Origin of the sequence: Kitasatospora cinereorecta, from assembly GCF_024172095.1 — a bacterium.
GTDB lineage: Bacteria > Actinomycetota > Actinomycetes > Streptomycetales > Streptomycetaceae > Kitasatospora > Kitasatospora cinereorecta.
Map to the genome: position 1 here is coordinate 345,711 of NZ_JAMZDX010000008.1, position 94,118 is coordinate 439,828.

Sequence of the window (94,118 nt, forward strand, 5' to 3'; positions counted from 1 at the left end):
CGTTCCGGCGCGGAAAGGCGAACTCCAACAGCAGCACCAACGCGCCGCGGGCCGACGTCCTGGGCGCGCTCGGTGTCCTCAAGATCGCAACCGCCGACCAGCTCCAGCGCCTGCTGCGCCCCGGCGCGGCGTCGAACAAGGCGATCCGGCAGGCGCTCGGCGACCTCGCGCTGCACGGCCTGGTCGCCTTGGGCGGCAACACCAAGGACCGGCACAAGACCTGGCGGCTGGAGGGCGCCGCCGGGCTGGACGCGGCCGCCTCTGTGCTCGGTCTGCCCCGCTCGGAGATGGCTCAACCGCCCGGGGCGCGGGCCGCTCGGGTGCCCGGCATGCGATGGCGGTCAACGAGACGGTCGCCGCGTTCGTCCTCGGCGGTAGCGCGCCCGGGGCCGCGGGCGGGGTCGGCACGGTGCGGTCCTGGTCGACCGAGACCGAGTTCCTGCTGCCGGGCGGCCGACGCAAGGTGCGCCCGGACGGCGTGTGGCAGGTCACGGAGATCGGGGTGCCGGTGCTGATGGTGGAGGTCGACCGCTCCACCATGGCCCCGGCCGACGTCGCGGCGAAGTTCCCCCGGTACCGCGAGCTGTTCCGGGTGAAGGTCCGCGACAACGACCCGGCCCGCTCCGGCCTGGGGCCGGCGGACCGGATGGTGCACTGGTGCTGTCGTACCTGGCCCGCGCACTCGCGCGCCGGGTATTCGCCGGTCGGCCTGGTGGTCACCGGCGCCGGACCGGTCGCGCTGGCCAGCTGGCAGGAGGCGGTTGCGGACCTGTCGGCCGGGTGTTGGCGCGGTTCCTGGTGGACCGTCCGGCTGCACGACAACGACGGGGACGGCTGGCGCGAGTACGACGACGCCGTGCCGGTCATCGTGACCACGCTGGAGCTGCTGGCCGAGCATGGGCCGATCGGGCCGGTGTAGTGGCGCTACGGCCGCCCCGGCCGGCACTGTCTGCTCGACGCGCTCGACAACCCGAACAACCGCGCCGTCTACGACCAGCGCCAGAAGGAGAGGGAGAACTGTGCGACATCCCTTGGGTTCACCTCGGCTTCCGTTTCTCGTTGCCGCAGCTCAGCCCAGCCAGGCGGGACAACGGACTCGGACCGATCATGAAAGTCCTTCAGGATTTCCGAAGAACCATCATGATCCATGTGGGGCGAGTCAGCCCAGGGCGACGAAATGCCTGATCAGACCCCGCGTCGAGGATCTGAGAGTCACGGCGAACTCGCGGGCTATCTCGCAGTCAGTGGCGGATGGTGGCGACGGTGAGCCCGAGGCCGATCAGCGCGATGCCGCCCGCGCCGCCGATCATCGACAGGCGCCGGTCGGAGCCGGCGAACCAGGTTCGGGCCGCCGAGGCGCCCAGGCCCCAGACGGTGTCGCAGACCAGGCCGATCCCGGCCGGGATCAGGCCAAGGACCATCATCTGCAGCGGGATGTTCCCCGCGTCGTGGTTCACGAACTGCGGCAGGACCGCGGCGAAGAAGACCAGGCCCTTGGGGTTCGTGGCGCCCACCAGCAGGCCGTCCAGGACGGTGCGCAGATCACCGCGCCGTTCGCCCTCCCCGGTCGTCAGGTCGGCGCGCAGCTGGCCACGGTGGCGGTACGCCTGGACGCCAAGGTAGACGAGGTAGACGGCGCCGGCCAGCTTCACGGCGGTGAACACGGTGGTCGAGCTCTGGACAAGGGCGCCGACGCCGAGGGCGACGGCGAGGACGAGGGCGTAGCAGCCCAGGACGTTGCCCAGGACGGTGGCGAGCGCGGTGCGGCGGCCGTGGGCGAGGGCGCGGCCGACGACGAACAGGACGCTCGGGCCGGGAATCGCGATCACAACGAGGGACATCGCGGCGAACGCCAGAAGGCTTTCGGTACTCACCATGGGTCGGGACTTCCTGATCTGTGCCGCGCAGCCGGTGAAGGGCTGCGCGTGGTGCGAGCTGTGACGAGGGGCGGGCCCGGCGCGCAGGCGGGATGGCTACCGGGAGAGGGCGGCCACCTGGGCGCGGGAGAGGCGGGCCAGGACGGCGGAGTCGATCTGGAGGGTGCGGTCGGCCGATCCCGCACCGCAGTAGACGGGCCGGTCCGGTTCGGCGACCGCGGCATCGATCAGGCACGGCACCCCGGGCCGGTGGCTGACCGGCGGCACGCCCCCGGGCACCAGGCCCTCCGCGGCGAGCAGGCTGGCGTCCGCCGTGCGCAGCCGGGAACGGCTGGTGCCCAGGAGGACCGCCAGACGGGCGAAGTCCACCCGATCCTCCGCCCGCAGCGCCACGAGCAACAGCGGGACGTCCGGAGTGGTGAAGGCGAGCGTCTTCACCGCCTGCGACCAGGGGAAAGGCAGGGCCTGGCGCTCGGCGGCACTGTGCGCGGCGGCATGCTGGCGGACGGTGTACGGGCAGCCATCCGCGTCCAGCACGGCTTGCCACGGCGCTTCGGGCGTACTCATGGAGGGACACCTGCAGCCTTCGGCTCGAAACGGAGGGGAGTCGACCTGCGGCCGGACGGGGCGCGGTCTGCTCCTGAGCCTGATCGACGCAGCGGGTTCCGATCAACTGATTGTGAAATCCTGCAATCGTGATCACTTTGCGCTTCGCCGAGACGGCCGAGGAGGACATCGCCTTCTCCGTCTCACCCCTACTCGAAGCCGTCCACTCCTGGCACGTCCTCACCGACCCCGGCCACCACTCTCTGCACGTCCCCTGGGTCCGGCGGTGCCGCCGCCTGCCCGCCGCCCTGCGCCGGCGCATGCGCGAGCACGACTTCGTGGTGGCCGACTACATCCCCGCCCTCTTCGAAAGCCGCACCGGTGATCACGACGCCGACTTCGCGGACCAGCTCGCGGCCGTACGGGGCCTGCCGCCCGCTCTGCTGGCCGCCGAACTCGCCAGAACGCTCGTCGACACCACCCGCCACACCGGAGACGACCTCGTCGACGACCGCGCCACCCGCGACGCGGTACTCAGCGAGTACCGGGACAGCGACCCCGGCCGGGCGGCACGGCTGGAGGGCATCCTCACCGACCCCCTCCCCGTCCTCGACGACGCGCTCACCGTGCTGGAGGACTACTGGGACGCCGGCTTCGCCCAGGAGTGGGAGCGCATCGAGCCCTCCTTGTACGAGTCGATCGCCCGCTCAGGCGCCCGCATCGCCCACCAGGGCCTGTTCCCGATGCTCCGCACCCTCGCTCCTCAGATCCGCGTGGACCCCGGCCGGCGGACCCTGCGGCTCGACAGTCCGCACGACCACGACATCTCCGTCACCCGTGAACACCCCGTGACGTTCACTGCCAGCCACTACGTCTGGCCCCACGTCCGCGTCACCTGCGACGACCCCTGGCCCATGCGGATCACCTACCCCGCTCTGCCCCTCGCGCCCGCCTCGACCGCCCGCCCCACCAGTCAGGAAGACACCCTCACCGTGCTCCGGGCCCTGGCCGCCGCCCCACGCCTGCAGATCGTCACCCACCTCGCCGCCCAGAGCCGCACCACGCAGGAACTCGCCACCCTCCTCGGCCTATCCCCCTCCGTGACCTCCCGCCACCTCCATCAGCTCACCCAGGCAGGACTCACCACCACCCAGCGCGAGGGCTACTACGTTCTCTACGCCCTCGCCCCCGCCCGCCTCGACCAGATTGCCACCGCCCTCATCGCCCTCGCCCCCAGGCCCGAGGCCTGAGCGAACGCTGTTGCAAGCCCCCGCAGGCATCGCCAGAAGTAAGACCTGTGTCGGCAAACGATCGTTTGAGGACAGGCGGACGGCGCGTCCAATGAACCCGTGCAATCCGGGGGTTCGCGGCGGCTCGAATCCAATCAGATCCGATGGCGATTGCTGACAGGGTTTGACGACAGATAGGCCGCTCCGGCGGTCAAGATCGGATGGCAAACGGTCAAGATCACCTGTCGGAGGTCACCGCCGGCCTTCGTCAGGTCTGCCGGAAGTGGATCAGCGGCGGGTGCTCCACGGCGTCCGGGTCGGCCCGCGGATCGTAGGCGGCGAGATGGGCCGTCCGCACCCGCTCGGCGATCCGCAGCCACTCCCGGTGGTCCGCCTCGCAGGTGAGCACCGACCAGTCGACGTTCGGGTCCTCCAGCGCCAGGCCCCGAACATGGTGGAGCTGCGCCAGCGCCTTCTCCGCCGCCCGATCGATCTCGGCCGGTGTCATCCCGTCCGCGTCCCGGCACACCAGCGCGCGGTGGAAGTGGTCCGTGTCCGGGGGAGTTCCAGCTGCTCGTCGACCGGGCGCAACCAGCGGGCCGGGATGGTGTGGGTGACCGTGCCAGGGAAGGTGAGGGCCTGCCCGTCCGCGTCGGTGACGATGCCGGTGATCTCGTACTCCTGGCCCGCGGCGAGATCGAGGGCCGCGGCCTGGTCGGTGGTCAGGCGCAGCGCGACGCGGCCGGCCGGGACGTCCCGGCTGACCACCACCGTGTCGGGCTCCTCGCCGAAACCGGTCACCGTCACCGTGATGCGCCGCCCGCGGACCAGGTGCAGCTGCATCTTCGACCGCCACTGATCGATGCCGGCGTCCGAACACGGCGCCGGGAGCTGCTGGGGGATGCTCGCGATGTAGGTCTCGCCGACCACGACGTCCCCGGTGCGCATCGCTGTCTCCTCGCCCGTGCCTGTCTCCATCGTGCCCGGGCCCAGGCCGCGCACCGCACCCGCAATGCCGGTGAGTTCCGCCCCCGCACCCGGTGGGTTTCGTCCCGCCAAGCTTTCCACCGCAGGTCACCAGGCCGGTCCGGCGGTGCGGCGCACACCGTACGCCGCACCCTGCGCAACGACCTGGCGGCCGGCTGCGCACGGCCGCGCAGTCTGCGGGCAAGGCAGGTGAGTTTGCTGCGCAGGCCCCGGTGAGTTTCGCCCCGCCCAACTCTCCACCGCAGGTCAGACCCGGTGCGATCCGGGATCGCACCTCACCACCCGACACTGCGCGCCGCTCGCACCGAGAGCTCCTCCCCCGGCCGCCGGACCGGCCTCCAGCCCGCTGCGCAGAAGGCCGACCGCTTTGGCCCCGCACCTGCGACACCGAAGTGCAGCACGGCGACACCGTGCTGCACTTCCGGGCGACACCTCGGTGCAGCCGCGGGACAACACCGCGCTGCACAGTGCAGCACCAGGTCCGCGGCTGCGGGACTCGTGCAGCGCCAGGGCGTGCTGCACCCGCTGCACCCTCGCCCCCGGTGCAGCACTGTCGGGGACAGCCGGACCGGGACCGTGCTGCAGGCCAGGCCCCGGAGGAGGGGCTGATCGACGCCGACGTCGCCCCGGTGCTCGGCTGAACGGGGCTGCCTCTTGCGAGGTGTCTTGTCGGACGCCTTGTCGGACGCCTATTCAGGTGTCTTGTGGGCACCTGATGATTTGCCACGGCTCGGTATCGCCGCAGGTCAGAGCCCATGTGGAGCGGGTCGGAAATGCCGACAACCCCTTCTCCTTGGTCTTGGTGGGTGTGGTCGGCTGGTCGGTTCGGGGTTCGCGCCTGCGGCGGGCTGTTGGTCTTTTCGCGTCCGGCGGAGCCGTCCGCGGCCTGCGGGGCCGGCCGGGGCTGTTGGCCTGCGGTGCGTCCGGCGGTGCCGGACGCGTCGTCCAGGGCCGCCGCCCGCCGCCGGCCCGGAGCGGACTCGTAGAACGCCCCGTGAGCAACCCGTCGTCCGCCCGACACGCCCTCGGCCCCGGCGCGGCCCGCGCCTTCGGCCCTAAGCGCCCCCAGAGCCGCCAGCAACCGCCCCGGGCGGGCCCGGCCGCCTCCCGGACCCACCGGCCCGCGCGGACGCCCCGCGGCCCGCCGAGCAGACCGTCGACGCCATCGCCGCGCTGCGCCACGTCCGCCATGCCCGCTCCTGGCCCGTGGCGCCGCGGGACAGAGACGGGGGCCCAGGAAACACCGTCCTGGACAGTGCTGCTTCGCCGGGAGTGTGGACGCGGGCTAGCGTGGTGGTGACAGGTGGTGACGGGGCAGGTGATCGTGTGCAGGGCGTGGCCGGTCGTACTTCGGCGTCACCGGGTGGGCCGTTGCGGTTCGTGGGCCGGGAGCGCGAGTTCGATCTGCTGCTGAGCGCGGTGCGGCATCCGCCCGCGGTGGTGCTGGTGGAGGGCGAGGCCGGGATCGGCAAGTCCCGGCTGATCGCCGAGGCCACCGCCGCGCTGGCCCGGGAGGGGCGACCGGTGCTGGCCGGCTTCTGCCACCCGTTGCGCGAACCGCTCCCGTACGGCCCGGTGGTGGACGCCCTGGGCAAGGCGGGGGCGTGGCTGCCCATCACTGGCCTGCCGCCCGCCACCGGCGCCCTGGCGCCGCTGCTGCCCGACCTCGCCGACCGGCTCCCGCCCCCACCACCACCCACCGACGACCCCCGGGCCGAGCGCCTGCGGGTGATCCAGGGCGTCCGCTCCCTGCTGGCCACGATCGGCGCGGCCGTACTGGTCGTCGAGGACCTGCACTGGGTCGACGAGGCCACCCGCGAACTGCTCCTGCTCCTCGCCCGCGACCTGCCGCCGCACCTGAGCCTCGTCCTCTCCCACCGAACCGACGCCACGGGGGCCCACACCCCGGTCCTGGGCTCCGCCTACCGGCGCCCACCGGGAATCAGCGGCGCGGTGATCCCCCTGTCGCGCCTGGGCGAGAGCGATCTGCACGACCTGGCCACCGACTCCCTCGGCTTCCACGCCACCCCAGCGCTCGCCGCCGCGCTCTTCGCCCGCAGCGAAGGTCTCCCGCTGGTGGCCGAGGAGGACCTGCTCACACTGGCCGAGCACGCGCGTACGGACGGCTTCGAGGGCATCGCCGGCAGGTTGCGGGACGCGGACGTGCCCCGCGGTTTGCGCGAGGCCTTGACCGAGCGGCTCGCCGGGCTCTCCCCGGAGGGTGCCGCGGTCACCGCGGCGGCGGCCGTCCTCGCCGTCCCGGCCACGCAGGAACTCCTGACCGCGATCGCCGGGCTGGAGGACGAGCAGGCGGAGCGCGGGCTCGTCGAGGCACTGGACGCCTCCATCCTGCGAGAGAACGACGGCGGCCGCTACGCCTTCCGGCACGTCCTCGCCCAGCAGGTCGCCTACGGCTACGTGCACGGGCCCCGGCGGATCCGCCTGCACCAGCGGGCCCTCGAGGAACTACGACAGCAGCCGACGCCGCCACTGGTGCAAATCGCCCACCACACGCGGGCCCTCGGCGACCGCGCGGCCTGGCTGAAGGCAGCCGAGCAGGCCGTCGACCACGCGACCGCAATCGGAGACACCGGCACCGCCGAGACCCTCATCGGCCAGATCCTCGACGAACCCGACCTCGACCCCGCGGTCCGCTCACGCACCGCCCTGGCCCTGGCCGGCCTCACGACCCGCGGAGTGGACGCGGCCGCCTGCGCGGGACGGCTGCGCCGCATCCTCGCCGACCCCCAGCTGTCGAGGGCCGCCCGCGGTGAGATCAGGCTCGGACTCGGTGTTGTCATGTTCAACGAGCTCGCTGACGCCGCGGGGGCCGAGGAGTTGGAGAAGGCGGTCGAGGAACTCGGCGAGGACCCGGTCCGCGCCGCGCGTGCGATGAGCACCCTCGCGCTCAACGAGATGAAGGGACAGAAGGCGGCCTGGGCGTGGCAGGAGCGGGCCGAACGCTCGGTCGAGAAGGAAACGGACGAGGTCGTGAAGGCACTGGTCCACGGCAACAGGCTGATGTTGCTGGTGCAGTCGGGTGACCCGTTCGACTGGTCGCTGATGGACACGCTGCCCCGCCGGTCGGACGATCCCGAACTCGTGCGCCAGACCGTCCGGGCACTGTTCAACGTCGCCGACAGCGCCTTCGAGATCGGACACGACCGGCGGGCGCTCTCCCTTCTGGAAGAGGCCCGCGACCTCGCCCGCCGGGTGGGATATCCCATGGCCGAGTGCTACAGCATCGTCACCCTCCTGCGCACGGAGCTGATGGCGGGCCTCTGGGACGCACTGGAGGAGCGCTTCGCCGACACCGTGGCCACCTACCCCGCCATGACACTGCCCCGGATCGAGCAGGCCCTCTGCCTCGGCCGGCTCGCGGCAGCCCAGGGCCGGCGCGCCCAGGCCCTGGAGCACTTCACCACGGCGGCCGAGGAAGGCCCGCGGCACAACGTCGGCACGGCGCTGCGAGCGGCGGCCGGACTGACCACCGCCCACCTGGCCCAAGGCGCCCCGAGCCTGGCCCGGGCGGTGGCCGGGAAGGCCATGGAGCTTCTCCGCCGGTCGGGAACCTGGCCGAGGGCGACCGGTCTGGTGCCGGCCGCGGTCGAGGCGGCGCTGGCCTGCGACGACCGCAGCGCCGCCGAGCAACTCGTCGAGGACGCCACCCGGGCGCTGGCCGGAAAGGACACCCCTGCCGCCACCGCCGAACTCCACCTCGCCCGCGGCCTGCTGGCCATGGACGCGGAGCCCTCCCGCGCCGCCGACCACTTCGCCGCCGCCCAGCACCTGTGGCAGGACATCGGCCGCCCGTACGAGACCGCGCTCGCGGCCGAACACCGCGCACGGGCCTGCGCCGAGTCCGACCCGGCCGAAGCCGCCCCACCACTCGCGCAGGCCGTGGCCGGCTTCACCGAGCTCGGGGCCACCGGCGACCTCGCGCGCGCCGACAACCTGTCCCGGCACCTCGGACTGACCCGACCCGAAACCGTCGGACGGCGCGGCTACGGCAACCGGCTCTCCCCCCGCGAGCGGCAGGTCGCCGAACTCCTCGCCCAGAACGCCACCAACCAGCAGATCGCCGAAGCCCTCTTCCTGTCCCCGCGGACGGTGGAACAACACGTCGCCAACGCCCTCCGCAAGCTCGGAACCACCCGGAAGAACATCGGAGCGAAACTCTCCGAGGACGAGGCGGCCGACTGACGGTGAGGGTGCAGGTTGTCCCGCGTCAAGCAGTTGGCAGGTTTTCGGGTTCGGGAAAGTTGGGGACGAGCGGGTCTGCGGCGCCGGTGTGGACGTCGTGGGGCCGGTTCCAGGCCAGGGCCTCGTGTGGGCGGACGGTGTTGTAGTCGCGCCGGTAGTCCTCGGCGTGCCGGACGAGGTCGAGGGCGTTGGGGATCTCCTCGAGGAACAGCTTCTCGTACTTGAGCGAGTCGAAGCCGCGCTCGCGTGAGCCGTTCTGGCCGGGTGTGCGGACCCGGGTGCGGACGTGCCGCAGCTCCGGTCGGGTGGCGATGAACGCCTCGAACCGGAACGAGCGGAACGGTCCGCCGTTGTCGGTGACGATGGTGACCAGCGGCTTCACGGTCCCGTCCGCGTCGCGCGGGGCGAGCTCGGCCAGTGGCTTTCCGGCCGCTTCCTTGATGGCGAGTTCGATCGCGGCGATGGCGTCGTGCTGGTTCGCGGTGGGCGACACGTGCCAGCCCAGCTCGTACTTCGACCAGTAGTCGCGGCAGCCTGCGAGCCGCCAGGTGCCGCCCGAGGCGGTCTCGAACTCGGAGAAGTCGAGCTGCCAGACCTGGTTCGGGCCGGTCGGCTCGGTCGCGAAGGCGGCCTTGCGGCGGGCGGCGAGCTGTCTGCGTTCGCGTTGGTAGTTCGCTTCCAGCAGCAGGCCCTCGTCGCGCAGCAGCCGCAGCACGGTCGCCTGGGAGACGCGGTGGCCGTCGTGGCGGCACATCGCCCAGACCTTGCGGTGGCCCCAGGCCGGGTGCGCGAGCGCGTGCCGGCGGGCGGTCTCCCGGACGCTCTCCAGGTCCGCTCGGGCACGCCGATAAGCCGGCAGAACCTCGCGGTCGGCATGCCCGCCTCGGTGCGGATCACCTCGAGGTCCTCGAAGGGCCCAGCCGGCCCTCCGCGGACTTCTTCCACACCCGTAGCTCGACTGCCGCCTCACCCAGCGCCTGGGTCAAGTCGGCGACCTGGGCTTCGAGCTGCTGTTCCCGGGCGCTGGGGCCGGACTTGCCCGCGAGGCCGGCCCGGCCGGACTCCAGGAACTGGCGCTTCCAGGTCCCGATCGACTGCTCGGACACCTTCGCCCGCCGCGCGGCCTCAGCGTCGGTCATCTCACCGGCCAGGATCGACAGCACGATCCGGACCTTCTCCTCCAGCGGCAGCGCCGGTGGCCTCACCACGATCGATCAGACTCCTTCAAGCAGCAGGACCCGCAAGAAACGAGCCCTGCCACAAAGTCTGACGCGCGACAGGGCCAGACGCGTATGCCAAGCGGCAAGAGGCCAAGCGCGCCCAGGAGCAGGCCGACCAGGAAGCCGCCAAACGCCGCTGCCAGCAGCGCGAGCTGCTCGCCACCGCCTGGCCCGGCTGCCGCCGCCCCGCCGACACGTACAAGATCCCCCGCTACGCCGCGGACGGTGAAAAGCTGTGCCACTTCTGCCAGCAGAAGGAAAAACAAGGCCGCCGAAGCCGAAGCAGTCCGGGAGATCACGACAGCCGCCCAGACCCACCTCGAACGCACCCAAGCCGTTCAGCCCCGCACACTGCTCCGCTCCGTATTCGCGCCCAGAGACGGACAGAAGAAGACGAAGAACGCCGATAAGAAGTGACCCAGACTGCCTGTCCGGGAGATCTCCAGCTCCTGCGGATCCTCAGGGCAAATCGCCGGCTCGTCGCAATCCGGGGCGCCGACCACGTGGCGCGGGTTACTCAGATTGAACTCGTGATGTCGGGCGGCTGAGCCCGATCCACCGCTCTGGGGTCAGCAGCAGCGATCCGGCCCATCAGCCACCATTCCTACAGCGACCAAGACCTCGGCATCGGCCAGGAAGGCCAAGGCGGCACCCATGTCTCCGCCGTGAAGCAGCTCGGAGGCAGCCATACCGATCCAGGTCACAGCGCTGTCGCCCTTCATGTGGCCCGGGTCGAGCCCGTGCATTGCGCAAAGCCGTTCGTGTGTCGCAGAAAGGTAGGACGCCCAGTCGTCGTAGTCGGCGCGGTCCAGCCCGCTCAACTGTCCGAGCCAGGAGCCGGCATGGGCCCGAAGGACGACCTCGGGTTCACGGAAGTCGTGCATCCATCCGCACCGCTGCCCAACAGTTCCACCCGACCGCTCGACCGTCTGGAAACCCTGGAGCCAGGTGCTGGCCGCCTCGCGGTGGCGCCCACACACGGTGATCGTCGCTGCCGGCCCCGAACCCGCGGTGACGTCCTCGACGGACTGGAACCCGTCGACGACAGCCACGGGAATCTCATCGCAGCGATGGATGGCACGCAGAACAGCATTCACTCGCAACCCCTGACCGAACCAGTGATCGCGCCAGGCTAAAGCACGAGCTCTCGGTCGCAACAGGCGCTTCAGCCCGGTAGCTGTGGGGTGAGGACAGGCCGGTCGCGGCCAGGCAGCCGTCGATGAGCTGAGATCGGTACTGGATCTTCCGTAAGCCGCGCCTGACTGTCCGCACGAGGTGGTCGGGATTGGCGAAGGCGACGTTGGCGAGGAAGCCGCGTCGCAGCAGGGACCAGATACCCTCGACCGGGTTGAGGTCGGGGGCGTACGGGGGTAGCTGGTAGACGGTGAGCCAGTCCTGGGCGGCGATGAATTCCTTCATTCCGGCGGCCAGGTGGGTGTTCAGGTTGTCCCAGAACAGAACGATCGGCCCGCCGAGCTGGTTGTGCGCCGCGACGATGAGGTCGCGGTAGTCGGTCCAGGCGAAGCTCTTGCGGCCCTTGCTCCGGCCCTGTCCGTCGTCCAGCCTGGGCCGGTAGATCAGCCGAGACCGTTCACCGGGCTTGTAGCAGGTCAGGGCGGCGATCGAGACCCGTCGGCGGGAGCGGCCGCGCACCCGGACGACGGGCGTTCGGCCACGGCGTCCCCAGGTGCGGGCCCGCGCCGGCGTCATCGAGACCCCGGCCTCGTCCTCGAACACCAGCCAGGCCCCGAGCGCCGCCACTAGGCTTTTACCTGCGGCCACACCTGCTTCTTCCACACCTCGACCGCCCCGTCGTCGCGCTCGATCGCCCGGCGGACCGGCTGCTGACACGACCAGCCGTTGCGCCGCAACAGCTTCCACACGCCCTGGACGGTGTAGGAAACGTGGAACCGCCGGCCGATCAGCGTCTTGATCCGCGCCAGCGTCCACCGCTGGTCCTCCCAGCCGTGAGCGAGCGGCCCTTTCTCCAACTCCCTCTCCAACTGGGCGAACTGCCGCTCACCGAGCCGGGGCACGGACTGCGGCCCCTTCGACTCCAAGCCGGCCGAACCGCCCTGCCGCAAGGCCTGACGCCACCGCTCTACCGACCGAACGGTGACCCGCAGGTCAGCCGCGATCACCCTGTTGCCGTCCCCCCGTTCGAACCGCTCGGCGGCCGCCAGCCGCACCCGCTCCCGACGCTGTTGCTCCTGGGCGGTGAACCCGCCCCCCTGCGCGTATCGCACCACCATGTCGTACCGCAGGGATCAAGGCCCGTCAGCACCTACGACAACGCGAGTTCAACCTGAGTAGGTGGTTGTTCGGCCTTTGGCCTCGTGCCGCGATCCCGCCCAAACGGGGTCCCGGGTCTGTTGCCAGACCCGGGACCCCGGAGCACTGCCTCAGAGCGCGATCAGGAGATCGTCCACTGCTGGAGCGGGGAGTTGGTGTTCGGTTCCTCGGTCACCAGGGAGCCGTTCTTGGCGTACGCCGTGGTGAGCAGCAGTCCCGAGGAGCTGTTGGCGATGGTGTAGGCGCCTGAGGGCAGCTGGGCGACCGTCCAGTGCCTGATCGTCGCACCGGTGCAGGGGTACTGGAGCGCCGCGGTACCTGGGACGGGGGCCTTCCAGCCGTTGTCGTCCAGGCACAGCTTCGAGGAGCCGTTGGCGATGGTGTACGACCCGTCCGGCTGCTGGGTGAACACCCACTTCTGGTTGCTGCCACCGTTCTTGGCCCAGGTGATCAGCTGCTCCCCGTGGACCGTGGAGGAGTGCGGGTCGTCCAGGGCGAACCCGCCGGAGACCGTCAGCACGTGCGTGCCGTTCAGGTTGCCGCCGCCGTGGTTGACGATCGGGTGCGAGATCGCGCAGAAGTCGGTGTCGTTGGACCAGGAGGCCTGCTCGGCGTAGCTGCCGAACGGGCCGAAGTTCACGTTCTGCGCACCGCCGGCCCGGCCGGCCGCGATCCAGGCGCACTCGTCCGAGTTCTCGTAGTCCTTGGTCCCGCCGTGGGTGCCCGGGTTGACCCACCCGGTGCTCGGGTAGGGGTCGGACAGCGTCTCGTGCCACTCGTGGCCGAGCGTCATCGTGTACCCGTCGAGCGCGCCCGCCGCACCGGCGTTGACCCAGTTCTTGCCACAATCGTCCACGTCGACGTTGTAGGGCTGGTTGCTGAACGCGATGTCGTTGCCGTAGGCGGACGGCGCCGCTCCGCCGGGCAGGTTGACCGCGTCGTTGTTCCAGTCGTGCCACGCGCAATACCCGGTCTTCGGGTCCTTGTAGCCGTCCGGGTTGGTGCCGTGCGGCGACATGATCACGTAGTACGCGTTGCGGTTGGCCGCCGCGGTGGTGTTTCCGAAGTGCCCGGCAGCCTTGTTCGCCTCCAGGGCCAGGCCGTGGCCGTTGACGTTCTCCGGCTCGGGCCCGGCGTTGTCGTACCACACACCGGCCAGCACACCACCGGCCTGATAGGGGACGAACTGCGAGGCCGGCAGGTTCGCCGGGCACGCGAGCGCACCCTTCGCCACCCCCTTGCCATCGCACCACTGCGTCAGGTCCGCCGACCAGGTCTCACCATTGGTGCCGATGCCCTTGAACATCTGCTGCGCCGCACTGGCCACACCGGCCGGGTCCCCGGAGAACTTGGCGTTGCCGTTGGCGTCGGTGCTCCGCTTGCCCCACTGGTTTCCGTAGAAGACCAGGTACACCTTGGTCTTCGCCCCGCTCATGACGCCCGCGCCACCGATACCGCCGTTGTAGGCGAGCGTCTTTGCGTCAACGTCAGGTGCGGCAGCCCGGGCGGCGGCGTGCGCCGTACGAGCCTGGGCGGCCTGCCCGACCGTCGCCATGACGCCCGCCCGGTGGACGGGTGCGGCAGTGCTGTCCGCCGCCTGGGCGGCACCACCGGCGGCGGTCGCGGACGTGGCCACGCTCATCAGGAGCGCGGTGGCCATGCCGAGCATGGCCGCGCCACGTATCGTCGTTTGCTTCACTGAGTGATTCCCCTCTGAACCGTTGTGCGGTCCATCCCAGAGATTGATCAGCACGATTGTGCTGCGGCGAAATTAGAAGTCGTGGCAGGTGCCCGTCAAGGAGAAAACCTGGAAATCCATGCAGTGAGAACGTCGAAACATGCCGGAAACATAAACCGGGATCGGGGGCGTGTGAAATTAATTCGGAGGACGCGCGAAATTAATTCGGATGAGGCGCGGCGCCAACCAGAACGAGAACGCCGGACCAGCCATCGGAGCGATTGCGGCGAACCTCATCCACCGGCCTTCCCACGTGGTCCCGTGTGTGGGTTCGGGAATGGGTGAGGGGAGACACGTCTTCGTGAAAGTCGTAAGCCGGCCTGATGGCCGCTCAGTCGGCTGCCGGCGCTCGCTGCGCGGGCACCAGGAGGAGGGCCTGGAGGCCATCGTGCGGGGCTTGACGCCGCGGCCGGGGCACTCCGCCCCGAACGGGCTGCGGGTGACGGTGCAGATGGCCGTCAGCTCCGGAAGGTCGTACGTGGCGGCGGTGGCCGGCCATCAGCTGGTGCCCCGCGGTGTGGTGCTGGTCGTGGTGCCGGCGCTGGATCTGCTGGTGCAGATGATCGGCTCGTGGCGGGCCGCCGGCCGCGGGGCGGGCCCGTTTGGCACCCGCGGGCGCGTCGTGAACCGTCCGCTCCAGGGCCGGACGGGAGGAATTGAAGGCGGGAAGTCAATGGTGGTGCGCGTCGGGGGAGCGGCAGTGATGTGGCGTCAGTGTTCTGGCAGTGGTTGAGATCCTGTTTCTGCTGGTCGGCTGCTCGGTATCGGCTGTTGTGGTTTGTCGTTTGGGTGCTGTCATTGTTGTCGTTTGTGCTGGTCGTGGTGGCTGTCGCCCGGTATGGATGGCCGGGGTCCCGGTGCGTTCCTGATAAGGGGCTCGGCCGGGTTAGTGGAGGGGATTTTATCTCGGGTTGGTGTCCGCATGGGGCGTGTGGCGGGATTCCCGCACGGCGGGTTTCTGGCACAGCCAGCCGGGGTCGGACCGGTGGAATGTTGGCAGGAAATTCGTGGGCCCGCACCCTTTACGAAAGGCGGGATTTCTGGCGGGTGATGGCCGGAAGCGGCACCCCGATTCTGGCGGGATCCCCTTACACCTAGCCTCGATCTTGCATGACGGCTCGTCAGCTCGACTGGCGGGCCGTTTCGGCTTGTCCGGGCTGGGTTTCCGGCTCAAGAGACGCCGAGGGTTCGACTGTCGCGTCGAGTGGGCGCCGGGTTCCACAGCTCCGGAAGTGGTCCCGATGTTCGCCGGGATGGGGTGATTTCGCTGGTCAGCCTGGGTCCGGCAGGGCGTGCAGGAGCGCGAACGCGCTGGTGATCACTTCGGTCCAGGGCCAGTGGCGCGCGAGTCGGAGGTAGCGGCGGCGGCCGGTGGTGACCAGTTGGGCGGCGGCGGAGAACAGCCGCAGCCGCATACGCTTGGGTTCCCACCGTCGGGCCTGGCCGGTCAGGGCGAGCATGGGCATCCAGGCGAGCAGGTCGAGCGCGAGCTGGATGATCTCCAGCCAGATCTGGTTCTGGGCGGTCTGGTGGAGGGGCAGGTTACGCAGGCCGGTGTCGCGGGCGGCGCGGATGCGGTCCTCGGCGCGGGCGCGCTGGCGGTGCCGCAGCTCCAGGTGCGCGATGGGGGTGCCGGTGGTGTTGGTGGCGAAGCAGGTCAGGCGCATGCCGTCGGCGTCGGTGAAGCGCAACTGTGCGCCAGGGTGCGGCCGTTCCTTGCGGACGATGAGCCGCATCCCCTTCGGCCAGCCTTTGAGGACATCGCCGGCGAGTTCGGCGACCCAGGCGCCGTCGCGGACATCGCCGCCGGGTTCGACGGCTGGGGTCCAGCCGAGGCCGGGACTAGGAGCACGGCCTGGTGGATGGCGTCGGTGATGGTCATCCCGACCGAGTAGGACAGCCACCGGCCGCGGGCGGTGAGCCAGTCGAGGAACGTGTGGGTGCCGCCGGCGGAGTCGGTGCGGATCAGGGTACGGCGTCCGCGCCGGTACTTCTTCGGCAGCTGGGCCAGCGCCGTGTGGGCCGCTTCGATGTGGTCGGCGGCGATGTTGCTGCCTGCGTTGCCCGGCCTCAGCAGCCCGGCGACCGGTTCGCCGGACCCGCCCGGGCCGTGGTCGACGAACGCGAACAGCAGGTGATGGCCGAACGTCTTCTTCCAGGTCTTGGCGGCGTCCTGCTTCTCGGAGTGCGCGAGGACCAGCACTCCGTCGATGTCCACGGTCACCTCGCCGCCCGCGTCCGGGGCCGTCTCGCCGGCCAACCGCCAGGTCCGCTCGCGGACGTCGGCCCGTGCCCGACGGATCGCCGCGAGGGCGCGGGGCCCGGCCGCGGCGAGGGTGTCGACCAGGCGGGAGACGGTCGGGTCGGAGGCCACCGGACCGAACACGGCCGGCTCGGCCCGCAGCATCGCCACATCGGCCAGGCAGTCCCCGGCCAGCACCTGCGCGGCGGCCCGCAGCTCCGCCAGCCACGTCCCGATTGCGGCCGGGGACTGGACAGCCAGCCGGGCACTGAAGCGTTGCCAGGCCGAGGCGAGGGCAAGGGCGTCGGTATCGGTCACACCAGGACCGTAGGGCCGTGCACTGACGGTCGGCCGCCAGGTCGGCTGCAGGACGCTCCGCGTCGCTCGATACTCCCGCCGGCTCGGCCCCGGGCCGGGACACCCACCGGCCGGCCGGACGGACGCGGCCAGGGCGGCCGCCGGCGTGCGGGGGAGGCGGACCCGGCCTTTGACCGCGCCCGGTGGCGCTCCACCGCGTACCTGGACGAGGAGGGGTGAGGAGGACGAGGAGTTCGGCCTGGCCCGGGGCAACCCGGAGGCGATGGTCCGCCTCGTCGCGAAGCGGCCCCACCGTCCCGGGCCTTGACCACCGCGCCCAGCTCACCGACCTGCGCGAGTCCCTCGCGGGCGTGGTCGACGTGCGCCCCACCGACTGCCTGGGCGCCTGCGAGCAGGCCAACGTCATCGTCGTCCAGCCCTCCGCCGAGGGCCGCAGGGCCGGTGGCCGACCCGTCTGGCTCGGCCTGGTCAACGACCCCGATGCCGCCCGCGACATCACCGTCTGGGTCGAGGCGGGCGAGCCCGGCCTCGCCGACCCGCCCGACAGCCTTGACCTGTACGCGTTCAGCCCTTCCCGCCGCGTCCGCCAGCAGATCGGCGGCTGAAGCGGTCCGGCCCGAGGGAGGTCGGGCGCGGCTCGCCAGGTAGGTGCTCCAGTCGCGGCCGATGCGGCGGGTCCACTGGCCGGGGAAGAGCCAGGGCGTGCCGGGCCGTGCCGAGGTGCGGGCGACGGCCGAGGCGGTGACGGCGTGTTCGGCCTGCTGGGCGAGCAGGTGGAACGCCGCCGGACGGAGGGCGGCCGGGTGCTCGCCGAGCCGGATCGTGGGCCTGCTTCCGCTGGTGAGGTGGCGGGTGGTCAGTTCGGTGATGCGTGGGTCGCTGATGCCGTGGAGCAGGGTCGGGCAGCCGGCCGCGCGGACGTCGAGCGGGAGACTGTCGTCGTTGAGGCAGCGGTCCAGAAGGTTCCACCGCTGTTCGGGCGTGGACCATTCCCGGGGCTCGGCTGCGGGCCGGGGCCCGGGACGTCGAGGTGGGTGGTGAGGCCGCGCGGGGTGGTCCACTGGAGGAAGCTGCGGACGGAGCGCCGGGACGGACCGCCGCGCCCAACCGGTCCTCGACGTGGCGCTGGGTGACGGCGTCGAGGGTGAGGCCGGTCTCGGCCGTCCAGGTGAGGAAGGCGATCACGGACAGCAGGTGGCCGCGGAGACGGGCCAGGCTTCCTTGAGTGAACCGCGTGCGCTCGGCGTGGCGCCGCGCGCCTCGGACGACGCCTCAACGCTGCCGAGCCGGCCGGCCGGCCGGTGGGTGTCCCCATCGACGCCCCCGCCAGCACCACCGCCGGCGCCGCCAACACGGTGACCACCACCTACACCAACCATGGCACCACCACGCTCAAGGACCTCCAGCTCACCCTGGCGGCGCCCAAGGGCTGGAAGGCCGTCGCGACCTCGCACGACAAGTTCGCCAGCGTCAAGCCCGGCCAGACCGTCACCGCCACCTGGACCGTCACCCCGCCGGCCGACGCCACCCTCGGCGCCTACTCCCTGCCCGTCCAGGCCACCTACCCGGGCGTGCAGTTGTCCTCCGAAGCCATCGCCCAGCTCACCCTGGCCGCCCCCGCCCCGACGACGACCGCCACGGAGCCGAACGTGTTCCTGGACCGGGGGCCGAGCGGCCCGACCGAGTGACCCCGTCCAGGAGGCGCGACAACCACATCTGCTGCCGAACGGTCGGCGGGCCGCAACCGGGAACCTCCGTTCCCGGTTGCGGCCCGCCGACCGTTCGGCAGTGCGAACACCCGTGACTCGCCCCGGGGTGACGGGGCGATGATCCATCAGGTACCTAAGGGGTCAGTGTCCCCGCTGCGCCCCCGACTACGGGTACGTATTCCGACCGGCCCTGATTGCCCCGGTGAGGTCCACTACGACACCTTCGGAGCCGTCGTGCACCGACGGCCCCACTCGACCAGGCCCTCGGCGCGGCCCACCCCCACGCTTCACCTGCTCCACCTGCAGAAACCCCCCAACACCGGTCCTCCAGGACCTCGCCAAGACCGGATGCCCGTCGGCGGGCGTTCCCCCGCTCCCGCCGCCTTTCCACGACGACCCCACTGGAAGACATCCACCATGCGACGCCCCACCATCCCGCTCCCCTCCTCCCGCGCACTCGCCCGGGCGGCCGTACTCCCCGCCACCGCACTGCTCCTCGCGACGTCCCAGGTCGCGGTCCCGGTCGCGCACGCGGCGACCGACTCCCCGCTCGTCAGCGGCAACCTGCTCAAGGACGCCGGGGTCGAGAACGCGGACCACTGCACCAACAACGGCACCGACACCATGGACATCAACGGCTGGACGATCACCTCCGGTGCGCCCAACGTGGTCTGCTACGGCGCCAACGACTACCCCGACACCTCGTCACCGGGCTCTCCGGACCGCGGCAACCAGTTCTTCGCCGGCGGCGGCGCCGGGGACTCCGGCCTGTCCCAGGCCGTCGACGTGTCGGCGGCCCACACCGCCATCGACCGGGGCGACGTGCCGTTCAGCCTCTCCGGCTGGCTCGGCGGGTACTGGAACCAGAACGACCGCGTGGGCATGACCGCCACTTTCCTGGACTCCAACGGCGACCAGATCGACTCCTCCGGCATCGAGCCCGTCACCAACGACGACCGCGGCAACACGGGCGGGATGCTCTACCGCGAAGCGACCGGAGACGTTCCCGCCGGCACCCGGACGATCCGCGTCGACCTGAACTTCATCTGGACCGACGGGAAGACCACCGACGGCTACGCCGACGACCTCTACCTCGCGATCGGCGCGAAGCTGCCGGCCCCGAAGCCGCCGGTCACCAGCGCGAACCTGCTGCAGGACCCCGGGGCCGAGGACGTCGCGCAGTGCTCGAAATACGGCAAGGACGGCATGACTGTCCCCGGCTGGACGATCACCTCCGGTGAGCCGAACGCGGTCTGCTACGGCGCGCCCGACTACCCCGACGCCTCGTCACCGGGCTCGCCGAACCGCGGCGACCAGTTCTTCGCCGGCGGCGGCACCGGAGACTCCGGCCAGTCCCAGACCGTCGACGTGTCGGCGGCCCACACCGCCATCGACCAGGGCGGCGTGCCGTTCAACCTCTCCGGCTGGCTCGGCGGCTACTGGAACCAGAACGACCGCGTCGGCATCACCGCCACCTTCCTGGACTCCAGCGGCGAGCCGATCGGCTCCTCCGACATCGCCCCCGTCACCAACGGCGACCGCGGCAACAAGGGCGGCATGCTCCACCGCTCCGCCACCGGAACCGTTCCCACCGGCACCCGGAAGATCCGCGTGGACCTGGCCTTCACCTGGACCTCCGGCAACACCACCGACGGCTTCGCGGACGACCTCTCCCTCACGATCGGCGCCAACCTGCCAGCACCGAAGCTGACCGCCCCTGCCTCCAAGGTGCCCGGCTTCGACCACGTCTTCGTGGTCTACCTGGAGAACCAGGACTTCGGCGACATCATCGGCAACAGCGACAAGGCCCCCTACATCAACAGCCTGCTGGACTCCGGCACCTCGCTGACCCAGTCGTACGCAACGACCCACCCCTCGGACCCGAACTACGTCGCGCTGGCGGGCGGCGGCCTCTACGGCCTGTACGACAACAGCAGCATCCGCATCGACGCCCCGCACATCGGCAACACCGTCGACGCCGCCGGCAAGACGTGGAAGGCGTACACGGAGTCCGCCAACGGCAACTGCGACACGAGCTCGCACGGCGACTACTGGGCCGACCAGCTGCCGTTCAACTCCTTCGCCAACATGCGCGACGACACCTCGCCGGACAGCTACTGCGCCCAGCACGAGCAGCCGCTGACCCGGATGTACTCCGACCTGAAGTCAACCTCCACCACACCGAACTTCGCCTGGTTCGAGCCGAACGAGTGCCACGACATGGAGGGCTGCGGCACCCGCGCCGGCGACGACTGGCTCAAGAACACCCTGCCCGCCATCTTCAACTCGCCCGCCTGGACCCAGCAGAAGTCCCTGCTGATCCTCACCTTCGACGAGGGCCGGAGCAAGTCCTTCGGCCCCAGCTACCCCAACAAGGTGCCCACCATCCTGCTCGGCTCCAAGGGCACCGTGAAGGCCGGCTACGAGAGCTCGGACCGCACCGACCAGTACGGCCTGCTGCGCACCATCGACCGCGCGCTCGGCCTCCAGCCGCTGACCAACAACGACGCCTACGCGGCCACGGTCAACGACGCCTGGACGCACCCGGCCAAGAACTCCCCGACCAACCCGGTCCCACTCACCGGACCCTCCGCCCGAAACCAGGACTGACGACCGGTGACCCCCGCGGCCCCGGAGCCCGGCTCCGGGGGCCGAACCGCACCCTCCTGCACCAGCTCCACCGGCTCCGCCCGCTCGCCCTGAGGAATCTGTCCTTCGGGTGTCTTCGGGGGCCCTTCCTCAGCTGTCCGGGCATCGTGGGAATCGGTCTTCGGAACGTCCTCGAAGTAGCCGATCGAGGCCGGTGAGTAATTCGGGCCGAGGGTCGGGCCCGGCCCAGTCACAATGGCGACCCCTCCGTACGCAGAAAGCAGCGAACGGTGCGACCGGATCGCGGCCGCCCGATGGCACTGAACAATTCCTCCGTGGCGTGGCGATGAGCCACGACCAGCGTCGGGGCGGCGCCGTCGGGATCTTTTACCTGCCTGGAATCCTCGGACCGGGCCGGCGTTCTCGCTCTGCTCGGCGCCGCACGCCCTCCAGGTGAATCGCATGCGCTCCGATCCGGGCTCAGGCTTCCGGCGCGTTTCAAAATTTCCGCCGCGTGACGTTATCGGATCGCTCCTTGACAAGCGACTTCCACGAATCTTAATTTCGCCTCAGCACATTCGTGCTCATCAACCTCTGAAGTGGACCGTACAACGGTTCGGAGGGGAATCGCGCAGTGAAAAGAACGACGATACGCGGCGCGGCCGTGCTCGGCACGGCCATCGCGCTCCTCGTGAGCGCGGCCGCGTCAGCGACCGCCACCGGCGGTGCCGCCCGATCGGCGGACGCCCCGGCTGCACCCGCCCACCGTGCGGGCGTCATGGCGACGGTCGATCAGGCGGCCCGGGCGCGTACGGTGCACGCCGCCGCCCGAGCTGCGGCGGCTGCCCGGCCAGCGGCACCCGTCGTTGGCGACAACACGCTCGCCTACGGCGGCGGCCTCGCTGGCGCGGGCGTCATGAGCGGGGCGAAGACCAAGGTGTACCTGGTCTTCTACGGAAACCAGTGGGGCAAGCGGAGCACCGACGCCAACGGCAACGCCAAGTTCTCCGGCGACCCGGCCGGCGCGGCCGGCGCGGCGCAGCAGATGTTCAAGGGCATCGGCACCAACGGCGAACTCTGGTCCGCGGACCTCACGCAGTGGTGCGACGGCCCGGGGATCGCGACGGGTGCGACCGCGTGTCCGGCGAACCTGCCGGCCTCGCAGTTCGTCCCCTACCAGGCCGGTGGCGTCCTGGCCGGCGTGTGGTACGACAACGCCGCACCCGAGCCGAAGAACGTCGACGGCCACGGCCTGGCCCTGGAGGCGAACAAGGCCGCCGGGCACTTCGGCAACAAGACCGCGGCGAGCAACCGCAACGCGTACTACGTGATCATGTCGCCGCACGGCACCAACCCGGACAGCTACCAGGGCCAGTACTGCGCATGGCACGACTGGAACAACGACGCGGCGAACCTGAACGGTGGGGCGGCGCCGTCCGCCTACGGGAACGACATCGTGTTCAGCAACCAGCCGTACAACCTCGACGTGGAAAGCTGTGGCGAGAACTTCGTCACCGACGGCGCGGCGGGCACCCTCGACGGGTACACGATGACGATCGGCCACGAGTGGCACGAGATGATGTCTGACCCCTACCCGTACGCCGGTTGGGCCAACCCGGGAACCCACGGCGGAACCAAGGGCCAGGAGAACTCGGACGAGTGCTCCTGGATCACCCCCGGCATGGTCGGTGGCGCGGAGCGGGTGAGCTTCGGTGCGTTCGGCAGCTACGCCGAGCAGGCCTCGTGGTCCAACGACACCAACTCCTGCGCGATCTCGCACCCGATCGTCCACCACGGCGGCGGCAACCTGAACGGAACCCACCAGCTGACGGTCGCCGGCGGCTTCGCCCTCGACGACCCGAACTCCTCCACCGTCCCCGGAGAGCGGCCGATCACCTGGATCAAGGACGGCGGCACCAACCAGAACTGGGTCCTCACCCAGCAGCCGGACAAGTCCTACACCATCGCCAACGCCGCCTCCAAGCTGTGCCTGGACGACGGCGGATGGCAGGTCCCCGTCCCGGGTGCCGCGGTCACCCAGGAAGTCTGCACCGGCGCGGCCAACCAGCACTGGCAGATCGCACCACTTCCCTCGGGCGACTACACCATCACCAGCACCAACTCGGGACTGCTCCTCACCACGGACTTCTCCGACAACAACTCCCTGGTCAGCCAGGACCCGAACACCGGCACCCCGCGCCAGCAGTGGACGATCTCCTGATCGCCACCACCAGGCAGCACCCTCGGGCCCCGGGTCCGGGCAACAGACCCAGGACCCGTCCACCCAACCCCGCCCCACTGACCGCCACCTCCACCGGAACGTCCACACCCATCCAGGACTGACGACCGGTCACCTGCACGGACCCCGGAGCCCGGCTCCGGGGTCCGCACCGCACCCTCCTGCACCAGCTCCACCCGCTCCGCGGTGAGGAATCCGTCTTCGGGATTCTTCGGAGCCCTTCCTCAGCTGTCCGGGCATCGTGCGCAGCGGCCTTCGGAACGTCAACGAAGTAGCCGACCGGGGCCGGTCGAGAATCCGCCGCCCGGCGGATTATTCGTCCAGAGAAACAGCTCGCCGAACATTGGCAACCCTTCGTCGCACCACAAGCGGCGACCAGCGTCGGAGCGGTTCCACTGGGGTCTTTCCCCTGCCGGGAATCCCCGGACCGGGCCGGCATTCTCGCTCTGCTCGGCGCCGCACGCCCTCCGGGTGAATCGCATGCGCTCCGATCCAGGCTCAGGCTTCCGGCGCGTTTCGAAAAGCTCACCCTTTGACATTCTCGGCCCGCCCCTTGACGAGCGGGTTCCGTGAATTCTAATTTCGCCTCAGCACATTCGTGCTCATCAACCTCTGAAGTGGACCGTACAACGGTTCGGAGGGGAATCGCGCAGTGAAAAGAACGACGATACGCGGCGCGGCCGTGCTCGGCACGGCCATCGCGCTCCTCGTGAGCGCGGCCGCGTCAGCGACCGCCACCGGGGGTGCCGCCCGATCGGCGGACGCCCCGGCCGCACCCGCCCACCGAGCGGGCGTCATGGTGACAGTCGATCAGGCGGCCCATGCGGCCCGGGCGCGTACGGTGCACGCCGCCGCCGCCCGAGCTGCGGCGCCCGCCGCTGAAGACAACACGCTCTCGTACCACGGCGGCATCGGTGGCGCGGGCGTCATGAGCGGCGCCAAGACCAAGGTGTACCTGGTCTTCTACGGAAACCAGTGGGGCAAGCGGAGCACCGACGCCAACGGCAACGCCAAGTTCTCCGGCGACCCGGCCGGCGCGGCCGGCGCGGCGCAGCAGATGTTCAAGGGCATCGGCACCAACGGCGAACTCTGGTCCGCGGACCTCACGCAGTGGTGCGACGGCCCGGGGATCGCGACGGGTGCGACCGCGTGTCCGGCGAACCTGCCGGCCTCGCAGTTCGTCCCCTACCAGGCCGGTGGCGTCCTGGCCGGCGTGTGGTACGACAACGCCGCACCCGAGCCGAAGAACGTCGACGGCCACGGCCTGGCCCTGGAGGCGAACAAGGCCGCCGGGCACTTCGGCAACAAGACCGCGGCGAGCAACCGCAACGCGTACTACGTGATCATGTCGCCGCACGGCACCAACCCGGACGACTACCAGACCCGGTACTGCGCATGGCACGACTGGAACAACGACGCCGAGCGCCTGAGCGGCGGACCGGCCCCGTCCGCCTACGGCAACGACATCGCGTTCAGCAACCAGCCGTACAACATCGACATGGGTGCCGGTTGTGGCGCGAACTTCGTCAACGCCGGTGCGGCGGGCACACTCGACGGATACACCACATCGCTCGGCCACGAGTGGCACGAGATGATGTCCGACACCTACCCGACCACCGGGTGGGCCTACCCCATTGGGCAGGACGAGAACTCGGACGAGTGCGCCTGGATCAAGCCCGGCCAGCCCGGCGGCTTGGCGAACGTGAGCTTCGGTGCGTTCGGTACCTACGCCGAGCAGGCCTCGTGGTCCAACGACACCAACTCCTGCGCGATCTCGCACCCGATCGTCCACCACGGCGGCGGCAACCTGAACGGAACCCACCAGCTGACGGTCGCCGGCGGCTTCGCCCTCGACGACCCGAACTCCTCCACCGTCCCCGGAGAGCGGCCGATCACCTGGATCAAGGACGGCGGCACCAACCAGAACTGGGTCCTCACCCAGCAGCCGGACAAGTCCTACACCATCGCCAACGCCGCCTCCAAGCTGTGCCTGGACGACGGCGGATGGCAGGTCCCCGTCCCGGGTGCCGCGGTCACCCAGGAAGTCTGCACCGGCGCGGCCAACCAGCACTGGCAGATCGCACCACTGCCCTCGGGCGCCTACACCATCACCAGCACCAACTCGGGACTGCTCCTCACCACGGACTTCTCCGACAACAACTCCCTGGTCAGCCAGGACCCGAACAGCGGCACCCCGCGCCAGCAGTGGACGATCTTCTGATCGCACCATGAGGCAGCACCCTTGGGTCACGGGGCCGGGCAACAGGCCCTGGACCCGTCCACCCAACCCCGTCCCACTGACCGCCACCTCCACCGGAACGTCCACACCCATCCAGGACTGACGACCGGTCACCTGCACGGACCCCGGAGCCCGGCTCCGGGGTCCGTGTCGCGCTGTCTGACCCGACGGCGGTACCGCGACGGCGTCTCGTCGGTCTCCCGCCGGAACGCGGTGGCGAAGTGCTGGGACGACGAGTAGCCGAGGTCCATGGCGATCGCAGTGATCGTCAGGTCGGTCTCGGCGAGCAGCAGCCGGGCACGTTCGGTTCGCAGGCGGGTGCGGTACCGAGCGGGTGGCTCACCGATCTCGGCCCGGAACAGTTCGGCGAAGTGGGCGGGCGACAGGCGCACTTCGGCGGCCAGCTCATCGACCGTGCGGCCCTCGGCGAGCCGGTGCTCGATGCGCCGCTTGGCCGTCGCGACGGCCGGGTGCATGGCGAGGTGGCGGCCCGGCGGCCGGCTCTGGGCCAGCCGGGACGCCTCGATGACCAGCAGCGCGGCGGTGCAGGCCAACCCGGCCGCGCGCTGCGGCTGAGAACGTGGTGCCGTACCTCGACCACCCGTCCGCGCTGATCCGGGCCCTCGCGCGAGAGGCGGCACGCCGCACCGGTACGGATCCCCTGGCGTACTACCGCGCGGGCATCCAGGCTGCCGAGCCGCGGGTCGGGGCAGTCGGAGGGCTCGCCGAGACCGGCAGCCGGGCCGACGGCCCACTGCTCACCGCCCTGCTGGACAACCCGGCTCCTCAGGTCCGCGTCCACGCGCTGCGCGCCCTGCGGAGCCTCGACGTGGTGCCCATGCCCCGGGTCACGGCGCTGCTGCGGGACGGCTCCACCACGGTGGTCAAGGAGGCCGCCGCCACGCTCGCCCCCAGTGCCACCCAACTGCCTGCCGACCTGCTGTGGGACATGCTCACCGACCCGCAGCGGCCGGCCGTCCGACGGGCCGGCTACCGGTTGTTGAGCCGGCACGACCGTCTCACCGCGCTCCGCGCCGCCCTCGTCGTGAGTGGCGACACCCACCCCCGACTCGCTGCCCAGGGCAAGAACGACGCCACCACCCAGATCCGCAACCTGGCCCCGCACCCCTGGCGCACCCGCCCGGTCCCGTCCCTCGACGCCAGCCCCGCACAGGCCGCCGAACTGCTCGCCCTGGCGGAGCAGCGGCGTACCGAGCTCACCGAGGACGTGGTCCGACTGCTGCGTGACGCGCTTCGTCCGGGGCCCGGCAACCGGTAGCCAAGTCGCAGGCAGGGGCACCTCGTGCGGCTCGCTCGTGTTCGGCGTGTGGGTTTCACCGGGTTCGGCGCAGGCGTTCACTCCCTGGCGCCATCGGCCGCTCTGTTACGGCCGGTCACAAGCCCTCCACAGGCGGGCCCTGGCGCACGGCCTGCCTGGGATCCCTGTCCGTTACCCCTCGGTCCACGACCGTCCGACCGTCACCCGATCGGTGGCCGCTCTGAAAATGCTCAGTGCTTGGCCCCTTTTCTTTCGGGCTCCCAGAGTGGACGGGTGTAGCATTTGGTTACGTCGTACTGATTGGGGGTTGAATCGTGAGGATCAGCATCGGCGGCGATCACGTCGAGGTGCCCGATGGCCTGGGCCGGGCGCTGCTCGCGGCGCTGCGGGAGGAGCGGTTGGTGGAGCCGCCGCAGGTTGCTGGCTTCGACGACCTGGTCGACCTGGTCGCGAGCCTCAGCCGGCTCATCCAGCACCTGACGGTGTTCAAGGAGGTGGCAATCTCCCGTGCAGACGCCGCCGGCGCCTACTCGAACCGCCGAGCCCTGGCCCTCGCGGCCGCGATGTCCGCTTCCCAGCTCGGCCGGGTCCTCGAAGGACATGGACTGCCGAAGGATCGCCGCAGCGGCGGCGTGAACCTGGTCGTCGCGTTCCGCGCCGCCGACGACGGGGTCCTGCACCTGGCCGCCGAGGCGGACGTGGCCGGCCTGCCCGAGTTCACCCTGCCGTTCACCCCCACGCAGACTACGGCGGAGCGGACGGAGTTCTCGGGGCGGGAGCTGACCTTCTACTACCGCCCGCAGGTCTCGATCGCCGCGGCCGACCTCGGGCGCAGCGCCGGTTACACCCTGCGCGACGCCGAGCACGGACTGATCGCCTGCGTCACCGAGGACGTTTTCGACGCCCTGTTCGGCGACCCGCGTCTCGACCCGACCCGACCCAACGGACGCTGAGGAGCAGCCCCCGATGTCCGACGAGCTGTTCGACTCCGTCGACGCGCTGCTCGCCGCGGTGAGCAGCGGTCTGCCGCTGCCGGCGGAGCGCAGGCGGCTGCGCCTGGCGGCCGGGCTGACGCCCGCGCAGGTTGCTGCGGCCCTGCGGGTGAACTCGGCCCTGGTCCTGGGCTGGGAGGACGGCAGCGCCGTCCCGGGCCCGGACATCGCTCCGGCGTACACGCGCCTGCTGGAGGGCCTGGCAGCGCGCTTCCCCGCCCCCGAGCAGCAGCCCGCCGCCCCGGTCGCACCGCAGCCGCAGACGCACGCCCAGGCCCCGGCGACCGCCCAGCACGCCACCGACGCGCCCGCCGTCCCGGTGCTCGACCAGAACCCGGACGGCTCGCTGCTGATGGCCGCCGCGGCGCCGTGCGTGCAGTGCGGCCAGCCCTCCGTTTACCGCGCCCAGGGCCGCCCGATGCACCTCGGCGGGTTCTGCCGCCCCGCCACCCCGGCTACCGAGCCGGCCGTCGAAGCCACCCAGCAGCCGACTGTGGCCCCGGCCCCGGCCGAGCAGCCCCCGGCCACGCCAGCACCCGCTGCTGCTCCCGTCGCCTCCGAGCCGGTCCGGCCCGCACCCACCGCCACGCCGGCCCCGGCGGGCAGGACGCGCCCGGCGACGGCCCGCCCCGCTGCCCGCCCGGCTGCCCCGCGGCCTGCCGGTCCGGCCGCCCCGGCTGCTGCTTCCCGGTGGTGGCCGGTGGTCGCGCTGGGCGCCGTCGACGGTGGTTGGGTGCTGGACGTCCCGCAGATCCCGGCCCCGGCCGGGACCAAGCTGGGCGACTGGTTCGCGTGGCTGGGTACCGGGCTTCCGCTGCGCGTCGAGCGGGCCCACCCCTTGGGGCGTGGTGGCGACGGCACGGTCTGCCTGACCGCGGCCGCGCTCAAGCAGCTCGGCCTGCCCGCCGCCCTGCCGGGCACGGAGAAGGCCCTGACCTCGCTGCAGGCAAAGATGGCGAAGGCCGCGGCCAGCGTCGGCATGGAGCTGAGCGACCACATCGGCCCGGCCTTCCACGTCTTCCGCCGCACCGGGTCGGCCGGCGGCCCGAAGACCTCGGTCCGGGTCACCATCGCGCCGTGGCTCGGGCAGGGCGATGCCCGCCAGCAGGCCACCAGCGCCCTGGCGGGCCCGCTCGCCACCGCCCCCGACGGGACCAAGGACGGGGCCACCTTTGCCCGCCGCTTCCGTGCCTTCACCACCGACCTCGGCGTCGCCCCCGGCGCCACCACCGCCTCCACCGCGATGCTGCTCCTGGACGCGGTGCGCCCGCGCATGGAGTGGGTCAAGGACGAGGCAACCGGCGAGTGGTCCTCCCACCTGCGTGATGGCGCGCTCCCGACGGGGGACCTGTGCGTTGCGCCGGCCGCCGGCGCCCGCCACCCGCTCACCCGCGAACTCCTCAGCAAGGGCGAGGCGGTGTGCGAGGAGGAGGACTACAAGTGGTGGGCCCGCGAGCTCACCGAGCAGGAGTCCGTCCGCCCGTGGGCGGTCGCGGTCGACGTCTGCGCGTCCTACCTGTCCGTCACCGACTCCCTGCGCCTGCCCATCGGCCCGCTCGAGCACGCGCGGAACCCGGCGTGGGACGGCGGCAAGAGCGGCGGCCTCTGGTGGTGCGACTTCACCAGCACCCCGGTGGACGAGCTGCTGCCCCACCCGGCCACCTTCCACGGCCAGCCGCCCACCGGCCCGGGCTGGTACGCCACCCCGACCGTCGCCTACATGGCCACCACCTACGGCTTCGACCCGGCCACCATCACCGACGCCTACCTGTCGACCCACACCGTTCCGCTGCTCAAGGAGTGGACCGGCCGGATCCGTGGCGGCTACAAGCGCGCCTACGCCGACCTCGGCCTGACCGACGGCCAGGCCCCGGCCGAGTTCCTGGCCGCCTACGCCGTCCACAAGGACGTCGGCCAGGACGAGGTCCGCGCGGACGCCCTGGTCCTCGCGGGGCTGTACAAGAACATCTACAAGGGCGGCATCGGGAAGTGGGCCGACTCCGCCCGCCACCTGGACGACGAGACGTGGCTGGAGAAGATCGCCGCGTCCTGGTCCTACCGCCCGGAGATCCGCTTCCACATCATCGCCGCCGCCCGCACCGCCGCCCACCGCCGCCTCCGCAAAACCTGGCAGCTCACCGGCCGCGCCCCCTTCGCCGTCAACGTCGACTCCTACCTCTACGCCACCGACGCCCCCACCCCGCTCGAGCTCCTGCCCGTGAAGGACGACGGCACCCCCGTCCCCGGCGCGCTGCGCCTGGGCATCGCCCCGGGCAGCCACAAGCACGAGTCCTCGATCCCGCTGCAGGCCGCCCTCGAGGCGATGGAGCGCCGGGAGCACCCCTCCAAGCTGGTCCACCACTACACCACCGACGGCACCGCGCTCCGGCAGGAGCAGGCCGGCACCGACATTGAGGAAGGCGGGAACTGATGGCGGGCAAGGGGCTGTTCGGCCGGGTGCGCGAGGCGCTGTTCCCCTCGAGGAAGGCGCCGGTGCAGTCCACGACGCAGGCCGGCCAGGTTCGGGAGCGCAAGTACGGCGGGAACACCAAAGCCATGGCAGCCGCCTACGGTGTCGCGCCCCGCACGGTGCTCCGCTGGATCGACGGCACCCGTCACCCCAAGGGAGAGGACGCCGAGCGGCTGCAGCGCGAGGCGGTCGACGTGCAGACCACCGAGCGGGGCCGGGAGCGCAAGGCCAAGCAGCTCGCCCAGCGCGGCACGGTCTCCGGGATCGGGGCCCGGGTCGGCCGCGCCGTGAGCTTCGAGATCCGCGGCTCGGACGCCGTCCGGGCCCGCGACATCCACCTGAACCTGACGGGCGAGCAGGCCGCCGCCCTGGCCCTCGCCGAGAACGAGGACGAGGTGCGGCAGATCGTCGGCCAGGCCCTCGCGAACTACTTCAACGGAGGCGCCGGCTATGGAGGGTTCTCGGCCGACGACTTCGACTTCGACCCCAACGACTTCGACCTGAGCTGATTACCACTCTGTGACTGAGCACTTCACTTGGCGGATGAGCAGTTGAGGTGGCGAGTTGAGCTTGCGGCGTCGACAAGATGCGATGTGCCGGGTCGGCACCCGGCTGAGGCTGCCGACACCGGCCGCCGCACCCGGTGAGCGCGTGCTCGTGTCGCCTTGGGTTCAACACCTGCACAGGTCGCGGTACCGTTCCCAACGTGCCCCGCGAGCAGCGTGAAGTGTCGCGTTCAGCTGGGGCACTGGCAGGCCCTGGCGGTCCGGCCAAGGACACGTGCGGCACGAGGAGGGAAGGTGTCAGTTTCATGATCGGCCCTACCGCCCCACGCGAACGGCGGATCACTCGCCCCGATGTGATCCTGCATGGGGAGGAGGTCGGCGCCGGAGCGACCTTCCTGCTCCTTCACGCCGGTGGCGAACGCCGTCAGGTGTGGGGGCCGGTCAGCGAGGTCCTCGTCGATGCCGGGTACCGGTGCGTGGCCTTCGACCAGCGAGGCCACGGCGACAGCGAGGGCACTGCTCGGACACTGTCCGCGTGCGCGGACGACATCACCGCGATGGTGCACGCCGAGCCACCGGCAAGCGTGCTCGTCGGTGCCTCACTCGGTGGGCTCGCCGCCATCGCCGCCCTCACGGATCCGGCAGTGCGAGCCAAGGTGGCAGGGCTGGTGCTGGTCGACGTCGTACCCTGCCTCGAACCCTCCAGGGTCCGCCGCTTCCTCGCCTCTGTCAGCCTGTCCGGCGCCCACACCGAGCTCGTCGAGGACATCCTCGCCCAGGTTCCACTGCTACGGCAGGTCACCGCGGAACTCGACCTGCCCGTCCTGCTCGTCCACGGCGACAACGGCTCGTCGCTCACCGACGATGACATCGACCAGTTGCTGCGCCTGGCTCCTCACACCACGGTCCGGCCCATCCAAGGCGCCGGGCACCTCATTGCTCGCCATCAACCCGTGGCCTTGGCCCAGGCCATCATCGCCACCACCACTGCCTGGCGGTAGGCGCGCCTCCCGGCGTTTTCGGTACTCCGGTGGAGGAAGGGCGTCGTCGTCGCAGGCGAGGCCGCCGGCCTGGTCGAGTCCGTCGACGACAATGCGCCCGATCAACGCTCAACTCGCCAAGTGAACCGCTCAGTCACACCCCCATCCATGACCTGGCCCCGGGGAGAGGCCGCCCGCCTCGACCTTTCCACAGCACCGCCCGCCCCGCCCCGCCGTCTCAGCATCCGAAGGAGAAGCACCGCCGTGGAGACCACCACAGCCCCTGAGGCCGACGTGCCGGCCGCGTTCCGGACTGAAGCCGCTCAGCCGGTCCCGGTGCAGCCGTCCGCGGCCCTCAACCCGCTGCCGCTGCACTGGTTCCAGAAGGACGCGGTGGCGGCCGCGGTGCGTGAGGTGAAGGACGGCGGCCGCGCGACGGTCGTCGCGGCGACCGGCTCGGGCAAGACGCTGATCGCCGCCGGGTGCGCCCGGCGCCTGGCGGCCCGTGGTCGGGTTTTGGTGCTGGTGCCGACGATCGAGTTGTTGGAGCAGACCGCCGAGGCCTGGTCCCTCAAGGGCGGGCGCCGGGGCCTGGCGGTGGCGGCGTGCTCGCGGGAGGAGGCGCTGGAGAGCGCGGAGGCCGGCGGGCGCGTCCACGCCCAGGTGACCACGCAGGCCCCGCGGATCGCCGACCTGGTCGCCAAGGAGAAGGCGGGCGAGCCGGTCACCGTGTACGCCACCTACGCGAGCCTGGAGCGGATCGTCCAGGCCCACCGCGACTTCGGCCTGCCGGCCTGGGACCTGGTCGTCATCGACGAGGCGCACCGCACCGCCGGCGCGGAGGGCAAGGCGTGGGCCGCGGTCCACGACGACACCCGGGTCCCGGCGAAGCGCCGCCTGTACTTCACCGCGACCCCGCGGATTGCCGACGACCGGGGCGCGAGGGACGGCCTGGCCGACCTCGCCGACGCCGACAGTGAGGCCGCGGAGAAGCTGCCCGCGCTCTGTTCCATGACGGACACCCGGATCTACGGCAAAACCGTGTTCACCTGGACCCTCGGACAGGGCATCGAGCACGGCTACCTCGCCGACTACCGCGTCCTGGTCCCGGTCGTCACCGACGAGGACCTGCGCGACCTCCTCAACCTCCCCGCCGTCGCCGACCTCCGCTCCCAGCGATCCAACGAGGAACTGCTGCGCCTGGCCCTGCAGATCGCGGTGCTCCGCGCGGTCGCGGACCTGGAACTGCGCCGGGTCATCACCTTCCACTCCCGGGTGGCCGCCGCGCGGGAGTTCGCGAACACCCTGCTGGACGCCTCCCAGCTGCTGCCGGACGCGGACCGGCCGGAGCGGATCTGGGCGAAGGCGATGGCCGGCACCGACCGGCTGCGCGACCGCCGCCAGGCCTTCGCCGAGTTCAAGGCCCACACCGGCGAGGACGGCGAGGAGTGCGGCATCCTCTGCAACGCCCGCCTCCTGTCGGAGGGCATCGACGTGGCCGCCGTGGACGCCATCTGCTTCGCGGACCCGAAGTCGAGCGTCATCGACATCGTGCAGGCCGTCGGCCGCGCGCTGCGCCAGTCCTACCGGCAGGGCAAGGTCTCCTGGGTCATCATCCCCGTCTACCTGCCCACCCCGGAGGTCGGCGATGACACCCGCACCGCCGACCCGGCCAAGATCCACGACGCCGGCGAGGCTGTGAAGGCCGAAGCGGACGCGGAGATCGAGGCCTCCTCCTTCCGCACCATCTGGCGGGTCCTGCGCGCCCTGGCTGCGCACGACGCCCGCGTCGTCGGCCGGATCACCGAACTGCGCGCAGGCCGCTCCCAGGCCGCCCAGCACACCACCACGACCGAGGCTTCCGAGGAGGGCGCCGAGCCCGCCGGCGTGGGCGAGCAGGCGCCTGCCGTCGTGGAGTCGCCGATCGAGTGGCTGCGGATCAACGCCCGCGCCCACGCGGCGCAGATCCTGCAGACGGTGAAGCTGCGGGCGTTCAACCCGCGGGCGGTCGAGTGGCAGCGGATGCACGCCGTCGCCGCCAGGTTCCACATCGAGCACGGCCACCTCGACCCCACCGATCGCGACAAGCACGCCGAGCTGATTTCCTGGCTGGCCCGCCAGCGCCACCTCAACGGCCAGGGCCTGCTCGATGCGGCCCGCGTCTCGGAGCTGGACGCGCTCGGCATGATCTGGTCCAAGAACGCAGGCGCCTGGGAACGCGGCTACGCCTACGCCGCCGCGTTCCACCGCCAGCACGGGCACCTGGCCATCCCGGCGACCGCGAAGCTGGACGACTACGCGGTGGGCGCGTGGATGCGCCGCCAGCGCAAGGCCGACAACCTCACCAAGGACCAGGTCGCCAAGCTCGACGGCCTGGACGAGCTGTGGCGCCTGGAACCGGACTGGAACCGCTCCTACCGCCGCCTGCTCGCCTACCTCGCCGCCGGCGGCACCCTCACCGGCCCCGCCAACCGCACCGGCGGTGAGGCAGATCCGACCTTCCGGCCCGGCACCTGGCTGCGCAAGCAGGACAAGGCCCGCACCGAGGGCAAGCTGACCGAGCAGCAGACTGCGCTCCTGGACGCGCTCCACGGCCACTCCGCCGAGACCGTCACCGGCTAACCCACACGACACCGATCCCGCCGTCCCGGCCCCGCCTCGGGCCGGGACGGCCGCCCGCTCCCCGACCTCCTTCCCAACACCCCGAAGGGACGCAGCTCTCATGACCCGTCCTGTGCCGATGCTCGGCGACCACCGCACCGATCCCCTCGACGACCCCGCCTACCATGCCCTGGCCCAACGAGCCCACGACGCCTTCGAGATCGCCCTCCACTACCAGGACGCCTGCACCCCCGAGGCTCGCCAAGAGGCACTCCACAACGCCCTCGCCACCGCCGCGCCCGGCCTGGTGGCCGCAGCGCTCGTCCGGCTGGCCGACGATCCCGAACTCGGCCTCACCGGCGAGCAGCGGGAGTATCTGACCGATGTCGCCGCCGGTCTCGACCTGGACACGGTGGAAGACCTGTTCGGCGCGGGCGGCGACGGGGCCACCGCGCGATGACCGACACCACCACCCCAACCACCCCGGCGCCGACAGCGGCCCGGCCGGGTGCCCAGCGCCACCCGGCCGACACCGGCACCAGCACACCCAGTTCCCCGCGGGTGCTGGTGCTGGACCCCGGCGCACTGGCCGACCCGGCCGAGCGGGAGCAGGCGTTCGTGCAACTGCTCCGCTACCAGGCCCAAGTCCTCACCAGCCACGTGCGCCTGGAGGAAGGGGACCGGGTCGAGCTCCTGGAACCCGTGCGCGCGTCGTGGATCGACGAGGACCTGGCCGACGAGGAGTACTGGGAGGAGGACGCCCGCGTCCACATCAACGTCCCGGCCGGCACCCTCGGCGTCATCACCCGAGTCCGCCGCTACCCGACCCCGTTCCCGTACGTCGTCGCCTTCGACCGCGGCCCCGAGTGCGGCGTACGCAACCACCAGATCAGCCGCTGCGCCGACCAGTCGCTCACCCCCGCCGCGCCGCCCGATCCGGCCCCGGAGCCGTGGAGGCGCTGACCGCCCACCGGCCGCCACCACCTGGTGGCGGCTGCGTTGAACCGCACAGCCGAGAAAAGGGGAGGCACCAACATGCCGGAAGCCGTGAAGCCGGTCCCGTCCTACGCCTGGTGGGGCGAGGTTCCCGACCACCTGCGAACCACGACCCAGCTCGCCGCGCTGGACCTGCCGCGCCAGGCGGCCGGCCCGGTCCGCGCCACCATCGCCACCCGCAACCCCGGCACCGGACGGAAGGACACGTTCGACCTGTACGACGTGCGCGAGTCCGTCCCGACCGCGGCCACCGCCGCGCAGCTCCTCGCGGCCGGCGCGCGTCGCACCACCAACACCCGTACCTGCGAGGACTGCGGCGCCCACCCCGAGACGCCGTGCACCCCGGCGGCCGACGGCCGGGCCCTGTGCGGCACCTGCGCCCACATCACCCGCCTGCGCACCCGCCAGGCCGAGGCCCGCGCCGCCGCCCAGGACGGCGCCGAGACCGCCGACCGCCTCCTGACCGATGAGCACCTGGCCGTCCTCCACGTCGACTACACCCCCGGCGAGCCCACCGCCGCCGGAACGCCCCGCCCGCCGGCCGCCGCCCGCCTCACCGCCCTCGACCGCACCGGCACCGCCCTCTACGACCGCACCGTGCGCCTGACCGGCCCCCGCACCCCCGGCGCCCCCGCCCCCGCCCCCGCCCTGGCCGACCTCACCAACCTCCTCGCCCAGCGCACCGTCGCCCTGTGGACCACCGGCGACCTCGACCCCCTCTACGACGCCCTGCGCCGCCTCAAGCTCAACACCGCCCTGCTGCCCGAAGGCCGCGTCAACAGCCTGCGCCCGGCCGCCACCCAGTGGCGCGCCGACCTCGACCCGCGCACCGGCGAACCGCGCCGCCCCACCCCGCCCGGCACCGCCGACCGCCTCCTCCTCCTGCTCCGGAAGATGTCCGCCGACGCCCTGCGCCTCGAGGCGGCGGACGAGCACGACGGCCCCGACCGGGAGCGGTGGAACTACCAGCTCACGGCCAGGCGGGTGGACCCGGCGCACCCCGGCTACTCCGTGATCGTCACGCACGCCTACGCCACGTCGGTGGAGGACGCGGTGCGCCTGACCTGGAAGAAGCACGACGGACACCTCTACGGCGCCGGCCTGTACCGGATCGTGCGCGTCGAGGAGGAACGGCCGTGACCACCGACACCACCGGCGCCGACCCCGCCGCCCTTGGACGGCTGGAGCCGGCCCCCGCGCCTCGGCACAGCTCAGGGGCAAAGTGCCAGCGCCCGGTCACTCCCTCCTGGTCCCGGCCGCCCGAGTGCGATCACCCGATCGAGGGACGGACGGCCTGACGGCTCAGTCGATACGCTGCCGAACGGGGCCGCAGGCGCGGCACGGGAGTGGGAAGAGGGGCGCCGTGGCAACCACCGTTGCGGTAGGCGAAGGCGAACTGCGCACGATGCTGGCCGAGCGCAGCGGCCTGACGGAGGACGCGCTCTGGTTCCCCGTCCACGACGTTCCCCGGGCCCACAGGCTCACGTGGCCACTGACCGCCCGGCAGGCCGAGGACGTGCTGACTGACCTCCTCGATCAGCTGCGCCGGGTCCTGCCCGCGCCCGGGCAGGACGGGCCCGACGGCCCGGGTCGGCGCTATGTGTTCCTGTCCGAGATCACCGACCGCTACCAGCGCTGCGACACCCGCCGCATCCTCGAGCGCCTGCACAACCGCGGGGTCACCCCGGCACGCCCGGACTTCTGCGGCGAGGTCTACGACCCGCGGTCGGAGCGGGGCTGGGGCGCTCGCCCCTCGGCCTCCGCCGACCTCGGCGGCAAGCCCACGTGGGCGTGGTGGCGTGCGGTGCGTGAGGCGGGTGAGCGGCCGCTGTGCCGGATGCCCGATCCGTACCTGGGTGAGGGGGAGCCGCCGGTCGACCGGGCACTCGGCGAGCGGGAGCGGACCGGCGACACCTGCGGCTACCGGGCGATGCTGGCGGCCGCGGTGCGCGAGGATCCGCGGCAGATCGACTGCTGGGCGCACCTGGGCGGCGACGCGTTCGAACGCGCCGACGCGGACCACTCCGCGTTGGTCGAGGCCCTGGGCTTCTACCAGACGGCCGTGGCCGTCGCCGAACTGTCACTCCCGGAGGCGTTCACCGGTGTGCTGGCCTGGTCGGAGATGGACAACCGTCCCTTCCACCGGGCACTGCACGGCCTGGGACTGACGTGGTGGCGCATGGGAGAGACGGAGAAGGCCGCGGCGGTGTTCGGGAACAGCCTGTGGACCAACCCCGACGACAACCAGGGCATCCGCTACCTGATCGGGCAGGCGACCGCGGGCGTGCCGTGGCACCGGGCCACGGGACTCTGAAACGCTCACGGCCGGTGGGCCGAGGGCAGTACGGCGCGCCGGGAGCACGAACGCGACTGCGGCGAGGCGGCCGACCATCCGATGGCAGAGGTCGCCGCCCGCAGGCGGAGGCCAGAGCCTTGGTGCCTGCGCCGAGGCCCTCGACAACGGACGCCGAAACGGCGGGCCCCGAGGTGACGGAAGACGGCTTCGCGGTGGTGGACGACCAGCGCCGAGACCGCACGACCGGTACGCGGCTGGGCTCCGACAACCAACTCGCCATCCCGCTGACCGATCACCCCAGCTGACCTGACAGGCCCGTCCGCTCCGGTCACCTGCACGGCTAGCGGCACGAACGACTCGTCCCCGTTCCGAACTCCCGGAGTTCGGAACGGGGACGATGTCGTCAGTGGCGGCGGAGCATCGACTTGGCGAGGTCGGCGAGCTTCTCCAGCACGACCGGGATGTCGGCCTTCCGGGAGTTGGTCAGCGCGGTGTGCGCGACGATGCCGAAGACGACCAGGGCGACCAGCGCGACGCCGGCGATCAGCACGGCTGCCATCAGGGAGTAGGGCACGAGATACTGCGGCGTGTGGGGCCGCCACGCCGCGTCTCCGTTTCACGTAGACACCGTTCGTAGACACCTGTTCCCGGCCCCGGGGATGAAAGAGCTGCATACAGAGCATTCATGGGGATCTTGGGGAGACTTGGGAGACTGGGGATACGCGGTGTCTTAGGTGGCTTCGCAGAGAAGTGTGGAGAATCTGGGGGAATCGGTGGCGTCGCACGGCTCGCACGGCTCCCTTTCGCGCTCGTGATGCCGCGTCAGGTCCGCCGTGAGGCCGAGTGTGCCACGTCTCAGCCCTTCAATCGAATCACGGGCCGAGACCCCTCCTGCATGGCCCCCGAGCTCATGCGATCCGAGGCCGTCCGGCCTCCATATCCAGCAGCGCACCGGCCTGGCCGACGAGATGTGGCGCGAGATCGCCCCGCTGCTCGCAGAGGAGGGCATCACCGAGGACACCGATCCGACCGACCTGCCGACCCTCCAGGCCGCCCTGGACCGCGCGGTCGCCCGCTACAACGCCGCACTGTTCATCCCCACCGGGAAGGCCCGCAGCCAGGCGGCCGAGCTGCTGCGCCAGGTCGTCGCCTCGATCGCCGCCGACGAGACCGAACACGCCGCCCGGCTGCTCGACTCCTTCGGCCCCGACCCCACCGCCGGGCAGCCGGTCACCAACTCGCACGCCGCCGGCCTGGCCGTGCTCCTGCTCGACTCCTGGTCCACCGGCACCGGTGGGACCCCGGCCGGGCTGCTCGCGGGCACCGTCTTTCCGGCCGGCCAGTGGCGGGGCGAACGCGCCGCCACCGACATCCTGGCGCTCTCCCACAAGAGCCGTGCGCACCGCTCGGTGCAGAAGCTCATCGTCCAGCACGGTGGCCACCACGTCACCGACGGCGCCGTCCTCGCTCTGGCCGCCGCCGTCCTGACCTGGTCCCGGCGCACCAGCACCCCCGCCGCCGACGTCGCCGAGGCCGCGATCGGCTGACCGTCACGCCGGAGGTCGCACACGCAGATCACGGCCGCATCTGACGCTTCGTGGGCTGAGCCCCGGTGGACAGGCTCCGAGGTCGCCATGGCCGCCGAGGGCGAGCGGCAGAATGCGCCACTCCGTCCCACGTGCTGCTCGTCCGGTCCCGGCCGTCCCGACGAGGCGCCAGTGGCCGTCGGCCAGGACGCCGAGGATGCCGGGACGTTCGATTCGTAGAAGTCCTGAAGCCGGCTGATGGCTCGGATGGGTCTTCCCAGCCGTGGCGGCTGTCGTCACTGATTCGATGTCGTCGGGCCCGGCTACTCTCGCGGCAGGCCACAGCGATCTTCGTGGTGGCGGTGGTGTGGCGTCCCGACGTCCAGATCCGATAAGGAGAGCCGGTGCGCGACTATCTCGCTGAGGTCTTGGTCATGCTCGGGCCCGGGGGGCAGAGCTTTGCCGACCCCGAGGCATGGGTCCGGCTGGAAGCCGAACTCGGCACCGAGCTCCCCGAGGACTACAAGGCGATCGTCGACGCCTACGCCCCGATACGGATCAACGAGCACCTGACCCTCCTGCACCCGGCCACCGAACGGTTCAACCTCGGGAAGGACATCCGAGACACCTGTCAGGCGTGGGCCGCGGTCAACTGGGACCCGGACCGGCTCGGGGAGGACGAGGACCCCCGTGCCGTCTTCGGCCTGAAGGAGGTGACCTTCGGGACGAAGGACGGCCTGATCCCGCTCAGCAGCACCGATCTCGGCGAGTACATCTTCATGGCGACGCTTCCCGACGGGACGGGACACCGCATCTGCGCCGTGGAACACGACGGTGCCTGGTACGAGTACCGGATGAGCTTCGCCGAGTGGCTCTACCGCTACCTGATCGGCGAGGACGTGATCGGCCCGAACAGCTCCGCTTTCTATCCCGGCCCGGTGCTACTGGACCGGCTGCCGATGTCCCCCGGCGACCGGACCGTGCGGACGTACGGCCCGGACCGCGGCATGTGAGGAAACGCAACACTGGCTGGAGAATCGTCAGCGGCAGGGGCGGCGATGAGCGGGGGGACGGGACCGCCGAAGACCGCCGCCGCACAGGGAACCGCGCACACCTACACCACCGTCGGCGCGGATCAACCCCCGGGCGACCTGGCACGATCCGCACCTCGGCCGGGACCCGCCGGGCCCCGTTCGTCGGACTAATCCGGACCGCCCCTGCCACCCGGCACCGCGGCCGTACGCTCCGTCCGTGCCCTCCCACACCGCGGACCCCCGCCACACCCACCTGGTCGCCGTCCTGCCCCCGCTGCTCACCCGCTCCTGCCCGCCACGGGCTGGCGGCTTCGGCGGAGCGTGGGAGGTCCGCCTGACCCGGGCCGAGACCGAGGACGTGGGCGGCCTCGACCTGCTGCGCTCGGCGATGCGGACCGCTGCCCGTTCGCTCGGCTGGACGCGGGTGGAGACGTACGGCATCGCGACGCTCTACGGCGCCGTCGCGGGGATCGTCGACCGCCGACCGGTGCCGGAGGAGTTCGCCGCCGCCATCGAGCGGTTCCGCGAGGAGCGGATGCGGGCCGCCGTGGAGACGGTCTACCGGAACCGGGCCGACGGCCGGCAGCGCGCGGTGCCGGGGTCGGTGTTCGTCACCACCCAGGAGTTCCGGGCCGCGCTCGCAGCCCGGTAGGCACAACCGGCCCTCGGCCCCGCGGACCGGGCCCGGCTGCGAGAAACATGCTGGTTCCCCACCTGGCGGACGGTCATACTGCCGACCGTGAGTAAAGATCGCCGCCCTCTGGGCCAGCCCGAGTTCTCCGAACCCACCACCGACCGGCCCGCCACCGACCGGCGCCCCCTGCCACCGATCGACCGCGCCCTGTTCCTGCCACCCCCCGGCACCGAGCCGCCGACCCCCACAACGGCACGCCCTCCCGCCGCCGACGCCCTGCCCTTCTCCAGCAACCACTGAGCCCGGCCTCCCAACCCCACCACCGCAGCCGCCTCCGGGCGCCAGACGAAGCCACGCTGGGCCCCGCTGCCGGATCCTCGTATCGGCCGCTGACTTGGCGCGACCGCAGGGACGGGACCGGCGGACTCCCACATTGCTCAGAAGCCGGGGTACTGGGGGCCGTCGGGGGCGACGAAGCGGCGAGCTCGGCGTCGAGCCGTGCGTGCGGGCCTCGCGCTGGCTGGCGCGGTAGCGGGCGAGCCAGTCCTCTTGCGCTGGTACGAGGACCAAGCGCCGAAGCTCCTGGTGCCTCACAAGGGTCGTGCCCCATGAAGTGGTGTAGTGGTCGTGCGCCAACAGTCATGAAGTGAGCGGGAGTTCGTCGCGGCCGGGGTTGGCGGGGTAGATCTTCTCCATGCTGGCCTCGGGCAGGTAGCGGCGAGGGAACGCGATCCATTCGTCGTGCATCTCGAACAGCACGGCGGTGACCAGCCGCAGGAGCGCGTCGTCGTTCGGGAAGACCTGGACGACGTCGGTGCGACGCTTGATCTCGCGGTTGATCCGCTCCAGCGGATTGGTGGACTGGATCTTCTTCCAATGTCGCTCGGGGAAGGCCGCGAAGGCGGTCAGGTCGTCCTTGGCCTCCAGCAGCATCTGGCTGACCTTGGGGAACTGCTTGCCGAGCATCTCGGCGACGGTGTCCAGCTGGGCCCGGACCGCGGCTTCGGCGGGTTGGGCGAAGATCGTCCGGATGGTCGCGGCGACCATCTCGCCGGCCTCCTTCGGGATCACCGTGAAGACGTTCCGCAGGAAGTGGACGCGACAGCGCTGGTAGGCCGCGCCGAGCATGACCTTGCGGATCGCCTTGACCAGACCGCTGTGGTGGTCGCCGATGACCAGGCGGACCCCGGTCAGGCCACGCTCGCGCAGGGAGCGCAGGAACTCGGCCCAGAACACCTCGGTCTCGCTGTCGCCGACCATCAGCCCGAGCACCTCGCGGCCGCCGTCCTCGGTGATCCCGGTCGCGACGACCACGGCCCGGGAGACGATCTGGTGGTTCACCCGCGCCTTGCAGTAGGTCGCGTCGAGGTAGACGTAAGGGAAGCGGGTGTGGCCCAGCGGCCGGTCGCGGAAGGCGGTGAGCTGTTCGTCCAGGTCCGCGCAGATCCGGGAGACCTCACTCTTGGAGATCCCGGTGTCCGCGCCCAGGGCCTTGACAAGGTCGTCGACCGAGCGGGTCGACACGCCCAGGACGTAGGCCTCCATGATGACCGCGTAGAGGGCCTGGTCGATCCGGCGTCGGCGCTCGAGCAGACTGGGGAAGAAGCTGCCGGTGCGGACCTTGGGGATGGCCAGCTCCAGGTCGCCGGCCTGCGTGGTCAGGGTCTTGTCGCGGTGGCCGTTGCGCCACGTGGTGCGGGCCTCGGTGTGCTCGCCGGGTTCAGCGCCGATCCGGGCGGTCGCCTCGGCCTCGATCAGTTCCTGAAGCATCCGCTGGGCGACAGCCCTGATCAACTCGATTCCATCCGCCGTACGCAGTGACTCCATGAGGCGGAGTAGGTCAGACTGGGACAAGGCCATCGCGCACCTCTCACTCAACGAGCCTTCCTACTCGGAGAGTTGCGCGATGGCTCCTTCATGACCAGGGGTTACACCAAGATCCCTGCTACACCACTCGGCGGGACGCCATCCTCACAAGGGCACGGTGGTTGAAGTACTCACCATCGTGGACGGCCTCGACGCCGCCCAGCCGTTCAGTTCCGGCTGGTAGGGGTCCTTGCGCTGGCCCCGTGCGTGCGGCTTGCTGCAGGCCCCGTGTTCGGGGTCTGACCTGGTGTTATGTGGCCGGCAACTGCCTCCTTGGACAGCTCCACCACTGCCTCTGCACCACGAGCGATTCGACGAGAGAACCGCCTTCCCCGCCCCGGCCCTCACCGCAGTAGCTGCCGGACCAGCTGCTTCTCTGAGAGTGATCACGGCTTCGGCCGTTGACACCCCGGTGGGGCAGACTGCCCGCCATGACTGTGGCTGATCATGACCTCCTGGCCTCCTGGAGCCGCGTCGGTACCTGGCTCACCACGCACACCCGACGAGGCCCGGCGAGACCGGCAGCGGATGCCGCCCGTCTGGACGCGTTCGAGGCAGACCTCGGCCTGCCCCTGCCCGCCGACCTGCGGGCCTGGTGGCTGCTGCCCGAGGTCACCGCGAGCTACTGGATTCCCGGTGCGTTCGCCCCGGTCTCGCTGGACGAGGCCCTGGAGACCCACGAGATCTGGCTGCAGGTCGCGGAGGAGGAAGACGACCCGTTCGACGAGAACGGCCGGCCCGAGAGCCGCTACCAGCGGGAGTTCATGCCGATCGCGTTGAGCCCCGGCGGCGACGGACTGATCGTCGACCTGCGCCCCGGCGACACCCGCGGCGCGGTACTCATCTGGGACCACGAGACCTGGATCCTGGACGTTCCCCAGTGGGCCTCGGTGACGTCGATGCTCCAGGACATCGCCCATGCGCTGGAGGCCGGGACACCGGTGCTGCTGAGCCACGCAACCCTCGGCGGTTCCCACGCACCCGGCACCGCCACCATCGACGACGCACTCGATCTCACCTGGCAACCCGCCACTCCGGGCCGCTGATCAGAGCCATCCCGCCTGACGCTTAACCACGTGCGATGTCTGCGGTGGGGAGTTTCGCCCCGAAGGCGGTGAGTTCGCCTCGGACCCGGTGAGTTTCGGGTGTTGTCGAGTTTCGGATGTCGTTGCAGGTCAGTGGCCGGTTAGAACGGGCGAGGCTGGTCCGTCCGGGCGGCGGCCAGGTTCGGCGGGGCGACGGGGCGGGGAGAGCCTTGGGCATGACGACACCCTCCACCAGGCGCCCCCGTCGCCGCCGTCCGGCCGCGCCCGCCATCCCCGCCGCCGCTGCTGCTCCGGTCCGGACCGCCAGGCCGGCGGCCCCGGCCCGGTCCGGTGGCGGGTGCTGCCGGACCTGGTCCAGCGAGCACCTGTCGCCGGGTGGCCTGGCCGTCCGGACAACCTGGCATGAGCCCGTGTGCGCGACGTGGGACCGGCCCCCCGCGCCGCTCCGGTGACCGGGTCGGCCGAACGCTACGGCTTCCCCAGGCCCTGACCCGTCGTCACACCTTCGAGCGGACTTCCCGGCCCCGGGGCCGGGAACACTCTCCGCCGTGACCGACACCAACCTGTTCCGGCCCGGCGCCACCGTGGTGCGCCGCGATGTCCACGCCGGCCGCGTGTGGACGGCGATGCCGCAGCGGGTGATCGACGACACCGGCCACGTGCTGACCCTGGCCTACTGGCCGGGGATCGAGAGCCTGGCCCCGGCGACCTGGATCACCTCGACGCGCACCGGCGACGACACCGCCCGCCGGCAGTGTCTGGCCGACCTGGCGGCCGGCGCCTGGACCCTCGGCCCGCACCGATGGGAGAACACGGAGCTGCTCTCCCACTTCCTGGCCGGCGAGTGGTTCTCCGTGCACTGCTTCCAGGACGCCATCACCCACGAGCCGCTGCGCTGGTACGTCAACTTCGAGCACCCCTACCGGCGCCGCCCCGGCGTCGGCATCGACACCATGGACCTCGCCCTCGATCTGGTGATCACCCCCGACCTGGCGGGGCACCACTGGAAGGACCAGCAGGAGTACGCCCAGCTGCGCCGCCTCGGTGTGGTCGACGACTACGTGGGCCGCCAGATCGAGCGGGCCCGCGGCCGGGCGATCGGCATGCTGGACGACCGCACCGGGCCGTTCGCCGGCGGCTGGCCGACCTGGGCACCGGATCCGTCCTGGCCGCTGCCGACACTGCCGCCCGGCGCCGACGAAGCGGCCACCTCGGCGACCGCGTACCGGCCATGACGAGCAGCGGCACGGGAAGCGAGCCGGTCCGCCCGCGGGGGTGCGCAGTCCTGCTCGACGACGGCCGCCTGGCCCTGATCCGTCGCCGGCGCCCCGCCGGGGTACAGCTCTCCCTGCCCGGCGGCGTGGTCGGGGACGGCGAAGACCCGCCCGACGCGCTGCGCCGCGAGCTGCTCGACGCTGCGGTGCCCGCCCGTGCCCGTACTCCCGGGGTTACCGGCGCCAGCGGCCGTGTCGGCGCGCGCCCGGTGGTGTCGGTGTCGCTGCAGGGGACCGGACACTGCGCCGTCCCCGTCCGTGACGCCCACGCCTTCGCCACCGCGAAGGTCGACGCACTGCGGACCGACCTCGACGCCGCTGTCGTTTCCGCCTCCGCCACCGACTTCCCGGCCGCCTGATCCCCGCCGCCGTGACCGGCAGCGGGCTGGTGCCGTGCTCCGGCGTGGTCCGTGCGGGGTACTGGTGTGCCCACCTGGCGGTGTGTGTGGTGGCGCCTGGTGGACGCGGGCGGTGCGGCTGGTGACGCTGGTGGGCAGGCGGGCCGGTCGCGGACCCCCGAGCGCGACCGGCCCCTTCCGCTGCTTGTCCTCGCCTGCGCCGCGTCTCGGGGTCTGGGGTGTCCTGGGACGCCGCCCGGTCGTTGGGGAAGACGACGGAAGGGTCCCCGGATCCCCCTGCGGGGACCGTTCCGGCTGCGCGCACGGGTTCCGCACAGGGCCGCTTCATCCCCCGGTGTCCGGGCCGGTCGCCCGCGCGGCCACAGCCGGGGGCGGCCCGGGGCCGTATACACCCCGAGGCCGCCCCCTGGCACCTTCCCGGGCGGGGGTGGTGCGGGACCCGGCGATCCCGCTGGTCGGTCCGGCTGCTGGTGCTGTGCCCGGCCGGGTGGGCCGGGGTCGGGGTTCGTCTCGTGGTGTCGTCAGCGGCCGGTGGGTGGGTGTGGTGGCCGGTTGGGCCGGTGTCGGTGCGGGTGGAGGAGTCGGGCGATTCTGTGCGGCCGGTCGTCTTGGGGGGCTGGGGGGTCGGTGGCGCGGCGCCCGCCGGGCCGGCCGGGGGCGGGGACGTCGCCCTGGGGTGTGGTGGCGCTGCGCCAGCCGCCGGCGCGGGTGTCGGTGAGTCCGAGGGCGTGGGCGAGGTCGCTGTCGGTGACGTCCTGCCAGCCGTCGCGGGTGTGGGCGGTGTAGGGGCCGAGTGGGGTGGTGTGGCCGTTGGGTGTGGTGGTGCGTCGCCAGCCGAACGCGACCGGGTGTTCGTGGCCGGGTGCGGCGAAGCCTCCCGGCGGTGTGGCGACGTGGATGACCCAGAACAGTTCCTGGTGGCCTGGCGCGGCGTCCTCCTTGGGGCGGCGGTAGAGCCGTCCGGGATCGAAGAAGCCCTGGTCCATGCCCGCCGCCTGCCTTGTCTGTGTGCCGGTGGTCCAGTCTCTCCCTCGGAGCGCAGGCATCGCGAAGCCGGCCGTTGCCGCAGGGGTGTTTTGCCGCCCCTTGTCCGGTTCAGGCCGGTGTGGCCGGGGGTCGGGTGGCCGGCGGCCCCGCGTGTCCGCCCCGGCGCCGGCCAGGCGGCTGCAGCGCGGGGGCCGTGCTCGTCGGCCGGGTGCGGTACGGTCCCGTCTGCACTGAGAAAGCACCGGTCCCGCCCCGCGAGCAGTACGGGGCGGGACCGTCTCCGTCCTCAGCAAGGGCTGCCGGGTGCTACGTCTCCTCCGTGGACGCCGGGCTGACCTTCTGCGGGTCGATCCGCGCAGCGCCGCGCCAGAGGTCCTCGTGCTTGTGCCGGTAGGCCCGGGCGACGTCCTCGGTGGGGTGCTGTCACGATCCCGTCCGCCACCCGGTTTTCCCGCGCGTGGCGGGGCCCGGCCGCGTGGGGGTGCGGCCGGGCCCGGGGCGGCATCCTAGCCCGCAGCCAAGCCCTCAGACACTGTCGTCCACGTCACCGGTGACGCCCGCGGCAGCCGGCCTCTCCCCGGTCCCCGCGCAGCAGCAGGCGCAGGCGGATGTGCGGACCGCTCCGGTCCCGGCGGTTCCCGGGCGGCTGCGCCTGGCGCTCGCCGACGACCGCACCGCCCTCGCACCACTCGCCCGCGGCCTGGGCGCCCCGGACCGCTCGTGGCCCCGGGCAGCGACCTGGTCGCCGAGGGCTGGAACAGCCACCCGGGCCTGTGCGCGGTACGCCGGGCGAACCGCTCGCTCGCGGGCTGGGTCTCCTACACCGGCGACGGCTGGGCCACCTACCTCCAGGGCCGCCTGGTCATCGACGCCACCGACCGCCAGCCCTGGCTCTCCCAGGACGCCCCCCACGCGGTCTCCCTGCTGCGCGCCGCCCTCGACCAGCTGACCACCTGAGCCACCCGGCGCTCACGCCGCCGACCACCGGCGGCGTGAGCGGGTCCGCCGCCGACATTCCGGGGGCGGACAGGGTCTCCTCGGTACGCGGCGGTACTCCGGTTCAGCCGGCCCCGTACCCGGCTGTTCACGTGCTCACGGCTGCCTTGGAGAGGCCGGAGGAGACGGAACCGGACTGGCCGGGAGGGCCGGATTCGGCCCGTAGGGGTTGGGCCACGGCGGGGTCGACGGGGACTGCTGCGGGGGAGTCGGGTGGGCCGGCTGGTTGTCGGTCTCCGTCAGGTAGATGAGCCCCCCGACGGCGAGCAGGGCGGCAGCGAGGGCGAGGACGGGCTGGAGACGGCCGATCCTGGACCGCCCCCGCCCCCGTTCGGGCTGGACGGCGCCCCGCACCTCGGGCACGTCGGACGCGCCGACGGTGGCCGGGTGTCTGTCCCCGGCCGCCGGCGGCAGGCCGACGAGCGAGGCCACGTACCGCCGCCACCACGGAACCCCCGGTCCGAGCCGATGCCGCGCCCACCCCGCCGGGCCCTCCCCGGCGACGAGCGCGTTCAGGTACCGCCGGCTGAAGCTCATCGCCCGGCCTCCTCTGATCCGACGGGCACGACCACCACAGGCGTCTGCTCGCCCGGCACTGTCGCAGAGGGCGGGTCCTCGCCTTGGAGAACGGATCGCACAGTGGTGAACGATCCGATCTGACGCAGCAGGGCGGGCGCCGAGGCACCGGCTGCCACGGCCGCGTAGAGACCGGTGACCTGCGAGTGCAGCAGCCAACCGGTGACCGCACCCAGCGCGATCCGGCTCAGGCCGGCGGCGAGGTCCGCCGACGGATCGATGTAGCGGCGCAGGGGAGGCATGCGTCGGCGACGGTCCTGGCGCGCGAGGTGCCTGGCTGCCTGCCAGGCCAGGAGACGCCCGTTGGCGATCACCAGCTCGACCACGCGCCTCCGACAGCTCCGTAGCCAGCCGCATGGATCCAATCCAACTCTGCTCCTCCCCAAGCAGGTTGACACCGACAACTGAGAGCATTCTGCATTGTTCGAATCAAGACAAGTACGAGCCCTCGCCGCCGGGCGCCGTGCCGTACAGCGGCCTAGAGGAGGCGGTTCCGGGCGATCGCGGCAAGCGCGTCCCGTGGGGTCAGGAAGTCCTCCGTACCAGCCTGGGGCTTGGCCACCAGGACCTCGGCACCGCCCCGGGCGCAGATCCAGCGGACGCCGCTCACCGGAAACGAATTCATCCAGCGGGTGTCGCGGCCGTAGACGCTCGCCCGGAACTGGCCGGGGTAGACATCGCTGGTGATCACCGCCCCGACGATGACAGAACCGTCCATGGCCCAGAGCACTTCCTGGGGGTTGTAGACGGCGGGGACGAGGGTCAGTTCTCCGCGGCGCTTCCAAAAGGGCATCCAGAACACGTCCTTCCGCGCCGGCACGACGAGTGGCGGCGGTGAGCAAGGGTGGGCACCAACCGAGACTGCCACCTGCCCGCGTCTCTTCCACAGGTCAGCCGACCGGCCACATGTGACCGGTCGTGACACCGGACTCGGCAGCAGCAGGCGCTGGCGGATCCGCGGACCGCTCCGGTCCCGGCGGTTCCCCGGCAGCTGCGCCTGGCGCTCGCCGACGACCGCACCGCCATCTCACCGGCCGCCCGCGGCCTCGGCCACCCGACCACCACCTGGACCACCCCGGACACCGACCTGCTCGTCGAGGGCTGGGAGCACGAGCCCGACCTGTACGCGGTACGCCGAACCGACCGGACACCGCTCGGCCGGGTCGCCCAGGACACCGGCGGCCGGGCCACCTACCTCCAGGGCCGCAGGGTCATCGACACCACCGACCGCCAGCCCTGGCTCTCCCAGGACGCCCCCCACGCGGTCTCCCTGCTGCGCGCCGCCCTCAACCGGCCGGCCACCGGAACCACTCAGCCGACCGGCACGTTCGGCGAACGCTCTACGTGATCGTTCGGGAACCCTCAGCTCTGTCGCTTCGCCCTCGACCGACCCCCTGCTCGGGCATGATCTGGGACACCTTCACTTGGACGACTCCGCCGTGGCAGCGCAACGAGGACTGCACCCACATGGCGGTCACGCTCGTGAACACCGGCGGCGGGGAAATCGCCATCACCACCGAAAGCGTCCGGGGCGACGACGCCACCGAGGCGCTCGCCGATCTGCTGATGGGCCCCGGCGGCAAGGGCAGCGGCACCGTGCTGCTCCCCGGCCTGGTGGGCGTGGTGGTCCGGCGCGGCATCGACGTGATGTGGATGGCGCAGCCGCCCATCAGCATCTCGGCGAACGGCGCGGGCGAATGGGAGATCGGCGTCGCCGGCGCGGACCCGGGCGAGGTGACCGCGTTCTCCGCCACCGACGCGCACGACCTGTTCACCCGTCTCTGGGCCGCGTACCCCAGCTAGACCGCGAGCAAGGCGTCCGACCTGCGGGCCCGCCCCGCCTGTTGCCCGGCACAGCAGGCGTCTGCGGCGATTCGCCCGCTGATGTCCCGTGTCATTGAAGCTTGGCTGTCTGCCACTGAACTTTGATGGCCGGCATCCAGGCCTCGCGTCGATATCCGATGGCTACGTGTCTGTGGGCCGGGCAGGGTTTGCAGTCATGAGCGATGAAGACGAGATGCGCTACGCCCCTTTCGACTCGGTCGAGGGGTTGCTGCAACGAGGCCGCGGCCTTGGAGCCGTGCGTGCGGTGATGGATCCGGCTGCGGCGGACCCGTATGTGTACGAGGTGCTCCGACGTGACTGGCGGTGGGACGAAGTCGACGACCGTTCCCGTTATCTGGCGCGGCTGATCCGGAACCTCGAGCTGTCGCCCGCCCCGGTCATCGATCTGTTGTCCGGTTCCGAGCGGGACTGCGAGCGCGCCACCGGTGTGCTTGGACTTCTCGCGCTCGCCGGATCGGACGAGGGCCGGGACGCGCTGCGGTCCTACATCCGCGAGGGTGCGCACTGGGTCCGCGTACTGGAGTCGGTGTCGGGCCTGTGGCCGGTTGAGTGGTGGGAGGACCTGGGTGACGTTGCCCGCGCCCGGATCGGCGCGGAGGCGGAATTGCCGTGGTTCTTCGAGCCGTGGACCCGCTTCGGGATCGAGATACAGCGTCCTGTGTCTCGACCGTCCCGGCCGGACCTGTCCACCTGGGGAGAGGCTGAGCTGCTCGCCGTCCTGGCCGATGCCCGTGCCAGCGACGGCCGCAAGAGCGCCGTACTCGGCGAACTGGCCCGGCGGGCGCCGACCGAAAAACTGATCCCGCTTGTGCCCTCGCTCGGCACCAATGACGGCAGGTCCCCGCTGCCGCTGCTCCGGCAGGCAGTGCAGGACCTTGGCAGCCTCGCCCTACCAGCAGCACGCCGCTGGGCGGCGGACGAGCAGGAGTGGCTAGCCGCACTCGGGGCAGAGGTACTGGCCGACCACACGGGCCCGGAGATCATCCCGCAACTCGTAGCCGAACTCGCGAACCAGTGGCGCACCCGCGACTGGTGCGGACCCGACCGCACGGCGAAGCGGCTGGCCCGCTTCGGGCCCACAGCCGCCGAGGCGGCACCACTGCTTCAGCGGTTCTGGCTGCGCACCCCGCACTCGTACGAGCGACCCGCTTATCTCAAGGCGCTGGCCGCCATCGCACCGGCTGGCCTGGAAAAGGCCTATGCCGAGTCGCTTTGGGACTGCGAAGACCAGGCAAGGCTCCTGGGGGTCGCCCATGCCCCCGGCTCCTCGCCGGTCCTTGAGCAGATCGCTGTACTGCGGGACGACCCGATGGAGGATCCGGAGGTCAAGGCCGCCGCCGCAGAGCGATTGGCGGCGGGCCGGACCTCTCCGGACCCGGAACTCAAGCTTCAGTGGCAGAGAGCCGTCGACCGTCAAGGTTCAGTGGCAGACGGTCAACGTTCGGTGTCACAGGACAGCTGACCTCCTGCTGCCGGCCGGACGGCCGGCCTTCCCTCGGCAGCCGTGCGCCCGCCTGTCCGCGCCCCGGCTGCCGTACGGTGTCCTGGGTACGTGAGAAGGAGAAATCGATGAGTGCTCAGCCGATCCATGGTCCGGAGCTGATCCCACGGCCGGCCCGAACGCCCCTGGCCCTGTACGAGGCTGTGGCGGCCCTCCTTCCGCACCGACTGACCGAGATGACCGCGGACCAGGCACTCGCCATGACACAGGCGGTGGAACGCCAGAGCCTCAAGCCCCTGCTGAGCTTCACCACGAAGTGGGCGGTGGACGTCGAGATCGCGCGCCATCCGGAGACGCTCGCCGAGCTGCACCGCGCCGAGTACCTGGCCAACCACGCGCAGACGCCGGAGGAGCGCAGGCAGCAGGCTGCCCTCGCCGGAGCCATCGTGAACGCCGCCGCCGAAGCGGTGCGCGGGTGACCTGGCGCTGGGAGTACAACCCGGACGAGGAGGGCGTCGTCGCCGACGCACCGCCCGCCTTCGTGGCCCAGGTCGAGAAGAAGGCCGACGAGATCGTCCGCGCCGCCGCAGCGCTCTACCTGGACGGCACCACCTACCAGGGCCCCGGCGAGAAAATGAAGACCGCCGACGTCGAAGACGGCATTTTCTGGTACATGATTATCCCGCGCGACGAACGCATCTACATTCTCCGCGCCCAGTCCCTGTAGCCCGAGCGGCCCGGGAATCCGGTTCGCGCCGCGGAGCTGATGTGGCGTAGTGTCTGGTCCACCGACGCGGGGTGGAGCAGCTCGGTAGCTCGCTGGGCTCATAACCCAGAGGTCGCAGGTTCAAATCCTGTCCCCGCTACTTCCAGGCCGGGCCCGGTTGCGTCTCGACGCACCGGGCCCGGCCCGTTTCTCGCGTCCCGCATCCCGGCGCTCACCCCGACGGCACCGCCTCGTGGCCCACCGGCCGGGCGGTGCCGGCGGGGTGGGTGCTCGCCTGGTGCGTCAGCCGGCCGCGACGGCGTACAGGCCGCGGCCGGTGCGCTCGGCGCGGCCGTCCTTGTGGAGGCGTTCGAGCATGGCGCGTACGGCGTCGGCGGCCCCCTTCTCGTGGTCGAGGCCGAGCAGGGCGGTCACCTCGCCGGCCCGCAGCGGGCCGTCGCCCTGGGCGAGAGCGGCCAGAACGCTGGCGGCATCGGTCAGCCGCCGACGGCCGGACGCCGTGCGCGGGGCAGCGGCCGGTCCGGCCTTGGCACCGTCGGCCTTCGCGGAGGCAGGGGCCTGCGATGGCGGCTGCGGCTCGGCCCGGGACTCGGCGGCCGCCTTGGCCCGGGTGCGGGTGGTGCCCTCGGCCTTGGCGCTCTTGCGGGTGCCCGCCTTCTTCGCGGGTGCGGTGGTCTTCGGTGCCGTGTCCGGCTCGGGCACGGCCGCCGCGGGGGACGCCTCGGCGGCGCCGGTGTCGGGCCGGGTGTCCGTACGCTGCGCCGCGGTGGTGGTCTTTCGCGCCCGTGCCGTGGTCGTGCGGGCGCCGGTCTTCTTCGCGGGTGCGGCGGCCCCTGGTGCTGCGTCCGGCTCGGGCACGGCCGCCGCGGGGGACGCCTCGGCGGCGCCGGTGTCGGGCCGGGTGTCCGTACGCTGCGCCGCGGTGGTGGTCTTTCGCGCCCGTGCCGTGGTCGTGCGGGCGCCGGTCTTCTTCGCGGGTGCGGCGGCCCCTGGTGCTGCGTCCGGGTCGGGCACGGCTGTCGCGGTCGCCGGGGTGGTGTCGGTGTCGGGTTCGGCGGCCGTGCGCTTCGCGGTGCCGGCTGGCTTCCGGACGGACGTCCTGGTCGCCGACGCCTTCTTGGCGGTGGCCTTCTTCGCGGTGGTCTTCTTGGCCGTGGTGGTCTTGCGGGCGCGCACGGGTTCGGCCGCAGCCGGGGCCGGGGCGGGTTCGGCGCCGCCGTCCGAGGCGCGGCCGTCGGGTGCGGCATCGGCGGCGGGCGGCTCGACCACGGCCGTCGCCTCGCCGGCGTGCTGCGGCGGTGCGGCGTCCCCGAGCGGTGCCGCGGACAGGACTCGGAGGCCGTCCAGCACGGCCACCATCGCGTTCTCCCGGGCGATGAGGGCCGCGAGCTGTTCCTCCAGCCGGCGCCGCTCCTCGCGTACGGCCGGCAGCTGCCCTTCCAACAGCGCCCGCGTCGATCCCACACCGCCATCAGCACCGAACGTCGCTACATCCACGGGGGCTCCCCTTCGGGTCGACTGATGTTCGGACTGTACGGCGATCACGAGCCGCGGTACGGCGGGATGGCGGAATCCAACTCGTAACGGGGACGGCGCGGCCCGTCGGGCGCCCGGCGGCCCGTCCTGCCGAAGGCGCCTGTGGAGTGACGCGCCGGTGGGCAAGTCGTCCTTCGCGGTACTCAGTTCCGTGCGGGCGCGCCGCAGCACTTCTTGTACTTCGTGCCGGAGTCGCACCAGCAGGGGCCGTTGCGGGCCGGCGGCCACACCAGCGAGTGCTCGGGTGCGGTGTGGTCGAGCCACCGGCTGTAGTCCCGGCGAGCCGCCGGGTCCGCCGGATCCCGGCCGACCCGCACGGCCCAGGCCTCGTAGTCGGCGAGGGCGGCGGGGACCAGGCGGACGTGCGCTGCCCCGCGTTCGCTCCAGTCGCGGGCCTGGGCCTGGACGAGAGTGGTGTAGGAGGCGTAGTCGTCGCCATACACCCTTGTCGTCTCGGGCCAGCGGGCGCGGACCCGGTCGAAGTCGGCGCGCCTCCAATGCAGCACGATGCCGTCGAACGCCTCCCCGTCGCCGCCTACCCGGTGCTCCGCCGGGCCGGGTGGGCGGATCCCGTCGAGGAGCAGGCGGCCGAGCCCGTCCAGTGCGTCCTCGCCGACGTCCAGGGCGGCCAGATCCTGGTCGTCGAGGTCGAGGTCGAGTCCCTGGCGCAGCAGGGCGCGGCTGAGCCGCAGGTCGTCCACCACCGGCGCGTGCTCTTGGCCGGTGTCCTCGCCGGGTGCGTGCAGCAGCGCGGCCTCGCACCACCGAAGCGCCTGCTCGGGCCGGTCCTGGTCGGTCAGCAGCTCGACCATGTCCCGGTAGATCCGCAGGGCCGCCTGGTCGGGGTCGGCATCGAGGTCGGTGCGCAGCGCGCTGCAGGCCGTGTCGCCTTCGTCGGCCAGGCCGAGGTCGTAGAGCTGCTCGATGACACCGACCTGGGCGTCCCGCCGGTGGGGACCTCTCTCGCCGGCCAGCTGCCGGAAGGCCGCGAGGGCGGCTTCGTGGTCACCTTGGCGGGCGAGGTTCCATGCGGCGCCGAGCCGGGCCTCGCCGGCGCCGTCCGCCGCTCGGGGCTGCCGCTCGTCGCCGGCGGCCGCGGGCGCCGGAATGTGCGTGGCGGCCTGCTCGGCGGTTGTCTCCGAGCCTGCGGCGGTATCGGCGCGTGGAAGGGTGTTCATGCCTTCACCGTAGGAGCTTTCCCGTACCAACGTGCGGAAGTGACGGCCATTCACCCACCCGGGGACACGCCCGTCCACCGGCCGCGCCCCACAGACGCGCAGCGGCCGCCTGAGCCCGGCCGACCGGTGCGCACGGGGACCGCTGCGCCGCTTGGAGCCGTGGACGCGGGCGGCCCCGGGGCAGTCCCGGGCAGGCGGGACGGGTACCGTCCGGGCACTACGCTGCGTCAGGTGAGGAACACGAAGGCGTTCCAGGACGCCGTTGCCCAGACCCTTGCCGAACTCGCCCACCGCGGCGTCACCATGAGACCGGGAGCGGTCGCCGACGTCATCGAGCACAACGTCCGGGCCGTGGCGCAGCGCCTGGGCATCCAGGAGCGCTCCGCCTGGCGCTACCTCGATCCGGCGGCCCTGGCGGACAGCCTCGCCCGCCAGCACCAGGAGCTCCAGGACACGAGTGACGAGCGCGGCGTCGGACAGGCCCCGATGCCGCCGGTCGGCAACCCGGAACTGGCGATGATCCTGGCCGGAGTACCCGACGCGCTCACCGAGACCGGCGGCGACCTGTACGCAGTCATCGTCAACCTCGCCGTGAACGCCTGGATGGCCGGCCACATCCACGGAGAGGACGGCTGCCCCGGCTGCGAGGGCAACCGCGGACCCGCCGGACACGACTGGGACGCCCGCATGAAGGCCATCACCACGATCGCCCCCGACATCGACCGGTGGTTCGACCCGCAGGTGTGGACGCAGGCCCTGGAGGACAGCGGGTTCAGCGTCACCCGCCGCTGACCGGCAACCGACCATCGGCCGCCACCGCTGTCTCGGCGGACGCAGCCCGACCCGGTCGCCCCTTGAGCGATTCTGCGCCCAGAACAGGCGGCGCGGCCGTATCGTCGAGACGCGAGGTCGACGTGCTGCCGCCCTCGCTCCTTGGATGCCCGGCCCGGTCGCTCCCCCCGTGCGGCCGGGCCGCGCTACGCCCGGGGGCACCCGATGGGGCGCGACGGAGGACGCGCCTCGATCGACGGCTGCTCGTCGGGGCGCAGACGGACGTGGCGGACGGCGCCGCGAGGGCAGGACCCGGCGATACCTCAATGAGCGGGCGCGGTCCGGTGACCGCCCGCAGCGCGGCCGGGCCGCCTTCGGCCGGGACGAGCTGGCCCTGCGGGAGCCCGGAGGGTTGCCGGGCCGCCTCCGGGGGACGGCCGCGGGGAGGTGACGGTGCGACGGGCTTCCTCGAACGCGACGACCAGGGGTTCGGGGCGGCTCGGCGCCCCGGGGCCAGGGCGGGTGCCGGCAGGTCATGGACGCTGCCGGGCAGTCGACACCTGGACCGGGCTGGCCGCGGTCAGGCCGGTCGGGCTGCCCCGGGTGTCGCACGGGCCGGCAGCGCTCGGTGCTTTTCGGTGCGCGCGTGGCGGTCCCGGGGGCCGGGGCTCTCGGGGCGCGGAGCCGCCGGGTGCGCTGCCGCGGGCCGTTCTGAAAACCGGCGGGACTGCCTTCCCCCTGGCCGGTCCCAGGACGGAGCGCTTCACCCGGCGAGGAAGCGGCCGAGTCGGCGAGCGAGCGCCTCGCGCTCGGGCCAGCCGCCGGCCGCGCACCCGACCCGCTTGAAGATCACCCGTCAGGGCCGCACCCCGGCCGGCCGTGCACTACCGTGAGGCGCACGCCACGGCCTTGATGCCGCCTCACCACCGGCTCCACCGGGCGTTCGGCAGCCGGATGGGGGGACATGGGCGCAAGAGGGACACCTGGCCGCCGGAGTGCGCAGGCGGGCACGGTTGCGGCGGCACTGCTGCTGCTCGCTGCGTGCACCGCGACCGGCGCGGACGAGGCCCACCCTGCCGCCCCCACCGCCGCACGGCCGTCCTCCGGCGCGCCCGGGGTTCCGGTCCGGGCGGCCGAGCCGGTGGCGGAGCAGGACAGGTGGGTCCTGGACGCGCTCCGCTCGATGGACGACGCCGGCCGGCTCGGCCATCCCGCACCCACCGCCGGGCAGTTGATGGTGCTGGCCGCGGCCGTGAACGGCGAGGCCACCGCAGCATGGCTGCCGGACAGTCGCACCGTGTGCGCGTTCTGGCTCACGCTCGCGGACGACGGCCGGCCCTCCCCGCCGGGGCGGCGGGACGGGCGCGGCACGGTGCACACCGTCTCCTGCGGTGACGTACCGGAGCGTCCCGGCACGATCGGCCTGAAGGACGACGCCGCGCAGGCCGACGGCATCAGCTTCGTGGTGCTGCTGGCCGGGAGGGACGAACCGTTGGCGATGTCCGACGGCTGGGGACGCGAGCGCTACGGTCCGCTGCGCCAGCAGGTCGCCCGCGCCGCGGACGGCCGCACCTTCCACGTGGCCTGGTACCAGTTCCTGACCCACAACGGACCGCAGACGTATCTCCACAACGGCCTCACACCGCAGGCTCGGCTGTGCACGGTCAGCGGCGACCTCTGCCGCGAGCCGATGCCCGTCGACTGAGCCCACGCCGAGCCCACCGGTCGACATGCGGCCGGCCGTTGGCCGCTACGATCTCGGCCGTTGCCCTGGGGAGAGGACGTGTGCGGTGGGTGTGATGGCGCGTTGGCGGCTGGCGCGGGCCAAAGCCGACCTGGAGAGCGCCGAACGCTGTGTCCGGGACCGCCGGTGGACGCAGGCGCAGGAGACGGGCCGCAAGGCCACTGCGGCCTTCGCCGACCTGCGCGGCCCTGGCGCCGCAGGGACCCTGCGCGGACGGCTGGCGGTGGCGGCCGCACTGTCGGGCCAGCACCGCTGGGAGGAGGCCGCGCACGAGCTACACCTGGCTGTGGACGCGGTCGATCCCGCCGTGCACGGAACCCTCTTCGTGGTCACATTGCGTTCCAGGCTGGCGCAGGCGCTGCGGGTGACCGGCCGGCTCGAGCAGGCGGAGGCCGAGGCGCGCCTCGCACTCTCCTACCCGGACACCCCGCCGGGTCGCCACCAGGTCGCAGCTCGGGACACGCTCGCGCTCGTCCTCGGCGACCTGGGCCGCCACCGCGAGGCCGCCGAACTGTGCGCCGTCACCGCTGCCGAGCACGTCCGCCTTGCCGGAGCCGGCAGTGCGGCCTTCGCGCTCAAGGCACGTGCGAACCGCATCTCGCTGCTCGCTTACGTGGGACAGCACGACGAGGTCGCCGCGGAGGCGGAAGCTGTCCGGGCGGCCGCGAGCGCGCTCGGCGAGCCGGCGGCGTCCCAGATACGGCTGGCCGCCGCCCTTGCCTGGGCCACCAGCCTGTCTCTGCAGGGTCGGTTCCAGGACGCGGAGGCTTTGCTGAGGCCGGAACTGGCGGAAGCGGGCCGCGGCTTGGACGAGGAGTTCGCGGTCATGGCGCAGCTCAACCTGGCCCGCGCCAGCGGCGGCCTCGGCAAGGCGGAGGAGGCGTGGCAGGCCGTGGCCGCCGCGCAGGCCGTCGCGGACCGGATGCACACTGTCCCTACGGGCATCGCCACCGCCCTCGCCTACGCCCGGGCCTCTGCGCTCCTCGCGTTGGACCGGGTGGCCGACGCCGACCGGGAGGTGCGACGCTGCCTTGAACTGTGCGAGAGCCACCTCTCGCCGGTCCACCACCGCACGCTCGAAGCCCGGACACTGCTCGGTATCGTGCTGGCCCGCCGGGGCGACCGTGAGGAGGGCGCGATCAGGCTGCAGGCTGCCCTCGACGTGTGGCTCGTCCACTTCGGAGACCACCACCACGGCACGGCCTCGGCCCGGCAGGCCCTCGCCGGGGTCTTCACCGGCGGCCCTGACACCGGCTTCCACTACCCGGGCGGCGCCCGTCCCGCGTCCCGTTGAGGGTGGTTCGGATCGTCCGGGCGGGTCCGCGGCGTTCGGTGACGCCCTCACCGGGCGCCTTCGGGAGGTCCACGATCATGAGAGGGCCGGGGTAGTAGACGCCGCTGCGCGGGCCGAACATGTCCTCGCCGGCGAGGTAGCGGTAGAGCCATTCGCTGAAGCTCATCTCGTACTCGGCGAACTGGCCGTCGAGGACGATGCCCGCCATGTGCCAGCCGTCTCCGTCGGCCGGCCGGACGAGGAAGGCTCCTTCGCGCCGGTCGGTGCTGGCGACGGGGATCAGGCCGTCCGGTCCGCCGAAGCTGGGCCTCGCTCCGCGGAAGGTGACACCCGCCCCGTCCCAGTCGGACTCCTCCAGGCCTTTGATCTCCGGCCCCAGACGCTCGGCCAGGTTGAAGAATTGGGTGCCGGGGCGGGTCAGGGTGAGGTGGTGGTTGAGGGTCACCGGGGCGTAGGTTTCTGCGATCTGCTTGAAGTCCGCCGGGAGCTCGACTTCCAGCAGCCCCTCCACCTCTGCCCACCCGCTCGACTCGGGGCGGTCCGGCCTGCCTGGTCCGATCATGTCGAGGACGGCGCCGAGGTAGTCGCGCATGTCTTCCTTCCTCTCGCTCAAGGGGATCGCCCGGGCGTCACCGCGGCTCGGACCGGGGCCCGGGTGGTTTCCGGGTGCGTACGCCGCTTGCTTGGTACTTTCCTCGCGTCGTCCGGGGAAATATTCGCACGTCGCAGGGGGCGGATCCCTGGTGTCATGGCGCTCGAGGAAACCACGCAGCCCTGACAACGCGCCTCGCGGCGCGGGTACCGGCACCCGGCCGGGGCGGGGAGCCTTCCGCCAGTCGCCCGGGCGGGGCCGCGTCCGCCGTCGGCCCGGCTGCGCGTCAGCCCTGGTGGGGGCAGCCCAACTGCCCGGCGGCTGTGGTCCTGAACGCCTGCTGCGCCGCACCGTCACCGAGCCACTGCGTCGGCGGGTGGGGCGGGCCGGTAGCGGCTGTGCAGGTCAGGCAGAGCCTCGGCCATCTCGTACTCCTGCCAGTCCTCCTGGTGCGACCACTCCGGGACCCGGCACAGGCCTTCCGTGGCCCGCGTGTGCTCGTGACCAGCGCAAACGCCGGGTTCCTGAGGGCGGGGGGTTGTTCTGCTGCGGCATCGGCTGGGTAGTATCCGGCCTCGCTTCCCTTCCCGGCTTTGATGGAACGAGACGACCATGCCCCGCGCCGAGACCGACCAGCCTTCCGAAGAACTGAGCGGGCTTCGGGCGATCTGGGCTAACACTCTGGAGCCCGTGCCGCCGCTGCCCTGGTATCGCCGGGTCTCCCCCAAACTTGCGGTGGCGGGGGTGGTGGTCACGGGACTGGTGTCGGCGCTGGTGGCGGCTGCCGTGACGGGCGTGGGTGCCCCTCCCCGGCACAGGATTGTGCTGGCGGAGCGGGTCGGCGACCAGGTACGGCTCCCGGACGACGGGAACACCCAGGCTGTACGCGCCGACTATGAGCGGCGGATGACGGCCCTGAGGCCGTACCGGGAGCTGGCGGTGGCCGGCTACGGGCCCGCCGGGACGACCGGGACTTCATTGACTCTGGTGGGGCTGACGGGCAGCTTCCCGGATCCCCAGCGGGAGTTGCGGAAGTACTTCGGGCGGATGGAGGGCGGCGATCTGATGCGCGACACGGTGTCCGGGCTGCAGGACTTTCCGGCCGGCCCGCTCGGCGGCGAGCTGCTGTGTGCGGTGATGGTCTACCCGTCCGTCTCCCAGACCACCTGCGCCTGGGCGGACGGCAGTACGGTCGGCATCGTCACCGACACCGCGGGGGAGAGCGAGCTCGAGGACCTGGCCGCCCGCACGCTGGACATCCGGTCCGCGGTCGAGGTCGCGGCAGAGGACTGACCGGGGTGCCGACGTGCTGGACCAGGTTCCCGTCCCACCGGACCGAGGTCGATCCGTCGACGGGTGCGACAAAGCGGATTCACCCCCGCGCTCGTCCATCCACCCGCGCCGGGGCCGATCTGACACAGTGTGAGGCAGTTGATCCGCTTCCTCTCCGCTGCTCTGCGTAATGGTGGATGATCACCGTGTGAGCATGTGGTGGGTCGGGCGCAGGGACGCGCTCCTGGCGGACGTGGCCGGCGCGTTGGTGTTCTTCGGCGCGGACCCGGTCGACGACCCCGGGATCGGCGAACTCGCCGACACCGCCCGCGCCCTCGCCGCCCAGTACCGGACCAGCGGCCGCAGCCGGGCCGCCCGCGAGGCCGGCTCCCTGTTGGACGAGGCGGCCGCCGAACTGGCCTGCGCCGACCGCTTCCGCGGCGCGCTGCTGCCGGTCGTCACCCGGCGCCTGCGCCGCGCGGCCCTGGCCCTGGGACAGGCCCGGACGCTGCTCCGGCTGCTGGCCGCGCGGGCGGGCGAGGAGCCCACAGGTGCCGAACCGGCAGCGATCCGGGCCGCCATGCGCTGAGTGTGCCGCGTCGGCACCCCCGCACCCGGCCCCCCGGCGGCGGGCGCCGCGCCGCGCCCCGGGGCGGGCTGCTTCCGGATCGTCCTGGGACTCCTTCGGATGATCACGGCGGTGCGGCCGTCACCTCGCCCGCGCGCCGGCGGTTGGGCCGGGTGTCGTCGTCGCCTGTCAGGAGAATCCTCGTGCGTGTCCGTCCCGTTCTGTCCGCGGCTGTTGCCGCCGCGGCCGCCATGGTCCTCGCCGTCCCCGCCCACGCTGCCGCCGCGCCGGCGACTTCACTCGACGGGCACCGTGCGGCGGGGGAGGTGGTCGCGACGACGCTGTACGACGCGGTCGACGCGCTGCCGGTCGCGGACGAGGACCGGACCGGGTACGTGCGGACCGCGTTCCGGCACTGGATCGACGCCGACAAGGACGGGTGCGACACCCGCAGAGAGGTGCTCAAGGCGGAGGCGGTCGAGGCGCCGATGGTCGGGCCGAACTGCACGCTGACCGGCGGGATGTGGTTCTCCCCGTACGACGATGTGGTGCTGCAGGATGCGAAGCTGCTGGATGTGGACCACGTCGTATCCGCACCTGCGACACGTTGAATATCCATCTGAGCAGTTCACGCCGTTGGCGGCATGCTGATGACAGCTGTGGAGCGGCCGCCTGGATCAGGCCGAGAGCTTCGCGATAAAGTGCCGATCCTGTTGCTGTTCGCCACCTCTGGAAATGAAGTACAGGATGCATATCCTGGACGATCCCTCCGAACTGTCGGAGCGGGCACAGGATCTCCTTCGCCGTACGGGCCGCCGCGAGAGGCCGGTCAGGTTCGAAGTCCCGATCGAGATGTGGCGAGTGCGTGACCGCACGGGCCGTCTCGTCCCAGCCCCCCTGGAACTCATCATCCGATGCGAGGGCTTCGAGCAGAGATTCCGCGGCCTGCGCTACCAGGTGCGACACAGCTGGACCCTGGACGGGGAGCGGTACGAGACGGGCCGCAGCTGGGAATACGACCATTTCGGCGTGAAGACAGGGGCCTGGCAGGATCCCGTGCGAGGCGGCTGGTACTTCGAGTGGCTCGGAGAACGCGTGTCGAAGCCGTGCCGGGACCTGCTTCACACCGATGGAGGTGTCGGCACCGACGTGGACGGCGGCAGTCCCTACCTCCCCGTCGCTCCCTCGGTCACGCACCTGATCGAGTCCCATGCCCTGACGGACGCCGTCTCCGTCTGGAGGCCCTGGCCTGTCGCAGGTTCCGCTGCAGTTTCGGCCGCCGAGGCTCTCGGCGGACTCGTCGAGGTGCCGGAGGCTTCCTGGGAAACCTCACGATGGCGGCTTTCGGACTCGGTCGCAGTCTTCGACAGCGAAAGCTGGGACCGGGAGAATCCGAGTCGTCGTGTGCGGATCTGGTCGCGGAACGAGGTCGGCCACCGTGAGGTCCGGAACGCCTTCGGGTCCGGGTGAGCGAGCCTCCGACTTCGCGGATACGAATACTCAACAGCTCAGTCAGTCTCGAACCGGGCCAGCCGTCTGCGTAGCAGGAGGTTCTCACCTTGGGCGACCCCCAGGGCCTTGCAGAGTTTCGCCACTTCGTCCTGGTGGGCCTTCGTCTCCTGGGCGAGGCGTGCGGCCAACGCTCGCACCGCGGATGAGGTGGGCGAGGAAGCTGTCGGCTCAGGAACGGTGGCGCCAAGGCCTCCGCCCTTCGCGCGGTAACGCTCCACAAGGGCGCGCAGTCCCGGGTGCCGATAGAGGAAATCGGTACTCACACCCGCGGCACGGGCAACCGTGGTGAAGTTGATCCGCTTGCCGTTCTTGACGGCGGTGAAGACCCGTTGGGGCCTGTCCGTGGACCAGCGCGAGGCGGACGCTCTCCACCGGCTCGCCGCCGACTGCCCGAACGAGACCCTGACCGTCACCCTCGCCCGATGACCGCGCCAGTGGACATGGGCGGCGACTGCCCGGCCACGGCCACGATCCAGCTCGGCGGCGTGCCCTGCGCGGTCGTCTGCAACCTGCCGGCCGGCCACCTGGGTGCCGGGCACGAGGACCTGGTCCTCGGTGCCTGGATTGAGCCGCCGGCCGAGCGCCACGGCGGAGGGCGCGGCTGACAGCCCGTGCCGGGTTCACCCGATCGGTGAGGGCCGTCCCGCCGCGGTGGTGCCCGTGGCGGGGCCGTGCGTCCGACGGGCCGACAGCGTGTGAGGTGGTGTTCGGGCCGGGCTGCCGAAGGCGGCCCGGCCCCGGTGCTGCACGCGGCGGATCCGGGATCGCGGCGGCTCGGACTGCTCCTGCTCCTGCTCCTGCGCGTGCAGCGGGCCGGGGACAGGCGTCTGACCCGGCCCGCTTTCATGATCCGCGAGTGGGCGGAGGCGACCTGGGCCCGCCTCCCGGCGACCGAGTGGGCCACCTTCTGATCCGCGGCCGGAAGCCGGCCGCGGGTGCGGACCCAGTGGTGCCGCGGGCTGTCCGGGGCCGAGGCTCCTCGGAGGCCTCGGCGTCCCGCCCAGGCGAGGGCGCGAGGCCCGGATGCGAGCCGTGCGCGCCCGCCGCGGCCCGTCCTGGTGACGAAACGTCAAGAACTTCACCGCCGAGCCGAGTTGCGCTGTCCCATGACGGATCGGACTTACCGCAGTCCAATTTGGCACAGCAACTGTGGAGGGGCACGACGATGGCACGCAACCCGAACCCGACGGCCGCGATCACGGCGGCCTGGCTGATCGCCCGGGCCCGGCAGAACAGCCCCGACCTGTCCCAGAGCGCGCTGGCCGAGCAGCTCGGCATCAGCCAGGCCGCCCTGAGCAAGTACGAGACCGGGCAGCGCGAGCCGTCCACCGCCGACCTGCAGCGCATCATCGGCCACACCGACTACCGCCTGGAACTCGCCCTGCGCCACGAGCCCCGCACCCCCGGGATCGAGGAGTACCTGAACCCCGCCGCCGCGCCGCCCGCCGTCTCCAGCCCCCACCTGGCCCGGCGCCTGCCCCCGCAGCTGACCCCCCACACCGGCCGGTGGCCCGCCTCGCCCGACGACGGCCCGCGCCTGGAAGAGGCACTCCTGCGCCTGTACGAGATCCGCGACCTCCTGCGGGACGCGCTGCGCCCCGAGGAGCGGCTGCAGCGCACCTACGAGCAGTTCCACCACGAGCGCGACCGCGACCTCATCCACCTCGTGCTCCCGATCGGCACCGGCGCCGCCCAGGCCGCGGCGGTGCTGGCCCACGCGATCGACAGCGGCACGCCCCGCCCGCCCGTCCGGCGCCCGGCCCGGTCGCCGGGCACCGACCAGCCGCGCGTGCACCGGCTGGTGTGGGCGCACATCGTCGGCTGCCTGCGCGCCGAGGAGGCCGTCTGCCGCGACCGGATCGCCCTCCTCCACCAGGCCCAGGAGGCGGCCCGCCACCGGCGCCGCGCCCACGACCGGGCCGAGGAGATCGCCCGCCTCGCCGACCGTGGCCACGCGACCGCGGTCGCCGAGACCGACCGGGCCGCCACCGACCTGGAGCAGGCCCGCCGCCGCAGCGCCGCCCTCACCCGCCACACCGGGCCCGACGACGTCGGCACGGCCGGCGAGCGCTACCTCGCCGCCGAACTCACCGAACTCGCCGACCGCGCCCGCACCCTGTTCGAACAGCTGGCCCTCGAACCCGCCTTCCGCGCCTGGCGGACGGAGCACGCCGCCACCGACCCGCTCTACGACGCCTGGCTCGACGGACCGCTGCGCACCCGGCTCGCCCCGCCCCGGCTCTACCCGGACAAGCACGCCTTCTACCGGGACCACCGGCCGCTCGCCGACCCGTGGAGCGAGGCCCTGGACCGGCAGGAGGGCGGCGCGGCGCCGTTCGGCAGTGACGAGCGCTCCGCCGTCGACCGGTTCGACCGGCGGTGGCAGGTGACCATCGCCGCGCCCACCACGGGCGATCCGCGGGCCTGGCCGAAGCCCGAGGCCGTGGTGGTGGCCACCCGAAACCCGGCCGGGTGGCACGGTGAGCCGCTCACCCCCGTCTACGTGCTGGCCGACGGTGTGGATGCCGGCTGGGCGGCCGAGGCGCTCGCGGCCTCGAGGTCGACCTCCCTCGAGGAGGCCGCCCGCAGCCTCGGCTGATCCCGCCCGGCCTGCGGGGGCGGCCGGGCGGGATCGTGGCCCCACCGCCGCCGCGAGGACCCGGGGCTCCACGACACCGTGAGCCCCGGCTTGTTCCGGCCGGTCGCCGAACCGCGCGGCCGACCGGAGCCGATCGGGGGAGGCCGATGTTCGACGCGGGCCGGCCGGGGGCACAGCCTTCGGCATGACGACACCCTCCACCAGGTACTCCCGCCGCCGTCGCCGCCGCGCGGCGCCAGCCGTTTCTGCTGCTCCGGCCCGGGCCCGCGCGCCGCAGCCGCCGTCGCCGGCGCGGGCGCCGGGCGGGGCGGGCGGGTGCTGCCGGACGTGGACGAGCGAGCACATCGACCCGGGCGGCACGGTCGTGTCCACCACCTGGCACGAGCCCGCCTGCCGGACCCGGAGCGGCCAGTGACCGCGGCTTCCACCCCCGCGGCTTCCACCCCCGCCGCTTCCACCCCCGGCGATCCCGCCGTCGCGCAGGGCCCGGTGTTCACGCCCGGTGCCACGGTGGTCCGCCGCGACATCCACGCGGGCAGGGTCTGGTCCGCCCAGCCGCACCGGGCGCTCGCCGACACCGGCACCGTGCTGCACCTCGGCTACTGGCCCGGCATCACCGCCCTCGCCCCCACCACCTGGACCACCGCGCTGCGCACCGGCGACGACACGGCACGCAAACACGGTCTGGCCGACCTCGCGGCCGATACGTGGGAGTTGGAGCCCTGGGCCTGGCGGGACACCGTCCTGCAGTCCCGCTTCGAGACGGGGGAGTGGTTCTCCCTGCACTGGTTCCGGACCCCGGCGGGGGAGCCGCTGCGCGTGTACGTGAACTTCGAGCGCCCGGCGGTCCGGACGCGGATCGGGATCGACACCCTGGACCTGCTGGTCGACCTGGTGGCCGCACCCGACCTGTCCTCGGCGACGTGGAAGGACGTCGGCGAGTACGAGCACGGGCGCCGCCTCGGCCTCGTCACCGACGCCGACCACCACCACGTGGAGCTGGCGCGTGAGCGGGCGCTGGGCCTGCTGCAGGACCGCACGGGCCCGTTCGCCGACCCGTGGCCCGCCTGGACGCCCGACGAGACGTGGCCGACCCCGGTCCTTCCGGCCGGCGCCGACCGGGCGGTGCTGTAGGCCGTCTGCGGGTTCACGACCGCGCGGTGGCCTCCGATCCGGCGGGCGGCGGCGCCCGGCCCGCCGGGCGGAGCTGCCCCACGGCGCCCTGCGGGCTCGCGGGGCGGGCGCTGCACAATCGCTGCGGGTGGCGGACCGGCGGATCGTCTCGAACGGTGAAGAGGCAGGTGCTGCCCCGGGTGGGAGGTGCTCCGATGTCCGGTTCCGGACTCACGGATGAGGAAGCCGAACTGGTGCGGGATTTCGTTGACGTTCCGCCCGGCCTCGTGGTGGACCGGACGGATGTCCAGCGCGCCCGGCTGGCCGAAGCGGCAGGTGGCGGCCGGTTCCGGAAGATCGCGCCGGGCCTGTACGAGATCGTCACGCACACCGCGGACCCGGGCGACCTGTAGATCGCCCGCCGCCGGGCGCTCCCGGCGGCCAGGAGATCTTGCGGCCCCCTCCCGGGAGGGAGGCTCCGGGGGTCCGGTGCCGAAGCATTTCCCGCCCAGGGCGGCCCTGCTGCGCCTCAGCCTCGGCGGGGCCGGCCGAGCTGGCGGGCGGCGGTGGTCCTGAACGCCTGCTGTGCCGGAACCGGCCCCGCACCGTCGCCGCTGCCGTCGCCGCCGCCGGTGAGGCGGTAGCGGCTGCGCAGATCGGCGAGCAGCGCCTCGGTCAGCTCGGCCATCTCGTACTCCTGCCAGTCCCCCTGGTGGGACCACTCCAGGACCCGGCACAGCGCCTCGAACTCGTCCCGGCCCAGCACCACGCTCCCGGGGCGGCGGTCGCCGAGCTGCGCCAGGACGTGGCGCCGGGTGCTCTTCGAGCGCTGGATCGCGAAGGTGCGGCGGAACGACGGAACGGCGGCCTTCTCCCGGTAGGCGTCGGTGAGGCGGTCCAGGAGTGCCTGCCGGTTGTGCTCCATGCCCCGGTAGTACGGGCGTTCGGTGCTGCCGGTGTGGTGGAAGTCGAGCAGCGCGGCGGCGGCGAAGGCCGCGACGCGCTCCGGGGGTGGCTCGAGTCCGGCTCCGAGCCAGCGGTCCAGCGTGTCCCGGTCGGTCTCACCGCGGGCCGACCAGCCCGAGAGGTGGTTCCAGCACAGGCTCAGGTAAGTGCCGCCCTCGATCCCGGCGCGCCGCGCGGTACTGACCGGTGGGAAGCCGACCCAGACGGTTCCCCCGTCCTCGTCATCGGCCAGCGCGCCGGTGTCGACCTCGACGTGGGTGACGGGGATCCCGTCGTCCATCAGCAGGGCGGCGACCCGGGTCCCGTACCCGCCCAGCGGCTCGGACCACCGCCGGCACTCCTCACGTGGAATCAGCACCGCAGCACGGTAGCGCGGTAGCGCGGCCCCGGTCCCGGGAGCCTGTGCGGCTTGCGCCGGCCCGGCAGCGGACGGGCGGGGCCGACGGCTGCGGTGGCGGCCCGCCGCGGGGCCGGTCGCCCGGGCGGCGGCCTGGTCCGTGACCTGTGGTGCCGCGACTACGGGCGGGGCCGCCGGTGCCGGCGGGTCCACCACCGGCGGGCCTGCCGCCGGCCTGTGCGGGCGGTGGTGTCCGGGGCGGGGTCGGTGACGCGTCGCCCGCCGGGGGTTCCTGCGGTCTCGGGCCCGGCTGCGGTGGCGCTGCGCCAGCCGCCCGTCCGGGTGCCGGTCAGGCCGAGCACCTGCTCCAGGCCGCTGTCGGTGACGTCGCTCCAGCCGGCTGGGGTGTGGGCGGTGAAGGGTCCGAGCGGCCGTCCGTCGGGCCCGCCCGTCCGCAGCCAGCCGAAGGCCACCGGCCCGCCCGCGCCGCGGGCCGCGAAGCCGCCGGGTGGCACGGCGACGTGGGCGACCAGGAAGAGCTCCCAGCCGCCCTCGCCGCCGTCGGCCCGGCGGCGGTAGAGCCGGCCCGGTTCGAAGAACCACTGCTCCACGGACACCCCCTGGTGTGCCTGGCACTGGCACCCAGTGTCCCCCCGCGCCGACGCCCGGGACCGGAGTCCCGCGCCCCAGCGCTGCGCTGCGCGTCGAGGCATCGGCCGACGTCCGGGCCTCATCCACCGGCATCCGATCGAGAGCAGCCCGGAACTCGTGCTGACCCGTAGGGGAACAGCACCGAACGCCGTGGCCGCCGGCTCGTTGAACAGACGACGACAGGGGGCGTGGTGGAGAGCGGCAGCAAGAACGGGACCGGTCTGGAGTGGCAGGTGGCCGCCGTGACCGGGACGGCGTTGAACCGGATGGCCGCCCTGGCGGCGGCGCTGCAGGACGGGCAGTGGCAGGCCGCCAGGCGCACCGCCGCGGACCTGCGCGACGACCTCTACCGCCTGGCCGGCCTCCTGCCCTCGGACCCGGCCACCGGTCAGGAAACCGTCCCGGAAGCCGAGCACCTGGCGGCCCTGCTCACCGCAGCCGGCTACCCGCTCGCGCTGGTGCGCGCGCTGTTCGGGCAGGGCGACGTCGGCGCGTTGCGGGCCCGGGCCCGGGAGCAGGCCCGTGCGGAGCTGGGGGACTTCGCCCGGACCTCGGGCGGCCGCGATGCCCTGCTGCGCCGAGCGGCCGCCGCCGGGCTGTCGGAGAGCGAGATCGGCCGTCTGGCCGGTCTGTCGCGTACGACAGTGCGTGTCGTGCTTGGCAAGGGCATGGCGACCTGAGCCCACGAGCCGTGTGTGAGCGGGTGGGGTGGTGTCAGCGGGTTGGCTGAGCTTAAAGGCTTGTTGAGCTGGGCTTCTCGTGGTCGAGGTCGTGGATCTTGGCTGTCGTGGAATGACTAAGTGGCTGATATGACTTGCGGGTTGCCTCTACGTCGTCTCGTCGCCCGGCCGGCCTGCCCGCCTGCCCGCCTGCCCGCCTGCCCGCCTGCCCGCCTGCCCGCCTGCCCGCATGCCGGCCTGCCCGCCTGCCCGCATGCCCGCGCGCCGAGGGCGACCGGCCGGGCCGCTGCTGTGCTCGGTCAGCGCCATGGGGCGCGGGCGAGGACCAGTCCCCGGACCTCCCGGGCGCCGTGCTCGCGCAGCAGACGGGAGACGGTGACCATCTGCGCTCCGGTGGTGAACACGTCGTCGACCAGGAGCACGGTGAGGCCGGTGACGGGGGAGCGGACCTCAAGTGCGGCGGCGTGTGCCTGTGCCGCGGTCCACTTCGACTGCCAGAACGCGCCGGACGCCGCCGATGTCCCGGTGGCGGCCGTCTTGACCAGCAGGGGCTTGTCGGGATCGGCGATCGGCCACCGGCCGGTGCGGTTCGCGTCCCGGGCCGCCCGCATGATCGCCTCGACGTGCTGCGGCCGGCGATCGGGCGCGGTCGGATTCCCGATGATGACGTCGATGTCGGCGACCTCCGCGGCGTGGTTGTCGAGCCACCCCACCACCAGCCGGCCGTAGATCAACGCCCAGCCCGTCCTGCCGTCGTACTTCAACCGCGGCAGCGTCTGCTTCATCGCGCCGTCGTACATCGCCACCGCGTCGACCCTGGTGAAGTACCGCTGCTCCGGCGGCCATCCGCAGATCCGGTTCCCGCAGACCGCCCCGACCGCGGCCAGCGCCTGACTGCAGACCGGGCAGTGCGCCCGGGCGACGGGCGGCAGCGTCGCCCCGGCGCACGCCGCGCAGATCTCCGGCGCACCGGTCAGCACGTACGGGCACGCGGCGCAGCTGGGGAACCCGAGCGGCTCGGGAAGCGGCCCCGGCCCCGTCACAGGCCGGCCAGGGCGAGCTGCAGGCGCTGCTGCCCGGCCTGCTGCGCCTGGGCGGCGCTGCCGAGCCGGGACAGGACGTCGTCCAGCTCGGCGACCTCGATCGCCCGGCCCTCGGCGAGCATCTTCGCCGCCCACGGCTCCGCACTCGCCAGGGACCGCAGCAGGAAGACCTGCTTGCCGTGTTCTGCGGCGATCCTGGCCTGCATCTTCGCCCCGGACGTGCTGGACGCCTCGATGACGACGCTGCCCAGTGTCGCCCCGGAGGTGACGACGTTCCGGCGCGGGAACGTCCACCGCGCGGCCGAGGAGGTCGGCCAGAACTGCGAGAACAATGCCCCGCCCTGCTCGACGATCGCCGCGGCCAGCCGCGTGTTCTCCGCCGGGTAGACCTTGGTGGCGATGCCGGTGCCCATGACGGCGACGGTGCGGCCGCCGGCCTGCAGCGCGGAGGTGTGGGCGGCGGTGTCGATGCCCTTGGCCAGGCCGGAGTACACGACGACGTCGGCCTCGACGAGACCGCGGGTCATCCGGGTGGCCCGGCGCAGCCCGTCCTCGGAGGCGCCGCGGGTGCCGACGACGGCGACGGAGCGCCCGTCCAGGGCCGACAGCGGGCCGAGGTGGAACAGGAACGGCGGCAGGTTGGGCACCAGTCGCAGGTTCGCCGGGTACGCCTCGTCGAGCACCGTGACGATCCGCGCACCGGCCTGCTCGGCGGCCTCCAGCTCGGCCGTCACGCGGTCGCGGGCCTCCGCCAGCCGGGGGAGGGCCGCGTGCAGCACGGGAAGGCTCTTGCGGGACGCCGCGGACTGCTCGGGCAGCCTCCCGCCGAGCACGGCCTCGATGCCGTCGGCGGTCTGGCAGGTCCGGGCGAGCAGACTCCACTCGACGGAGGTCTCCCCGACCCGCAGCGCGCACAGCGCCAGGAGGTCACGGTGGAGGGCGGGCAGCTCGCTCGGGAGCCTGCCTTGCTCACTGGACGGTGACATGGTTCGTTCGGTCCTTCTACTCGCGGCCCGGAATGTTCGAAGGGTCAAGCGGTGAAGTCTTGGGCCTGCCGCCATCATGGCGCACCCCACCGACGGCGGACCATCCGGCTCTCGGACAGGACCGACGACCGGCCGAAGACCGCCGGAGGGCGCGGCGGGGACGAGACCCCGGTGGCCGAGACTCTCCGCACGGCGTTACGGCCCCCCACCCCGCCGCCCGCCGGCCGGGCCCCGGCGGCCTGGCCGGGGCCTGCCGGTGTCAGTGGCACCGGGCACCCTGGAACGGTGCAGTACTCGGATCTCGTGGCACCGCCGGTGGGCGTCTACCGCAACGAGCGGGAGATGGCCGACAGCGTGCTGGACGTTCTCGCGGCCGACTTCCACATCGAGCGGGAGGTCCCGGGCCGGTACCCCACCGGCGAGGCCGTCCGCATCGACGCCGTCCTGCGGCCCATCGACCCCACTGGCGGGTTCGACGCGCAGCCGATCCTCGGCGTCGAGTTCAAGTTCCCCGAGAACATCGACGGCATGGCCGAGTTCGGCGCCCAGATCGCCCAGGCCGCCGACTACGCCCACTGCACCTTCCGCGACTATGGGCGCCTCGCCGTGTTCCTCTGCCCGTCCCCCGTCTCCCAGCTCATCGCGCAGACCGACGCGACCATCACCAGCAGGAACCGGATGCTGCCCCAGTGGCGCGCCCACCTGACCGCAGTCAACGAGCACCTGTCGTCCCCCCGGACACCGCAGCAACTCGAGGCCGACGCCGTCCGCTACGCACTGGACGCCGCCCACAGGCGGCTCGCCCGGGACGCATCGGCCCGCGCCGACGGACACCGCGACGACGCCCATCGGGAACGCAGCCGCCTCAACCAGCAGGCCACCTTCGTCACACGGCTGCTCGGGCAGCTCGGCGTCGGCGAGCTGATGCCCCACCGCTACAGGGGATGGACGCTGCTGCGCTGCGGCGAACCCGTGTGGAGCCAGACCGGCGGACCGGTGCGCCGCAGCGGCACCCTGACCCCCAAGGTGGGCAACCGGTAGCCGGCCCGCCGGCGGACCACAGCCCCGGCCGCTCCCGAGCCGCCAGGAGTTGGCGCTCATGCGCAGAAGGCGGAAGCTGCCGCTGGCAGGCCCTTGCTGCTGCGGAAAACCACGGAAGCTGTCGGCGGCCGGTCCTAGACTCACCGGATGGCGCTCATGTACAACACCGGCAGCGGGGACGGCCTGCCCGAGAACGCACGGCCGGAGTCCTACCTGGCCCGGATCGACCCCACTCCCACCGAGTGGGTCACGGTCCTGCAGGAAGCCACCGACGGCAGGGTCCTGGGGACCGGCAGCTACCTGACCAGCTTCGTCGGCCGCGAACACGCCCTGGCGACGTTCTCCTGGACCGACGGGCGCGTGGGGCAGACAGACCTCTCAACCTTCGGCGAGGACGTCGTCTTCCACGACGGCCTGACCGACACCTCCGAGCGGGCCGAGTTCTTCGTCCAGCGACGGCGCCACCAGCAGCCCGTCGTCGAGCCCACCATCGAGTTCACCTACTCGTTCCTCTGGTACTTCGCCGCCGTGCCGCGCCCCGACGGCAGCTGGTACTACCTCGACGACGCCGGCCGCGACCAGGAACTCGTCCGCATCCACCGCAGCGACACCGACGTGCGCGTCGACGTCGCCGCCCTCCCGCTGCGCCGCTACCTGGCCGTCCGCGAGCGCTTCCTCGTCATCCAGCACGAGCAGATCACCCTCCTCGACTCCGCGCCCTCCCCGAGGATCCACGCCACCGAGCGAACCGAGGTGAGCACCTACGACTTCCACAGCGGCCACGAGCCGTACCCCGCCTTCGTCCGCCTGTGCGGCAAGTACCTGGTCCTGCCGATCGACGCCAAACCGGCCGACCTCGGCTATCCGCACACGACCGCCCACTCGTACCCCGACTTCACCATCGGCACCGACCCCGGAACAGGCCAGTCCATCACCTTCACCTGCAACCCGGACCGCCTCAGCAGCCACTTCAACAACCAAGGCACCCCCGACTACCTGACCCGTGTCTACTTCCGACGCGAGGTCCTGCGCCGCTACACCTCCGAGCCCTCCCGCTACCAGGTGACCTCCGGCCGGCTGTCCTGCCTGGGCCTGTGGGGCATCTCGATCGGCCGCAACGACGAGGACCTGGTGGAGGCCTACCTCGGCGACCTCGGCCGCGACCTGCCGAGTTCCGAGCGCGCCCACTGGGTCAGCTTCAACGTCCCGCCCCGCGGCGGCATCGACGAACAGCGCCTCCGCCGCGACATCCTCGGCCAGTGGACCGACGGCACCGCCGACCCGCTGCACCGTCTGGCGCAGGCCCGCGAGCACTTCAGCGCGGCACTCTCCGCCACCGCGGGCCAGCCCGTCTACCGGCCCTGGGACGCCGCAGACCAGATCGCCTTCGCCGGCCTGCACACACCCACCAGCAGCGAACAGAGCGAGGCCGACACCCAGATCCTCACCCTCGCCAAAGGCGTCATCGAGTACCTCAGCACCCAGGCGCTGCGAACACTCCCCGGAGCCGACCCCAAGGCAGCCACCATCAACTGCCTCGATGGCTGGGTGAAGCACACCGGCGGCGACCCCACCACCCTCGTCGGCCCGCTGCGCCAGCTCCAGGGTCTGCGGTCCAACGGCGCGGCCCACGCCCGAACCAAGGACTGGACGACCATCCTCACCCGCGCGGGCCTCGACAGGCTCAGGCCGGACGAGCAGTTCGTCCGACTGGTGAGCAGTACCGCCGACGCCCTCGAGGCCCTGGCCAACCACGCGGACGCACAAGCACGACCTGCCGCCCCGGGTGAGAAGGAAGGCCAGTAGCCCGCCGGCCGTCGTCCTCCCGCCCCCGCTGTTTCCGTTCTGCCAGCCGCCTGCCGCTGCGCCCCGTGCCGGTGGGTGGGCGGGCTGGGAGCATGGTGCCTCCCCGGGGCTGCGCGGGGTCTAGCGGTAGGCGATGTGTTCGATCTCGACGAGCTGGGCGGCGTGGATGCGGCCGTTCTCCAGGGAGAGCAGCCAGGGCAGCAGTTCCGGGGTGGCGTGGAGCTCGTTGTAGAAGCCGAGGTGGAGATCGGCGAGTTCTCCCCATCGGAGCCAGCTGTCGAGGGCGTCGGCGAGGTGTCGATCGGCTGTCTCGGTCCGGGTCGCGGACCAGATCGCCAGCCACGGCGCGAGGGCTCCGGTGCCGACGGAGACCGTCTCCAGTACGTCGGTGATGTGCTGGCCCGCGGGGTGGTGGTGCAGGGCCGACTGCCACCAGGCGCGCCACACGCCTTCCAGCGCGTCTCGCTCCGGCGCCGGCCAGTGGCGCCAGTCGGCGGCGAGCAGCCGGGACGCGACGAGCCCGTGGACCGCGTCGGTTTCCGGGTCGGTGCCGCGGTCGGCGACGTCCGTGCCGGTGAAGCCCATGGCGAGGACCTCTGCGTTGGCGAGGTAGACCGCGGGACCCTGGTGGTTGTCCGGCATGGCGGTGGCTTTCTCGGCGGTGAGGCTGATCCAGCCGATCGCCCCGCCGCCGATCTGGGCGGGGTCGAGGCCGTGGCGGGCGGACGGTGCGCGGTGGGCGGCTCAGCCAGCCGTCGGCGTGGTCCTGGTACCCGGTCCGCGGTTCGCGGAAGCCGCTGACCGTCACGGCGACGCCGCCGACCGCGCGCACCGGCTCGCTGCCCCCGTCTACCGGCAGTGGGTTGACGCCGGACGCCCCTCGAGGACGGCCTGAGCATCGACGAGGGTCTTCGGCCCGTGACCCACCCGTACGACCTGCGCATCTCCAAGGCGGTCGCGGAGAGCATCCGCGAGCTGCCCGCCCCCGTCTGCGACGAACTGCGCATCGCTCTGCTCCGTGCCCAGGCGGGGATCGGTGAGGAGTTCGACGATGTGGTCGGGCGGGATGCTGCTGCCCTGCGGCTGGATGAGTTCGACGGTTCCCTGGTCTTCTGGGTGGGAACGGGCGAGTGCCCTCGCCGGGCGGCGAGGGCACTCGTGGGTTTGCGGTGTTGGGCTGTTGGTGTGTGGTCAGTTGGTTGTGCCGCTGGCCCACAGGGGGGCGCCGTCGTAGCGGTAGAGGACGAGGTTGCCGTCGGGCTGGAGGAAGAGGGTGTCGTTGGGGGAGGTGATACCGATGGACCACAGGCCGGTACCCGCGGTGTGGGCGGCTTGCGGGTAGCTGCCGAGGTTGCCGTCGGTCTGGAGGGTGAGGACGGCGTTGGGGTAGCCGGACGCGCCCATGACCCAGTTGCCGCCGGCGGCCTTGTTGATGACGAGCTGGCCGGCGTTGAAGGTCATGGTGGCTCGGGTTGTGGTCCAGGTCGAGCCGCTGGGGTAGTTGGTGTCGTCACTGGGGAACAGGACGTAGCCGGGGGTGCCGGACAGCAGGGCGGTCTGGGTGGGGGTGAGGGTGGTTGCCCAGGTCTGGACGTTGGAGACGGCGCCCTTGAAGAAGGTCATGTGGGTGCCGTTGTAGAGGTAGTCGCCGACGCGGAAGCCTCCGGTGAAGCCGGCGACGGGGTTGTGGGTGCCGGAGACGGTCTCGATGCCGTTGATGTAGAGCGCCATGAGCTTGGTCGTGGCGTTGTAGGTGATGGCGAGGTGGGTCCAGGCGCCGAGCTGGACCATGCCGCCGCCGGGCCCGGCGTGGATGCAGTCGTAGATCCAGGCGCTGGTGTCGGCCTGGGACATGCAGAAGTACCACTGCTTGGAGGCCGGGTCGGCGTAGAGGATGAATCCCGCCGACTTGGTGCCGTCCTGGGACAGCAGCACGCCGTCGGAGGCGTCGGGCTTGACCCACACGGAGGCGCTGAAGTCCTTGTCCAGGGCCAGGGCGGGGGAGGTGGCAGCGGTGCTGAGAACGCCGCCGGAGGTGCCGCCGGTGTTGCCGCCGTCGAGGTGGACGTCGGGGTTGAAGAGGTCCTTGGTGCTCCAGGTGCTGCCGGTCTGGCCGGTGAGCGGTGTGGTCCCGGTTGTGTCGGCGGTGGTGGCGACGGTGTCGCCGTCCTTGGAGATGTCGGTGAGGGGCCAGGTGTGGGTGGGCGGGACGAGCTGCTGGGGGGTGAGGTTGCCGAGGGTGGTTCCGTTGAACAGGTAGGCGGTCGCCTTGCCGGTCGCATCCACGGCCCACAGGTCGGGTGTGCCGTCGCGGTTGATGTCGGCGGCCTGGAGGACGGGGGCGGCGGAGCTGGTCCAGCCGGTGGCGGCGACGAGGACGGCGGAGGTGGGGTCGCCGGCGCCGAGCTCTCCGCCTTCGGCCTTCTTTGCCAGGTTGTTCAGGACGGTGGGGTTGTAGTAGTAGAGCTTGCCGTTGATGTCGTCGCGGGCGAAGAGGCCGGGCAGGCCGTTGACTACGGCACTGGTGATGGACCAGTTGGCCCAGTCGCCGCTTCCGGTGGGGTTCTTGTCGGTCAGGACGAGCGCGTTGTCGGCGCCTTTGAACTTGCCGGGGTTGGCCATGGCGGGTTCGAGGTACAGCATGTTGTTCAGGGTCAGGACCAGGTCGGGCAGCCCGGTCGCGGGGTTTCCGCCGGCGGTGTTGAAGAGGGAGCCGCCGCTGGCGATGTGGGTCGCGGTCGCTCCCGCTGAGGTCTGGAACGCCGTGGACGCGACGTACTTTGAGGCTCCGGAGTACGGCGACAGGGGTGAGCCGTCGCCGTTGCCGTAGAGGATGTGGCCGGCCCCGGTCGACGGGTTGTAGTCGAGGACGTCGTTGAAGCCGCTACCGGAGGCGAAGTGGCCGACGACGGCCTGGGTGCCGTTCCAGTCGGTGGGGCTGCCGTTGGTGTTCTCGGCGGTGCCCTGGGCACCGATGTCGTTGGATGCGGCGTTGAGGCTGTTGACGGTCGTTCCGGAGGACAGCCACAGCCCCGGGGGCAGGCTCGCCTGTCCGCCGACGACGGCGAGGTCGGCATGACCCTGGCCGGTCAGGTCGTTCTCGGGAGCCGTGGCCGGCGCGGCGGCATTGAGGACGACGTTCGCCGAGTCGCCGATGTTGCCACCGGGGGAGACGGCGGTGACGGTGAGCGTGTTGACCCGCCGGGTCGGCTTGACGGACACCGTGGCGCTGCCGGAAGCGGCGCTCACACTGACGGGCGCCGCGCCGTTGAGCTGGTACAGGTAGCTGGCGGGGGTGGGCCCGGTGGGGTTCGCGGCGAAGCCGAAGCTCGCGGCGGTGCCGACGGTGTATTTGCTGGCGTTCTGGGTGACGACGGGGGCGCCGGGGTGGGTGGGGTCGAAGGTGAACTGGCAGGTTGCGCTGGTCGGGCTGGTGGCGATTCCGTCGCTGGTGTAGACGTTCCAGGAGAACGTGGTCATCGCCCCGTTTGCGGCGTCCGCGAGGGTGGTCCTGGGGATGAACAGGGACGCTGTGGTTCCTGCGGTCGCGGACAGGGTGGAGGTGGTGGTGCTCGCCACCACCGCATTGGTCGAGGTCTTGACCGCGGTGAAGGCCACGCCGACGGCGCCGCCGTCGGCGTCGTTCACGCCCGCGTAGAGGGTGACGTCGCCGTTGCCGATGACGGTCGGGGTCGTGCCGCCGCAGGCGGTGCTCGGGGAGGTGCTCAGCGGCGTCGGCGCAGTGGGCGCGTGATTGTAATCTGTGGACATGTACATGGTGGAAGGCTGGAACTTCTTCCACCCGTACGGGTCCGACTCGTCGGCCGCCTTGAGGGCCAGGGTGACGTCCGCCTGGCCGCTGTTCGCGGCGGACTGCATGGCGGTGGTGGTGTCGAAGCCGACGGATGCGGCCGGGCAGCTGCTGGAGTGGCCGTTGGCGGTCGTCTGGGTGTCGAGCTTGCTGATCCAGCCGGGCTGGTTGTTCCACGTGGTGGAGGCGGAGATCGAGCCGGTCCACCACAGCTCGACCGGCTTGGCCGTGCACGAGGGGGACCAGGTCTCGGTCGCGTAGAAGCGCGAGGATCTGACCTGGGCGCCGTAGATGCTGGCGGGCACGTTCATCCGGGCGAAGGCCCGCCCGAGGAAGTAGGGCGACTCCCAGGTGTTGTCGCCGACGCGCAGGCCGGTGCTGTCGCTGGTGTGCCAGTAGCTCGTGGTCGGGAAGGCGGAGCTGACGTAGGTCCAGGCCTGGGCCGAGCTGCCGGCGGAGGCGTAGGTGGGGTCGATGTACAGCGGCCACACGGTGCCCTGACCGGACAGCAGAGCGGGGTCGGGAGTCAGCGTGATGACGCTGTTGCTGTACGTCGCCTTGAGCGGCGCCGTGTGGGCCGTGGCACCCGGCATGGCGGCGCTGGAGCGGGCGGGCGCGCCGGTGCGGGCGTCGAGCACGGCGCCGGTCGAGGGGTCGTTCACGGTGGGGGCGCTGGAGTCGACGGCGGAGTCCCAGACTCCCTTGACGGGGGCGGGGGCCGAGAAGACCGTCTTACCGGTCGAGTCCTTGGCGCTGATGTTGCCGGTGGCATCGGCGGCGAGGTTGACGCCGCTGGTTCGAGTGGTGAAAGCCAGCGACTTCAGCGCCGGGTTGGCGGCGGCGATGGCGTCCTTGACGACGAGGACCTCGGAGAAGCCGCCCTGCGGGTCAGCGGTGACCTTCAGATCGACGCCCGCCATGAGGCTGTAGGTGGCGGTCGGCCCGTCCAGTGCCGGTGCGGGCAGAGACTTGCTCAGGGCGTCGGGCAGGGTGACGGACAGTGAGCGCCCGGCGGACTTCATTGTCGCCAGGGCGCCGCCGCCGCCGGCAGAGAGGGTCAGGTCGCCGGTGGTCAGCACCGGCCCGATCGATCCGTCACCGCGCTTGACCAGCGTGGCATCCAGGGGCTTCCAGGCGCCGCCGGCCTGCTTGCGGACCGGGGCGACGGACTGGTTGAGGGTGAAGCTGCCGTCCGGGTTGGCGGTCAGCTGGTCGGTGGCGGTGGTTGCCGCGTCGACCTGTACGGCCTTGCCGGTGGCCCGCGCCTGACTGGAGGCCTGATCCGCCGTCATCGCCTGCGGGAGCTTGGATGCTGCGGCGGTGGTGTCGGCGTGAGCGGGTGCGGACAGGACAGTGAGCCCCAGCGAGGCGAGGGCCGCCGCCACCGAGGCGGCCAAGGTTCGTGTGGGTGGTGTGGATGGTCGCACGCGAAGGCTCCCCGTTTCGGGCGAAATGGTTGAGGACTGACTGACCGTGTACGGCGAAGCGCATTGACGGAACTGCCCACCCATTCCTGTTGCTTGGCCGCAAAGGTCCGGAATCACCGCTCCGGAACCGCGCAGCCTGGTCGAACGCCGAGGCTATCCCGAAGCCATGTCACTGCCTTGGGTGGTTTGCCTCCGCTATGCCGCATATGTCAGCAGCATGCCAGGTAACAAATCCTTCAAATTTCGCCTGTGTGCGCAGGATTGACGGTGACCCGGCCGCTTCGTCGCTGCGATAGTCGACCCGAGCCGGCTGTCGATCACGCCGGGGGTGGGCGCTGCCTACGCGCAGCGACGAACAGCAGAGGTGCGACCTTCACATGCTTCGAACCGCTGACGGACCCCGACGCCGGGTGTCCCGGCCGTGGTCCATATCCGGGTATCACCGTCTTCGATGGCTGGGGACGTTGACCGCGGGCGCCCTGGTGGCCTCGCTGACGGCGGCTCCGGCGTTCGCCGCCGCACCGGACACAGCCCCGCCGGCCGTTCCTGGGACTCCGTCGGTGAAGGTCGGCCGTCCGCTCCAGGCCAAGCCCGTCCACCCCAAGGACGACACCAAGCGCACCTACAAGCCGAAGGCCACCGCCTGGCCCAAGGCCTCCAACGGCACCGTCAAGCCGGCCGCCCCGACGGCTGGCCAGGCCGAGGGCGCCAAGGCACAGGTGTCCGGAAGCCCGGTGTGGGTCCAGACTCCCAAGCCTGCCGACGGTGCCACCGCTCCGGGCAGTGTCGCGGTCAGTGTCCTGGACCATGCGAAGAGCACCAAGCTCGGCGTGTCCGGTGTGGTCTTCAGCATTGACGCGGGAGCGGCCGGCGGCAAGCTCCGCGTGGGCCTGGACTACTCGTCGTTCGCCGAGGCCTACGGCGGCAACTACGGCTCCCGCCTGCAGCTAGTGTCCCTGCCGGCCTGCGCGCTCACCACCCCCGAGGTGCCGGCCTGCCGCGTCCAGACCCCGCTCACCACCGACCGCGACCCGCGCTCGAGCACGGTCTCCGCCCAGGTCGAGGTTGGCACCGCGGCGGCCGCGACGCCGTCGAAGATCGGCACGACGGTCCCCGCGAGCACCGACACCGGGTCGCACGTGGTCTCGGCGGTCTGGTCCGGTGACACGGCCACGGCGGTGCAGGCCTCGACGGCGTCCACTCCGCAGGTCCTGGCCGCGACCGTGTCCAGCGGGCAGGAGGGCTCGGCCGGAGGCTCCTACTCCGCCGGAGCCCTGAGCCCGAGCGGCTCGTGGACCGGCGGCAGCTCCGGCGGCTCCTTCACCTACAGCTACCCCGTCACCGTCCCCGGCGCCACCACCTCCCTCACCCCGAGCGTCTCCCTCGGCTACGACTCCGGCGAGGTCGACGGCAAGACCGCCAGCACCCAGGCCCAGGCCTCCTGGCTCGGCGACGGCTGGTCCACCCCCGACTCCTTCATCGAGCAGACCTTCATCCCCTGCTCGGACAGCCCCGAGGGCAGCCCCTCGCCGTCCGCCACCAATGACGAGTGCTACGCCGGGCAGATCCTGACCCTGTCGCTGAACGGCTCCTCCACCTCGCTCGTCTACGACGCGTCGAAGGGCACCTACACCTCCAGCGGCGACGACGGCGCCAAGATCGCGCACATCACCGGCGCGAACAACGGCACCGGCACCTACAACACCGACTACTGGACCGTCACCGACCGCTCCGGCACCGTCTACTCCTTCGGCCGCAACCAGCTCCCCGGCTGGTCGGCGGGCAAGCCGGCCACCAACTCGGTCGACTCCATGCCCGTCTACTCCGCCCACCCCGGCGACCCCTGCTACAACGCGAGCGGCTTCAACGCCTCCGTGTGCACCACGGCCTACAAGTGGCACCTGGACTACGTCAAGAACATCCAGGGCCAGGCCATGGCCTACTACTACGCGCAGGACACCAACTACTACGGCCAGAACAACGGCGCCACCAACACCCAGTACGTTCGCGACTCCCACCTCGCCCGGATCGACTACGGCTTCCTCGACGGCGGCGCCTACAACACCGTCCCCGACCAGGTCTCCTTCACCACCGCCCCCCGCTGCGTGGCCACCACCTGCGACCCGATCTCCGCGGGTAACAGCGCCACCCAGTACCCGGACGTGCCGTTCGACCTGATCTGCGCCTCCGGTGCGACCTGCTCCTCGCACTCGCCGTCGTTCTTCTCCACCGTCCGCCTGAAGCAGATCGCAACGACGCAGTACGACACCGCCTCCGCCGGCTACAAGCCGGTCGACAGCTACGGCCTCGCGCAGACCGAGCCCCCGACCGGGGACGGCACCTCCCCGACCCTGTGGCTGTCCTCCATCACCCGCACCGGCAGCGACACCAGCGGCGGCGGCAGCGGCACCATCACCCTGCCCGCGGTGACGTTCGGCGGCACGACCATGCAGAACCGGGTCGACACCACCAACTTCCCCGGCATGTTCCGCTACCGCCTCACCTCCATCACCGGCGAACTCGGCGCGGTCACCGGCATCACCTACGGCCTGCCCAACCCCTGCACCCCCGCCTACATCGCCACCGCCAACCCGGCATCGAACACGGGCTCCTGCTACCCGGTGAGCTGGACCCCGCCGTTCTACAGCGCCCCGGTCACCGACTGGTTCCAGAAGTACGCCGTCACCCAGGTCCTCGAGACCGACATCACCGGCGCCGCGACCGACAGGACCACCACCTACGACTACGCCGGCGGCGCGGCCTGGCACTACGACGACAACGAGATCGTCCAGCCCAAGTACCGCACCTGGGGACAGTTCCGCGGGTACGCCACCGTCACCAGCCGCAGCGGTAACGGCACCAGCGAGCACAAGACCAAGAGCGTCACCGACTACTACCGGGGTATGGACGGGGACTACCTCACCCCCACCACCACCCGCAGCATCACCCTCACCGACTCCCAAGGCGGCACCCACGCCGACAGCCCACAGCTGTCCGGCAGCGCCCTGGAGACCTCGGCGTACCTCGGTGACGGCGGCGTGGTCGACCACTCGAGCATCACCTCGTACTGGATCTCGCCCGCCACCGCCACCCGCACCCGCACCGGCCTTGCGGCCCTGACCGCGAACACCGTCAAGCCGGCCGAGACCTTCACCCGGCAGGCCGTCACCACCGGCGGCAGCACCACCTGGCGCTACACCGAGACCGACAGCACCTACAACGCCAACACAGGCGACGCCGGCTTCGGCCTCCTCACCGCCACCTACACCCACACCGTCCCGGTCAACGCCGTCTACGACGCGTGTGCCACGGTGACGTACGCGCCGGCGAACACCACGCTCAACCTGATCGGCCTCGCCGCCTCCCAGGAGAGCGACTCGGTCGCCTGCGCCGGCTACACCCAGGGCGCCAAGCCGTCCGCCCCGGCCGGCTACAACACGCTCACGGCCCCGGCCTCGGTCAATCGCCCCGCGCAGGTCGTCTCCGCCACCCGCACCTTCTACGACGACCCCAGCTTCTCCACCGCGTTCCCGCAGGCCGCCGCGCCCACGGTCGGCAACGTGACCATGGTCCGCCAGGCCGCCGACTACACCGCCGGCGCGTTCACCTGGCAGACCGCCAAGCGCGCCACCTACGACACCTACGGCCGCCCGCTCGTCACCTACGACGGCAACGGCAACGCCACCACCACGGCCTACACCACCAACGCGGTCGGACTCACCACCGGCCGGTCCGTCACCAACGCCAAGAACCAGACCGCGAGCTCGACGATCGCCCCGGTCCGCGGCCTGCCGCTGACCGCGACGGACGCGAACGGCGTTGTCTCCACCACCCGGTACGACACGCTGGGCCGCCTCACCTCGGTGTGGCTCAACTCCCGCCCTACCACCGCGGCGGCCAACCAGGTCTTCGGCTACACGGTGTCCCAGACCTCTGTGTCCGGGACCACCACTCAGAAGCTCAACGACGGCCTCGGTTACATCACCTCGTACACCCTGTACGACTCCCTCGGCCGTGTCCGCCAGACCCAGGACCCCACCCCCATGGGCGGACGGCTCCTCAGCGAGTCGTCCTACGACTCCCGCGGCTGGGTCCGCAAGAAGAACAACGCCTTCTGGGACAAGGACAACAACCCCGTCCTGGCGCTCGCGCCCTCTCCCCAGGACGCCACGGTCCCCAACCAGGACGTCTACACCTACGACGGCCTCGGCCGCACCGTCGTCGACACCTCCTTCAAGTACTCGGCGGTCCAGGAGGTCACCACCACCGTCTACAACGGTGACCGGACCACCGTCGTCCCGCCGGCCGGCGGCACCGTCAAAACCACCGTCGTCGACCCGCTCGGCCGGACCGTCGAGCTCGACGACTTCACCGCCCGTCCGACCGTCGCCCCGCCCGTCGACCCGTTCACTGGCACCTACACCGTCTCGGGCGGCACCAGCCAGGCCATCACCTACGGCTTCGACGGGCACGGCAAGCAGAACACCACCACCGCCGCCGGATCCACCTGGACCACCACCTACAACCTGCTCGGCCAGGCCACCGGCAAGACCGATCCCGACGCCGGCGCCAGCACCATGACCTACGACGGCGCCGGCAACCTCAAGGAGTCCACCGACTCCCGCGCCAAGACCGTCAGCTACACCTACGACACCCTCAACCGCAAGACCGCAACCTACGCCGCCCCCGCCGCGGGCCAGTCCAGCGCCAACCAGCTCGCCGCCTGGGTGTACGACAACGACAACGCCGTCGCGAACGTCACCTACCCGATCGGCCACGCCACCACCACCACCGCGTACAACGGCGGCGCCGCCTACATCACCCAGTCCCTCGGCTTCAACGTTTTCGGCGAGTCCCTCGGCGACACCTACACCATCCCCTCCAGCACCGAAGGCGCCCTGCTCGGCAAGAACTACACCTTCAAGCACAGCTACACCCCCCACACCGGCCTCCTCGACAACGACACCCTGCCCCTCGGCTCCGGCCTCCCGTCCGAGATCGTCGGCCACGCCTACAGCACCGCCTTCGACCTGCCCGCCGGCCTCGGCACCACCAGCTACAGCTACGTCCAGGACGTCACCTACGACGCCTACGGCCACGTAGGCCAGACGACCCTCGGAGGCGACACCAACCTCGGCTGGATCACCAACACCTACGACGACCACACCGGACGCCTGACCGACCAGCGCGTCTCCCGCTCCAACACCGGCACCCCCAGCGACGTCGACCTGCAGCACTACGACTACGACCTCGCCGGCAACACCACCCGGCAGACCTCCACCCGCCTCGGCGCCACCACCGAGACCCAGTGCTACCGCTACGACCAGCTGGATCGCCTCACCACCGCCTGGACCGCCACCGACTCCTGCACAGCCACCCCCACCCCCGCCGCACACTCCACCGTCGGTGACGCCATCACCGGCGGCGCCTACTGGACCGACTGGGCCTTCGACCAGCTCGGCAACCGCACCACCCACACCGACCACTCCACCACCGGCGGCACCGACACCACCGTCACCTACACCTACAACGGCAACGGCGCCGCCCAGCCCCACACCCTGACCTCCACCAGCGCGAGCACCAGCTACCGCTACGACGCCACCGGCAACACCACCACCCGCACCACCCCCACCGGCGGCACCCAGAACCTCACCTGGGACAACGCAGGCCACCTCACCGCCATCACCGGCGGCACCGCAGGCAACACCAGCTACGTCTACGACGCCGACGGCCAAGTCCTCCTCCAGAAGGACCCCGGCACCACCACCCTCTACCTCCCCGGCCAGCAGGTCACCCTCAACACCACCACCAACACCCTCAGCTCCGTCCGCTACTACGCCCTCCCCGGCGGCGGCACCGTCGTCCGCACCGGCACCGGCACCAACTACCGCTTCGAAATCGCCGACCCCCACGGCACCAACGGCCTCAACCTCGACAACACCGCCCAAACCCCCACCTGGCGCCAGTTCACCCCCTACGGCGCCCCCCGCGGCACCCCCGCCACCTGGCCCGACAACCGCGGCTTCCTCAACGCCCCCACCAGCACCGCAACCAGCCTCACCACCGTCGGCGCCCGCCAATACGACCCCATCCTCGGCCGCTTCATCAGCGTTGACCCCGTCCTCGAAACCACCGACGCCCAACAACTCGGCGGCTACACCTACGCCGGCGACAACCCCATCGGCGGGAGTGATCCGACGGGCCTGCTCCGCCAGCCTGACTTCTACGGTGGCGGCGAGGCAGGTGGGGCAACATGCGAACAGGAATGCCAGGATGATGCGGCCGGGAATCCTGAGTTCTCCGATATTCCCGAGGACAAGCATGGACCCTGCACATTGTCAGGCGGGGCGTGTGGAGGGCCCGGCAGCTCGATTTCAATGAGTGACGTTGGAAAATTTTGGTGGGACGTTGCTACGCAGCCTGTCCGGGACGGCTGGAATTGCGGATGGAATCATCAAGACGAGGCATGCATGTGGACAGCTGTCACCATGTTCACAGCCGGGGAAGGCGCACTCCTCAAGGCCACCCTGGGTGACCTAGCCGCCACAGAGGGTGGAGCTGCCGAAGTTGGAAATATCAGACTCCTTGAAGGTGGCGAAGGCGTTACAATCCTCGGGGGGAAGTACAAGACGCCGAACGTTCCCACCCTGAAGGCGATGATCAATCCTGGTGGCGGGGAAACCAACTGCAGGGCATGTGCCGTCGCGCTGGATTACCTGCTGGCCGGAAAGCCCGCGTCGGCCGTTCCTTGGCTGCAGGGTGGAGATAAGAAGCTCATCGAGCAAATTATGGGCCGCCGGTTCCATGTTCGTAGTTTGAGTAATATAGTAAGTGACATAAATAAGTCGGGTGACGGTGCAAGGGGGATCGTGATTGGATATATCCCCCCCACTGCGAAAACTCCAGGAATCTATCACGCATTCAATGTTTTGAATAAAAAGGGTGATGTGCTATTCCTTGATGGACAAACCGGACATGCGAATTATGTTTCAAGAATGACTAACTTTCAGTTTATGGCGACTAATCCCTAGTGGTGGCAGGGGCTTTGTCTGCGGATATCGATTTTGCGCGACAGGTGGCCGAGGAATTCGTCTCGAGCCTGGTCTCCTTGCCTGGCGAGGAGCTCGTAGTGGATCCTTGTCGATATTACGAGATCGATGGGGCGGTTATTTTCCCGTGTAACTCGAGGGAGTTTTTTGAGGGAACTGGTGAATCTTATATCGGGGCGCTCCCGGTTCGAGTCGACGCGCAAACTTGGCAATGTCGATTTCTGACGCTTAGTGAAGTTCTCGAAATGTAAATCTCATACGCGCGAGTTTGATCGGATGTTTCGCCAGCCGTTCACTCGCTAATCTCATCTTTCATGGCGGCCCGTCGGTTCACCGGCGGGCCGCCCCTTTTCCACGCCTGAACCTGCACCCCTACATCTCCTCTCGGCGAAGAACACGCTGTCGCAGTCGAAGGTGTCCACGCCCTCGGACAGCACCTTCACGGAGGAGAGGATGTAGCGCAGGCCCCGCCCCAGGGTGTGAGTGGGTGGGGTGGCGTCAGCGGGTTGGGTGGCAGTGGGTTGGCTGAGCTCAAAAGCTTGTTGAGCTGGGCTTCTCATGGTCGAGGTCGTGGATCTTGGCTGTCGCCAGGCTGACCAGCAGGCCCGCACTGTCTGCTCGACGCGCTGGACAACCCGGACGACCGGGCCTCCCACGACCAACGCCAGAAGGAGAGGGACGCCTGTGCGCGGGGGTGGGCTTGCTCGACCGCTCGACCGCTCGGCTGCATGTGCGAAGAGCGCTGTGACTTCCGGGTCACGCGGATGCTTGCGATCCCTGGGTACGCCCGCCTTCTCCGGGCCTGCACCGATCCACCGGCCGCGCCCGGCTGCGCCCACGGGGCTGGGGCCCGACCGGTCCGGCCGGGTTTCACCGGTCCGTCCATGCCACCTCGCCGGCCCGGTTCCGCAGTGCCTTCGGCAGCCTTCTGCTCCGCTCGTTCTCGGACGCCCCGGGTCCGTCCTTCCGGCTGGCCTGGGCCGTCTGCCTCTGTTCGGGGCCGGTCGCCGGTGGCTGGCCCGGGGAGAGCCCCGCACCAGAGGGCCGCCAGGCCGCACCTCGGCCTCGCCTGCCCTGCGCTGTAGCCCGGTCCCCGTGCCGCCCCGGGGAGGTGACGGTTCTTGTATCTCCGCCACCCCGTACAGCCCGGCCCCGCGTCCCCGCGGAATCCGGCCGGGGCGGTGGCGCCGCCAGCGCACCCGTCGGCCGCGGCGTGCTGCGCCGGGTTCCGGGTGGGCGGGGTGTCTGGGCCGGGGTCTGCTCCCGGGAGACCCGGTGCCCGTGCCTGCCGCAGCGCGGGTGTCGGGTGTCTGCGCGGCCGGGCGGCGGGGTACGGGGGCGGGGCCGAAACCGAGCTTCGATGTGATCTGAGTCACTTCCCGGGGGTGGGTATCCGGATTCGGGTGGTTGGGGGAGTGGTTGTGGGTGAGGTCCGGGATGCTGGGCCGACGAGACGTCAGATGCCAACGACTGCACGAGAAAGGGGACCGACCGATGGGGTCGCCTCTGCTCGGGTCGGGACCCGTGTGGGCCTTCGCGCCCATGCTGGTCCCGCCCTTGATCTTTTTCGCTTCGCGTCGCCTGCTGGCTGCGGCGGAGCTGATGCTCCGCCTGCAGCACAGCGTGGTGATGGAACGCGAGAGACGCGCCACCTTCGTGGAGGTGGTGCGGGCGCTGCCCGCGGGTGGTGCCGTGGTCCAGTTCGAGGCCGGGGCGCCGCTGTGGGCGGTGTGGGTCCCCGGTGAGACGCCGGACGCCCGGGCGGCGCTGCGGAGCGCTGCGTGACGAAGGACGCTTCCATCAAGGACGCGGCCGGGGAACCGGAGTCGTACTCCGGGTTCCCGGACTTCGTCGCCCGGACGCGGCCCGCGCTGTGGGCCGTGGCGCTGTACGAGAGCCGGGGCGACCACCACGTGGCCGAGGACGTGCTGCAGGACGCGCACCTGCGGCTGTTCCGCTCCTGGGAGCGGATCAGCGGCCGGCCCGGGAGTCTGAAGGCGTACGGGCGTACGGCGGTCCGCAACGCCGCGAGGGACTTCTACCGGCGCCACCGCAGGCTGGTCGTGGTGGAACTGCCGGCCGAGGACGACTTCACCGTGTCGTGGGACGGCGCCATGCCGCACGCCGATGCCACGGACCTCGGGGCGCTGGTGGTGGAGCTGATCGGCCGGCTGCCCGAGCGGCAGCGGACCGTTGTCAGCATGGTCTACCTCGAGGACAAGACCTTCGAGGAGGCTGCGGCCGCGATGGGCAGCGTGAAGCCCGACACCGCGCCCGCGTCGGCCCCGTCGGGGTGGCCGGTCTCGACCTCGCGGATGTGCCGGCGCCACGTGAGCGCCCGTTCCCGGGCCGCCGCCGGGGCGGTCTCGAACAGGCCCCACTGCGGCGCCGCCTCCGCCTTCCCGTCGGCCTCGGGGCCGGTGAGGGCGAACGTGGGGTCGGCGAACAGGCGCCCGGCCAGCACCACTTCCTCCCCCTCGTCGGCAACCAGGTGGACGCGCTGTCCGGCCAGGCCGACGACCTGCCAGCGCGCCCCCCGGAAACGGACCTGCCCGCCGACCGCCAGCACCGGACGCCCGCCACGCCGCCGCGGCGCCGCGCTCACATCCCACCCCCGCCACAATCGCCGGCCACCCCGGCTGTCCCCATCCCGCTGCTTCCTGCCATGGCTTGTACGGATCCCGGGCCGACGAGGACGCCCTGGTGCAGCGGGCGTTCCAACGACACACTCAGCCGGCCGTGCCACAGGGTGTGGAAGACGGCGGGTAGAACCGTCATCGGGGGGCCGAGCGCCTGAACGCCTTCCAGGAGCGGCCGCGGCCGCTCGAACGCCTCCAGCAGCGCGTCCGCCACCCCGGGGCGGCCCTGGTAGCGGGGATGGCGGTAGCCGGCCAGCCACCTCAGGTTCGCCGCGAACACCGCATCCAGCGGCTCCAGGCGCCGGTAGTGCCAGCCGACCAGGTCGCACGCCGCCCGGGCCGCCTGCGCGCCGCGCAGCGCCCGCTCACCGCCCGCCTTTGCATGCCCCGGGCAGTCGGCCAGCAGGGCGGTGCCGTCCGCGTAGCGCGCGAACAGCTGCGGCACCCACGAGCGCACCGAGCCCCCATGGTCGCGCCACACCAGCCGCACCGGCCGCCCTGCCAGCCCTGTCACCTGCGGGTCGCGGTCCAGGACCATCAGCTGGGCGCGCATCGCGTTGGACCCGGCGACCACGTGCCGCCCGGTGGTGGCCGACCACCACAGCCCCGGCCCCCACCGCCTCCCGGGCGGCACCGGGAACGCGGACACCGGCGCCAGGTCCTCGAAGGCCACCGTCACGCAGGCGTCCTCCCACCGCTGCCGCACCTCCTGGCCGACCGGATCGAGGAACACCGCCTCGAACCCCGCCCGCCCATCCACATCCACCGGGCCCGCGGACCCACCCGCCCCGGCCCAACCGTTCACGCTGCTCACGGTTCTCAGCCAACCCGCCACACACGCCCACGCGGACGGCTTTCCCCGTTCCCGCCCCACCCCGTGACCTGGTGCGGTAGAGCGCCCCATACGCACCCGCGTTCTCACCCGGGCCCACACCCCACCACCAAGCCCAAGCCCGGTGCCGTCCTACACAGCGCCGGCCTGCCCCGGCCCGACGACCCGCCAGACCCCTTCTATCGCACCGCCCGGCCACCATCCCCGAGCACCTCGGCGAGCGCATCCGGGGACAGCCCCGCCCACGCCGCGACGTCCTCGACTCGCACTCCGGCCTCCAACGCGGCCCCCACCGTCTCCCGCACCGCCTGCTGCAGCCGGTCGATGCCGCAACCCAGGCCCTTCAGCAGCCGCTCCGCCGCCTCCGCACTGCTGCCCCGCTGCGCCCCGCGCAGCTGGATCAGCTGTTCCTGCGCGTCGTCCAGCAAGTTGCCGATCAGCGCGCGCCGTTCAGGCGCCACCGCCGAGCGCCACACCGTCCCCGACCCCGGCAGCTTCGCTTCCTTCGTCAGCGCCCGCAGCTGCGCCGCCATGCTCGTCGGCTGGAGCTCACGGCGCACCCACCACAACTCGTCCCTGTGGCCGCGGGGCACGGCCGCGCCGCGGCGCCGGCGGATCACCGCTCCACCACGCGATCAGCGGCCCGCCGAAGTCGACCGCCGCCAGCGGCCCCAACCACCGGCGCCCCACCCGCTCACCCAGCTGCCGGCAGAACGCCCCGTCCGCCGGCAACGCCCGGGGTCGCCCGGCCCCGCTGTCCTGCCAGACCAACTCGGCCATCACCGGATCCAGCAGCGCCCGCGCGACCTCCACCACCTCCGGGAAGACCGCCGCGTCCCGCGCCACCGCCCGCCACCGCCAGAAGTCCCCGCTCGCGTCCCCGCCCGCCAGGGCGTGCAGCCGCGCGGGCCACACCCGCTCGTCCGGCCACTCCAACGCCAGATCCCACCACCGGCACACCACCGCATACGCCACCGCGAACACCTCCCCAGGCCCAACCCCCGCCCGCACCGCACGCCTCGCCACCCGCACCCACCGCCGCTGCGCCTCGACGATCTCCGGCAGGCCGCGCACGTCCAGGAACTCCAACGCCTGGTCCGCATCGGCGTCCAGCAGCCACCGCCCGTGCCGCGTACACACCCGCTCCCACCGCTGCGCGTACCGCATAACCCGCACCGGCGCTCCGGCCCGCCGGGCTGCGCACCACCGGCACCCGAACGCCACCGGCCCCACCGCCGCGCCGCCCACCCGCCACACCGCCCCAGGGCCGCTGCCAGCCGCCTGCGAGGCCAGTTTCTTGTCGTCCAGCCCCCACGCCGGCAACGCCCGCCCCAGCACGTCCTCGTCGACCCCGCACAACCCGGCCAGTACCCGCCGCCCCGCCGCATCCGGCAGCACCTCGGCGTCCGCCCGCAGCGCACCGCCCTCATGCCGAGGCTGGTGGCTGAGCAACTGCCAGTGCGTCAGCACAGCGGCGTCGTCCAGGCCGTAGCGGGCAGCGACCCGGCTAACCAGCGAGAAGGTCGTCTCCCCGGCGATCGGAGAGATACGGAAGACCACGGAAGCCATGAGCCCAGCCTTGCGGAGAACAGCAGAACCTGGGTGAAGTTCCGCGTTCCCGTCACCAGCCGACTTGGCGGCTGCACGGCGAACGCCGCGCTGGTCTCCGTCCCGGACGATCCGTGGTGGGAGGTGCGGGTGCTGCACGCGAAGCTCTACCCGCCGCCCCACCGCTGGGTGTGACCTGTTTGGGTTGTTGGGCGTGGAATGGCCCCGTACGCTGGATTGTCTGGACCTTTGGTTGGACCTGTTGGGGGTGTCCGAGGGTGGTGGGTGTCCGGGCATTGGTAACTGTGTGTGGTGGTCGATGCAGGTCGGGGTCGGTGGGGCCGGGGCGGGGGTCGGTGGGGTGTGGTGGGCGGGTTTTCGGGGTATGAATTCCGCCGGTAATTCCGTTGGGTTGTTTTGGCGGATTGGTTGCTGGTGGTGGTGTAAATTCGCCTCGCTGCGCCGCCGTTCGGGGGCCGTGTGCGGGTCGCGCTGCGCCGCTGTCCTGGCTGCTCGGACACCCCCGCCACCCCGCCGGCTCACTGACCTCGACCGGGACGGCGCCACCCTCTACGACCGCATGCTGCGCCTGACCGGGGCCCCCGCACCTCCAGCGCTCCCGCCGACGCGGTCGAGCTCGGCCCGGCACTCGCCGACCTGGCCGGCCTGACGCCGGTCGCACGGTGCTGCTCTGGGACTCAAACCCCCCTCCACGACGCGCTGCGCGGCCTGAAGGTAGAGCCTGGCCGGATCCTGCCGGACGGCTACCAGGGGTGCAGCACCTGGAGATGACTGTCATGCTGTGGCGGGCCGACCTCGACCCCGCCACCGGCCACCACCGCATCCCCACCCCGCCAGGTACCGCGGACCGCCTGCGGCTCCGCCGGATAGTCACCGCCCGACCTGTCCAGTACCTGGGCGAGACCGGCTGCACGGCCTCCTGAGCGCGTCACGGGCGCCCAGCCGATGTCCCCTCAGCACGCTGCGGCCTGATGCTGCCAAGGAGCCGAAGCGCGGTCCGCCAGTTCGGTGGGCCGCGGCTTCTCCTATCCAGTCGTTGTGACCGCCGGGGAGCACAACGTCGTGGTTCGCGCGTTGCGAGTGCACGGGGATCCGCCGTACCACCTCTTGCCATAAGGACGTGCGTGCTCACCTTCACCTTGGACACAACTGCTTGATCGACATCGAAGAGAACCGGCCTGCTGCCGCGAGCGTGCAGACCTTGATCGAGCGCCATGACGCTGGCATTGCCATAGTTCGGCTGGCGGCCACGACTGCGGCGGAGAACCAGCCGGACGGGTCTGCACCGAGGATCGCGGCTTTCCAGCGGCGGGTTGTGGCCGCGGGGCTGGACCATCTCGAGATCCTCAAGCCGGTCGTAATCTGGGACTACAACTTCACCTACTGGGACTGGGCAGTCTGGGGCAACGAGTCGACCGGCACCGAACTCGAGGCAATCCACAACGTGCTGTTTCCCGACGCACCGTTCGATCATGACCAGGCAGTGCCCGACGGTCTGCCGAACGCAGACAGGGCGGAACGCAAGTGGCGGAACCAGCGGCTGGATGGTCTGGGGCTGCACACCCACATCCAGGCGGGTGCTGACGTGTACGTCACCTCGGACCAGAACTTCTTCAAGGAAACGAAGAAGTCGCCGCTCGCGGCGCTGGGCGCGCACATGATCATGCCCCCACACGAAGCCGTGGCCTACCTAGACTCGCTCTGAGGCTGGCAACTTACTGTCGGGCGGCCTTCCTGGCGCCCGACAGCTTTCTGACGGTGCACGCGGGCGGCGGCCCTGCGCCTGGAACGCCGGCTGCGCCCGGACTCGGCGACTGCGTCAGCGGTTCGAATCCTGGCTGTCATGATGGGCGTCAGCCCAAGGGACCGGCCGGTGAGCTCGGCGACGTCCGCCGGCACGCCACACCGGGGGCGAGACGGCCTTCGCCACCGCTGCCGACACATGCGCCGAGTGGCGTGCTACGCCGCCGTCCGGGGCGGGGTTGTTGGGTGCACTCCGAAGCTGGCCTGTTGCTCCTTGCGCCGGTCCAGGTAGCCGCCCGGGCCAAGGTGACCGGGGCCAAGGATGGTGGCCGGTCTTCGTCGAGGAGTGCCGGCGTCCGGAACCGAGGCTTCGCCCCAGGCCGACTCCTGGCCGCTCGGATCGAGCCGGGACTGGTTCGCCGGCAGCCGCGGACTCGCGTACCGCGCGTCATCCGGATCACCTACCGCCCGTGACCTCCGGCCGACAGTCCCACCGGCCACGAGCACCGGGACGACGAGCACGACCAGGAGCGCGCCGTCGTCAGCCCCGGTGCGACTGGTCGGGGTACTTCCGGCACACCTCGTCGCCTTCGTCGTCGCACAAGCATGCGCTGCACGCGGCGCACAACTCTCAGCTGTCCTCGCAGCGCCGTGGCGGGTAGGTCATCTCCTCCCCGCACCACTCGCACGTCCTGGTGGGCAACCGCTCCGGATCTCACTGCGTTCACGGATGCTGTGGATGTCGTCCTGGTCGTCGCCCTGCTGCTGATTCGTCACGGACGAAACGTAGCTGACAAGATCATCTGTAGTGCTTTAGACGCCGCTGCTGCGCCCGCCGGTCTGCCTGCCGTTCGGGGTGGCCGCACCGCTGTGCCCCGCCTTCTTGCCTGTTGTGCTGCCGTTCGGGCCGGCCCTCGTTCGGGCTTGGCGGGTCTGTTGGGTGCCGGGATGCCGGTGCCTGAGTGGTGGGGGTCTGGGTGGCCGTCAGGCCGCCGTGGAGGCTGTCGCCGGAGTGGCCGGCGCGCTGTCGCGTTTACTCAGGTTGAACTCCTGATGTCGGGTGGCTGAGCCCGGATCCACCGGTCTGGGGTCAGCAGCAGCGATCCGGCCCATCAGCCACCATTCCCATGGCGACCAAGACCTCGGCATCGGCCAGGAAGGCCAAGGCGGCCCCCATGTCGCCGCCGTGAAGCAGCTCGGAGGCAGCCATACCGATCCAGGTCACAGCGCTGGTCGCCCTTCATGTGGCCCGGGTCGAGCCCGTGCATTGCGCAAAGCCGTTGGTGCGTCGCAGAAAGGTAGGACGGCCAGTCGTCGTAGTCGGCGCGGTCCAGGCCGCTCAACTGTCCGAGCCAGGAGCCGGCATGGGCCCGAAGGACGGCCTCGGGTTCACGGAAGTCGTGCATCCATCCACACCGCTGTCCAACGCTTCCACCGATCGTTCGACCGTCTGGAATCCCAGGAGCCAGGTGCTGGCCGCCCCACGGTGGCGCCACACGG

81 protein-coding genes, 1 tRNA gene and 3 pseudogenes (1 of these 85 only partly in view) are annotated in these 94,118 nt (G+C 71.7%); 54 read left to right on the forward strand and 31 right to left on the reverse strand.

The genetic code is table 11. From position 1 onward, the window contains the following. Nucleotides 1-919: the 3' portion of a replication-relaxation family protein gene (locus FHR36_RS36830; protein ID WP_308199730.1), read on the forward strand. Its footprint begins 59 nt before the window's first position; 919 of the gene's 978 nt are visible here — the last part of the coding sequence; its start codon lies beyond the left edge, outside the window; its stop codon occupies nucleotides 917-919. A 322-nt stretch (nucleotides 920-1,241) separates the two neighbouring features. Here the strand turns inward: FHR36_RS36830 and FHR36_RS36835 are convergent, their stop codons facing one another. Continuing rightward, nucleotides 1,242-1,877 carry a LysE family translocator gene (locus FHR36_RS36835; RefSeq protein WP_253804538.1) on the reverse strand — a complete coding sequence of 212 codons (636 nt, stop codon included), beginning with the start codon at nucleotides 1,875-1,877 and terminating at the stop codon, nucleotides 1,242-1,244. A 96-nt stretch (nucleotides 1,878-1,973) separates the two neighbouring features. After that, nucleotides 1,974-2,444, reverse strand: coding sequence for an aminoacyl-tRNA deacylase (locus FHR36_RS36840; protein WP_253804539.1), 471 nt, complete (start codon nucleotides 2,442-2,444; stop codon nucleotides 1,974-1,976). 128 nt (nucleotides 2,445-2,572) lie between these two features. On the opposite strand from FHR36_RS36840, the gene FHR36_RS36845 reads away from it, so the two are divergent. Then, entirely contained in the window at nucleotides 2,573-3,673 is a 1,101-nt protein-coding gene (locus FHR36_RS36845) for an ArsR/SmtB family transcription factor (protein ID WP_253804540.1), read from the forward strand. A 247-nt stretch (nucleotides 3,674-3,920) separates the two neighbouring features. Here the strand turns inward: FHR36_RS36845 and FHR36_RS36850 are convergent, their stop codons facing one another. Both FHR36_RS36850 and FHR36_RS36855 read right to left on the reverse strand, forming a co-directional pair. Next, nucleotides 3,921-4,160: a hypothetical protein gene (locus FHR36_RS36850; protein ID WP_253804541.1), complete on the reverse strand. Its 240-nt coding sequence runs from the start codon at nucleotides 4,158-4,160 to the stop codon at nucleotides 3,921-3,923. Next, a complete protein-coding gene (locus FHR36_RS36855) occupies nucleotides 4,157-4,600 on the reverse strand; it encodes a hypothetical protein (protein ID WP_253804542.1) in 444 nt (147 codons plus the stop codon). Before FHR36_RS36855 ends, FHR36_RS36850 begins: the two co-directional genes overlap by 4 nt. A gap of 1,419 nt (nucleotides 4,601-6,019) precedes the next feature. Here FHR36_RS36855 and FHR36_RS36860 point away from each other — a divergent pair. Then, complete coding sequence (locus FHR36_RS36860; RefSeq protein WP_253804616.1) at nucleotides 6,020-8,842, forward strand: ATP-binding protein; 2,823 nt, start codon at nucleotides 6,020-6,022, stop codon at nucleotides 8,840-8,842. A 25-nt stretch (nucleotides 8,843-8,867) separates the two neighbouring features. Here FHR36_RS36860 and FHR36_RS36865 read toward each other — a convergent pair whose 3' ends face one another. From FHR36_RS36865 to FHR36_RS40165, 5 genes and pseudogenes are all read right to left on the reverse strand, one after another. After that, on the reverse strand, nucleotides 8,868-9,812 hold the full coding sequence (locus FHR36_RS36865; protein ID WP_253804543.1) for an integrase core domain-containing protein: 945 nt from the start codon (nucleotides 9,810-9,812) through the stop codon (nucleotides 8,868-8,870). Then, nucleotides 9,736-10,050, reverse strand: a complete 315-nt coding sequence (locus FHR36_RS36870) for a helix-turn-helix domain-containing protein (protein WP_253804544.1) — start codon at nucleotides 10,048-10,050, stop codon at nucleotides 9,736-9,738. The genes FHR36_RS36865 and FHR36_RS36870 overlap by 77 nt, the downstream gene beginning before the upstream one ends. A gap of 581 nt (nucleotides 10,051-10,631) precedes the next feature. Beyond that, on the reverse strand, nucleotides 10,632-11,114 hold the full coding sequence (locus tag FHR36_RS36875; RefSeq protein ID WP_253804545.1) for a hypothetical protein: 483 nt from the start codon (nucleotides 11,112-11,114) through the stop codon (nucleotides 10,632-10,634). Nucleotides 11,115-11,250: 136 nt separating this feature from the next. Then, nucleotides 11,251-12,308 (reverse strand): annotated as a pseudogene (locus FHR36_RS40540) (IS630 family transposase); the annotation flags it as partial. 167 nt (nucleotides 12,309-12,475) lie between these two features. Further along, the gene (locus tag FHR36_RS40165) at nucleotides 12,476-14,053 is read right to left on the reverse strand and encodes an RICIN domain-containing protein (RefSeq protein ID WP_253804547.1); all 1,578 of its coding nucleotides are present in this window, start codon (nucleotides 14,051-14,053) and stop codon (nucleotides 12,476-12,478) included. A gap of 340 nt (nucleotides 14,054-14,393) precedes the next feature. Between FHR36_RS40165 and FHR36_RS36895 the strand changes: the two genes are divergently transcribed. Further along, a complete protein-coding gene (locus FHR36_RS36895; protein ID WP_253804548.1) occupies nucleotides 14,394-14,825 on the forward strand; it encodes a hypothetical protein in 432 nt (143 codons plus the stop codon). A 538-nt stretch (nucleotides 14,826-15,363) separates the two neighbouring features. Here the strand turns inward: FHR36_RS36895 and FHR36_RS36900 are convergent. Beyond that, nucleotides 15,364-16,652 (reverse strand): annotated as a pseudogene (locus FHR36_RS36900) (IS1380 family transposase). A gap of 215 nt (nucleotides 16,653-16,867) precedes the next feature. Here FHR36_RS36900 and FHR36_RS36905 point away from each other — a divergent pair. From FHR36_RS36905 to FHR36_RS36925, 5 genes are all read left to right on the forward strand, one after another. Further along, on the forward strand, nucleotides 16,868-17,257 hold the full coding sequence (locus FHR36_RS36905; RefSeq protein WP_253804549.1) for a (2Fe-2S) ferredoxin domain-containing protein: 390 nt from the start codon (nucleotides 16,868-16,870) through the stop codon (nucleotides 17,255-17,257). A 696-nt stretch (nucleotides 17,258-17,953) separates the two neighbouring features. After that, nucleotides 17,954-18,340 carry an NEW3 domain-containing protein gene (locus FHR36_RS36910; protein ID WP_253804550.1) on the forward strand — a complete coding sequence of 129 codons (387 nt, stop codon included), beginning with the start codon at nucleotides 17,954-17,956 and terminating at the stop codon, nucleotides 18,338-18,340. Between the two features lie 438 nt (nucleotides 18,341-18,778). Beyond that, the gene (locus FHR36_RS36915; protein WP_253804551.1) at nucleotides 18,779-20,971 is read left to right on the forward strand and encodes an alkaline phosphatase family protein; all 2,193 of its coding nucleotides are present in this window, start codon (nucleotides 18,779-18,781) and stop codon (nucleotides 20,969-20,971) included. 757 nt (nucleotides 20,972-21,728) lie between these two features. Next, the gene (locus tag FHR36_RS36920) at nucleotides 21,729-23,171 is read left to right on the forward strand and encodes an RICIN domain-containing protein (protein WP_253804552.1); all 1,443 of its coding nucleotides are present in this window, start codon (nucleotides 21,729-21,731) and stop codon (nucleotides 23,169-23,171) included. 814 nt (nucleotides 23,172-23,985) lie between these two features. Then, nucleotides 23,986-25,410 carry an RICIN domain-containing protein gene (locus FHR36_RS36925; RefSeq protein ID WP_253804553.1) on the forward strand — a complete coding sequence of 475 codons (1,425 nt, stop codon included), beginning with the start codon at nucleotides 23,986-23,988 and terminating at the stop codon, nucleotides 25,408-25,410. A gap of 128 nt (nucleotides 25,411-25,538) precedes the next feature. Here FHR36_RS36925 and FHR36_RS36930 read toward each other — a convergent pair whose 3' ends face one another. After that, a complete protein-coding gene (locus tag FHR36_RS36930) occupies nucleotides 25,539-25,982 on the reverse strand; it encodes a helix-turn-helix transcriptional regulator (RefSeq protein WP_253804554.1) in 444 nt (147 codons plus the stop codon). 29 nt (nucleotides 25,983-26,011) lie between these two features. Between FHR36_RS36930 and FHR36_RS36935 the strand changes: the two genes are divergently transcribed. The 10 genes from FHR36_RS36935 to FHR36_RS36980 all read left to right on the forward strand — a co-directional run bounded on the left by FHR36_RS36935 (nucleotide 26,012) and on the right by FHR36_RS36980 (nucleotide 37,566). Then, complete coding sequence (locus tag FHR36_RS36935) at nucleotides 26,012-26,707, forward strand: HEAT repeat domain-containing protein (protein WP_253804555.1); 696 nt, start codon at nucleotides 26,012-26,014, stop codon at nucleotides 26,705-26,707. Between the two features lie 314 nt (nucleotides 26,708-27,021). Continuing rightward, a complete protein-coding gene (locus tag FHR36_RS36940) occupies nucleotides 27,022-27,660 on the forward strand; it encodes a hypothetical protein (RefSeq protein WP_253804556.1) in 639 nt (212 codons plus the stop codon). A 13-nt stretch (nucleotides 27,661-27,673) separates the two neighbouring features. Then, nucleotides 27,674-30,130 (forward strand): helix-turn-helix domain-containing protein, encoded by a 2,457-nt coding sequence (locus FHR36_RS36945; protein WP_253804619.1) that lies wholly within the window; start codon nucleotides 27,674-27,676, stop codon nucleotides 30,128-30,130. Then, on the forward strand, nucleotides 30,130-30,678 hold the full coding sequence (locus tag FHR36_RS36950) for a hypothetical protein (protein WP_253804557.1): 549 nt from the start codon (nucleotides 30,130-30,132) through the stop codon (nucleotides 30,676-30,678). The genes FHR36_RS36945 and FHR36_RS36950 overlap by 1 nt, the downstream gene beginning before the upstream one ends. Nucleotides 30,679-30,980: 302 nt before the next feature. Then, a complete protein-coding gene (locus FHR36_RS36955; protein ID WP_253804558.1) occupies nucleotides 30,981-31,676 on the forward strand; it encodes an alpha/beta fold hydrolase in 696 nt (231 codons plus the stop codon). Nucleotides 31,677-31,919: 243 nt separating this feature from the next. Beyond that, nucleotides 31,920-34,277 carry a DEAD/DEAH box helicase gene (locus FHR36_RS36960; protein WP_253804559.1) on the forward strand — a complete coding sequence of 786 codons (2,358 nt, stop codon included), beginning with the start codon at nucleotides 31,920-31,922 and terminating at the stop codon, nucleotides 34,275-34,277. Nucleotides 34,278-34,377: 100 nt separating this feature from the next. Next, a complete protein-coding gene (locus FHR36_RS36965) occupies nucleotides 34,378-34,716 on the forward strand; it encodes a hypothetical protein (RefSeq protein ID WP_253804560.1) in 339 nt (112 codons plus the stop codon). Then, nucleotides 34,713-35,219, forward strand: coding sequence for a hypothetical protein (locus FHR36_RS36970; RefSeq protein WP_253804561.1), 507 nt, complete (start codon nucleotides 34,713-34,715; stop codon nucleotides 35,217-35,219). Before FHR36_RS36965 ends, FHR36_RS36970 begins: the two co-directional genes overlap by 4 nt. A gap of 72 nt (nucleotides 35,220-35,291) precedes the next feature. Continuing rightward, nucleotides 35,292-36,392, forward strand: a complete 1,101-nt coding sequence (locus FHR36_RS36975) for a hypothetical protein (RefSeq protein WP_253804620.1) — start codon at nucleotides 35,292-35,294, stop codon at nucleotides 36,390-36,392. A 223-nt stretch (nucleotides 36,393-36,615) separates the two neighbouring features. Next, nucleotides 36,616-37,566, forward strand: a complete 951-nt coding sequence (locus FHR36_RS36980; protein ID WP_253804562.1) for a hypothetical protein — start codon at nucleotides 36,616-36,618, stop codon at nucleotides 37,564-37,566. Nucleotides 37,567-37,951: 385 nt separating this feature from the next. Here FHR36_RS36980 and FHR36_RS36985 read toward each other — a convergent pair whose 3' ends face one another. Next, nucleotides 37,952-38,107, reverse strand: coding sequence for a hypothetical protein (locus tag FHR36_RS36985; RefSeq protein ID WP_253804563.1), 156 nt, complete (start codon nucleotides 38,105-38,107; stop codon nucleotides 37,952-37,954). Nucleotides 38,108-38,516: 409 nt separating this feature from the next. Here FHR36_RS36985 and FHR36_RS36990 point away from each other — a divergent pair, with 409 nt between their 5' ends. The 4 genes from FHR36_RS36990 (at nucleotide 38,517) to FHR36_RS37005 (ending at nucleotide 41,042) form a co-directional block, all read left to right on the forward strand. Beyond that, the gene (locus FHR36_RS36990) at nucleotides 38,517-39,095 is read left to right on the forward strand and encodes a hypothetical protein (RefSeq protein WP_253804564.1); all 579 of its coding nucleotides are present in this window, start codon (nucleotides 38,517-38,519) and stop codon (nucleotides 39,093-39,095) included. A 383-nt stretch (nucleotides 39,096-39,478) separates the two neighbouring features. Then, entirely contained in the window at nucleotides 39,479-40,087 is a 609-nt protein-coding gene (locus tag FHR36_RS36995) for an SMI1/KNR4 family protein (RefSeq protein ID WP_253804565.1), read from the forward strand. Nucleotides 40,088-40,325: 238 nt separating this feature from the next. After that, nucleotides 40,326-40,760 carry a hypothetical protein gene (locus tag FHR36_RS37000; protein ID WP_253804566.1) on the forward strand — a complete coding sequence of 145 codons (435 nt, stop codon included), beginning with the start codon at nucleotides 40,326-40,328 and terminating at the stop codon, nucleotides 40,758-40,760. Nucleotides 40,761-40,847: 87 nt separating this feature from the next. Beyond that, nucleotides 40,848-41,042, forward strand: a complete 195-nt coding sequence (locus FHR36_RS37005) for a hypothetical protein (RefSeq protein WP_253804567.1) — start codon at nucleotides 40,848-40,850, stop codon at nucleotides 41,040-41,042. A gap of 339 nt (nucleotides 41,043-41,381) precedes the next feature. On the opposite strand, the gene FHR36_RS37010 is transcribed toward FHR36_RS37005, so the two are convergent. Further along, complete coding sequence (locus tag FHR36_RS37010; protein ID WP_253804288.1) at nucleotides 41,382-42,602, reverse strand: IS256 family transposase; 1,221 nt, start codon at nucleotides 42,600-42,602, stop codon at nucleotides 41,382-41,384. Nucleotides 42,603-43,039: 437 nt separating this feature from the next. On the opposite strand from FHR36_RS37010, the gene FHR36_RS37015 reads away from it, so the two are divergent. The 3 genes from FHR36_RS37015 to FHR36_RS37025 all read left to right on the forward strand — a co-directional run bounded on the left by FHR36_RS37015 (nucleotide 43,040) and on the right by FHR36_RS37025 (nucleotide 45,287). Beyond that, entirely contained in the window at nucleotides 43,040-43,654 is a 615-nt protein-coding gene (locus tag FHR36_RS37015) for an SMI1/KNR4 family protein (RefSeq protein WP_253804568.1), read from the forward strand. A 548-nt stretch (nucleotides 43,655-44,202) separates the two neighbouring features. Continuing rightward, the gene (locus tag FHR36_RS37020; RefSeq protein WP_253804569.1) at nucleotides 44,203-44,889 is read left to right on the forward strand and encodes a DUF402 domain-containing protein; all 687 of its coding nucleotides are present in this window, start codon (nucleotides 44,203-44,205) and stop codon (nucleotides 44,887-44,889) included. Further along, complete coding sequence (locus FHR36_RS37025; RefSeq protein ID WP_253804570.1) at nucleotides 44,886-45,287, forward strand: NUDIX hydrolase; 402 nt, start codon at nucleotides 44,886-44,888, stop codon at nucleotides 45,285-45,287. Before FHR36_RS37020 ends, FHR36_RS37025 begins: the two co-directional genes overlap by 4 nt. Before the next feature lie 521 nt (nucleotides 45,288-45,808). Here the strand turns inward: FHR36_RS37025 and FHR36_RS37030 are convergent. Then, nucleotides 45,809-46,273: a hypothetical protein gene (locus FHR36_RS37030; RefSeq protein ID WP_253804571.1), complete on the reverse strand. Its 465-nt coding sequence runs from the start codon at nucleotides 46,271-46,273 to the stop codon at nucleotides 45,809-45,811. A gap of 721 nt (nucleotides 46,274-46,994) precedes the next feature. On the opposite strand from FHR36_RS37030, the gene FHR36_RS37035 reads away from it, so the two are divergent. Further along, the gene (locus FHR36_RS37035) at nucleotides 46,995-47,231 is read left to right on the forward strand and encodes a hypothetical protein (protein ID WP_253804572.1); all 237 of its coding nucleotides are present in this window, start codon (nucleotides 46,995-46,997) and stop codon (nucleotides 47,229-47,231) included. 135 nt (nucleotides 47,232-47,366) lie between these two features. On the opposite strand, the gene FHR36_RS37040 is transcribed toward FHR36_RS37035, so the two are convergent. The 3 genes from FHR36_RS37040 to FHR36_RS37050 form a co-directional block, all read right to left on the reverse strand. Next, entirely contained in the window at nucleotides 47,367-47,807 is a 441-nt protein-coding gene (locus FHR36_RS37040) for a hypothetical protein (protein WP_253804573.1), read from the reverse strand. After that, nucleotides 47,804-48,172 carry a hypothetical protein gene (locus tag FHR36_RS37045; protein WP_253804574.1) on the reverse strand — a complete coding sequence of 123 codons (369 nt, stop codon included), beginning with the start codon at nucleotides 48,170-48,172 and terminating at the stop codon, nucleotides 47,804-47,806. The genes FHR36_RS37040 and FHR36_RS37045 overlap by 4 nt, the downstream gene beginning before the upstream one ends. 152 nt (nucleotides 48,173-48,324) lie before the next feature. Then, nucleotides 48,325-48,639 (reverse strand): hypothetical protein, encoded by a 315-nt coding sequence (locus tag FHR36_RS37050; RefSeq protein ID WP_253804575.1) that lies wholly within the window; start codon nucleotides 48,637-48,639, stop codon nucleotides 48,325-48,327. Between the two features lie 611 nt (nucleotides 48,640-49,250). On the opposite strand from FHR36_RS37050, the gene FHR36_RS37055 reads away from it, so the two are divergent. The 5 genes from FHR36_RS37055 (at nucleotide 49,251) to FHR36_RS37075 (ending at nucleotide 51,998) form a co-directional block, all read left to right on the forward strand. Next, nucleotides 49,251-49,649, forward strand: a complete 399-nt coding sequence (locus tag FHR36_RS37055) for a hypothetical protein (protein WP_253804576.1) — start codon at nucleotides 49,251-49,253, stop codon at nucleotides 49,647-49,649. Nucleotides 49,650-49,845: 196 nt separating this feature from the next. Further along, nucleotides 49,846-51,153 (forward strand): hypothetical protein, encoded by a 1,308-nt coding sequence (locus tag FHR36_RS37060; protein ID WP_253804577.1) that lies wholly within the window; start codon nucleotides 49,846-49,848, stop codon nucleotides 51,151-51,153. Between the two features lie 107 nt (nucleotides 51,154-51,260). Next, nucleotides 51,261-51,611, forward strand: coding sequence for a hypothetical protein (locus FHR36_RS37065; protein ID WP_253804578.1), 351 nt, complete (start codon nucleotides 51,261-51,263; stop codon nucleotides 51,609-51,611). After that, on the forward strand, nucleotides 51,608-51,859 hold the full coding sequence (locus tag FHR36_RS37070) for a hypothetical protein (protein WP_253804579.1): 252 nt from the start codon (nucleotides 51,608-51,610) through the stop codon (nucleotides 51,857-51,859). The genes FHR36_RS37065 and FHR36_RS37070 overlap by 4 nt, the downstream gene beginning before the upstream one ends. A gap of 65 nt (nucleotides 51,860-51,924) precedes the next feature. Then, a tRNA-Met gene (locus FHR36_RS37075) sits at nucleotides 51,925-51,998 on the forward strand. 143 nt (nucleotides 51,999-52,141) lie between these two features. Here the strand turns inward: FHR36_RS37075 and FHR36_RS37080 are convergent. Then, nucleotides 52,142-53,323: a type IV toxin-antitoxin system AbiEi family antitoxin domain-containing protein gene (locus tag FHR36_RS37080; protein ID WP_253804580.1), complete on the reverse strand. Its 1,182-nt coding sequence runs from the start codon at nucleotides 53,321-53,323 to the stop codon at nucleotides 52,142-52,144. A 215-nt stretch (nucleotides 53,324-53,538) separates the two neighbouring features. Beyond that, complete coding sequence (locus FHR36_RS37085; protein WP_253804581.1) at nucleotides 53,539-54,573, reverse strand: SEC-C domain-containing protein; 1,035 nt, start codon at nucleotides 54,571-54,573, stop codon at nucleotides 53,539-53,541. 231 nt (nucleotides 54,574-54,804) lie between these two features. On the opposite strand from FHR36_RS37085, the gene FHR36_RS37090 reads away from it, so the two are divergent. The 3 genes from FHR36_RS37090 (at nucleotide 54,805) to FHR36_RS37100 (ending at nucleotide 58,382) form a co-directional block, all read left to right on the forward strand. Next, nucleotides 54,805-55,365, forward strand: a complete 561-nt coding sequence (locus FHR36_RS37090; RefSeq protein WP_253804582.1) for a hypothetical protein — start codon at nucleotides 54,805-54,807, stop codon at nucleotides 55,363-55,365. A gap of 943 nt (nucleotides 55,366-56,308) precedes the next feature. Then, nucleotides 56,309-57,049, forward strand: a complete 741-nt coding sequence (locus FHR36_RS37095; RefSeq protein ID WP_253804583.1) for a hypothetical protein — start codon at nucleotides 56,309-56,311, stop codon at nucleotides 57,047-57,049. Nucleotides 57,050-57,143: 94 nt separating this feature from the next. Further along, nucleotides 57,144-58,382, forward strand: coding sequence for a tetratricopeptide repeat protein (locus tag FHR36_RS37100; protein WP_253804584.1), 1,239 nt, complete (start codon nucleotides 57,144-57,146; stop codon nucleotides 58,380-58,382). Here the strand turns inward: FHR36_RS37100 and FHR36_RS37105 are convergent. After that, complete coding sequence (locus FHR36_RS37105; protein WP_253804585.1) at nucleotides 58,321-58,974, reverse strand: hypothetical protein; 654 nt, start codon at nucleotides 58,972-58,974, stop codon at nucleotides 58,321-58,323. The genes FHR36_RS37100 and FHR36_RS37105 overlap by 62 nt on opposite strands. 612 nt (nucleotides 58,975-59,586) lie before the next feature. Between FHR36_RS37105 and FHR36_RS37110 the strand changes: the two genes are divergently transcribed. From FHR36_RS37110 to FHR36_RS37150, 10 genes are all read left to right on the forward strand, one after another. Continuing rightward, nucleotides 59,587-60,267, forward strand: a complete 681-nt coding sequence (locus tag FHR36_RS37110) for a hypothetical protein (RefSeq protein WP_253804586.1) — start codon at nucleotides 59,587-59,589, stop codon at nucleotides 60,265-60,267. 187 nt (nucleotides 60,268-60,454) lie between these two features. Further along, nucleotides 60,455-60,835: a hypothetical protein gene (locus FHR36_RS37115; RefSeq protein WP_253804587.1), complete on the forward strand. Its 381-nt coding sequence runs from the start codon at nucleotides 60,455-60,457 to the stop codon at nucleotides 60,833-60,835. Between the two features lie 182 nt (nucleotides 60,836-61,017). Next, the gene (locus FHR36_RS37120) at nucleotides 61,018-61,425 is read left to right on the forward strand and encodes a hypothetical protein (protein WP_253804588.1); all 408 of its coding nucleotides are present in this window, start codon (nucleotides 61,018-61,020) and stop codon (nucleotides 61,423-61,425) included. Nucleotides 61,426-61,549: 124 nt separating this feature from the next. Next, complete coding sequence (locus FHR36_RS37125) at nucleotides 61,550-62,284, forward strand: hypothetical protein (RefSeq protein WP_253804589.1); 735 nt, start codon at nucleotides 61,550-61,552, stop codon at nucleotides 62,282-62,284. A 342-nt stretch (nucleotides 62,285-62,626) separates the two neighbouring features. Further along, complete coding sequence (locus tag FHR36_RS39725) at nucleotides 62,627-62,752, forward strand: hypothetical protein (RefSeq protein ID WP_301331158.1); 126 nt, start codon at nucleotides 62,627-62,629, stop codon at nucleotides 62,750-62,752. After that, a complete protein-coding gene (locus FHR36_RS37130; protein ID WP_253804590.1) occupies nucleotides 62,749-62,931 on the forward strand; it encodes a hypothetical protein in 183 nt (60 codons plus the stop codon). Before FHR36_RS39725 ends, FHR36_RS37130 begins: the two co-directional genes overlap by 4 nt. 135 nt (nucleotides 62,932-63,066) lie before the next feature. Continuing rightward, nucleotides 63,067-63,237, forward strand: coding sequence for a hypothetical protein (locus FHR36_RS37135; protein WP_253804591.1), 171 nt, complete (start codon nucleotides 63,067-63,069; stop codon nucleotides 63,235-63,237). 254 nt (nucleotides 63,238-63,491) lie between these two features. Next, entirely contained in the window at nucleotides 63,492-64,925 is a 1,434-nt protein-coding gene (locus tag FHR36_RS37140) for a helix-turn-helix domain-containing protein (protein WP_253804592.1), read from the forward strand. Nucleotides 64,926-65,336: 411 nt separating this feature from the next. Beyond that, a complete protein-coding gene (locus FHR36_RS40170; protein WP_253804593.1) occupies nucleotides 65,337-66,059 on the forward strand; it encodes a ribonuclease FAU-1 family protein in 723 nt (240 codons plus the stop codon). 194 nt (nucleotides 66,060-66,253) lie between these two features. Continuing rightward, nucleotides 66,254-66,451, forward strand: a complete 198-nt coding sequence (locus FHR36_RS37150) for a hypothetical protein (RefSeq protein WP_253804594.1) — start codon at nucleotides 66,254-66,256, stop codon at nucleotides 66,449-66,451. Nucleotides 66,452-66,567: 116 nt separating this feature from the next. Here FHR36_RS37150 and FHR36_RS37155 read toward each other — a convergent pair whose 3' ends face one another. Both FHR36_RS37155 and FHR36_RS37160 read right to left on the reverse strand, forming a co-directional pair. Then, complete coding sequence (locus tag FHR36_RS37155; RefSeq protein ID WP_253804595.1) at nucleotides 66,568-67,362, reverse strand: hypothetical protein; 795 nt, start codon at nucleotides 67,360-67,362, stop codon at nucleotides 66,568-66,570. A gap of 158 nt (nucleotides 67,363-67,520) precedes the next feature. After that, nucleotides 67,521-67,952, reverse strand: coding sequence for a hypothetical protein (locus FHR36_RS37160; RefSeq protein WP_253804596.1), 432 nt, complete (start codon nucleotides 67,950-67,952; stop codon nucleotides 67,521-67,523). Between the two features lie 231 nt (nucleotides 67,953-68,183). On the opposite strand from FHR36_RS37160, the gene FHR36_RS37165 reads away from it, so the two are divergent. Continuing rightward, entirely contained in the window at nucleotides 68,184-68,672 is a 489-nt protein-coding gene (locus FHR36_RS37165) for a hypothetical protein (RefSeq protein ID WP_253804597.1), read from the forward strand. Between the two features lie 299 nt (nucleotides 68,673-68,971). Here the strand turns inward: FHR36_RS37165 and FHR36_RS37170 are convergent, their stop codons facing one another. Together FHR36_RS37170 and FHR36_RS37175 are read right to left on the reverse strand one after the other, a co-directional pair. Beyond that, nucleotides 68,972-69,652, reverse strand: coding sequence for a ComF family protein (locus tag FHR36_RS37170; protein WP_253804598.1), 681 nt, complete (start codon nucleotides 69,650-69,652; stop codon nucleotides 68,972-68,974). A gap of 59 nt (nucleotides 69,653-69,711) precedes the next feature. Beyond that, on the reverse strand, nucleotides 69,712-70,701 hold the full coding sequence (locus tag FHR36_RS37175; RefSeq protein ID WP_253804599.1) for a DNA-processing protein DprA: 990 nt from the start codon (nucleotides 70,699-70,701) through the stop codon (nucleotides 69,712-69,714). A 285-nt stretch (nucleotides 70,702-70,986) separates the two neighbouring features. On the opposite strand from FHR36_RS37175, the gene FHR36_RS37180 reads away from it, so the two are divergent. Both FHR36_RS37180 and FHR36_RS37185 read left to right on the forward strand, forming a co-directional pair. Further along, on the forward strand, nucleotides 70,987-71,742 hold the full coding sequence (locus tag FHR36_RS37180) for a hypothetical protein (protein WP_253804600.1): 756 nt from the start codon (nucleotides 70,987-70,989) through the stop codon (nucleotides 71,740-71,742). A gap of 147 nt (nucleotides 71,743-71,889) precedes the next feature. Then, the gene (locus tag FHR36_RS37185; protein ID WP_253804601.1) at nucleotides 71,890-73,548 is read left to right on the forward strand and encodes a hypothetical protein; all 1,659 of its coding nucleotides are present in this window, start codon (nucleotides 71,890-71,892) and stop codon (nucleotides 73,546-73,548) included. A 120-nt stretch (nucleotides 73,549-73,668) separates the two neighbouring features. On the opposite strand, the gene FHR36_RS37190 is transcribed toward FHR36_RS37185, so the two are convergent. Together FHR36_RS37190 and FHR36_RS37195 are read right to left on the reverse strand one after the other, a co-directional pair. Continuing rightward, nucleotides 73,669-74,190: a hypothetical protein gene (locus tag FHR36_RS37190; protein WP_253804602.1), complete on the reverse strand. Its 522-nt coding sequence runs from the start codon at nucleotides 74,188-74,190 to the stop codon at nucleotides 73,669-73,671. Between the two features lie 549 nt (nucleotides 74,191-74,739). Next, nucleotides 74,740-78,756 carry a LamG-like jellyroll fold domain-containing protein gene (locus FHR36_RS37195; protein WP_253804603.1) on the reverse strand — a complete coding sequence of 1,339 codons (4,017 nt, stop codon included), beginning with the start codon at nucleotides 78,754-78,756 and terminating at the stop codon, nucleotides 74,740-74,742. A 590-nt stretch (nucleotides 78,757-79,346) separates the two neighbouring features. Between FHR36_RS37195 and FHR36_RS40175 the strand changes: the two genes are divergently transcribed. Beyond that, nucleotides 79,347-85,817: a toxin glutamine deamidase domain-containing protein gene (locus tag FHR36_RS40175; RefSeq protein WP_308199731.1), complete on the forward strand. Its 6,471-nt coding sequence runs from the start codon at nucleotides 79,347-79,349 to the stop codon at nucleotides 85,815-85,817. A gap of 323 nt (nucleotides 85,818-86,140) precedes the next feature. On the opposite strand, the gene FHR36_RS37205 is transcribed toward FHR36_RS40175, so the two are convergent. Beyond that, nucleotides 86,141-86,278, reverse strand: coding sequence for a hypothetical protein (locus tag FHR36_RS37205; protein WP_253799496.1), 138 nt, complete (start codon nucleotides 86,276-86,278; stop codon nucleotides 86,141-86,143). Between the two features lie 1,114 nt (nucleotides 86,279-87,392). Between FHR36_RS37205 and FHR36_RS37210 the strand changes: the two genes are divergently transcribed. Beyond that, nucleotides 87,393-87,620 carry a hypothetical protein gene (locus tag FHR36_RS37210; RefSeq protein WP_253799494.1) on the forward strand — a complete coding sequence of 76 codons (228 nt, stop codon included), beginning with the start codon at nucleotides 87,393-87,395 and terminating at the stop codon, nucleotides 87,618-87,620. Next, a pseudogene (locus tag FHR36_RS40435) lies at nucleotides 87,617-88,039 on the forward strand (RNA polymerase sigma factor); the annotation flags it as partial. The gene FHR36_RS37210 and the pseudogene FHR36_RS40435, both read left to right, overlap by 4 nt. Before the next feature lie 2 nt (nucleotides 88,040-88,041). Here the strand turns inward: FHR36_RS40435 and FHR36_RS37215 are convergent. From FHR36_RS37215 to FHR36_RS39735, 4 genes are all read right to left on the reverse strand, one after another. Continuing rightward, nucleotides 88,042-88,440, reverse strand: a complete 399-nt coding sequence (locus tag FHR36_RS37215; protein ID WP_253799492.1) for a hypothetical protein — start codon at nucleotides 88,438-88,440, stop codon at nucleotides 88,042-88,044. Continuing rightward, nucleotides 88,437-89,279 carry a TnsA-like heteromeric transposase endonuclease subunit gene (locus FHR36_RS37220; protein ID WP_253800616.1) on the reverse strand — a complete coding sequence of 281 codons (843 nt, stop codon included), beginning with the start codon at nucleotides 89,277-89,279 and terminating at the stop codon, nucleotides 88,437-88,439. The genes FHR36_RS37215 and FHR36_RS37220 overlap by 4 nt, the downstream gene beginning before the upstream one ends. 206 nt (nucleotides 89,280-89,485) lie before the next feature. Next, entirely contained in the window at nucleotides 89,486-89,839 is a 354-nt protein-coding gene (locus FHR36_RS40180) for a hypothetical protein (protein ID WP_253799490.1), read from the reverse strand. A gap of 16 nt (nucleotides 89,840-89,855) precedes the next feature. Next, on the reverse strand, nucleotides 89,856-90,875 hold the full coding sequence (locus tag FHR36_RS39735; RefSeq protein ID WP_308199604.1) for a TniQ family protein: 1,020 nt from the start codon (nucleotides 90,873-90,875) through the stop codon (nucleotides 89,856-89,858). 33 nt (nucleotides 90,876-90,908) lie between these two features. On the opposite strand from FHR36_RS39735, the gene FHR36_RS37235 reads away from it, so the two are divergent. The 3 genes from FHR36_RS37235 (at nucleotide 90,909) to FHR36_RS37245 (ending at nucleotide 92,580) form a co-directional block, all read left to right on the forward strand. Beyond that, nucleotides 90,909-91,049, forward strand: coding sequence for a hypothetical protein (locus FHR36_RS37235; protein WP_253799488.1), 141 nt, complete (start codon nucleotides 90,909-90,911; stop codon nucleotides 91,047-91,049). A gap of 593 nt (nucleotides 91,050-91,642) precedes the next feature. Continuing rightward, nucleotides 91,643-91,798, forward strand: coding sequence for a hypothetical protein (locus FHR36_RS37240; protein ID WP_253804604.1), 156 nt, complete (start codon nucleotides 91,643-91,645; stop codon nucleotides 91,796-91,798). Between the two features lie 230 nt (nucleotides 91,799-92,028). Continuing rightward, a complete protein-coding gene (locus FHR36_RS37245; RefSeq protein WP_253804605.1) occupies nucleotides 92,029-92,580 on the forward strand; it encodes a hypothetical protein in 552 nt (183 codons plus the stop codon). Nucleotides 92,581-94,118 lie beyond the last annotated feature (1,538 nt).

Coding starts and splice junctions, on each gene's coding strand:
- FHR36_RS36855 (WP_253804542.1), bottom strand. CDS start 4,600: ATGCGCACCGGGGACGTCGTGGTCGGCGAGACCTACATCGCGAGCATC.
- FHR36_RS37015 (WP_253804568.1), top strand. CDS start 43,040: ATGACTGTGGCTGATCATGACCTCCTGGCCTCCTGGAGCCGCGTCGGT.
- FHR36_RS37110 (WP_253804586.1), top strand. CDS start 59,587: ATGCCCCGCGCCGAGACCGACCAGCCTTCCGAAGAACTGAGCGGGCTT.
- FHR36_RS37240 (WP_253804604.1), top strand. CDS start 91,643: ATGACTGTCATGCTGTGGCGGGCCGACCTCGACCCCGCCACCGGCCAC.
- FHR36_RS37150 (WP_253804594.1), top strand. CDS start 66,254: ATGTCCGGTTCCGGACTCACGGATGAGGAAGCCGAACTGGTGCGGGAT.
- FHR36_RS37130 (WP_253804590.1), top strand. CDS start 62,749: ATGACCGCGCCAGTGGACATGGGCGGCGACTGCCCGGCCACGGCCACG.
- FHR36_RS37105 (WP_253804585.1), bottom strand. CDS start 58,974: ATGCGCGACTACCTCGGCGCCGTCCTCGACATGATCGGACCAGGCAGG.
- FHR36_RS39735 (WP_308199604.1), bottom strand. CDS start 90,875: ATGGCTTCCGTGGTCTTCCGTATCTCTCCGATCGCCGGGGAGACGACC.
- FHR36_RS37060 (WP_253804577.1), top strand. CDS start 49,846: ATGAGCGATGAAGACGAGATGCGCTACGCCCCTTTCGACTCGGTCGAG.
- FHR36_RS37125 (WP_253804589.1), top strand. CDS start 61,550: ATGAAGTACAGGATGCATATCCTGGACGATCCCTCCGAACTGTCGGAG.
- FHR36_RS37030 (WP_253804571.1), bottom strand. CDS start 46,273: ATGGACCAGGGCTTCTTCGATCCCGGACGGCTCTACCGCCGCCCCAAG.
- FHR36_RS36840 (WP_253804539.1), bottom strand. CDS start 2,444: ATGAGTACGCCCGAAGCGCCGTGGCAAGCCGTGCTGGACGCGGATGGC.
- FHR36_RS36945 (WP_253804619.1), top strand. CDS start 27,674: ATGTCCGACGAGCTGTTCGACTCCGTCGACGCGCTGCTCGCCGCGGTG.
- FHR36_RS36990 (WP_253804564.1), top strand. CDS start 38,517: ATGTGGCGCGAGATCGCCCCGCTGCTCGCAGAGGAGGGCATCACCGAG.
- FHR36_RS36975 (WP_253804620.1), top strand. CDS start 35,292: ATGCCGGAAGCCGTGAAGCCGGTCCCGTCCTACGCCTGGTGGGGCGAG.
- FHR36_RS36925 (WP_253804553.1), top strand. CDS start 23,986: ATGGTGACAGTCGATCAGGCGGCCCATGCGGCCCGGGCGCGTACGGTG.
- FHR36_RS37040 (WP_253804573.1), bottom strand. CDS start 47,807: ATGAGCTTCAGCCGGCGGTACCTGAACGCGCTCGTCGCCGGGGAGGGC.
- FHR36_RS36920 (WP_253804552.1), top strand. CDS start 21,729: ATGGCGACGGTCGATCAGGCGGCCCGGGCGCGTACGGTGCACGCCGCC.
- FHR36_RS36970 (WP_253804561.1), top strand. CDS start 34,713: ATGACCGACACCACCACCCCAACCACCCCGGCGCCGACAGCGGCCCGG.
- FHR36_RS37025 (WP_253804570.1), top strand. CDS start 44,886: ATGACGAGCAGCGGCACGGGAAGCGAGCCGGTCCGCCCGCGGGGGTGC.
- FHR36_RS37095 (WP_253804583.1), top strand. CDS start 56,309: ATGGGCGCAAGAGGGACACCTGGCCGCCGGAGTGCGCAGGCGGGCACG.
- FHR36_RS36955 (WP_253804558.1), top strand. CDS start 30,981: ATGATCGGCCCTACCGCCCCACGCGAACGGCGGATCACTCGCCCCGAT.
- FHR36_RS37050 (WP_253804575.1), bottom strand. CDS start 48,639: ATGCCCTTTTGGAAGCGCCGCGGAGAACTGACCCTCGTCCCCGCCGTC.
- FHR36_RS37175 (WP_253804599.1), bottom strand. CDS start 70,701: ATGTCACCGTCCAGTGAGCAAGGCAGGCTCCCGAGCGAGCTGCCCGCC.
- FHR36_RS37100 (WP_253804584.1), top strand. CDS start 57,144: ATGGCGCGTTGGCGGCTGGCGCGGGCCAAAGCCGACCTGGAGAGCGCC.
- FHR36_RS36950 (WP_253804557.1), top strand. CDS start 30,130: ATGGCGGGCAAGGGGCTGTTCGGCCGGGTGCGCGAGGCGCTGTTCCCC.
- FHR36_RS37190 (WP_253804602.1), bottom strand. CDS start 74,190: ATGCCGGACAACCACCAGGGTCCCGCGGTCTACCTCGCCAACGCAGAG.
- FHR36_RS37010 (WP_253804288.1), bottom strand. CDS start 42,602: ATGGCCTTGTCCCAGTCTGACCTACTCCGCCTCATGGAGTCACTGCGT.
- FHR36_RS36850 (WP_253804541.1), bottom strand. CDS start 4,160: ATGACACCGGCCGAGATCGATCGGGCGGCGGAGAAGGCGCTGGCGCAG.
- FHR36_RS36985 (WP_253804563.1), bottom strand. CDS start 38,107: ATGGCAGCCGTGCTGATCGCCGGCGTCGCGCTGGTCGCCCTGGTCGTC.
- FHR36_RS36915 (WP_253804551.1), top strand. CDS start 18,779: ATGCGACGCCCCACCATCCCGCTCCCCTCCTCCCGCGCACTCGCCCGG.
- FHR36_RS36835 (WP_253804538.1), bottom strand. CDS start 1,877: ATGGTGAGTACCGAAAGCCTTCTGGCGTTCGCCGCGATGTCCCTCGTT.
- FHR36_RS37140 (WP_253804592.1), top strand. CDS start 63,492: ATGGCACGCAACCCGAACCCGACGGCCGCGATCACGGCGGCCTGGCTG.
- FHR36_RS37055 (WP_253804576.1), top strand. CDS start 49,251: ATGATCTGGGACACCTTCACTTGGACGACTCCGCCGTGGCAGCGCAAC.
- FHR36_RS37185 (WP_253804601.1), top strand. CDS start 71,890: ATGGCGCTCATGTACAACACCGGCAGCGGGGACGGCCTGCCCGAGAAC.
- FHR36_RS37065 (WP_253804578.1), top strand. CDS start 51,261: ATGAGTGCTCAGCCGATCCATGGTCCGGAGCTGATCCCACGGCCGGCC.
- FHR36_RS36965 (WP_253804560.1), top strand. CDS start 34,378: ATGACCCGTCCTGTGCCGATGCTCGGCGACCACCGCACCGATCCCCTC.
- FHR36_RS37085 (WP_253804581.1), bottom strand. CDS start 54,573: ATGAACACCCTTCCACGCGCCGATACCGCCGCAGGCTCGGAGACAACC.
- FHR36_RS40180 (WP_253799490.1), bottom strand. CDS start 89,839: ATGGCGGCGCAGCTGCGGGCGCTGACGAAGGAAGCGAAGCTGCCGGGG.